The 113,795-nt window shown below is 59.7% G+C and carries 102 protein-coding genes and 1 pseudogene (2 of these 103 cut by a window edge); 45 read left to right on the forward strand and 58 right to left on the reverse strand.

Features of this window, described 5'->3' with window-relative positions; all coding sequences use genetic code 11:
* From T3A99_RS26795 to tagQ, 3 genes are all read left to right on the forward strand, one after another.
* Window positions 1-261, forward strand: the 3' portion of a protein-coding gene (locus tag T3A99_RS26795) for an FtsX-like permease family protein (RefSeq protein ID WP_047226784.1). The gene continues 936 nt to the left of window position 1, outside the view; only the last 261 of its 1,197 coding nucleotides appear in the window; its start codon lies beyond the left edge, outside the window; its stop codon occupies window positions 259-261.
* Window positions 254-1,981, forward strand: coding sequence for a formylglycine-generating enzyme family protein (locus T3A99_RS26800; protein WP_322834968.1), 1,728 nt, complete (start codon window positions 254-256; stop codon window positions 1,979-1,981). The genes T3A99_RS26795 and T3A99_RS26800 overlap by 8 nt, the downstream gene beginning before the upstream one ends.
* An 85-nt stretch (window positions 1,982-2,066) precedes the next feature.
* Window positions 2,067-2,996, forward strand: coding sequence for a type VI secretion system-associated lipoprotein TagQ (gene tagQ, locus T3A99_RS26805; protein WP_047226786.1), 930 nt, complete (start codon window positions 2,067-2,069; stop codon window positions 2,994-2,996).
* 792 nt (window positions 2,997-3,788) lie between these two features.
* Here tagQ and T3A99_RS26810 read toward each other — a convergent pair.
* The 3 genes from T3A99_RS26810 to T3A99_RS26820 all read right to left on the reverse strand — a co-directional run bounded on the left by T3A99_RS26810 (window position 3,789) and on the right by T3A99_RS26820 (window position 5,886).
* Complete coding sequence (locus T3A99_RS26810) at window positions 3,789-4,172, reverse strand: DUF6124 family protein (protein WP_047226795.1); 384 nt, start codon at window positions 4,170-4,172, stop codon at window positions 3,789-3,791.
* 426 nt (window positions 4,173-4,598) lie between these two features.
* Window positions 4,599-5,360: a slipin family protein gene (locus T3A99_RS26815; RefSeq protein ID WP_047226796.1), complete on the reverse strand. Its 762-nt coding sequence runs from the start codon at window positions 5,358-5,360 to the stop codon at window positions 4,599-4,601.
* A gap of 1 nt (window position 5,361) precedes the next feature.
* Window positions 5,362-5,886: an NfeD family protein gene (locus T3A99_RS26820; RefSeq protein WP_047226797.1), complete on the reverse strand. Its 525-nt coding sequence runs from the start codon at window positions 5,884-5,886 to the stop codon at window positions 5,362-5,364.
* A gap of 144 nt (window positions 5,887-6,030) precedes the next feature.
* Between T3A99_RS26820 and T3A99_RS26825 the strand changes: the two genes are divergently transcribed.
* The 6 genes from T3A99_RS26825 to T3A99_RS26850 all read left to right on the forward strand — a co-directional run bounded on the left by T3A99_RS26825 (window position 6,031) and on the right by T3A99_RS26850 (window position 14,964).
* Window positions 6,031-6,276 carry a DUF2789 domain-containing protein gene (locus T3A99_RS26825; RefSeq protein WP_076383248.1) on the forward strand — a complete coding sequence of 82 codons (246 nt, stop codon included), beginning with the start codon at window positions 6,031-6,033 and terminating at the stop codon, window positions 6,274-6,276.
* A gap of 213 nt (window positions 6,277-6,489) precedes the next feature.
* Window positions 6,490-7,071 carry an alpha/beta hydrolase gene (locus T3A99_RS26830; RefSeq protein WP_047226799.1) on the forward strand — a complete coding sequence of 194 codons (582 nt, stop codon included), beginning with the start codon at window positions 6,490-6,492 and terminating at the stop codon, window positions 7,069-7,071.
* A gap of 46 nt (window positions 7,072-7,117) precedes the next feature.
* The gene (locus T3A99_RS26835; protein ID WP_076383250.1) at window positions 7,118-8,041 is read left to right on the forward strand and encodes a sigma 54-interacting transcriptional regulator; all 924 of its coding nucleotides are present in this window, start codon (window positions 7,118-7,120) and stop codon (window positions 8,039-8,041) included.
* A 259-nt stretch (window positions 8,042-8,300) separates the two neighbouring features.
* On the forward strand, window positions 8,301-9,245 hold the full coding sequence (locus T3A99_RS26840) for a hypothetical protein (protein WP_047226801.1): 945 nt from the start codon (window positions 8,301-8,303) through the stop codon (window positions 9,243-9,245).
* A 28-nt stretch (window positions 9,246-9,273) separates the two neighbouring features.
* A complete protein-coding gene (locus T3A99_RS26845; RefSeq protein ID WP_322834969.1) occupies window positions 9,274-14,004 on the forward strand; it encodes an RHS repeat-associated core domain-containing protein in 4,731 nt (1,576 codons plus the stop codon).
* 177 nt (window positions 14,005-14,181) lie between these two features.
* Window positions 14,182-14,964: a MetQ/NlpA family ABC transporter substrate-binding protein gene (locus tag T3A99_RS26850; RefSeq protein ID WP_047226803.1), complete on the forward strand. Its 783-nt coding sequence runs from the start codon at window positions 14,182-14,184 to the stop codon at window positions 14,962-14,964.
* A gap of 329 nt (window positions 14,965-15,293) precedes the next feature.
* On the opposite strand, the gene T3A99_RS26855 is transcribed toward T3A99_RS26850, so the two are convergent.
* Entirely contained in the window at window positions 15,294-16,454 is a 1,161-nt protein-coding gene (locus T3A99_RS26855; protein ID WP_047226804.1) for an AAA family ATPase, read from the reverse strand.
* Window positions 16,455-16,596: 142 nt separating this feature from the next.
* On the opposite strand from T3A99_RS26855, the gene T3A99_RS26860 reads away from it, so the two are divergent.
* Genes T3A99_RS26860 through T3A99_RS26870 form a run of 3 tightly spaced genes read left to right on the forward strand, consistent with a single transcriptional unit; the run spans window position 16,597 to window position 21,805 of the window.
* Complete coding sequence (locus T3A99_RS26860) at window positions 16,597-17,700, forward strand: efflux RND transporter periplasmic adaptor subunit (RefSeq protein WP_173406414.1); 1,104 nt, start codon at window positions 16,597-16,599, stop codon at window positions 17,698-17,700.
* A complete protein-coding gene (locus tag T3A99_RS26865) occupies window positions 17,697-18,761 on the forward strand; it encodes an efflux RND transporter periplasmic adaptor subunit (protein WP_173406415.1) in 1,065 nt (354 codons plus the stop codon). The genes T3A99_RS26860 and T3A99_RS26865 overlap by 4 nt, the downstream gene beginning before the upstream one ends.
* Window positions 18,758-21,805 carry an efflux RND transporter permease subunit gene (locus T3A99_RS26870; protein WP_047226807.1) on the forward strand — a complete coding sequence of 1,016 codons (3,048 nt, stop codon included), beginning with the start codon at window positions 18,758-18,760 and terminating at the stop codon, window positions 21,803-21,805. The genes T3A99_RS26865 and T3A99_RS26870 overlap by 4 nt, the downstream gene beginning before the upstream one ends.
* A 144-nt stretch (window positions 21,806-21,949) precedes the next feature.
* On the opposite strand, the gene T3A99_RS26875 is transcribed toward T3A99_RS26870, so the two are convergent.
* The gene (locus T3A99_RS26875; RefSeq protein WP_107323103.1) at window positions 21,950-24,169 is read right to left on the reverse strand and encodes a heavy metal translocating P-type ATPase; all 2,220 of its coding nucleotides are present in this window, start codon (window positions 24,167-24,169) and stop codon (window positions 21,950-21,952) included.
* Between the two features lie 86 nt (window positions 24,170-24,255).
* On the opposite strand from T3A99_RS26875, the gene cadR reads away from it, so the two are divergent.
* A complete protein-coding gene (gene cadR / locus T3A99_RS26880; protein WP_173406417.1) occupies window positions 24,256-24,702 on the forward strand; it encodes a Cd(II)/Pb(II)-responsive transcriptional regulator in 447 nt (148 codons plus the stop codon).
* A gap of 135 nt (window positions 24,703-24,837) precedes the next feature.
* Here cadR and T3A99_RS26885 read toward each other — a convergent pair whose 3' ends face one another.
* From T3A99_RS26885 to T3A99_RS26895, 3 genes are all read right to left on the reverse strand, one after another.
* Window positions 24,838-25,809, reverse strand: a complete 972-nt coding sequence (locus tag T3A99_RS26885) for a thymidylate synthase (protein ID WP_047226810.1) — start codon at window positions 25,807-25,809, stop codon at window positions 24,838-24,840.
* A 48-nt stretch (window positions 25,810-25,857) separates the two neighbouring features.
* Entirely contained in the window at window positions 25,858-26,667 is an 810-nt protein-coding gene (gene lgt / locus T3A99_RS26890) for a prolipoprotein diacylglyceryl transferase (RefSeq protein ID WP_076383259.1), read from the reverse strand.
* 68 nt (window positions 26,668-26,735) lie between these two features.
* The gene (locus T3A99_RS26895; protein WP_076383260.1) at window positions 26,736-27,518 is read right to left on the reverse strand and encodes a sulfite exporter TauE/SafE family protein; all 783 of its coding nucleotides are present in this window, start codon (window positions 27,516-27,518) and stop codon (window positions 26,736-26,738) included.
* Between the two features lie 152 nt (window positions 27,519-27,670).
* Here T3A99_RS26895 and T3A99_RS26900 point away from each other — a divergent pair, with 152 nt between their 5' ends.
* On the forward strand, window positions 27,671-28,417 hold the full coding sequence (locus tag T3A99_RS26900) for an NRDE family protein (protein WP_322834970.1): 747 nt from the start codon (window positions 27,671-27,673) through the stop codon (window positions 28,415-28,417).
* Between the two features lie 132 nt (window positions 28,418-28,549).
* Here the strand turns inward: T3A99_RS26900 and ptsP are convergent, their stop codons facing one another.
* Together ptsP and T3A99_RS26910 are read right to left on the reverse strand one after the other, a co-directional pair.
* Entirely contained in the window at window positions 28,550-30,829 is a 2,280-nt protein-coding gene (gene ptsP / locus T3A99_RS26905; protein ID WP_047226814.1) for a phosphoenolpyruvate--protein phosphotransferase, read from the reverse strand.
* A gap of 22 nt (window positions 30,830-30,851) precedes the next feature.
* Window positions 30,852-31,331, reverse strand: coding sequence for an RNA pyrophosphohydrolase (locus T3A99_RS26910; protein ID WP_003186867.1), 480 nt, complete (start codon window positions 31,329-31,331; stop codon window positions 30,852-30,854).
* Between the two features lie 143 nt (window positions 31,332-31,474).
* Here T3A99_RS26910 and T3A99_RS26915 point away from each other — a divergent pair, with 143 nt between their 5' ends.
* On the forward strand, window positions 31,475-32,131 hold the full coding sequence (locus T3A99_RS26915; protein WP_322834971.1) for an HAD family hydrolase: 657 nt from the start codon (window positions 31,475-31,477) through the stop codon (window positions 32,129-32,131).
* Between the two features lie 103 nt (window positions 32,132-32,234).
* Here the strand turns inward: T3A99_RS26915 and T3A99_RS26920 are convergent, their stop codons facing one another.
* Both T3A99_RS26920 and ilvA read right to left on the reverse strand, forming a co-directional pair.
* Window positions 32,235-32,663, reverse strand: coding sequence for a DUF2269 family protein (locus tag T3A99_RS26920; RefSeq protein WP_322834972.1), 429 nt, complete (start codon window positions 32,661-32,663; stop codon window positions 32,235-32,237).
* 42 nt (window positions 32,664-32,705) lie between these two features.
* Window positions 32,706-34,220 (reverse strand): threonine ammonia-lyase, biosynthetic, encoded by a 1,515-nt coding sequence (ilvA, locus tag T3A99_RS26925; RefSeq protein ID WP_047226817.1) that lies wholly within the window; start codon window positions 34,218-34,220, stop codon window positions 32,706-32,708.
* 137 nt (window positions 34,221-34,357) lie between these two features.
* Between ilvA and rpiA the strand changes: the two genes are divergently transcribed.
* Window positions 34,358-35,032 (forward strand): ribose-5-phosphate isomerase RpiA, encoded by a 675-nt coding sequence (gene rpiA, locus T3A99_RS26930; protein ID WP_047226818.1) that lies wholly within the window; start codon window positions 34,358-34,360, stop codon window positions 35,030-35,032.
* Between the two features lie 144 nt (window positions 35,033-35,176).
* Here rpiA and T3A99_RS26935 read toward each other — a convergent pair whose 3' ends face one another.
* The 4 genes from T3A99_RS26935 to T3A99_RS26950 all read right to left on the reverse strand — a co-directional run bounded on the left by T3A99_RS26935 (window position 35,177) and on the right by T3A99_RS26950 (window position 39,408).
* Window positions 35,177-36,091 carry an SdiA-regulated domain-containing protein gene (locus T3A99_RS26935; RefSeq protein WP_288911601.1) on the reverse strand — a complete coding sequence of 305 codons (915 nt, stop codon included), beginning with the start codon at window positions 36,089-36,091 and terminating at the stop codon, window positions 35,177-35,179.
* A 118-nt stretch (window positions 36,092-36,209) separates the two neighbouring features.
* Window positions 36,210-37,142 (reverse strand): SdiA-regulated domain-containing protein, encoded by a 933-nt coding sequence (locus T3A99_RS26940; protein ID WP_322834973.1) that lies wholly within the window; start codon window positions 37,140-37,142, stop codon window positions 36,210-36,212.
* A 164-nt stretch (window positions 37,143-37,306) separates the two neighbouring features.
* Entirely contained in the window at window positions 37,307-37,972 is a 666-nt protein-coding gene (locus T3A99_RS26945) for a fumarylacetoacetate hydrolase family protein (protein ID WP_047226821.1), read from the reverse strand.
* A 41-nt stretch (window positions 37,973-38,013) separates the two neighbouring features.
* Window positions 38,014-39,408, reverse strand: a complete 1,395-nt coding sequence (locus T3A99_RS26950) for an FAD-binding oxidoreductase (RefSeq protein ID WP_322834974.1) — start codon at window positions 39,406-39,408, stop codon at window positions 38,014-38,016.
* 205 nt (window positions 39,409-39,613) lie between these two features.
* Between T3A99_RS26950 and serA the strand changes: the two genes are divergently transcribed.
* On the forward strand, window positions 39,614-40,843 hold the full coding sequence (gene serA / locus T3A99_RS26955; protein ID WP_047226823.1) for a phosphoglycerate dehydrogenase: 1,230 nt from the start codon (window positions 39,614-39,616) through the stop codon (window positions 40,841-40,843).
* Between the two features lie 110 nt (window positions 40,844-40,953).
* On the opposite strand, the gene T3A99_RS26960 is transcribed toward serA, so the two are convergent.
* On the reverse strand, window positions 40,954-41,379 hold the full coding sequence (locus tag T3A99_RS26960) for a DUF4399 domain-containing protein (RefSeq protein ID WP_047226960.1): 426 nt from the start codon (window positions 41,377-41,379) through the stop codon (window positions 40,954-40,956).
* A gap of 133 nt (window positions 41,380-41,512) precedes the next feature.
* On the opposite strand from T3A99_RS26960, the gene T3A99_RS26965 reads away from it, so the two are divergent.
* The gene (locus T3A99_RS26965) at window positions 41,513-42,079 is read left to right on the forward strand and encodes a transporter substrate-binding domain-containing protein (protein WP_047226824.1); all 567 of its coding nucleotides are present in this window, start codon (window positions 41,513-41,515) and stop codon (window positions 42,077-42,079) included.
* A gap of 165 nt (window positions 42,080-42,244) precedes the next feature.
* Here T3A99_RS26965 and T3A99_RS26970 read toward each other — a convergent pair whose 3' ends face one another.
* The 12 genes from T3A99_RS26970 to T3A99_RS27025 all read right to left on the reverse strand — a co-directional run bounded on the left by T3A99_RS26970 (window position 42,245) and on the right by T3A99_RS27025 (window position 54,707).
* Complete coding sequence (locus T3A99_RS26970) at window positions 42,245-42,874, reverse strand: class I SAM-dependent methyltransferase (RefSeq protein ID WP_047226825.1); 630 nt, start codon at window positions 42,872-42,874, stop codon at window positions 42,245-42,247.
* A gap of 169 nt (window positions 42,875-43,043) precedes the next feature.
* The gene (locus T3A99_RS26975; RefSeq protein WP_173406423.1) at window positions 43,044-43,688 is read right to left on the reverse strand and encodes a methionine ABC transporter permease; all 645 of its coding nucleotides are present in this window, start codon (window positions 43,686-43,688) and stop codon (window positions 43,044-43,046) included.
* Window positions 43,678-44,802 (reverse strand): methionine ABC transporter ATP-binding protein, encoded by a 1,125-nt coding sequence (locus T3A99_RS26980; protein ID WP_274090801.1) that lies wholly within the window; start codon window positions 44,800-44,802, stop codon window positions 43,678-43,680. The genes T3A99_RS26975 and T3A99_RS26980 overlap by 11 nt, the downstream gene beginning before the upstream one ends.
* A gap of 2 nt (window positions 44,803-44,804) precedes the next feature.
* Window positions 44,805-45,614 carry a MetQ/NlpA family ABC transporter substrate-binding protein gene (locus T3A99_RS26985; RefSeq protein WP_274090800.1) on the reverse strand — a complete coding sequence of 270 codons (810 nt, stop codon included), beginning with the start codon at window positions 45,612-45,614 and terminating at the stop codon, window positions 44,805-44,807.
* A 146-nt stretch (window positions 45,615-45,760) separates the two neighbouring features.
* Window positions 45,761-47,119 carry an LLM class flavin-dependent oxidoreductase gene (locus T3A99_RS26990; protein ID WP_274090799.1) on the reverse strand — a complete coding sequence of 453 codons (1,359 nt, stop codon included), beginning with the start codon at window positions 47,117-47,119 and terminating at the stop codon, window positions 45,761-45,763.
* On the reverse strand, window positions 47,119-48,312 hold the full coding sequence (locus T3A99_RS26995) for an SfnB family sulfur acquisition oxidoreductase (protein WP_274090798.1): 1,194 nt from the start codon (window positions 48,310-48,312) through the stop codon (window positions 47,119-47,121). The genes T3A99_RS26990 and T3A99_RS26995 overlap by 1 nt, the downstream gene beginning before the upstream one ends.
* 23 nt (window positions 48,313-48,335) lie before the next feature.
* Window positions 48,336-49,577 (reverse strand): SfnB family sulfur acquisition oxidoreductase, encoded by a 1,242-nt coding sequence (locus tag T3A99_RS27000; RefSeq protein ID WP_274090797.1) that lies wholly within the window; start codon window positions 49,575-49,577, stop codon window positions 48,336-48,338.
* Between the two features lie 368 nt (window positions 49,578-49,945).
* Window positions 49,946-50,713, reverse strand: coding sequence for a hypothetical protein (locus tag T3A99_RS27005; protein ID WP_047226831.1), 768 nt, complete (start codon window positions 50,711-50,713; stop codon window positions 49,946-49,948).
* A 468-nt stretch (window positions 50,714-51,181) separates the two neighbouring features.
* The gene (gene tcyN / locus T3A99_RS27010; protein ID WP_047226832.1) at window positions 51,182-51,943 is read right to left on the reverse strand and encodes an L-cystine ABC transporter ATP-binding protein TcyN; all 762 of its coding nucleotides are present in this window, start codon (window positions 51,941-51,943) and stop codon (window positions 51,182-51,184) included.
* Between the two features lie 3 nt (window positions 51,944-51,946).
* Entirely contained in the window at window positions 51,947-52,612 is a 666-nt protein-coding gene (tcyL, locus tag T3A99_RS27015) for a cystine ABC transporter permease (protein WP_047226833.1), read from the reverse strand.
* Window positions 52,612-53,406: a cystine ABC transporter substrate-binding protein gene (gene tcyJ / locus T3A99_RS27020; RefSeq protein ID WP_322834975.1), complete on the reverse strand. Its 795-nt coding sequence runs from the start codon at window positions 53,404-53,406 to the stop codon at window positions 52,612-52,614. The genes tcyL and tcyJ overlap by 1 nt, the downstream gene beginning before the upstream one ends.
* Window positions 53,407-53,708: 302 nt before the next feature.
* A complete protein-coding gene (locus tag T3A99_RS27025) occupies window positions 53,709-54,707 on the reverse strand; it encodes a D-cysteine desulfhydrase (RefSeq protein WP_188251755.1) in 999 nt (332 codons plus the stop codon).
* A gap of 490 nt (window positions 54,708-55,197) precedes the next feature.
* Here T3A99_RS27025 and betT point away from each other — a divergent pair, with 490 nt between their 5' ends.
* Window positions 55,198-57,159, forward strand: a complete 1,962-nt coding sequence (gene betT, locus T3A99_RS27030) for a choline transporter BetT (RefSeq protein WP_171061300.1) — start codon at window positions 55,198-55,200, stop codon at window positions 57,157-57,159.
* Between the two features lie 12 nt (window positions 57,160-57,171).
* Here betT and T3A99_RS27035 read toward each other — a convergent pair whose 3' ends face one another.
* The gene (locus T3A99_RS27035) at window positions 57,172-57,912 is read right to left on the reverse strand and encodes an SDR family oxidoreductase (protein WP_047226837.1); all 741 of its coding nucleotides are present in this window, start codon (window positions 57,910-57,912) and stop codon (window positions 57,172-57,174) included.
* Window positions 57,913-58,184: 272 nt separating this feature from the next.
* On the opposite strand from T3A99_RS27035, the gene mgrA reads away from it, so the two are divergent.
* Window positions 58,185-59,222, forward strand: a complete 1,038-nt coding sequence (gene mgrA, locus T3A99_RS27040) for an L-glyceraldehyde 3-phosphate reductase (protein WP_047226838.1) — start codon at window positions 58,185-58,187, stop codon at window positions 59,220-59,222.
* Window positions 59,223-59,330: 108 nt separating this feature from the next.
* Here mgrA and gshA read toward each other — a convergent pair whose 3' ends face one another.
* From gshA to T3A99_RS27055, 3 genes are all read right to left on the reverse strand, one after another.
* The gene (gshA, locus tag T3A99_RS27045) at window positions 59,331-60,914 is read right to left on the reverse strand and encodes a glutamate--cysteine ligase (protein WP_047226839.1); all 1,584 of its coding nucleotides are present in this window, start codon (window positions 60,912-60,914) and stop codon (window positions 59,331-59,333) included.
* A 272-nt stretch (window positions 60,915-61,186) separates the two neighbouring features.
* Window positions 61,187-61,570, reverse strand: coding sequence for a PaaI family thioesterase (locus T3A99_RS27050; RefSeq protein ID WP_047226840.1), 384 nt, complete (start codon window positions 61,568-61,570; stop codon window positions 61,187-61,189).
* On the reverse strand, window positions 61,570-63,894 hold the full coding sequence (locus tag T3A99_RS27055) for a Tex family protein (RefSeq protein WP_047226841.1): 2,325 nt from the start codon (window positions 63,892-63,894) through the stop codon (window positions 61,570-61,572). Before T3A99_RS27055 ends, T3A99_RS27050 begins: the two co-directional genes overlap by 1 nt.
* 355 nt (window positions 63,895-64,249) lie before the next feature.
* Here T3A99_RS27055 and ompR point away from each other — a divergent pair, with 355 nt between their 5' ends.
* Both ompR and T3A99_RS27065 read left to right on the forward strand, forming a co-directional pair.
* Complete coding sequence (gene ompR / locus T3A99_RS27060) at window positions 64,250-64,990, forward strand: two-component system response regulator OmpR (RefSeq protein ID WP_025211284.1); 741 nt, start codon at window positions 64,250-64,252, stop codon at window positions 64,988-64,990.
* A 113-nt stretch (window positions 64,991-65,103) separates the two neighbouring features.
* Window positions 65,104-66,417 carry an ATP-binding protein gene (locus tag T3A99_RS27065; RefSeq protein WP_274090795.1) on the forward strand — a complete coding sequence of 438 codons (1,314 nt, stop codon included), beginning with the start codon at window positions 65,104-65,106 and terminating at the stop codon, window positions 66,415-66,417.
* 122 nt (window positions 66,418-66,539) lie between these two features.
* Here T3A99_RS27065 and rimK read toward each other — a convergent pair whose 3' ends face one another.
* Window positions 66,540-67,445, reverse strand: a complete 906-nt coding sequence (gene rimK, locus T3A99_RS27070; protein ID WP_047226843.1) for a 30S ribosomal protein S6--L-glutamate ligase — start codon at window positions 67,443-67,445, stop codon at window positions 66,540-66,542.
* Window positions 67,442-67,906, reverse strand: coding sequence for an ATP-dependent zinc protease (locus tag T3A99_RS27075; protein WP_171061301.1), 465 nt, complete (start codon window positions 67,904-67,906; stop codon window positions 67,442-67,444). Before T3A99_RS27075 ends, rimK begins: the two co-directional genes overlap by 4 nt.
* Before the next feature lie 251 nt (window positions 67,907-68,157).
* On the opposite strand from T3A99_RS27075, the gene T3A99_RS27080 reads away from it, so the two are divergent.
* The 3 genes from T3A99_RS27080 to T3A99_RS27090 all read left to right on the forward strand — a co-directional run bounded on the left by T3A99_RS27080 (window position 68,158) and on the right by T3A99_RS27090 (window position 71,337).
* Window positions 68,158-68,562, forward strand: a complete 405-nt coding sequence (locus T3A99_RS27080; RefSeq protein ID WP_047226844.1) for an RNA-binding S4 domain-containing protein — start codon at window positions 68,158-68,160, stop codon at window positions 68,560-68,562.
* Window positions 68,563-68,711: 149 nt separating this feature from the next.
* Window positions 68,712-69,614, forward strand: a complete 903-nt coding sequence (gene hslO, locus T3A99_RS27085; RefSeq protein WP_274090794.1) for an Hsp33 family molecular chaperone HslO — start codon at window positions 68,712-68,714, stop codon at window positions 69,612-69,614.
* A gap of 178 nt (window positions 69,615-69,792) precedes the next feature.
* Window positions 69,793-71,337, forward strand: a complete 1,545-nt coding sequence (locus tag T3A99_RS27090) for a phosphoenolpyruvate carboxykinase (protein WP_047226846.1) — start codon at window positions 69,793-69,795, stop codon at window positions 71,335-71,337.
* 169 nt (window positions 71,338-71,506) lie between these two features.
* On the opposite strand, the gene T3A99_RS27095 is transcribed toward T3A99_RS27090, so the two are convergent.
* A complete protein-coding gene (locus tag T3A99_RS27095; protein WP_047226847.1) occupies window positions 71,507-71,860 on the reverse strand; it encodes a DUF1493 family protein in 354 nt (117 codons plus the stop codon).
* Window positions 71,861-72,008: 148 nt separating this feature from the next.
* Complete coding sequence (locus T3A99_RS27100) at window positions 72,009-73,073, reverse strand: S8 family peptidase (protein ID WP_188251758.1); 1,065 nt, start codon at window positions 73,071-73,073, stop codon at window positions 72,009-72,011.
* Between the two features lie 251 nt (window positions 73,074-73,324).
* On the opposite strand from T3A99_RS27100, the gene T3A99_RS27105 reads away from it, so the two are divergent.
* From T3A99_RS27105 to T3A99_RS27115, 3 genes are all read left to right on the forward strand, one after another.
* Window positions 73,325-75,253: a RecQ family ATP-dependent DNA helicase gene (locus T3A99_RS27105; protein WP_274090792.1), complete on the forward strand. Its 1,929-nt coding sequence runs from the start codon at window positions 73,325-73,327 to the stop codon at window positions 75,251-75,253.
* A gap of 107 nt (window positions 75,254-75,360) precedes the next feature.
* Entirely contained in the window at window positions 75,361-76,602 is a 1,242-nt protein-coding gene (locus T3A99_RS27110) for a 3-hydroxyacyl-CoA dehydrogenase (protein ID WP_047226850.1), read from the forward strand.
* Between the two features lie 39 nt (window positions 76,603-76,641).
* Window positions 76,642-77,061 (forward strand): acyl-CoA thioesterase, encoded by a 420-nt coding sequence (locus T3A99_RS27115; RefSeq protein WP_047226851.1) that lies wholly within the window; start codon window positions 76,642-76,644, stop codon window positions 77,059-77,061.
* Between the two features lie 86 nt (window positions 77,062-77,147).
* Here T3A99_RS27115 and T3A99_RS27120 read toward each other — a convergent pair whose 3' ends face one another.
* From T3A99_RS27120 to T3A99_RS27135, 4 genes are all read right to left on the reverse strand, one after another.
* Window positions 77,148-77,633, reverse strand: coding sequence for a glycine zipper domain-containing protein (locus T3A99_RS27120; RefSeq protein ID WP_047226852.1), 486 nt, complete (start codon window positions 77,631-77,633; stop codon window positions 77,148-77,150).
* Between the two features lie 261 nt (window positions 77,634-77,894).
* Window positions 77,895-80,243 carry an FdhF/YdeP family oxidoreductase gene (locus T3A99_RS27125; protein WP_322834976.1) on the reverse strand — a complete coding sequence of 783 codons (2,349 nt, stop codon included), beginning with the start codon at window positions 80,241-80,243 and terminating at the stop codon, window positions 77,895-77,897.
* Window positions 80,240-81,079: a formate dehydrogenase accessory sulfurtransferase FdhD gene (gene fdhD, locus T3A99_RS27130; RefSeq protein ID WP_107323085.1), complete on the reverse strand. Its 840-nt coding sequence runs from the start codon at window positions 81,077-81,079 to the stop codon at window positions 80,240-80,242. The genes T3A99_RS27125 and fdhD overlap by 4 nt, the downstream gene beginning before the upstream one ends.
* 93 nt (window positions 81,080-81,172) lie before the next feature.
* Complete coding sequence (locus tag T3A99_RS27135) at window positions 81,173-82,060, reverse strand: LysR family transcriptional regulator (protein WP_047226855.1); 888 nt, start codon at window positions 82,058-82,060, stop codon at window positions 81,173-81,175.
* A gap of 136 nt (window positions 82,061-82,196) precedes the next feature.
* On the opposite strand from T3A99_RS27135, the gene lysM reads away from it, so the two are divergent.
* Window positions 82,197-82,646, forward strand: coding sequence for a peptidoglycan-binding protein LysM (lysM, locus tag T3A99_RS27140; protein ID WP_047226856.1), 450 nt, complete (start codon window positions 82,197-82,199; stop codon window positions 82,644-82,646).
* A 113-nt stretch (window positions 82,647-82,759) separates the two neighbouring features.
* Here the strand turns inward: lysM and yrfG are convergent, their stop codons facing one another.
* Window positions 82,760-83,422, reverse strand: a complete 663-nt coding sequence (yrfG, locus tag T3A99_RS27145) for a GMP/IMP nucleotidase (protein WP_047226857.1) — start codon at window positions 83,420-83,422, stop codon at window positions 82,760-82,762.
* 88 nt (window positions 83,423-83,510) lie between these two features.
* On the opposite strand from yrfG, the gene nudE reads away from it, so the two are divergent.
* Both nudE and cysQ read left to right on the forward strand, forming a co-directional pair.
* Complete coding sequence (gene nudE / locus T3A99_RS27150) at window positions 83,511-84,077, forward strand: ADP compounds hydrolase NudE (protein WP_160894030.1); 567 nt, start codon at window positions 83,511-83,513, stop codon at window positions 84,075-84,077.
* Window positions 84,074-84,901, forward strand: a complete 828-nt coding sequence (gene cysQ, locus T3A99_RS27155; RefSeq protein WP_160894028.1) for a 3'(2'),5'-bisphosphate nucleotidase CysQ — start codon at window positions 84,074-84,076, stop codon at window positions 84,899-84,901. The genes nudE and cysQ overlap by 4 nt, the downstream gene beginning before the upstream one ends.
* A gap of 146 nt (window positions 84,902-85,047) precedes the next feature.
* Here the strand turns inward: cysQ and T3A99_RS27160 are convergent, their stop codons facing one another.
* The 4 genes from T3A99_RS27160 to rfbC all read right to left on the reverse strand — a co-directional run bounded on the left by T3A99_RS27160 (window position 85,048) and on the right by rfbC (window position 89,352).
* Window positions 85,048-85,503, reverse strand: coding sequence for a YiiD C-terminal domain-containing protein (locus T3A99_RS27160; RefSeq protein ID WP_047226860.1), 456 nt, complete (start codon window positions 85,501-85,503; stop codon window positions 85,048-85,050).
* A 45-nt stretch (window positions 85,504-85,548) separates the two neighbouring features.
* Window positions 85,549-86,937 carry a sigma-54-dependent transcriptional regulator gene (locus T3A99_RS27165; RefSeq protein WP_047226861.1) on the reverse strand — a complete coding sequence of 463 codons (1,389 nt, stop codon included), beginning with the start codon at window positions 86,935-86,937 and terminating at the stop codon, window positions 85,549-85,551.
* Window positions 86,934-88,742, reverse strand: a complete 1,809-nt coding sequence (locus T3A99_RS27170; RefSeq protein WP_047226961.1) for a sensor histidine kinase — start codon at window positions 88,740-88,742, stop codon at window positions 86,934-86,936. The genes T3A99_RS27165 and T3A99_RS27170 overlap by 4 nt, the downstream gene beginning before the upstream one ends.
* Window positions 88,743-88,803: 61 nt before the next feature.
* Entirely contained in the window at window positions 88,804-89,352 is a 549-nt protein-coding gene (rfbC, locus tag T3A99_RS27175) for a dTDP-4-dehydrorhamnose 3,5-epimerase (protein ID WP_274090789.1), read from the reverse strand.
* 152 nt (window positions 89,353-89,504) lie between these two features.
* Between rfbC and T3A99_RS27180 the strand changes: the two genes are divergently transcribed.
* The 9 genes from T3A99_RS27180 (at window position 89,505) to T3A99_RS27220 (ending at window position 99,166) form a co-directional block, all read left to right on the forward strand.
* The gene (locus T3A99_RS27180; protein WP_322834977.1) at window positions 89,505-92,417 is read left to right on the forward strand and encodes an aminotransferase; all 2,913 of its coding nucleotides are present in this window, start codon (window positions 89,505-89,507) and stop codon (window positions 92,415-92,417) included.
* A 248-nt stretch (window positions 92,418-92,665) separates the two neighbouring features.
* The gene (aguB, locus tag T3A99_RS27185) at window positions 92,666-93,544 is read left to right on the forward strand and encodes an N-carbamoylputrescine amidase (protein ID WP_322834978.1); all 879 of its coding nucleotides are present in this window, start codon (window positions 92,666-92,668) and stop codon (window positions 93,542-93,544) included.
* 3 nt (window positions 93,545-93,547) lie between these two features.
* Window positions 93,548-94,654 carry an agmatine deiminase gene (gene aguA / locus T3A99_RS27190; RefSeq protein ID WP_322834979.1) on the forward strand — a complete coding sequence of 369 codons (1,107 nt, stop codon included), beginning with the start codon at window positions 93,548-93,550 and terminating at the stop codon, window positions 94,652-94,654.
* 245 nt (window positions 94,655-94,899) lie between these two features.
* Window positions 94,900-95,103 (forward strand): hypothetical protein, encoded by a 204-nt coding sequence (locus T3A99_RS27195; RefSeq protein WP_047226869.1) that lies wholly within the window; start codon window positions 94,900-94,902, stop codon window positions 95,101-95,103.
* A 339-nt stretch (window positions 95,104-95,442) separates the two neighbouring features.
* Entirely contained in the window at window positions 95,443-96,729 is a 1,287-nt protein-coding gene (locus tag T3A99_RS27200) for an OprD family porin (protein ID WP_322834980.1), read from the forward strand.
* A gap of 233 nt (window positions 96,730-96,962) precedes the next feature.
* The gene (locus tag T3A99_RS27205; RefSeq protein ID WP_047226871.1) at window positions 96,963-97,709 is read left to right on the forward strand and encodes a 2OG-Fe dioxygenase family protein; all 747 of its coding nucleotides are present in this window, start codon (window positions 96,963-96,965) and stop codon (window positions 97,707-97,709) included.
* Between the two features lie 13 nt (window positions 97,710-97,722).
* Window positions 97,723-98,160: a GNAT family N-acetyltransferase gene (locus T3A99_RS27210; protein WP_171061302.1), complete on the forward strand. Its 438-nt coding sequence runs from the start codon at window positions 97,723-97,725 to the stop codon at window positions 98,158-98,160.
* On the forward strand, window positions 98,157-98,870 hold the full coding sequence (locus T3A99_RS27215; RefSeq protein WP_047226872.1) for an AzlC family ABC transporter permease: 714 nt from the start codon (window positions 98,157-98,159) through the stop codon (window positions 98,868-98,870). The genes T3A99_RS27210 and T3A99_RS27215 overlap by 4 nt, the downstream gene beginning before the upstream one ends.
* Entirely contained in the window at window positions 98,849-99,166 is a 318-nt protein-coding gene (locus T3A99_RS27220; RefSeq protein WP_047226873.1) for an AzlD domain-containing protein, read from the forward strand. The genes T3A99_RS27215 and T3A99_RS27220 overlap by 22 nt, the downstream gene beginning before the upstream one ends.
* Here T3A99_RS27220 and T3A99_RS27225 read toward each other — a convergent pair.
* On the reverse strand, window positions 99,083-100,009 hold the full coding sequence (locus tag T3A99_RS27225) for a LysR family transcriptional regulator (RefSeq protein WP_047226874.1): 927 nt from the start codon (window positions 100,007-100,009) through the stop codon (window positions 99,083-99,085). The two genes, T3A99_RS27220 and T3A99_RS27225, sit on opposite strands and share 84 nt — an antisense overlap.
* Window positions 100,010-100,363: 354 nt before the next feature.
* Between T3A99_RS27225 and T3A99_RS27230 the strand changes: the two genes are divergently transcribed.
* Both T3A99_RS27230 and T3A99_RS27235 read left to right on the forward strand, forming a co-directional pair.
* Window positions 100,364-100,774 (forward strand): MbcA/ParS/Xre antitoxin family protein, encoded by a 411-nt coding sequence (locus T3A99_RS27230; protein ID WP_047226875.1) that lies wholly within the window; start codon window positions 100,364-100,366, stop codon window positions 100,772-100,774.
* Window positions 100,774-101,451 carry an RES family NAD+ phosphorylase gene (locus T3A99_RS27235; protein ID WP_047226876.1) on the forward strand — a complete coding sequence of 226 codons (678 nt, stop codon included), beginning with the start codon at window positions 100,774-100,776 and terminating at the stop codon, window positions 101,449-101,451. Before T3A99_RS27230 ends, T3A99_RS27235 begins: the two co-directional genes overlap by 1 nt.
* Before the next feature lie 144 nt (window positions 101,452-101,595).
* On the opposite strand, the gene T3A99_RS27240 is transcribed toward T3A99_RS27235, so the two are convergent.
* Window positions 101,596-103,203, reverse strand: a complete 1,608-nt coding sequence (locus T3A99_RS27240) for a methyl-accepting chemotaxis protein (RefSeq protein WP_322834981.1) — start codon at window positions 103,201-103,203, stop codon at window positions 101,596-101,598.
* 233 nt (window positions 103,204-103,436) lie between these two features.
* Here T3A99_RS27240 and T3A99_RS27245 point away from each other — a divergent pair.
* A pseudogene (locus tag T3A99_RS27245) lies at window positions 103,437-103,973 on the forward strand (dihydrofolate reductase family protein).
* Between the two features lie 236 nt (window positions 103,974-104,209).
* On the opposite strand, the gene T3A99_RS27250 reads toward T3A99_RS27245, so the two are convergent.
* From T3A99_RS27250 to T3A99_RS27265, 4 genes are all read right to left on the reverse strand, one after another.
* The gene (locus T3A99_RS27250) at window positions 104,210-104,488 is read right to left on the reverse strand and encodes a DUF3077 domain-containing protein (RefSeq protein ID WP_047226879.1); all 279 of its coding nucleotides are present in this window, start codon (window positions 104,486-104,488) and stop codon (window positions 104,210-104,212) included.
* Window positions 104,489-105,111: 623 nt separating this feature from the next.
* Complete coding sequence (locus T3A99_RS27255; RefSeq protein ID WP_107323072.1) at window positions 105,112-105,462, reverse strand: transcriptional regulator; 351 nt, start codon at window positions 105,460-105,462, stop codon at window positions 105,112-105,114.
* A complete protein-coding gene (locus T3A99_RS27260) occupies window positions 105,459-105,818 on the reverse strand; it encodes a toxin-antitoxin system TumE family protein (RefSeq protein ID WP_047226882.1) in 360 nt (119 codons plus the stop codon). Before T3A99_RS27260 ends, T3A99_RS27255 begins: the two co-directional genes overlap by 4 nt.
* An 807-nt stretch (window positions 105,819-106,625) precedes the next feature.
* Window positions 106,626-106,763 (reverse strand): hypothetical protein, encoded by a 138-nt coding sequence (locus tag T3A99_RS27265; protein WP_322835001.1) that lies wholly within the window; start codon window positions 106,761-106,763, stop codon window positions 106,626-106,628.
* 146 nt (window positions 106,764-106,909) lie between these two features.
* Here T3A99_RS27265 and T3A99_RS27270 point away from each other — a divergent pair, with 146 nt between their 5' ends.
* A complete protein-coding gene (locus tag T3A99_RS27270) occupies window positions 106,910-107,809 on the forward strand; it encodes a LysR family transcriptional regulator (RefSeq protein ID WP_305387432.1) in 900 nt (299 codons plus the stop codon).
* 33 nt (window positions 107,810-107,842) lie between these two features.
* Entirely contained in the window at window positions 107,843-108,700 is an 858-nt protein-coding gene (locus T3A99_RS27275; protein ID WP_305387433.1) for a DMT family transporter, read from the forward strand.
* A gap of 42 nt (window positions 108,701-108,742) precedes the next feature.
* Here the strand turns inward: T3A99_RS27275 and T3A99_RS27280 are convergent, their stop codons facing one another.
* From T3A99_RS27280 to T3A99_RS27305, 6 genes are all read right to left on the reverse strand, one after another.
* On the reverse strand, window positions 108,743-110,197 hold the full coding sequence (locus tag T3A99_RS27280) for a glutamine synthetase family protein (RefSeq protein ID WP_305387434.1): 1,455 nt from the start codon (window positions 110,195-110,197) through the stop codon (window positions 108,743-108,745).
* Window positions 110,198-110,221: 24 nt separating this feature from the next.
* On the reverse strand, window positions 110,222-111,400 hold the full coding sequence (locus T3A99_RS27285; protein WP_322834982.1) for an aminotransferase class V-fold PLP-dependent enzyme: 1,179 nt from the start codon (window positions 111,398-111,400) through the stop codon (window positions 110,222-110,224).
* Window positions 111,401-111,431: 31 nt separating this feature from the next.
* Window positions 111,432-111,881: an ester cyclase gene (locus T3A99_RS27290; protein ID WP_322834983.1), complete on the reverse strand. Its 450-nt coding sequence runs from the start codon at window positions 111,879-111,881 to the stop codon at window positions 111,432-111,434.
* A gap of 11 nt (window positions 111,882-111,892) precedes the next feature.
* Complete coding sequence (gene speD / locus T3A99_RS27295) at window positions 111,893-112,294, reverse strand: adenosylmethionine decarboxylase (RefSeq protein ID WP_305387437.1); 402 nt, start codon at window positions 112,292-112,294, stop codon at window positions 111,893-111,895.
* Window positions 112,295-112,330: 36 nt separating this feature from the next.
* Window positions 112,331-113,092, reverse strand: a complete 762-nt coding sequence (locus T3A99_RS27300) for a 2OG-Fe dioxygenase family protein (protein WP_305387438.1) — start codon at window positions 113,090-113,092, stop codon at window positions 112,331-112,333.
* Between the two features lie 438 nt (window positions 113,093-113,530).
* A protein-coding gene (locus T3A99_RS27305) for a hypothetical protein (RefSeq protein ID WP_322834984.1) crosses the window boundary here: on the reverse strand, window positions 113,531-113,795 show its 3' portion. 32 nt of this gene lie beyond the right edge of the window; only the last 265 of its 297 coding nucleotides appear in the window; the start codon falls outside the window, past its right edge; the stop codon is at window positions 113,531-113,533.

The following is a 113,795-nucleotide window of genomic DNA, read 5'->3' on the forward strand; positions in this document are numbered from 1 at the left end:
GCGCTGTTGTTGTTCGTGGTGTTGCAGGCGCTCTACAGCGCCGCACTGGCGGCCTTGTTGAGTGCCGGGCTGTATGGCCTGGCGCAGTCGGGCCTCAATTATTTATTTGCGCAGTTGCCGGGCGAGTACGCCAGCCATCTGTTGCCGCGTCACTACACCTTGGCCCTGGTGGCCGTGCTCGGCGTCAGCGCCGTGGCGGCGGCTTGTGGTGGCTGGCGGGTGGCGCGCATCCAGGCGTGTGAAGGAATTCGCGATGTATAAGTTATTGGGCGCCGCCGTGGCGCTGAGCCTGGCCGGTTTAACCTGGGCCGACGAAAGCACCGAAAAACTGGACAACCCCAAACCGCTGCCCGGTGACGTCAGCCTGCCGCTGCCGTGCGAAGGGCAAATGGTGTTCCGTTACGTCTACATCCTCGCCCAAGGCACCCTGGATGATCGGGAGATCAGCCTTGGCTACCCGTTCAGCGAGGGCGAGGCCGGCTATAAGCAGTCGTTCATTTCCGGTTACCGTCGGGACTTCATCAACGGCCAGTTCACCCTCAAGGACCTGCCCAAGGACTGGAACAAAACCATCGCGCCGTTGATGCCCAAGGCTGACGCCAAGACCCCGCTCAAACCGATGCTGTACTTCATCGGCAAATACGAGGTCACCGCTCGCCAATACGCCCAGGTCATGGCCCAGGCGCAGTCGTTGGCCAGCGGCGAACCCGCGCCGGCCTGCGAGACCCTCAAAACCGAGCTGCCCCAAGGCATGGCCGGGCGTTTGCCCAAGGTGAAACTGTCCAAGTTCGAGGCCGAACGTTTTGCGGCGGTGTACAGCGCCTGGCTGATGAAATACCACAAGGATCTGCTGCCGGTGAGCGGTCGCGGCACCTCCGCCGAAGACGGCGGGCTGGGCTTCGTGCGTTTGCCCACCGAAGTCGAGTGGGAATTCGCCGCCCGTGGCGGGCAAGCCGTCAGCCGCCAGGACCTGGAAGGGCGCTTGTTTCCCCGACGTCTGGAAGGCAGTGAAAGCGACGGGCCACTGGCTGACTGGGCGGTGTTCAATCAGGTCGCTGGCGGCACCGGCCAGGCGGCGCGGCTGATGCCCGTCGGGATCAAACTGCCGAATCCCATCGGCTTGTTCGACGTGATCGGCAACGCCGCCGAGATGGTTCAGGAGTCCTTCCAACTGGTGCATGCCGGTCGCCGCCAGGGCGCCTACGGTGGCTTCGTGGTCAAGGGCGGTAACTACCTGGAAGGCGAAGGCACGCTGTTCACCGGAATGCGCCGCGAGTATCCGTTGTTCGCCGCCGACGGCACCGAGCAAAGCAACGAAACCACCGGGTTCCGCGTGGCGGTCGGGGCATTGTCGGCGCCGCGCTCACGTTACAAAGAGCTGTTCGCCCAATGGGAGAAAGAAGGCCGCCTCGCATCCCTGACTGATGCCATCGATGAAGCCGAAGACCCGACCAAGCGCCTGGACAGCATCATCGCCGCCAGCGTCGACCCACGCCTGCAGGCCGAGCTGGGGCTGGTCAACGAAGAGCTCAAGCGCAACGTCTCGCTCATCGCCCAGCAGCGCGAGGAAGCGGCGGGCAACCTGATCCAGTCGGCGGCCCTGGTGGTCGAGACCATCAATAACTACAACATTCGCCTGACCAATTTGCAGAACAGTCGCCAGCAGGCCTTGGACGCCAAGGACGAGGCCAGCGCCGAGCTGTTCGCCACGGCCATCAACAACGGCCGCAGCGCGCTCGAGGGCGCCGTGGCGATTTACATCGACAACCTGGCCACCGGCACGCGTTACACCGATGCCGTGATCCAGGCGCAGTTTCAACGCATCAAGGAGGAATTGGAGCGCAAGCCGGTGCTGGGCAAGAGCCTGGTGGCGCGCGCAACGTTATTCGTTCGCCATGTCGGTCAGTATCGTCAGCAAAAACGAGCCGACCCGGCGGCGATATTGAAGGAACTGCTCGCATCGAGCAGTCAGCGGTCTTGATCGTTGATTGTCAGCGAGCTTGGAAGGGACTCAGACGGCGGTGGGCCGTGCTGAGCTGGTCAACACTTAAAAAGAGAACACAATCATGCTTTTCTCCCGTAAACCTTTTGCTTCGGTTTCCAAGCGTCACCTGCTGATGGTCGCTGTCGGCTTCAGCACCGTCCTGACCGGCTGCGCTACGTCGCCGACTTCCAAGGTCGCGTCGAGCACCAAGGTCGAGTACTACCCTAACTGCTACGAGCCGGTGCAGCACTTGCGCTCCACCGAGGGGAACATGACCAAATCGGTACTCACCGGCGCGGCCGTCGGTGCGGTCGGTGGTGCCCTGTTGGGTGCGCTGACCGATTCGGAAAACCGTGGCCGCAACGCCGCCATCGGCGCCGCCGGTGGTGCCTTGGCCGGTGGCGCAACCGGTTACTACACCGAGCGTCAGAAGCAGATCGCCGATGACAACCAGCGCATCGCCTCCTACGCCGCTGACGTCAACAAAAGCGCCGCCGATATCGATCGCAGCACCGCGTACGCCAAGGCTTCGCAGCAGTGCTACCAGAGCGCGTTCACCAAGCTGGTGGCCGACCGCAAGGCCAAGACCGTCAACGAAACTGAAGGCCGCAAGCGCCTGGCAGAAATCGTCTCCGGCCTGAAAGAGTCCAACGACCTGATCGTCGCGGTCAACGGCAAAGCCGCCGAAGACCTGAACAACTACACCCAGGCCTATGAAAAAGACCTGCAACAAGTGGGTGTGCAGCGTACTGACGTGGTGACCGTAGCGACCGCCGAAACCAAGCCGGTTGTCGCTTCGACCAAGACCAAAAAAGCGGTGAAACCGGCGAAAAAGCCGGTGTTGCCAACCGTGCCGAAAGAAGCGGTCACCACCGAAAAAACTCTGCAGACCGCCAAGGCCAAGCAGGATGAAAGCAAGCAGGTCGCCAGCGCCGGCACCAGCCAGGTCAACAGCATGTGCAAAAACCCGGACCTGGGTGACTGGGCACCGGTGCCTTGCCCAAATGTTTGATTGACTGTTGCTGATCATTCCCTCGAGGGAGTGATCAGCGCACAAAAACCTGTGGGAGCGAGGCTGCTCGCGACAGCGGTGGTTCAGTTGACATCAATGTTGACTGATACACCGCCATCGCGAGCAGGCTCGCTCCCACATTTGTTTTGTGTTGGTTTGAATATCCGCGACTGCTCTCAATCCCCTGTGGGAGCAAAGCTTGCTCGCGAGGCGGCCTGACAGCCGGCCTGGCTCTCCCGGTTGTACGTCGATCAAACTGTGGGAGCGAGCCTGCTCGCGATGGCGGCCTGATAGCCGGCCAGGATTTGGTTGACTGGGTACATATCCGTTGCTGCGGTAGCGGCTGCTGGCGGTTCCGCCCTTACGGCGGGTCACTTTTGGCAAACGCCCCAAAAGTAACCAAAAGGTCTTGCCCCACCACTCGGCACCTCGCTTAGGCTCGGTGTGCCCTCACTCCGGCATTGCTCCGTGGGCCCGCCGCGAAGGGCCATCCATGGCCCAGCGCGGCTATCCCGGCATCCATGCCGGGATGCCCACTACGCAATACCTGCGTTCGGCCAGCGTGGTTAACGGGGCCCCCAGATCAAAATCAAAAGCGAGGCGGCCTGACAGCCGACCTATCTCATGCGGCTGTGCATCAATCGGACCTGTTTGAGCAGGCACTTGTGGGAGCAAAGCTTGCTCGCGAGGCGGCCTGACAGCCGGCCTGGTTCTCCCGGTCGTACTCCAATCCAATTGTGGGAGCGAGCCTGCTCGCGATGGCGTCGGCACAGTTTGCATCAAAGCAAAGCTCTACCCCTTGGTCCCAGGCGCCGCCATCTCCTTCGTTTCCAAATGATCCAACGCCCGTTCAACCAACAACTGAACCCCATCGGCCATGCGGCTGATCGCCAGGGCTACACAGCGGCGTGAGTCATCGACATCGTCAGCCAGGTCGGCGGCGATGGTGCTGATGGAGAGCAGGTCTTCTGAGGCGTTGGCGAGCAGGGTTTCGGTGTCGATGTGGGGGGCGACAATGAAGAGCTGGTTTTTGTCAGGTTCGGACGGTGAGGAAGGCTGGGGTTTGAGGTAGTAATCGAGGGCGCGGGTGGCGGCGTCTTCGAGCTTTTTTTCTTCGAGGGCTTCGACGCGGGATTTATGGCCGCTTTGCGGCGGATTCGGTGTTGCTTTGAACATAATGATTTCCCTGGAGGTGGAGCTGACACCCATCGATTGCACTTCGAAAAAGGTGGCAGCTGTACGTAGGTGTGCAAGACCGGTCCAGGAACCCGGCAGACCCGAAAGTCTCCCACGCGCAGCCGCCATAACAGTCGGCGAGCATAGAAAAATGCTCGGCGAATAGCCATAACGAATGCGTTCCTAGATCGGACTTGCACGTCCGTGTCACCGTTTTTTGCGATGACGGACAAAGGTTAGCGGCGCTCGAAATCGCTGCCTAGTTCATGAACAACGCTGCGTATTGAAGGAAATGTCCGAGGGTTTGGCGGGGGAAAAGATCAAAGGATCGCAGTCTTCGGTAGCTCCTTCAGAAGTGGGTGTAGGAGCTACCAAGGCTGCGATTTTTTGATCTCTCGCTTGGAATTCCATGCCCTGCGCAATTGATCAAGACTTGTTGGGCGACAACTCCGCCATCCCCTTGAGCAACTCGATCGGCAGCGGAAAAACGATGGTGGAGGTCTTGTCCCCGGCAATGGAGCCCAGTGTCTGCATGTAGCGCAGTTGCATGGCGCCAGGCTGGCGACCGAGCATTTCGGCGGCTTGCATGAGTTTTTCCGAGGCTTGCAACTCGCCTTCGGCGTGGATCACCTTGGCCCGTCGTTCCCGCTCTGCTTCGGCTTGCCGGGCGATGGCGCGGATCATCGATTCATTGAGATCCACGTGCTTGATTTCCACGTTGGCCACTTTGATACCCCAGGCGTCGGTCTGGGCGTCCAGCACTTGCTGGATGTCGCTGTTCAGTTGCTCGCGCTCGGCCAGCAATTGGTCCAGGTCATGTTTGCCGAGAACGGCGCGCAAGGTGGTCTGGGCCAGTTGGCTGGTCGCCATGAGGAAGTTTTCGACCTGGATAATCGCCTTCTGTGGATCGAGCACGCGAAAGTACAACACCGCGTTGACCTTCACCGAGACGTTGTCGCGGGTGATCACGTCCTGCGCCGGTACGTCGAGGACAATTGTGCGCAAGTCGACGCGGATCATCTGCTGCACCACGGGAATCAGCAGGATCAGCCCGGGCCCTTTGACCTGCCAGAACCGGCCGAGCTGAAAAACCACCCCGCGTTCGTATTCGCGCAGGATCCGGAACGTTGAAGCCGCCAGTGCTATCAACAGCAACAACAGCATCGTGAAACCGATTTGCATACCCATATCAGGCTCCTTGTGAATCAGCGGCGGCCACTTCCAGTAGCAGACCCTTGCGTGCGATGACCCGCACGGCCTGGCCAGGCCGCAGCGGCATCGCGCTTGTCACCTGCCAGCGTTCGCCTTCCAGCTGGATCCAGCCATGATGGTTATTGCCGGCCTGTAACGCTGTCACCGCCGTGACGCTGCCCAACAACGCGGCATCGCCGCTGACGGGTTGGCGCGGTCGGGTTTTCAATGCGCGGACCAGGAGGGCTATCAGCAAAAAGCCACTGATCAGACCCAGGACGATCATCAGTGGGACCGGTATATCGGCGTTGGTCAGGATGATCGCGCCAATGACGCACAGAATGATGCCGCCCAACCCGGCGACTCCGTAGTTGGGCAGGGCGGCCTCGGCGATCAGCAAGGCCACGCCCGCGGCAATCAGCCAGAAACCCAAGGGATTGGCCGTCAGTAGCGCGAGTCCGTCGGCCGCCAATGCGGGCCCGCTCATGGCCAGCAATGCGACCATCAAACAGCGAATGTTCACTGGATCCTCCGCGATGTGATTGGGAACTCTATCTAGAGTCTAGTTCACGCGTGGTTTGATCGAATTTTGATCAGTCTGGCGGTCGTCAAGAGGCTAGACTGCGGGGAGTAACCCAGCCATCCGATCTATGCTCAGGAGTCCCGCATGGAATCCCCGATCCACAGCCTGCCCGCGCTGTTCAAACAATTGGGCCTGTCTGACGACCCCGTTGATATCGACAAATTCATCACGACCCATTCACCCCTCAAGCCTGAACTGCACTTGGCTGACGCGTTTTTCTGGAGCACAAGCCAGCAGCAGTTACTGCGTGAAGAAATCCTCGAGGACGCGGACTGGGCGGAAGTGGTGGACCAGTTGAATGTGTTGCTGCGCAAGGGACGCAACGAGTGACACGGAAGCAGAACCTGTGGGAGCGGGCTTGCTCGCGAATGCGTCATATCAGCCAGCATCACCGACAACTGGCCCAGCGCTTTCGCGAGCAAGCCCGCTCCCACAGAGAAAGGTTGTTATTCTTTGCTGTTATTAATAAATAGCTTCTTATTCCTTAATCAATCTGGCTCACCTCCCTATACTCGCCTGCAACAGACACGCGGGAGAGCACCCATGCGCAACGAATCGATTCGCTACCTGATTGTGCCGGGCTGGCAAGGATCGCCGCAAAACCACTGGCAAACCCATTGGCAGAACAGCCTGCCCAACAGTGCCCGGGTCGAGCAGGCCGACTGGTTGACCCCTCGGCGTGAAGACTGGGTGGCGGCGCTGGCCGAAGCCATTGCCGCCGACAGCAGGCCGGTGATCCTCATTGCCCATAGCCTGGGTTGCATCACGGTTGCCCATTGGGCGGCCAGCGCGCCGGTGCAGTTTCTGCAGCAGGTGCGCGGGGCGTTACTGGTGGCGCCGGCGGATGTCGAACGGCCGGCCTGCGCGCCTGCGTTGCGCAATTTCGCGCCGATTCCCACCGATCTGCTGCCATTTGCGAGCCAGGTGGTCAGTTCCGACAATGACCCCGCCGTAAGCGTTGAGCGCGCGCTTGAACTGGCGCGTCATTGGGGCGCCGAGGCCGGGATTTTGGCCGGGGCGGGGCATATCAATGTCAAGTCTGGCCATCAGCGTTGGGAGCAGGGGTTCGCCTATCTCTATCGTCTGCAAACCCGCATGGAGCACCACGCCCTGCGTCGCGCCTGAATTTTTTTGCCCTCCCGTCTCCCGGCGGTTGGGGCGGGAGTCTGCCATGAGCTTGCATGAAACACTGGGTCAGCCGTTGCTGACGTTTCCCGACGCACAAAAAAGCCCCCTGAGCATTCGCGCCAAGGCGTTGGTGTTCGTCGACCCGCGTTCGCGGCAACTACGCCACGCATTGGAGCAACTGGCGCCGCGCTCGATCGCGGTACTGATTCGCGGCCAAACCGGTACGGGCAAGGAGTTGCTTGCCCGTTACCTGCATCGTGAAAGCGCTCGCGGTGGGCTGTTCGTTTCGGTCAATTGCGCTGCGATCAGCCCGACTTACGCCGACGCCGAATTGTTCGGTTATGCCGTCGGCAGCCACAACGGCTCGGCCAGTAGCCGCGCCGGCTGGTTCGGCTCGGCCAATGGCGGCACCCTTTATCTGGATGAGATCGGCGATTTACCGCTGCCGATCCAGCTAAAATTGTTGGCGGCTCTGGAGAACCACGAAGTCATCCGCGTCGGCGCCCACCAGCCCAGCCCTGTGGATGTGCGCCTGGTTGCGGCCACCAGCATCGATCTGGCGCAAGCAGTGGCAGCCGGTAAATTCCACCAACGGCTCTATGACTATCTCAGTGAAGGTCAACTCGAGTTGCCGGCTTTGCGCGAGCGGGTGGGCGATATCCTGTCCCTGGCCGAGTACTTCCTGGGCATCTACAGCCAGCGCCTCGGCCTGGCGGTGCCGCTGATCAGCGAAGCCGCGCAGCACGCGCTGGAACGGCACGACTGGCCGGGCAATACCCGCGAGTTGGAGAACGTCATTCATTTTGCGTTGCTGGTGAGCACCGGCGATCAAATATTGCCAGAACATCTCAATTTACCGCATCAACCGACACCCGCAACGGTGATTGAGCAAATGGTTCTTGAGTTGATCAGGCAAGGTGACCGGCAACAACTTGAGCGATTAAAGACATGGATCGCCGGGATCTGATGCCTGCGTCAATAATGTTACTGAATCATTTGAGCGCTGATGATTTTTATATTGTCGGCGTTGTTGTTGCGCGGATCCCGTAAATGTCGGGGCTGTTTCATTTTGCGGCCAGTTATAAGTTGTCATTCAAATAATTTGTCTGGGTTTTGATCTTGATTGGTGGCGCCGTAGTGATGGTTAATTAAATGGCGCAAGCAATGTGGCGACCAAACTGGAAGGCTGCCACTTATCAATCAAGTAACGGACTAAGGATTTGAAAATGGAACTTAAGAATAATGAACCTGGCGTGGCGACATGGTCGGACCTGAAAACCTTTAAGATTTTTTCAGTCTCGGGCGGTAATCAGTTGTACCGCAACGGTTATCAGCAATTGAAGGTTAAAGTGGTTGTCGAGGTCGAAGACTGGCTCTGGGGCAGTGTCGCTCTAAGCCAGTCCGAGCTGGACTCCATTGTTCTGGTCGATGCATTGACCGGATTGGCATTGACCAAAGACCGGCACCGCGAAGACATCAAAGACTGGAGGTACACCGAGCGGGAGGACAGCCGTTTTCGCCAGCTTCCTCCGAATGGCCCTATCCAAGGCTCGGTGCCGTCGGGTGAGTTTGTTTACACCAAAGATTTTTATGTCACGACCCGTTCCGACACACCGATAGATTTACAGCTGTGCATCACGCGGGCCGATGGCAAAAAATTTCTATCTTCCAAGGCCAGCGAGTTTGGCTCTCTGGTATTGATTCCACTGGCGCCCGCTGTTTACCGAAGTGAGCAGTACTCTGTTCGCGCCATCCCCGCCTACTATTCCAGCCAATCGCCTGATATCGCGAAAGTCGAGGGTTTTGTCCTGGAGTTGATCGTTGACCAGCAGCGAATGGAATTTGTGGCGGACTTTTATATGCGGACGCATCTTCAGATAGGAAGCCCGGACAATCGATACTCGGGTTATTACGTGGTGGGCTATGGCGATGGCCGCGCAATACGAACGTCAGCCTATTTGAGTTGGGAACGGCCGGATGCGGTAGGAAGGAATTTAAGCGAAAAGGGCGCGGTTGCATTCGTTCTCGCGTTCGGAAAAAAGGGTGGGCCGGTGTGGGTCCGAGAGAATAGAAACAGCGCTGCACTGGAAATGCGTGATGTATTTGGAAATTTCCATCAACTGCGCGTCGGGATAACTGAAGAGACGTTGGCGGTCTGGGTCGCCCGGTAAATCAGAAACCATGTTCAAGGAAGAATAGATGAGTCGCTCAGTTTCATTCAAAGAGCAGTTAACTTCGGCTGCCTTCAGGTTTGATAGTTTCATTCGCTCGGGTGTTGATCTTCGTACCGGTAGTTATAGTTGCAGCGTGGCGCTGGATGCAGCGCCCACTGACGCAGCCGGCGGGTCGAAGGTACCGCTTACCCTTTCATATGATTCTTTCAATAATCAAAACATGGGTTTAGGCACCGGCTGGTCCCTGCGCACCTGCAGCTATGAGCAACGCCGACGCAAGCTGACGCTGTCGAACGGCGTGACCTATAAGCTTCTGGTCAGCGAAGGCCAGGCCACGTTCAAGGATAAAAAGCTCGATAACCTGAACGTTACGGTGCAAGGCGATGAACTTGTCATTGAGCACATAGATGGGCGGACCGAAATACTCTCGCGCCCCTCTGCAACGGCTGAGGAGTGGCTGCTGACGCATGCGTATTGCCCCAATGGCACGCAAACGCGCTATGCCTACAGGCTCATCTCCGGACAGCGACGGCTGACGGAGGTTTATCACCAACATCACCGCCTGTTGAGTATCGACTATGCCCAGAACGGAGGAACGCCACCGACCATTACCTTGTGGCCGGATATGCCTTCAAAAAGACTCCAATACCGGTTCGCGCTCAACAATGAACTACTCCAGCGCATCATTCTGGTCACGGCCGAAAATAATCAGTTGATGTGGTCCTTTGGTTATCGGCGAATCAACGGTTTTTTGCTGATGACCAACGTCCAACAGCCAAGCGGCGCGCAGGAAACGCTCAGTTACAGGCCTGAGGGACATCGCTTGCCTACGGGGGCGCCGGTCTCTTCGTTGCCGGTTGTCGTCCAGTCGGTCATGTCCCCCGGCGGGGGGCAGCCGGCCATGATGAGCAAATATGAATACTCGCGCAGAAACTTTCTCGGGTTCGATTCGCGGGCGCTCTGGACCGCTGACAGTGATGTGCTTTATGGCTTGAGCGGGCAGTACGAGTACGCTTGCACCCAGATACAGATCGCCCTGGATGAAGGTGGTCAGCGTGAGGCGTCTCGCGTCACGCGTACCTACAACCGCTTTCATTCGATGATTTCGCAAAGAACGATCAGTGGCGGCAAGATGCAACTGCGGGAGATCGAATACCACGATGTCCCCAATAGGGCTTTCGAGGATCAGCCCCCACAGTTCCAGATGCAACGCGTGGTGCGCGACAGCTTCTTTGACAGCAGCGATGCCGCGGATGCGGGGCGCAGTAGAATCAGAAGCGAGGTCACCCGCACGTCCTATGATGAACATGGGAATCTGCTGGAAAAGACCAGTCCGAGCGGAGTGCGTGAAGTCTATGAATACTTCCCCGCACAAGGGGATGCTGACTGCCCTGCCAGTCCATTGGGCGTGCCGTCCTTGCTCAAACAGAAGTCCATTTTCGCTTCCCCTGACTTCGCTGCCGCGCCTACAACGGTGGTCCGTTACACCTACGCTGAGCTGCCTTCGTTACGTCCCGGTGGCGGCCGTTGTGTGCAGCTCGCCAGTGAAACACTGTACGAAGACGGCGTCAGCGAGCCACGGGTGGACTGTCGATTAAAGTACGTCAATGACGTCAATGACGTCTTCCATGCGAGGCTGCAAAGCAAAGTTGAAACGGTAGGCGGTGTGCGGACTGAATACCATTATGCCTACCAGCGTGAAAACGGGCATGTCCGCACCGACCAGACCTTTAGCGCCGAAGGCGTGAGGCACTTGCGACAGAGCTGGCATGACGAGTGTGACTGGCTGATCAAGACCCGTGAATCCGGGGGCAGCAGCGTCAGCATGAAATACGATTCGCTGGGGCAACTGATCCGTGAAACGGTGATGCCAGGCACCGACAGCGCAGCGTCGCGTCAATTCACCTATCAACCGTTCACACCCGAAGATCCGTTTGTCACGGTCATCGTCACGGATTCGCGGGGTGTCCAGACAGCGACCCGCAGTGACGGGGTCGGCCGCACCATCAGCGTCCAGAAGCAGGATGTCGATATGCCTGGCGCGCCCATGCGCCTGATCTATCAGGCCGAATACGACAGCCTCGGGCGCCTGAAGGCGGATGAAGAAACCGACTGGTTCGAGGGCCAGGCGAAATCACTGAAGACCCTGTACGAGTATGACCCGTGGGGACATCAGAGCCGCGTCCGTCGCCGTGGACAGGTGATCGTGCATGATGAGGTCGACCCGGTAGCGCTCACTCGCACACAGTGGATGGAAGGCGCCGGCAAGACGCGTACGTTCACGAACGTTTTTGGCAAACCGTCGCGCATCGAACGGGTGGACCTGTCAGGCGTTATTCGAGAGGTCACCGCCTACGAATACGATGGGCTGGGACGGTGCATCAGGCAAAGGGCTTCTGACGGGGCGGTGACTCGCTTCAGCTACGATCTGGCGGGGAGGGTTCTGAGTACGGTTTTGCCCGACGGTACGGTCATCAAGAAGCAGTACGCGGTACACAGCCAGGGTGACCATCCCACGCAAATCAGCGCCAATGACTACGTGGTGGGTAGCCGAACCTACGATGGGCTGATGCGTATTACGCTCAATCGCTCAGGTGGTCGCACTGAACGATTGGTCTATGAAGGCTCCAGCAGGAACGCTTCGCAGAGGATCACTGCGGCCGGCAAAGTCCTGCGGTTCACCCTTGATCCGTTGCTCGATGATTGTGTCACCGAGCGCGCAGGCAGCCAGGCGCCGGTTTCGACAAGGCATCGTTTTGATCCGCGCACCGGCCTGCTCCAGGAGTCGGCCAACGCGCTGGTGCAGCGACGCATGGAATATTCTGCGTCCGGTCGGCTCAAGCAGGAGAAATGGGTAACTGCGCTCGACCGGTTCGAAAGTTCGCAAACCCACTCGTTGATGGGAAAGCCGATTTGCCATACAGACGTCAACGGCGCGGATCGCACCTGTCTTTATGACGAGACAGGACGGTTGTCGGGCATCACCCAAGGCCGAGTCTGCGTCGCCTACTCGTACAACGCTCAAGAGCAACTCAGTTGTATCACCGTCACCGACGCTCAATCGGGCCTGTCGATGGTCACCGACCTGGTGTACGACGAGTTTGGCCGCGAGGTTCTTCGACGTTCCTCCTCCCAGGAAAAAGACGTCCTGGAGTTGGCCCAGTCGTTCGGCCCCGGCGATAAGCTCAGCCAGCGCACGCTCAAGGTCGGGAACGTCCTCCTGCGCCTGGAATCGTTCACCTATGATCTGCGTGGCCGCTTGGAGCGTTACGCCTGCAAGGGTGAGCAGGCGCCCGTGGATACGCAGGGAAAAGTTATCGTTTCCCAGGATTTCACTTACGACTATCTCGATAACATTCGTCAGGTCACCACCCGTTTCGTCGGTGGCGAGAACATTGCGAACTATCGGTATGACCTGGCTGACAAAACGCAACTCAGTGCCGTCATCCACAGTCATCCCGACTATGTGGCGGGCAATACAACCTTCAGTTATGACGCGGACGGCAATATGCTCAACGATGGGCAAGGGCGCAGGCTGCTTTATGACGAGTTGGGCCGCCTGGAAAGCGTGACGTCGGCGGACTCCAGATCGACGTTGGCCCGCTATCGGTATGACGCCGCGGATTGGCTCCATGCCTTTGAGCTGACGGGGGAGAAGGCATACCGGCGTTTCCACCATCAAGAGCAGTTGTGCAGCGAAGTGGCGGGTGACGAGAGGCGCAGCATCGTGCGCGAAGGGCGGCAGTTGCTGGCCCTGTTGCAAGGCCAGGAGACGGCGCTGTTTTGCACCGACGCTTACGGCAACGTCCTGCAGGCACTTTCCGGTGCAGACACCACCACGCAGGCTTATTCACCCTATGGGCAACGCCCGGTGTCCGACGGGTTGGGTAGCCTGTTCGGTTTCAATGGCGAGCCGCTGGACCCCGTGACGGGATGTTACCTGCTGGGTAATGGCTACCGGGCTTACGATCCGGTACTGATGCGATTCCACCGGCCCGACAGTTGGAGCCCGTTCGATGGCGGCGGCCTCAATCCTTATGCCTATTGTCTGGGAGACCCGATCAATCTCAGCGACCCGACAGGCCATATTTCTGCCTGGGGTTGGGTCAAGATAGGTCTTACTGCTGCTTTTGCTGTGGCTTCCGTCGCATTGACCCTTGCGACCCTTGGCGCATCCGCACCTTTGGTCGGGGTGTCATTTTCGGCTGCGGCGGCGTTGACGCTGGAAGTGGTGTCAGGCGCGGCATCGATTGCATCGGTGGTGTTGACGGAGGCAGCCCCGGATGCCGTCGCCACGCAGATTCTCAGTTACACCAGTATTGCGCTGGGTATCGTGTCTGGCGGGGCTTCCCTGGCGGGCAAGGTATTGGGCAAAGGCACAAGCGTCGCGTTGCAGAAAACCGTCGAGGCACTCGGTGATACCGTGACATTGAATCGTGGCAATGCCTTGCGTGCGGTACGTGTTGGGGAATATGCCAAGGCCGCGAGCCGTCTGGTTCCTGAAGGCGGGCGGCGTAACTTCATCGCTGTGCAAAACGACCTGAGGAATGTACTGACAGCCAAGGATGTGGTCGGTTACGTCAAGTATCCGGTTGACGGCGTCAGGTACACGATCGATAGAGACCGGTACATCGAAAAAGCCAAAGAGTATCTCCAGCGCGCGGACGAATTTTTCGGCAGCCAGTCGCTTTGGCAGGCACAGGACGAAATCTATGGTGACGTCAGGAAGCGAAGCGCCGATATCCGATTTGCCTGACGAGGAAATTACGCCTGCTCATTTATGACTTATGGGTATAAGTACCTCAACAAAAGATATTGTTAAGGCATAAAAAATATCGGTATCGTCCACATCACGCCAGCGATAGCACTTCGCTGGCACTTCCATTGTTTGACCGTGGTCCATGACGACGGTGATCTTCGATAAGGACACTGCATGAAAAAGGTTCTGTTATTCACCGCGTTGGCAGCGGCCCTGACCTCGGGTCTGGCCCAGGCGGCGGAGAAACTCGTCGTGGCGGCCACCCCGGTGCCCCACGCTGAAATCCTTGAGCTGATCAAGCCGGCCCTGGCCAAAGAAGGCGTGGACCTGCAAATCAAGGTGTTCACCGACTACGTTCAACCCAACGTACAGGTTGATCAGAAGCGCCTGGACGCCAACTACTTCCAGACCCTGCCGTATCTCAAGAGCTTCAACGAAGGCAAAGGCACCGATCTGGTGACCGTGATCGGCGTGCATGTGGAACCGTTCGGTGGTTACTCGAAGAAAGTCAAAAGCCTGGCCGAACTCAAGGACGGCGCGACCATCGCCATCCCCAACGAAGGCAGCAACAGTGGTCGCGCCCTGATCCTGTTGCAGAAGGCGGGCCTGATCGAGCTCAAGGACCCGAAAAACGCCCTGGCCACGCCCAAGGACATCGCCAAGAACCCGAAAAACTTTCAGTTCAAGGAGCTGGAATCGGCCATGCTGCCGCGTGTGCTGGATCAGGTCGACCTGGACATGATCAACACCAACTACGCCCTGGAAGCGGGTCTTAACCCGGCCAAGGATGCGCTGGTGATCGAAGGTTCGGATTCGCCCTACGTGAACTTCCTGGTGGCCCGCCCGGACAACAAGGACAGCCCGGCCATGCAGAAACTGGCCAAGGCCCTGACCAGCCCGGAAGTGAAGGCATTTATCGAGAAGAAATACAGCGGCGCGGTACTGCCGGCGTTCTGATCGAACAGCAAGGATTTTAAGTTTCAACGCCGACGGCTTTGCCAGCGTCGGCGTTTTTTTTGTGCCGACGCTCAGAACCCGTCTTGATCGATGTAGCTATGCAGGCGGTTTTTTCAATGCGCGGCGCAGGGCCACGAGCAGTTTGACGATGTCGCGTGGGTCGAGGTGTTGCGGGGCTTTCACGTCAGCCATTGTGATCTTCCTTGTGATGGGGGCCAGGCAGTCTGGCCATAAGCTGCGGTTCCTTGGAGAGGTCCGTCGAGAAATAGACCCGTCCTACAGCCAGTGGAAAAATAGCCTTCTTACTTGGCCCCTGCAAATACCGTCGATCAATCCGGCCAGCTCCAGGCCGGCGCATCCAGTATTCCCTGGCCGACGATCCCGGTCTGGCCCAGATCTTTCTCCAGCACGATGCAATTGCAGTCGTTGTCCTGCTGCAAGGCGGTGATCAAGCGCCGGGCATGGGAGACCACCCAGACCTGACAGTGCGCTGAAGCGCGGATGATCAACCGCGCCAGGGCCGGCAACAGGTCCGGGTGCAGGCTGGTTTCCGGTTCGTTGAGCACCATCAGAGAGGGTGGGCGCGGGGTGAGCAGTGCGGCTATCAGCAGCAGATAGCGCAGGGTCCCGTCGGAAAGTTCGGCAGCCGACAGCGGGCGCAGCAAGCCATGCTGATGAAACTCGATGCCGAAACGCCCGCCTTGCAGTTTCTCGATATGCAGCCGGGCACCGGGGAATGCGTCGCTGATGGACGAGTGCAGGGCTTGATCGTCGCCGATCTCAAGAATGGTTTGCAGGGCAGCGGCCAGGTCACGCCCGTCGTGGTGCAGCACCGGCGTGCGGGTGCCCAGTTGCGGCTGGCGCGCCGGGGCGTCGGCGTCGCTGCGAAAGTGGTCATAGAAGCGCCAGCGACGAATGAACTCGCGCATTTGCAGCACCTCCGGTGAGGTGCGCAGGCTGCCGACCTGGTCGAACAAGCTGTCAAAGGTGGGCGTGTACTGAGCCAGGACGTCCCAGGTGCGACCGTCCCGGGCACGGATCATGGGCCCGTTGCGATCCACCAGCAGGCTGGCGGGACGAAACACCGGGCCGGCCCAGATGCATTCGCGCTTGATTTCAGGGTCCAGCGAAAACGCGGACAAACTCGGTTCCGGCAGGCCGAGGGAAATCGAATAGCTGAAATCTTCCCCGGCAAAACCCAGGCGCAGACGTTTCGTGCTGAGCCGCACCGTAGCTCCGATGGGCACCTCGCCGTTGCGCATACGCCGGCTGATCACTTCCGGCCCGGCCCAGAAGGTCGAGTCCAGCCCGCCTTCGCGGGCCAGGGCGTTGACCACGCCACCCTGGGCGGTCTCCGCCAACAGGCGCAGGGCACGATACAGATTGGATTTGCCACTGCCGTTGGGGCCGGTGATCAGGTTCAGCCGGCCCAGGGGGATCACCAGTTTGTTGATCGAGCGGTAGTTGGCCACCGCCAGTGTCTTGAGCATGTGCAAATTTTTCCCGCTGCCGCAAAGGCACTAGTCTGCCTGATGGGTGTATCCATTGTGATCCTGTGGCAGGTGTTGAACCCTGTTCTAAGCTCACAGTCGTATCGTCACTGGTACGTCCGTACAACGCAAAGGAGTCTGCATGGCTGGTCCTCGAAGTAAAGTTCTGGTTGGCCTTGGCTTGTGTGTGGTGTTGGCCGGATGCGGTGATGAAAAAACCGAGGAAAAGGCCCTGCCGAGGGTTTTCGTGCAACAGGCCGTGCCCACCGAATATGCCGCCTCGGTGACCCTCACCGGTGACGTCCAGGCTCGGGTGCAGACCGATCTGTCGTTCCGCGTGGCCGGCAAGATCGTCGAGCGCAAGGTGGATGTCGGTGATCGGGTTTCGGCCCGACAGGTGCTCGCCCGGCTCGACCCCCAGGATCTGCAGACTCGTGTCGACTCCGCCCAGGCTCAGGTGGCTGCCGAACAGGCGCGGGTCAAGCAGAGTGCGGCGGCGTTCGTGCGCCAGCAAAAACTCTTGCCCAAGGGTTATACCAGCCAGAGCGAATATGACACGGCCCAGGCGCAACTGCGCAGCAGCCAGAGTGCGCTGACCGCTGCCCAGGCCCAGTTGGCCAACGCCCGCGAACAACTGAGCTATACCGCGCTGATCGCCGAGGCTCCGGGCATCATCACGGCACGGCAGGCGGAGGTCGGCCAGGTGGTGCAGGCCACGGAACCGATCTTCAGCCTGGCCCAGGACGGAGAGCGCGACGCCGTGTTCAATATCTACGAGTCACTGTTGCGCGAACCGCCCTCGGATCCCGCCATTGTCATCAGCCTGCTGGACAACCCGGCCATCAAGACCACCGGTACGGTGCGCGAGATCACCCCGGCGGTTTCCGCTGAAACCGGCACCGTGCAGGTCAAGGTGACGCTCAGTGAGTTACCCGAAGGCATGCGCCTGGGTTCGGTGGTCAGTGCCACCGCCAAGTCTGCCGGCAAGACCGCCGTGGAACTGCCCTGGTCGGCGCTGACCAAGAACCTTCACGATCCGGCGGTGTGGCTGGTGGACGATGCAGGCAAGGCGCAGTTGCACAATGTCATCGTCGGCCGGTATCTCACCGGAAAGGTCATCATCAGCGACGGGCTCAAGGGGGGTGAGACAGTGGTCACCGCGGGTGGGCAATTGCTGCATCCCGGCGTGCGCGTAGAGATCGCTGAAAATACCCATGAGAAATCCCCGACGGGAGTCCAGCCATGAAGCGTTTATGGATGGTCTCGACTGGCCTGTTGCTGGCGGCGTGCTCGAAGGAAGAGCCGCCACCTGAGCCGGTGCGCCCGGTGTTGTCCATCGAGGTTCGCGCGCTCGACCAGCAAGCCCTTGGGCGCTTCGCGGGCAGCATCCAGGCCCGTTACGAGACCAATGTGGGGTTCCGCGTGCCGGGACGGATCGCCAGCCGCAACGTCGATGTCGGCGCCGAAGTGAAGAAGGGTGATTTGCTCGCTACCCTCGACCCCACCGATCAACAGAACCAGTTGCGCGCCGCCCAGGGCGACCTGGCGCGGATCGAGGCGCAGTACATCAATGCCCAGGCTAATGCCCGTCGCCAGCAGCAGTTGTTCGACCGTGGTGTCGGCGCGCAGGCGCAACTGGACATTGCCCAGACCGATCTGAAAACCACCGCGGCTTCCCTGGAACAGGCCCGTGCATCGGTGGAGCAGGCTCGCGACCAACTCAACTACAGCCAGTTGCACACCGACCACGATGCCGTCGTCACGGCCTGGAATGCCGAGGCCGGGCAGGTGGTCACTGCCGGCCAGCAAGTGGTGACCCTGGCGCGCCCGGACATCAAGGAAGCGGTGATCGACCTGCCGGCCGGCCTGGCTGAGCGCCTGCCCGCCGATGTCGTGTTCGAGGTTGCCGGGGAACTGGACCCGAGCATCCGCACGACCGCCACCGTGCGCGAGATCGAACCCCAGGCCCAAAGCGCCACCCGCACGCGCCGCGCACGGCTGACCCTGGGCGATACACCGCCAGGCTTTCGCCTGGGCACGGCCATCAGCGTGACCCTGAGCTCAACCATCGAGCCGCGCATCGAGCTGCCGCTCAGTGCCTTGCAAGAGGTTGATGGCACAACGCGGATCTGGCTTGTCGATCCGCAGAGTCAGACCGTTTCCCCCCGAGAGGTGAGGATTCTCAGCCGCTCCACCGACTCGGTGCTGGTGGCCAATGGCATCAAGCCCGGCGACCGTGTGGTCAGCGCCGGTGTGAACAGCCTCCAGCCGGGGCAGAAAGTGAAACTCGACGAGGACGTACGATGAAAGGGCCTTTCAACTTATCCGAATGGGCCCTGCGGCATCAGTCGTTTGTTTGGTACTTAATGTTCGTCGCCCTGTTGATGGGGGTGTTTTCCTACATGAACCTGGGGCGCGAAGAAGACCCCTCGTTCACCATCAAGACCATGGTCATCCAGACTCGTTGGCCTGGCGCGACCCAGGAGGAAACCCTCAAGCAGGTCACCGACCGCATCGAGAAAAAACTCGAAGAGCTCGACTCTCTCGACTATGTCAAAAGCTATACCCGACCAGGGGAGTCGACGGTGTTCGTGTACCTGCGCGATACCACCGACGCCGAGGAAATCCCCGGGATCTGGTATCAGGTTCGCAAGAAGATCGACGACATCCGTGGTGACTTCCCCCAGGGCCTGCAGGGCCCGGGATTCAACGACGAATTCGGCGATGTGTACGGGTCGGTCTATGCCTTCACCGGCGACGGGCTTTCGATGCGTCAGTTGCGCGATTATGTGGAGCAAGTGCGCGCCGAAATCCGTGAGGTACCGGGCCTGGGCAAGGTCGAGATGGTGGGCGAGCAGGATGAAGTCCTGTACCTGAATTTTTCGACCCGCAAGCTCGCCGCGCTGGGTATTGATCAGCGCCAGGTGGTGCAGAGCCTGCAATCCCAGAACGCTGTGACTCCCGCCGGGGTGATCGACGCCGGGCCGGAGCGGATTTCCGTACGCACTTCCGGGCAGTTCCAGTCGGAAAAGGACCTGGCCAACGTCAATCTGCGGCTCAATGATCGTTTTTATCGCCTGGCCGACATCGCTGACATCAGTCGCGGTTATGTCGACCCCGCGACCCCAATGTTTCGCTTCAATGGCACGCCGGCCATTGGCCTGGCCATTGCGATGAAGAAGGGCGGCAACATCCAGGAATTCGGCAAGGCACTGCACGCGCGCATGAACGAACTGACCGCCGATCTGCCAGTGGGCGTCGACGTGCATACCGTGTCGGACCAGGCCGAAGTGGTGGAGGAAGCGGTCGGCGGTTTCACCAGCGCGTTGTTCGAGGCGGTGATTATCGTGCTGGTGGTCAGCTTTATCAGCCTTGGCTTACGGGCCGGGCTGGTGGTGGCCTGCTCGATTCCGCTGGTATTGGCGATGGTCTTTGTGTTCATGGAATACAGCGGCATCACCATGCAGCGGATTTCCCTCGGTGCGCTGATCATCGCCCTCGGTCTGCTGGTGGACGACGCGATGATCACCGTGGAAATGATGGTCACGCGCCTGGAGAAAGGTGAAACCAAGGAGCAGGCCGCGACCTTCGCCTACACCTCAACGGCGTTCCCGATGCTCACCGGGACCCTGGTGACCGTGGCCGGGTTCGTGCCCATCGGCCTGAACGCCAGCTCCGCCGGCGAGTACACCTTTACCCTGTTTGCAGTCATTGCCGTGGCGATGCTGGTGTCGTGGATCGTCGCGGTGCTGTTCGCCCCGGTGATCGGCGTGCACATCCTCAGTACCAATGTGAAACCCCACAGCAACGAGCCAGGACGGATCGGCCGGGCTTTCAATGGCGGCTTGCTGTGGGCGATGCGCAATCGCTGGTGGGCCATTGGCATCACCGTGCTGCTGTTTGCGTTGTCGGTGTTTTGCATGCGTTTTGTGCAGAACCAGTTCTTCCCGTCTTCGGACCGCCCGGAAATTCTGGTGGACTTGAACCTGCCGCAGAACGCTTCGATGGACGAGACCCGCAAGGCGGTCGATCGCCTGGAGGCGACGCTCAAGGGCGACCCGGACATCGAGCGCTGGAGCACCTACATCGGTGAGGGCGCGATTCGTTTCTACCTGCCGCTGGACCAGCAGTTGCAGAATCCGTACTACGCGCAACTGGTGATCGTCAGCAAAGGCCTGGAATCGCGCACGGCCCTCACCGAACGCCTGCAAAAGCGTCTGCGCGAGGACTTCGTCGGCATTGGCAGCTACGTGCAGGCCCTGGAAATGGGCCCGCCGGTGGGGCGGCCGATCCAGTACCGGGTCAGCGGCAAGGACATCGACCAGGTGCGCAAGCACGCCATCGAACTTGCCAGCGAACTGGACAAGAACACCCACATTGGCGAAATCATTTATGACTGGAACGAGCCGGGCAAGGTGCTGCGTATCGACATTGCCCAAGACCGGGCGCGGCAACTGGGCTTGTCTTCGGAGGACGTGGCCAGGCTGATGAACAGTATCGTCAGCGGTTCGCCGGTGACCCAGGTCAATGACGACATATACCTGATCAACGTGGTCGGTCGTGCCGAAGACGCCGAGCGCGGTTCGCCGCAGACCCTGCAGAACTTGCAGATCGTCACGCCGAGCGGCACCTCCATTCCGCTGCTGGCGTTCGCCACAGTGCGCTATGAACTGGAACAACCCCTGGTGTGGCGTCGCGACCGCAAGCCCACCATTACCATCAAGGCCGCGGTGCGCGATGAAATCCAGCCCACCGATCTGGTGAAGCAACTGCAACCGGCCATCGATCAATTCGCTGCCGGCCTGCCGGCGGGCTACAAGGTCGCCACCGGGGGGACGGTGGAAGAAAGCAGCAAAGCCCAAGGGCCGATCGCCAGCGTCGTGCCGCTGATGCTGTTTTTGATGGCGACCTTCCTGATGATCCAGCTGCACAGTGTGCAGAAGATGTTCCTGGTTGCCAGCGTCGCGCCCCTGGGGTTGATCGGCGTGGTGCTGGCGCTGGTGCCGACGGGCACGCCCATGGGCTTTGTGGCGATCCTCGGGATACTGGCACTGATCGGCATCATCATCCGCAACTCGGTGATCCTGGTGACCCAGATAGATGAGTATGAACGTGACGGGTACGAGCCCTGGGATGCGGTGGTGCAAGCCACCGAACATCGGCGTCGGCCGATTCTGCTCACCGCGGCCGCCGCGAGCCTGGGGATGATCCCGATTGCCCGGGAAGTGTTCTGGGGGCCGATGGCCTACGCGATGATCGGCGGGATCATCATCGCCACCCTGCTGACGTTGTTGTTCCTGCCGGCGCTGTATGTGGCCTGGTACAAGATTCGCGAGCCCAAGCGCGACTGAACAGGCGGTGAATCATTGGGGCTGCGGTGCAGCCCCATCGCGAGCAGGCTCGCTCCCACATTGGGTCTCGGTTGTACACCACGTGTGGCCGCTGAGATCTACTGTGGGAGCGAGCCTGCTCGCGATGCGGGTGCCTCATCACCTCTATTTACGCAACAACCGCAACCCATTGAACACCACCAGCAAACTCACCCCCATGTCGGCAAACACCGCCATCCACATGGTGGCAAACCCGGCAAAGGTGAATCCCAGAAAGATCGCCTTGATGACCAGCGCCAAAGCGATGTTCTGTTTCAGGATGCTCGAAGTCTGCCGCGACAGGCGGATGAACGCCGGGATCTTGCGCAAGTCATCGTCCATCAGGGCGACATCGGCGGTCTCAATGGCGGTGTCGGTGCCCGCCGCCGCCATGGCGAAGCCGATCTCCGAGCGCGCCAGGGCAGGGGCGTCGTTGATGCCGTCGCCCACCATGCCGACCCGGTGACCCAAGGCATACAGATCCTCGATGGCTTGCAGTTTGTCGCCTGGCAACAGATCGCCTCGGGCCTGATCCATGCCCACCTGTGCGGCAATCGCTTCGGCGGTATGGGCGTTGTCGCCGGTGAGCATCAGGGTCTTGATACCCAGCTCATGCAGTTGCTGGATGGCTTCGCGGCTGGAGTCCTTCACCGTGTCGGCGACGGCAAACAGCGCCAAGGGGCCTGAGTGGTCGAGCAACAGCACCACGGACTTGCCTTGTTTTTCCAGGGCGAAGAGCTTCTCTTCCAGCTCGGCAGAGCACAGGCCCAGGTCTTCCACCAGACGGTGATTGCCCAAATGATAGGTCTGGCCGTTGATATCGCCGCGTACCCCGCGTCCCGGCAGCGCTGCAAAGTTATCCACAGCGTGCGGCGCCTGCTGTTTATCCACAACTGCGTTGGCGATTGCGTGGGAGACCGGATGGTCGGAACGGGCGGCAAGACTGGCGGCCAAAGCGGGTGCCGTCGCTTCCACTGTCGGGTCGAGTGGAACGTAGTCGGTCTGCACCGGCTTGCCATGGGTGATCGTGCCGGTCTTGTCCAGGGCCAGATAGTCGAGCTTGTGGCCACCCTCCAGATACACGCCGCCCTTGATCAGAATGCCTTTGCGCGCCGCTGCGGCGAGGCCGCTGACAATGGTCACCGGGGTGGAAATCACCAGCGCACACGGGCAGGCCACCACCAGTAACACCAGCGCCCGGTAGATCCAGTCGAACCAGGTCGCCCCCATGAATAGCGGCGGGATCACCGCCACGGCCAACGCCAGGGCGAACACCGCCGGGGTGTAGATTTTCGAGAACTGATCGACGAAGCGCTGGGTCGGGGCGCGGGAGCCCTGGGCCTGTTCCACGGCGTGGATGATTCGCGCCAGGGTGGAGTGGTCGGCTGCGGCGGTCACGGTGTACTCCAGTTCGCCGGCCTGGTTGATGGTGCCGGCGAAAACCTTGTCGCCCACGGTTTTTTCCACCGGCAGGCTCTCGCCGGTAATGGGCGCCTGGTCGATGGTAGAGCGACCGGCGACGACGTCCCCGTCCAGACCCACCCGTTCGCCTGGACGAACCCGCACCCGTGCACCGAGGTTGATGGTCTTGACCGCTTGCACCTGCCAGGTGCCATCGGCCTGTTGCACGGTGGCCTGTTCCGGGGCCATCTGCATCAGGCCGCTGATGGCGTTGCGCGCCCGGTCCAGGGACTTGGCCTCGATCAATTCAGCCACCGTGAACAGGAACATCACCATCGCCGCTTCCGGCCATTGGCCGATCAGCACCGCACCGGTCACCGCGATGCTCATCAGTGCATTGATGTTCAGGTTGCGGTTTTTCAGAGCGATCCAGCCCTTCTTGTAGGTACCGAGACCGCCGCTGAGGATCGACACCAACGCCATTAGCGCGACCACCCACTCCGGCGCGGCGCTGGTGAAGTGGATCACCTCGGCACCCAGTGCGGTGACACCCGACAGCGCCAGCGGCCACCAGGGCTTAGCCGGGGCGGGCAATTCGCTGGTTTCTTTTTCCTGGCCCGGGGCCAACGGCTCGGCCTGCATGCCCAGGGACTGGATCGCATCAATGATCGGCGAGTCGTTGGGCAAGTCGTGAGTCACGCCCAGCACGCGATTGATCAGGTTGAATTCCAGTTGTTGCACGCCTGCAAGTTTGCCGAGCTTGTTCTGGATCAGCGTCTGTTCGGTGGGGCAGTCCATGGCCTGGATGCGAAAACTGCTCAGCCGAGCGCCGTCCGTCGGGGCCTTGCCGAGCTTGACCACCGACGGTGCCGCTTTGGCTGAGCAGCAGGAATGCCCGTGGTCATGGCCGTGGTTGGGCTTGTGGGTGTGAATGGAATCGCTCATCGGGTTACGTCCGTGAAAAGTGCCTGTTGCACAGTAAAGACCCTGTAGCCACTATAGGGTCAAGCACCTGTTTTGGAGGCAACGTCATGAAGATCGGCGAACTGGCAAAAATCACCGACTGCCAGGTCGAAACCATTCGCTACTACGAGCGCGAAGGCTTGCTGCCGGAGCCGGCCCGCAGCGATGGTAATTATCGGGTCTACACCCAGGCTCATGCCGAGCGGCTGACGTTCATCCGCAACTGCCGCACCCTGGACATGACCCTGGAAGAAATCCGCAGCCTCCTGGCCCTGCGCGACAGCCCTCAGGACCAGTGCGAAAACGTCAACGCGCTGATCGACGAACACATCCACCACGTCAAGGCGCGCATCGACGGTCTGCTGGCCTTGCAGACACAACTGATCGACCTGCGCCATCGTTGTGGCGAAGGGCCGGACCCGGATCAATGCGGGATTTTGCAGCGCCTGGAAGTGAGTGGCGCGGTGGCGCCGGAGGTGGAGCATTCACATGTGGGCAGGAGTCATGGGCATTGAGCCGATCTTGAACATATGAAGATCCAATGTGGGAGCGAGCCTGCTCGCGATAGCGCAGTGTCAGTCACATGGATTTCGCATGTGAAGACGCTATCGCGAGCAGGCTCGCTCCCACAGGGGGAGAGGTGGTGTGGCTTAGACCGCCATCGGCGCCGTCATCGGCGCGTGGTGCTGGTAGCCCTCGAGGGAGAAGTCGCTCGGCTCTACTAGCTCCAGCCACTCAGGCTGGTACACACCGGTCTTGGCGAACTCCGGCACGCGCTCGGAAATCACCAGTTTGGGCATCGGGAACGGCTCGCGCTTGAGCTGCTCGTTGAGCATGTCCAGGTGGTTTTCGTAGACGTGGGCGTCGCCGATGAAATAGGTGAACCAGCGTGGCGTGTAGCCGGTCAGGCGACCGATCAGGCTCAGCAGCGCGGCGCCTTCGGTGAGGTTGAACGGTGTGCCCAGGCCCAGGTCGTTGGAACGGATGTAGAGGGTCAGGGAGATTTCCTTGGTCTCGACATTCGGGTGGAACTGGTAGAGCAAATGGCAGGGCGGCAGGGCCATTTCATCGAGCTGGGCGCAGTTCCAGCCGTGGAACAGGATCCGTCGGCTGCCCGGGTCCTTGATGATGGTGTCGACGCACTGGCGCACCTGATCGATGGCTTTGTACAGCACCACGTAGGCCTGACCGTTTTCTTCGCCCTCGGCGATTTGTCGGTAGCCCTGGGCCAGGGTTTGCTCGATGGCGGCCGGGTTGCTCAACGGGATCTGCTTGTAGGCTGGCCACTTGCGCCATTGCACACCATAGATCTCACCCAGGTCATCTTCGCCCTGGCGAAACGGGTTGGCCAGCCATTGGGCGTTTTCGTTGGCGTTCTGATCCCAGACCTTGCAGCCCAGGGCACGGAATTCGGCGGCGTTGTTGACCCCACGGAGGAAACCGCACATCTCACCGATGGCTGACTTGAAGGCCATTTTGCGCGTGGTGATGGCCGGGAATCCGTCCTTCAGGTCATAGCGCAACATGGCGCCGGGAAAGCTGATGGTGTTCACGCCCGTGCGGTTGGCTTGCTTGGTGCCGTTCTTGATGACGTGGGCCACCAGATCGAGATATTGCTTCATGGGTTACCTGTGTCCTTGAACCCGGGGCCAGCGCCCCGGGGTTCGAATTTAAATCTTGGCCGCCGCAGCCGGCGCACGATGATAGGCCAGCCAGATCAGCGCCAGGCCACCAATGATCATTGGCAGGCACAGCAACTGGCCCATGGTCAGCCAGTTCCACGCCAGATAGCCGAGTTGGGCGTCTGGTACGCGGACGAATTCAACGATGAAACGGAAGATCCCGTAGAACAGCGCGAACATGCCCGACACGGCCATGGTCGGCCGTGGCTTGCGCGAGAACAGCCACAGGATGGCAAACAGTGCCACGCCTTCGAGCGCGAACTGGTACAGCTGCGAAGGATGACGGGGCAGCTGCGCCGGGTCGCTGAACGGCGGGAAGACCATCGCCCATGGCACGTCGGTGGCCTTGCCCCACAATTCGGCGTTGATGAAGTTGCCGATGCGCCCGGCCCCCAGGCCAATCGGCACCATTGGCGCGACGAAGTCCATCAGCTCGAAAAACGACTTGTTGTTGCGTTTACCGAACCACAGCGCTGCCAGCATCACGCCGATGAACCCGCCGTGGAACGACATGCCGCCCTTCCAGACTTCGAAGATCAGCGTCGGATTGGCCAGGTACGCGCTCAGGTCGTAGAACAAGACGTAACCCAGGCGTCCGCCAACGATCACGCCCATGGATAGCCAGAACACTAGGTCCGAGAGCTTTTCCTTGTTCCAGGTTGGATCGAAGCGGTTGAGCCGGCGCGACGCCAGCAGCCAGGCGCCGCCGATGCCGATCAGGTACATCAGGCCGTACCAGTGGATTTTCAGCGGGCCGATGGCCAGGGCCACCGGATCGATCTGCGGGTAAGGCAGCATTGATATTCCTCGTAAACGTCAAAAATATCCGGGCGACGCTGCCACCTCGGGATTAAGCCAGGATTGCGTCAGAGCAGAAAACTCAAGCCCACGCTGAACAGCAAAGCGGCGAACAGCCGTTTGAGCAAGCGCGGTGACAGGCGATGGGCCAGTCGCGCGCCGAAGCGGGCGAAGACCATGCTCGTCAGGGCAATGCCCAGTAGCGCCGGCAAATAAACAAAACCGAGACTATGAGCCGGCAGCCGCGGATCTTGCCAGCCCAGAATCATGAAACTTAATGCACTGACCAGGGCAATCGGCAAACCGCAGGCCGATGACGTCGCCACCGCCTGTTGCATCGGCACGCTGCGCCAGGTCAGGAACGGCACGGTCAGCGAGCCGCCGCCGATGCCGAAAATCGCCGAGGCCCAGCCGATCACCGTCCCCGCCACCGTCAACCCGACCTTGCCCGGAACTGTGCGGCTGGCCTTGGGCCTCAAGTCCAGGCCCAGTTGTACGGCGACAATCAGGGCGAACACGCCGATGATTTTTTGCAGGTTCGGACCGGAAATCGCTTCGGCAGTGACGGCTCCGAAACCGGCACCGATCAGGATTCCAACGGTCATCCAGGCAAAAATCGGCCAGCGCACCGCGCCTTTGCGCTGATGCTCGCGCACGGCATTGACCGAAGTGAAGATGATCGATGCCAGGGACGTGCCGACCGCCAGGTGCGTCAACACCAGTGGGTCGAAGCCCTGCAAGGTAAAACTGAATACCAGCACCGGGACGATGATGATCCCGCCACCCACGCCGAACAGTCCGGCCAGCACGCCGGCACAGGCGCCGAGCAGCAGATAGAGCACAAATTCCACCAGCGTCCCTCGCCCATCCTAGAAACAAGAGCGGCATGGTAACGGATCCATGGCCTTGGGCTCCACTCAAGGCGATGGATGCCGGGGCGATGTCTGGGTAGAGTGAAACCCACAACAGCTGTGCTCGGCTTTATTTTTAAGGGGACTATCTGATGTGCCTGATCGTATTTGCCTGGCGCCCCGGCCACGCCCGGCCGCTGATCGTGGCGGCCAACCGCGATGAGTTCTACGCGCGCCCGACCTTGCCCCTGGGGCAATGGCCTGACGCCCCTGATGTTCATGCCGGTCGCGATCTGGAAGCCGGGGGGACCTGGCTTGGCGTCGGCGCCGATGGCCGCTTCGCTGCCCTGACCAACATTCGCGACCCGGGCCAGCCGCCCGGCTTCAAGTCCCGTGGTGAACTGGTGGCGCGATTTTTGAGCGGAAATCTTTCAATTGCCGATTATTTGAGCGAAGTGGTGCCCCGTGCCGGTGAGTATGGCGGGTTCAACTTGCTGTTGGGCGATGGCACCGAACTGTGGCACCACAATGCCCGCGATGCCCGGCCACAGCGACTGGCCGAGGGTGTCTACGGTTTGTCGAACGCCGGGCTGAACACGCCATGGCCCAAGCTGCTCAAGGCCCGGGCGGCGCTGGTCGAGGTACTGGACGACCCGCAGCCCCAGGCCTTGTTGGCGCTACTGAACGACCCGCAGCCGGCCCCGGTAGCCGAACTGCCGGACACTGGCGTAGGGCTGGCGACCGAGACACTGTTGTCGAGTGTGTTCATCGCCAGCCCTGCTTACGGGACGCGAGCGAGTACCGCGCTGATTGTCCATGCCGATGGGACGCGGCATCTGGTCGAGCGCAGTTATGGGCCGCTTGGGGGGCATTTGGGGGAGGTAGAAGTCAGGGTTTAGTCTTGTGGTGCTTGTGCCGGCCCCTTCGCGAGCAAGCCCGCTCCCACAGTAGATCTTCAGTGAACACAAACGTTGTGAACAACCGAGATCCCCTGTGGGAGCGAGCCTGCTCGCGATGAGGTCGCTAAAGATTCAGAGCGTCTTGTTCGAAGCCGGATTGATCATCCGCGCCAACCCAAGGTTCTTCAGCGCCAGTTGCAAGGAGCTGTGGATCACCTGCGGATTATCGATCGTCATCACTTCGGCCAGCAGTTCCTGGGCCTTGCTGAGGTTGATCTGACGCAGCATCCATTTCACTTTCGGCAGGTTGGTGGCGTTCATCGACAGGCTGTCAAAGCCCATCGCCATCAGCAGCACCGCCGCCGCCGGGTCCCCGGCCATTTCACCGCAGATACTCACTGGCTTGCCTTCGGCATGGGCGTCGCGGACCACATTCTGCAGGGCTTGCAGCACCGCTGGGTGCAGGTAGTCGTACAGGTCGGCGACCCGCGGGTTGTTGCGGTCCACGGCCAGCAAATACTGGGTCAGGTCGTTGGAGCCAACCGACAGGAAGTCAACCTGGCGCGCCAGTTCCTTGGTCTGATACACCGCCGCCGGGATTTCGATCATCACCCCCACCGGCGGCATCGGCACGTCGGTGCCTTCGTCGCGCACTTCGCCCCACGCCCGGTGGATCAGGTGCAAGGCTTCTTCCAGCTCATGGGTGCCGGAAATCATCGGCAACAGGATGCGCAGGTTGTTCAGACCCTCGCTGGCCTTGAGCATGGCGCGGGCCTGGACCAGGAAGATTTCCGGATGGTCGAGCGTCACGCGTATCCCGCGCCAGCCAAGGAAGGGGTTGTCTTCCTTGATGGGGAAGTAGGACAGGGATTTGTCCCCGCCGATGTCCAGGCTGCGCATGGTCACCGGTTGCGGATGGAAAGCGGCCAACTGTTCGCGATAGATCGCCAGCTGTTCCTTTTCGCTGGGGAAGCGCTGGTTGATCATGAAGGGCACTTCGGTGCGGTACAGGCCCACACCCTCGGCGCCGCGCTTCTGCGCCCGGGCAACATCGGCCAGCAGCCCGGTGTTGACCCACAGCGGCATGCGGTGGCCGTCGAGCGTCACGCAAGGCAGGTCCCGCAGCGCATCCAGGCCCAGGGACAGTTGCTTTTCTTCCTCCACCACATCGGCAAACTGCTTGCGCAGCAATTCGGTGGGGTTGGTGTAGACCTCGCCGTGGTAGCCATCGACGATCATCTGGATGCCGTCGACCTTTGAATACGGCAGGTCCACCACGCCCATGACCGTCGGAATGCCCATGGCGCGGGCCAGGATCGCGACGTGGGAGTTGCCCGAACCCAATACCGAGACCAGCCCCGCGAGCTTGCCTTCAGGCACCTCGCCGAGCATGGCCGGGGTCAGTTCTTCGCTGATCAGGATGGTGTTATCGGGATAGACCAGGGTCTGCTGGCGTTCCTGTTGCAAGTAGGCCAGCAGCCGGCGGCCGAGGTCCTTGACGTCGGAGGCACGCTCGCGCAGGTAGGCGTCGTCCATCAGTTCGAAACGGTTGACGTGGTCGGTCACCACCTGGCGCAACGCACCCTGGGCCCACTGACCGGTCTTGATGACCGTGGTCACCTCGCTGCCCAGGGAGGCGTCGTCGAGCATCATCAGGTAAACGTCGAACAGCGCGCGCTCTTCGGGGCGCAGCTGCGTCGCCAGTTTCGCCGACAGGGCGCGCATGTCGGCCCGCACGCCCTCGATGGCTGTCTTGAACAGGCCCAGTTCGGCGGGGATGTCGACGATGGTCTTGTCCGGCACTACGTCGAGGTCGGCGGGCGGCAACATGACCACCGCCGTACCCACTGCCGCGCCGGGTGAGCCTGGCACGCCGACGAACTTGGCTTCCTGGATGCCCTTGCCCTGGCGGCCCAGGCCGCTGATCGACCCGGTGGCTTCGGCGTGGGCGATAACCCCGGCCAATTGCGCGCTCATGGTCACGAGGAAGGCTTCTTCACCTTCGTCGAACTGGCGACGCTCCTTCTGCTGGATGACCAACACGCCGACGACACGGCGGTGGTGGATGATCGGCGCCCCGAGGAACGAGGCGTAGCGTTCTTCGCCGGTCTCGGCAAAATAACGATAGCGCGGGTGATCCGCGGCATTTTCGAGGTTCAGCGGTTCTTCGCGCGTGCCGACCAAGCCGACCAGACCTTCATTGGGCGCCATGCTGACCTTGCCGATCGAGCGCTTGTTCAAGCCCTCGGTGGCCATCAGCACAAAACGGTTGGTCTCGGGGTCCAGCAGATAGACCGAGCAGACTTGGCTGCCCATGGCCTCTTTGACGCGCAATACAATAATCCCCAACGCCGCCTTGAGATCCTTGGCGGAGTTAACTTCCTGGACGATCTTGCGCAGCGTATTGAGCATGGCTCGGGGTCGAACTCCGTCGTCAGTCGCGCGTCAGCAGGCGCGGGGCAAGCTCTTTGAGGGCGCGTCGGTATACCTCGCGCTTGAATGTCACCACCTGGCCCAACGGATACCAATAGCTGACCCAGCGCCAGCCATCGAACTCCGGTTTACCGGTCAAATCCATCCGCACCCGCTGCTCGTTGGAGATCAGGCGCAGGAGAAACCATTTCTGCTTCTGGCCGATGCACAGCGGTTGGCTATGCGTTCTGACCAGGCGTTGCGGCAAACGATAGCGCAACCAGCCCCGGGTGCAGGCGAGTATTTCGACATCTTCTCGCTCAAGCCCCACTTCTTCGTTCAACTCGCGGTACAAGGCCTCTTCGGGCGTCTCCTGAGGGTTGATCCCACCCTGGGGAAACTGCCAGGCGTCTTGATTGATACGGCGAGCCCATAGCACCTGCCCTGCATCATTCGTAAGAATGATCCCCACATTGGGTCGGAAACCATCGGGATCGATCACGGCAACAACCTCGCAAACGCATGTCGCCGCATTGTTCCACAAAGGTTGTGAAAGCAGCAACGAGCCTTCCTACCTTATGTGCACTCTTGTGAAAAGTCCGTATTCTGGACGTCTTTCTTCAGATTCTTCAGCGAGTAACTGCAATGCGGCTGGCTTTATTCGACTTGGACAACACCTTGCTGGGCGGCGACAGTGACCACGCCTGGGGCGATTACCTGTGTGAGCGCGGTTTCCTCGACGCCGTTACGTACAAGGCGCGCAATGACGAGTTCTATCAGGATTACCTGGCCGGCAAGCTCGACAACGCCGAGTACCTGAATTTTTGCCTGGAAATCCTTGGCCGCACGGAGATGGAGGTGCTGGCACAGTGGCATCTGGACTACATGCGCGACTGCATCGAACCGATTGTGTTGCCCCAGGCGATCGAGCTGTTGAGTAAACACCGTGAGGCCGGCGACAAGCTGGTGATCATCACCGCCACCAATCGCTTCGTCACCGGACCGATCGCCGAGCGCCTGGGAGTCGAAACCCTGATCGCCACCGAGTGCGAAATGATCGACGGGCGCTACAGCGGGCGCAGTACCGACATTCCGTGTTTTCGTGAGGGCAAGGTGATGCGGCTCAATCGTTGGCTGGAGGAGACCGGGTATTCGCTGGACGGCAGTTACTTTTATAGCGACTCGATGAATGACCTGTCGCTGCTGGAAGTGGTGACCCATCCGGTGGCCGTGGATCCGGACCCGAACCTCAGGGCCGAAGCCCAGAGGCGGGGTTGGCCGGTGATTTCGTTGCGTGGCTGAAATCGTCATCGCGAGCAAGCTCGCTCCCACAGAGGTTGCGTGATCCACACAAATTCCCTGTGGGAGCGAGCTTGCTCGCGATGAAAGCGCCGCGGCCCAAGCCTTAAACCGGCTTGGCCCCCATCAACCCCGCAATGGCGATAAAGCAGACAAAACTGAACAGCGCCAAGGCAAACGTAAACTTCCCAGCGCCCGCCGCCGGCAGCTTGCGCAGTTTGTTCAACCGTACCAACAGCCAGAACCCCGCCAGCGCCGCCACGGTGTAGAGCACACTGGAAGTCAGCAACCAGGTCTGCCCCAGTGGCCAGCCGATCTGATGCACCATCCACCACCCCGTGAACGGCAGGCTCACCAGCGCCAGGACCATCACCAGCCAGACAAACACCCGCGGGCGTTGCAATGTGCGCGCGGCCGCCGTGGCATCGCCGTTGCGGCGCGTCCTCCAGACCCAGATGGCCAGCCCCAGGGCACCCGCCAAGAGCAATACTGTGGCGACGACATGAGCGATCTTCAGCGCGGTTAACGTTTCCATCGTTGGATTTCCTTGAGTCTTGCCGGGCAGTCTAGCTCTGCTTTAGCCCAGGAACAGCTGATACGCCGGGTTATCGCTTTCATCCCAGTACGGATAGCCGATTTCTTCCAGGGCTGCCGGTACCAGATGACGTTCATCGTGCGGTACCTGCAGTCCCGCAACCACACGACCATCCGCCGCACCATGGTTGCGGTAGTGGAACATCGAGATGTTCCAGCGTCCGCCCAGCTTGTTGAGGAAGTTGAACAGCGCCCCCGGACGTTCCGGGAATTCGAAGCGCAGCACGACCTCGTCGATGACGTGGGCCGCATGCCCGCCCACCATGTGGCGAATGTGCAGTTTGGCCAGTTCGTTGTCGGTCAGGTCCACCACCGGGAAGCCTTGCTCGGTCAGGCTGGCGATCAGCGCGCTGCGCGGGTCGTTTTCCGGGTGCGTCTGCACGCCCACGAAGATGTGCGCTTCGCTGCCCGTGTTGTAGCGATAGTTGAATTCGGTGATCTGGCGCTTGCCGACGGCTTCGCAGAAGGCCTTGAAGCTGCCTGGCTTCTCGGGAATGGTCACTGCGATGATCGCCTCGCGGCCTTCGCCCAGCTCGGCACGCTCGGCCACGTGACGCAGACGGTCGAAATTGACGTTGGCGCCGGAGTCGATGGCCACCAGGGTCTGCCCGCTGACGCCGCGCGATTCGACATATTTCTTGATCCCGGCCACGCCCAAGGCGCCGGCAGGTTCGGTGATCGAGCGGGTATCGTCGTAGATATCCTTGATGGCCGCACAGATCTCGTCGGTACTGACGGTGATGACTTCATCCACGTAGTGCTTGCAGATGTCGAACGTGTGCTGGCCGATCTGCGCCACGGCAACGCCGTCGGCAAAGAGCCCCACGGTCGGCAGCACCACTCGCTCGCCAGCGGCCAGGGCGGCTTGCAGGCAATTGGAATCGTCCGGCTCGACGCCGATCACCTTGATGTCAGGCCGCAGGTATTTCACATAGGCCGCGATCCCGGCAATCAGCCCGCCGCCGCCCACCGGGACGAAAATCGCATCCAGACGCCCCGGATGTTGGCGCAGGATCTCCATCGCCACCGTGCCCTGCCCGGCAATGGTGTGGGGATCGTCATAGGGGTGAATGTAGACGTAGCCCTTTTCGTCGACCAGTTTCAGCGAATAGGCCAGGGCTTCGGGGAACGAATCACCGTGCAACACCACTTTGCCGCCTCGGGAACGTACGCCTTCGACTTTGATTTCCGGAGTGGTCTTGGGCATCACGATGGTGGCTTTGACGCCCAGCACCTTGGCCGCCAGGGCCAGGCCCTGGGCGTGGTTGCCCGCCGAAGCCGTGACCACGCCGCGTGCGCGCTCTTCGTCGCTGAGCTGGGTCAGCTTGTTGTAGGCGCCGCGAATCTTGAACGAGAACACCGGCTGCAAGTCTTCGCGCTTGAGCCAGATGTTGTTGCCCAGCCGCTCGGAGAGCTGGCGGGCAGTCTGCAATGGGGTTTCCACGGCAACGTCGTAAACGCGCGAGGTGAGGATCTTTTTGACGTACTGTTCAAGCATCGGAAAGCATCACTGAGCGGGTTGGGCAGGGCCAAGGAGTCTAACCCGGCTTTTGGCTGGGCGACCACACGAATCCCAAGGTTTTGTTGGGTTATACTCGCGTCCCTCTTTACTCCCCGTCCGCTTTCGGAGCCCGCATGACCCAGGATCAACTCAAACAGGCCGTGGCCCAGGCCGCTGTCGACCTCATCCTCCCGAAACTGGATGACAAGAGCATCGTTGGGGTCGGCACCGGCTCGACGGCCAATTGCTTCATCGACGCACTGGCGCAGCACAAAGGTGCGTTCGACGGCGCGGTCGCCAGCTCCGAAGCCACCGCCGCGCGCTTGAAGGGCCACGGGATTCCGGTCTATGAGCTCAATACCGTGAGCGACCTGGAGTTCTATATCGACGGCGCCGATGAAAGCGACGCGCACCTGAACCTGATCAAGGGCGGCGGCGCAGCCCTGACCCGCGAGAAGATTGTCGCGGCCGTGGCCAAGACCTTCATCTGCATCGCCGACGCCAGCAAACTGGTGCCAGTCCTCGGCGCGTTCCCGCTGCCGGTGGAAGTCATTCCGATGGCCCGCAGCCATGTGGCCCGCCAACTGGTGAAACTGGGCGGTGACCCGGTGTACCGCGAAGGCGTGCTGACCGATAACGGCAACATCATCCTGGATGTCCATAACCTGCAGATCACCAACCCGGTGGAACTGGAAAGCCAGATCAACGCCATCGTCGGTGTGGTCACCAATGGCTTGTTCGCGGCTCGCCCGGCGGATGTGTTGTTGCTGGGGACGCCTGAAGGGGTGAAGACCCTGCGGGCTGAGTAAGCCGGCCAGATAACCTGCTCTTTTCAGTGATTCAGCCCCTGTGGGAGCGAGCCTGCTCGCGATAGCTGTCTACCCGACACATCCATGTTGGCTGACGCACCGCCATCGCGAGCAGGCTCGCTCCCACATCAGGTTTTTTGGGGATCAAGGCTGCGGTTTCTTGAAGACGTAGAACAGGTTCGGTTCGCTCACCACATACAAGTTGCCATCATCGTCCATGGCAACGCCCTCGGCCTGAGGGACGGTTTTTTGCAGCCCTTGACGGCCCTTGCTCAACGACAGCGTGCTCAACGGGCGGCCGTCGATGTCCAGCTCGATAATCAATCGCGACTCATCGGACAGCGCCAGTAAATGGCCGCTGCGCTCGTCGTATTGCAGGCTAGAAAGATCGCGTACGAACAGTCCGGCATCGCGCTTGGGGTTGTTGATTACATGGACAGCGTAGGATTTGTCCGGTTTGTGATGGGGAAAGCCCCGCACTTCATAAATCAGCATCGGATCGCGCTCCTTGGCCACGAACAACCGTTTGCCCACTGAGTCGTAGGCCAACCCTTCAAACCCTTTGTTACCGTTCAGGTGCAGGCCAAGCGTCATTTGCTCTGCGTCGGCGGCGTCGAGGAATTGGGTATCGTCGTCCAAGTGAATCTTGATCAGCCGCTGCTGACGCTCGTCGGTGATGACGTAAATGTCCTCGCTGATGAACTCCACCGCCTCCGGGTCGCCGAAGCCAATCAGGGCGATGCGCCTAAGAATCTTGCCGTCCAATGACAGCTCGATCAGTTCGGCATTCTTGTTGGTAACGGTAAAGAGGCTCTTGCGGATCGGATCGTATGTCAGCGCCGAAACGTCATTGTCCAGGCCTTCAATCACCCGCGCCTCGACCGTCACCCGATAGTGGTCCAGGGCAATGGCCTGTTCGCTGGGGGGCTGCCAGAGGGCGTTGAGGTTGAACCAGGCGCGCTCGAACAGGCGCAGGTATTGAGCTGCTGCGATCAAAGCGATCAATACGATCATTATCAGCAGCAGGATCAAGGGCTTCGGGCGGGCAAGTCGACGCATGTGGGTGGGCTCGGATGAGAACAGGTGGTTGGAAATACCACGGCTGCCTGAACTGAAGCTTAATGGCCGGATGCCACACCCTACGGCGAAGGATGAATTACCTTACAGAGTTGCGCTATCAGCGTTGTTTTTCGAAACGATAGAACAGGTTCGGCTCGCTGACCATGTACAGGTTGCCGGACTCATCGAGGGCTACGCCTTCTGCGCGGGGGATCGTATCTTTGATGCCGTTGAAACCGCCCAGCAAGGTCATGAAGCTGACCTGTTCCCCTGCATCGTCCAGCTCCAGCAACAGATGGGAGTCGGCCGACAGCAGCAGCGAGTGCCCCGTGCGAGGATCGATCGCCAGCGCCGACAGGTTGCGCAGGTCCAGCTCGTCGCTGGCATGGATCTGTTTGTCGCCCTTGAGCAGTTGGCTGCCGTCGCTTTTCCAGGTGAACAACGCTGGCGGACGCTCTTCACCCAAGGCCAATTGCTGGTTGCGTGGATCCCAGGCGACGCCTTCGAAGCCCTTGTTCTGGTTCTTGGACGGGCCGAGATCGTAGTGGGGGAAATCCGTGCTGTTCAGTTCGCGAGTATCGGCATCGACCTGGATGATCGACAGCGTGTGTTTTCGTTCATCGGTAATAGCCATCAGGCCATTCTCCATGTAGGCCACGCCTTCAGGATTGCTCCAGCCCACCAACGGCATTTTGCGCAGCACGTCACCCTGCAGGGTGAGTTCCACCAGAAACGGATGCTTACCCATGATCGCGAACAGGGTTTTGGTCTGTGGGTTATAGGTCAGGTCGGACGCTTCATCCTCTTCCATTCCTGGCAGGACCTTGGCATCAATCACCGCGTGGTAGTCCGGCAGCCAGATGCTTTCCTGGCGCTGGGCGGGGCTCTCGAGACGTTCCGATGCCCACAGCAGGCCCCGGTCATCCCAGTGCATGGCATACGCCAGCCAGTAAAAGGCCCCGGCTGCTAACAGCGACCAGGCGGACCAGAGCAGCGAGAAGCGAGCGCGGCGGACGGGGCTGGAGGAGGGCCGAGCTAGAGGAGTGGCCATCAGGGGGATGCGTTCCAGGTATTCGGGTTAGGAAAATGAATGGCTCAGACGCCGTATTCCCTGGAATTATCCGGATGGCATGTGAAAAAAATGGTAAATGGCGAGAGCCGTCCATCCATGTGGGCACGAGCCGGCTCGCGCCCACGCGGGACGGTGCCTTGCGGTTAGCGAACGCTGCTTTCGAAACGGCTCGCGCCTGGCAATTCCAGTACCAGTTCATCCCCGACGTTCAACGGTCCCACGCCCGCTGGAGTGCCAGTGAGGATCACGTCGCCGGCCTGCAATGAGAAGCAGCCAGCCATGTATTGGATCATCGGCACGATGGGGTTGAGCATCAGGCTGCTGTTGCCGTCCTGGCGCACTTCACCGTTGATGGTCAGGCGAACCGGGATGTCGGTCAGGTCGGCAAAGGTGCCGCTGGACACGAAAGGTGCCAGCACCGCCGCACCGTCGAAGGATTTGGCGACTTCCCAGGGCAAGCCCTTGGCCTTGAGCTCGGCTTGCTTGTCCCGCAGGGTCAGATCCAGGGCCGGGGCGAAGCCGGAGATGGCATCCAGCACTTCCTCGGCACTGGGCCGGGTCGACAGTGGCTTGCCGATCAGCACGGCAATTTCAGCTTCGTAGTGCACCGCACCACGGTCGGCGGGGATGCTGAAACCGCCTTCCAGCGGCACCGCGCAGCTGCCGGGCTTGATGAACAGCAGGGGTTCGGTAGGTACCGGGTTATCCAGTTCCTTGGCGTGTTCGGCGTAGTTGCGGCCAATGCACACGATTTTTCCCACCGGGAAATGAATACGGGTACCGTCGACATACTGGTGCTGATAGCTCATTACCGACTCCTGCTTCTGGGATTCATCAGGTATTTTTTGCATTAAACCGCGAAAATCTTGCCCGGGTTCATGATGCCGTTCGGGTCGAACACTGCCTTGACGGCCTTCATGTATTCAATTTCTACCGGCGAGCGACTGTAGGTCAGGTAATCGCGTTTGGTCATGCCTACGCCGTGTTCGGCGGAGATCGAGCCGTTGTATTTCTCGACGGTTTCAAAGACCCATTTGTTCACGGTCGCGCACTTGGCGAAGAATTCGTCCTTGCTCAGGTTCTCTGGCTTGAGGATGTTCAAGTGCAAGTTGCCGTCGCCGATGTGGCCAAACCAGACGATCTCGAAATCCGGGTAATGTTGGCCGACGATAGTGTCGATGTCGCGCAAGAAGCCCGGGACTTTCGAGACGGTGACCGAGATGTCGTTCTTGTACGGTGTCCAGTGGGAGATGGTTTCCGAGATGTACTCGCGCAACTTCCACAGGTTTTGCAGTTGGGTTTCGCTTTGGCTCATCACCCCATCGAGCACCCAGCCTTGTTCGACACAGTGTTCGAACGTTTCCAGGGCGTGGTTGGCGACTTCTTCGGTGGTGGCTTCGAACTCCAGCAGGGCGTAGAAGGGGCACTCGGTTTCGAATGGCGCCGGTACGTCGCCCCGATCCAGGACCTTGGCCAGGGCCTTGTCGGAGAAGAATTCGAACGCCGTCAGGTCCAGCTTGCCCTGGAAGGCATGCAGTACGGGCATGATCGAATCAAAATCGGCGGTGCCCAGGACCATGGCGGTGAGGTTCTTCGGAGCCCGGTCCAGGCGCATGGTGGCTTCGACCACGAACCCGAGGGTGCCTTCGGCGCCGATGAACAACTGCCGCAGATCGTAGCCAGTGGCGTTCTTGATCAGGTCCTTGTTCAGTTCCAGCAGGTCACCTTTACCGGTGACGACTTTCATGCCGGCTACCCAGTTGCGGGTCATGCCGTAACGAATGACCTTGATTCCGCCGGCATTCGTGCCGATGTTGCCGCCAATCTGACTGGAACCGGCCGAGGCGAAGTCCACCGGGTAGTACAGACCGTGCTCTTCAGCCTTGTTCTGCAGTTGTTCAGTGACCACACCTGGCTGGCAGACGGCTGTGCGATCGGTGAGGTTCACGTCGAGAATCTGGTTCATGTAGTCGAATGACACGACCACTTCGCCGTTGGCCGCTACGGCCGCGGCGGAAAGCCCGGTACGCCCGCCCGATGGCACCAGCGCGACCTTGTGCTCATTGGCCCAGCGCACAATGGCCTGAACCTGTTCGGTGGTCTTGGGGAAGACGATGGCGCTCGGCGCCGGGGCGAAGTGCTTGGTCCAATCCTTGCCATAAGCGCTCAGGGAGTCGGCATCGGTCAAGACTTTGCCAGGCTCAACCAGGGTCTTCAGCTCATCTATCACGGCAGGATTGGTCATCGACAGAACTCTCGAACAATTCATGGTCATCCTGAGAACGCTTCACGTCGCAGGAATGAGTGTTTAGCGGGGTGCGTATGCTAGCATACCGACCCCGCAGCGTAGTGCCCATTGGCTGTTCTGCGGCGACGGCTGTCATGCCGGTCGGACCAGCATGCGCTGTCCGATTCCCTGCCATTTTTCTCCGGGACACAGGTTTACGCAGATGAGCAAGACTTCTCTCGATAAGAGCAAGATCAAGTTCCTTCTTCTCGAAGGCGTCCACCAATCGGCTGTCGACGTCCTCAAGTCGGCGGGCTACACCAGCATCGAGTACATCACCAGTTCTCTGCCGGAAGCCCAGCTCAAGGAAAAGATCGCCGATGCTCACTTCATCGGTATTCGCTCCCGTACCCAATTGACCGAAGAGATCTTCGACCACGCCAAGAAACTGGTGGCGGTCGGCTGCTTCTGCATCGGCACCAATCAGGTGGACCTCAATGCGGCGCGCGAGCGCGGTATCGCGGTGTTCAACGCGCCATACTCCAACACCCGTTCCGTTGCTGAACTGGTGCTGGCCGAAGCGATCCTGCTGCTGCGCGGCATTCCCGAGAAGAACGCTTCCTGCCACCGTGGCGGCTGGATCAAGAGCGCGGCCAACTCCTTCGAAATCCGTGGCAAGAAGCTGGGTATCGTCGGTTACGGCTCGATCGGCACGCAGTTGTCGGTGCTGGCTGAAGGCCTTGGCATGCAGGTGTTTTTCTACGACACCGTGACCAAGTTGCCGCTGGGCAATGCCACCCAGGTCAACGACCTGCACGAGCTGTTGGGCATGTCCGACATCGTGACGCTGCACGTTCCGGAAACCGCCGCCACCCAGTGGATGATCGGCGAGAAGGAAATCCGTGCCATCAAGAAAGGCGGGATCCTGATCAACGCCGCTCGTGGCACCGTGGTCAAGCTCGACGCCCTGGCCGAAGCGATCAAGGACAAACACCTGATCGGCGCCGCCATCGACGTATTCCCGGTGGAGCCGCGCTCCAATGACGATATCTTCGAAAGCCCGCTGCGCGGCCTGGACAACGTGATCCTGACCCCGCACATCGGCGGTTCTACTGCCGAAGCCCAGGCCAACATCGGCCTGGAAGTGGCGGAAAAGCTGGTCAAGTACAGCGACAACGGTACTTCGGTATCGTCCGTGAACTTCCCGGAAGTGGCCCTGCCGGCTCACCCTGGCAAGCACCGCCTGTTGCACATCCACGAGAACATCCCGGGTGTGATGAGCGAGATCAACAAGGTCTTCGCCGAAAACGGCATCAACATTTCCGGTCAGTTCCTGCAGACCAACGAGAAAGTCGGCTACGTCGTGATCGACGTCGATGCCGAATACTCCGATCTGGCGCAAGAGAAACTGCAGCACATCAACGGCACTATTCGTAGCCGGGTGTTGTTCTAAGCAGACCTGGCGTGCAACAAAAAAACGGGAGCCTCGCAGGGGGCTCCCGTTTTTTTCTGTCGAACACATAACCTGTGGGAGGGTTTTGTGTTGTGTCGACCTGTGCCGGTTTATTTCACGTTTACCGTGATCTTCTCGGACACGATCGTCGGATCGAACGGCATATGGCCGCTGTCGCCCAGTATCAGCTGCAAGGTGTGCTTGCCCGGTGCCAGTTTGATCGTAGCCTCGGTTTGCGCCTTGCCGAAATGCATGTGGTTGGCATCGGTGGGAATCGGCGCGCCCGCGGCAGGCAGTTTGTCGACATCAATCAGCAAATGATGGTGCCCGGTATTTTTGGTTTCATCACCCGCCGGGGCCAGCGCGATGTTCTTGACGCCGAACTTGACCTTGAACTCCTGGCCAACGGTGGCACCGTCTTCCGGGGAAACGATGAATACCTCTGCACCCTTGGGAGCAGGGGTTGCGGCGGATGCCAGCATCGAAGCTCCCAGCAACAGGCCGGCCAAGGCGGCACGTGACATAAAGCTTTTCATTTTTTTCTCCAGTTTTTCCATGAAATCCGCGTGGTCATGACAACTTCATGACCATTCGTTGTCGAAGCCTGCAACAACCATAGCAAAGCGAACCTGAAACGAGCGTCGCTTGTAACAATACAAAGGAGTGACCATGCGTTTTCTGCCTGGGCTGATCTGCCTGCTACCCCTCTTGAGCCCTCTGGCCCATGCCGAACTGATCGACGACATCAACGACCGTGGCGAATTGCGCATCGCTCTGGAAGCCAACACCAGCCCTTTCAACTTCAAGGAAGACGGCAAGCTCACCGGCTTCGAAGTGGAACTGGGTCAGATGCTGGCCGGCGAGCTCGATGTTCGCGCCGACTTTGTGGTCACCGATGCCAGCGATCTGCTGGCCGGTGTGGAAAGCGGCAAATACGATGTCGCCATCAACCACATAGCAATGACCCCGGAACTGGCCGAACGTTTCGACACAAGCACCGCTTATAGCCAACCGGATGCGCAACTGTTGGCGCGCAAGGACGACTCGCAACGCCCGATGGTCATGGCACAGTCGTTCCAGCCGGAAGAAAAGAGCGGCCCGCCCCCGAGCCTGGTGATTCCGTTCCAGAAGGGCAATCCGGCGTTCAAGGCCAGCCTGGACAACGCTTTGGCGCGTATCAAGGACGACGGGCGGCTTGAGCAGTTGTCGCAGAAGTGGTTGGTCAAGCAGGAGTAACAATGGGGCGGTGGGCGACGGCGGTGTGTCAGTCGCATCAATGTTGCTGATCCGCCGTCATCGCGAGCAGGCTCGCTCCCACATTTGGATCATTGATGGTTCGCCATTTATGTTCGCAGTTGACCCGTGTGGGAGCGAGCTTGCTCGCGATGGCGCCCTCAAATCCTAAGCAGGTCTACGCCAGACACTCGCCAACCAAGGCTGCTGCTCTCGCGGCAGCCCAGCCGGTCGGTAGTAATGCTCAAGCTCTACAAAGCCCGCTTCTGTGAGCAAGGTGCGCCAGGCCGCAAGGTCGTGGTAGGCGCCGAAGCGCTGGCCGTTCCAGCCTTCCTGGTTTTCGCCCCGGGGGTTGGAACTGAACAGCACGCCGCCGGGCTTGAGGGTGGCGTGCAATTGCTTGAGCACCCGTGGCAGTTCCTGGACGGGGACATGAAACAGCACCGCGTTGGCGAAAATCCCGTCAAAGCGTTCGACCGGCAGGTCGAGTTCCAGGAAGTCCTGCTGCCACACCTCACAACCGCTGTCCTGGCGCGCCATCCGGGCAAATTCCTCTGAACCGTCGAGGCCGACCGCGACATGGCCCATGGCCGTGAATGTGCGCAGGTCGCGCCCCGGGCCGCAGCCGAAATCCAGGATGTGCAGCGGTGCCTGGCCCTGGATATGGCGCAGCAGGGCGTCGATGTTCTGGCTGACATCGTGGTCGCGGGTGCCGTCGCGAAAGCTCTCTGCCACGGCGTTGTAATGGCCCAGGGTCGTGGCGGTGATGGCGTGCAGGTCGTCGGTGGTGTGTTTCATGGGTGTGGGTTTGGGTGAGGAGTGTCAGCCGACTATACCGCAAGCCCGCTGATCTGCCTGTGGGAGCAAAGCTTGCTCGCGACTGCAGTCGTCCAGTTGGTATCCATGTTGGATGGAATACTGCTATCGCGAGCAAGCTTTGCTCCCACAGGTCAACTGCTCCCATAGGTCAGCGTTTATTCAAGACGCGCGCCAGGCGGTCACCACCCAATTGGATCACGGCGACCAATGCCACCAGCAACACGATCACCGTGAGCATGATCTGGCTGTCGAAACGTTGGTAGCCGTAGCGGTAGGCGATGTCGCCCAGGCCGCCGGCGCCGATCGCTCCGGCCATGGCCGAGGAGTTGATCATGGTCACCAAGGTGATGGTAAAACCGCCAACGATGCCCGGCAGGGCTTCGGGCAGCAGCACATGCCAGACAATGTGCCAGCGTCGGCAACCCATGGCCTGGGCCGCTTCGATCAGGCCATGGTCGACCTCGCGCAGGCTGACTTCGGCGATACGGGCAAAGAACGGTGTGGCGGCGATGGTCAGCGGTACAACCGCGGCCCACACGCCATAGGTGGTGCCGACGATCAGCCGGGTGAACGGGATCAACGCCACCATCAGAATCAGGAACGGTATCGAGCGGAATAGGTTCACGAACGCGCCCAGGGCCCGGTTCAAGGCTGGCGCTTCATAAATTCCACCCTTGCCGCTCGTGACCAGGATCACCGCCAGCGGTATGCCCGCCAGCAACGCAATCAACGATGACACGCCAACCATCAGGAACGTGTCGATAAAACCCTGCAACAACCGGTCAAACCACATAACCCAGCACCTCTACCCGTTGTGCCCAATTGCCCGCCCGTTGACGCAATTCCTCGGCGCCCCATGACGAACCGCTCACGGCCAGCAGCAATTGCCCCAGCCCGTGGCCCTGAATGCGCTCGATGCCGCCGTGTAGCAGCCGCACCCGTCCACCGAGGGCACTGAACAAGGCGGCGAGATCCGGTTCTTCTCGATCTATGCCGCTGAATTGCAGGCGCAGCACGGTAGCCGCATCCGCCGATGCCGGCTGCCCCTGCAAGCGACTTTGCAGCTCTTGCGGTATGGCGTGTTGCAACGGCGCCAGCAGCGTCCGACTGACCTCGTGTTGCGGGTTGCCGAATACTTCCCAGACTGGGCCCTGCTCGACCATGCGTCCTTGCTCGAGCACCACCACCCGGTCGCAGACTTCACGGATCACCGCCATCTCGTGGGTGATCAACACGATGGTCAGGCCCAGTCGCTGATTGATCTCGCGTAGCAAACCGAGGATCGATTGGGTGGTCTCCGGGTCAAGGGCCGATGTGGCTTCATCGCACAACAGGATCTGCGGGTCATGGACCAGTGCCCGGGCAATCCCCACCCGCTGCTTCTGACCGCCCGAAAGTTGCGCCGGATAGGCCTTGTGCTTGCCTTGCAGGCCGACCAGCTCCAGCAGCTCGCGGACTTTGCGCTGGCGCTGTTCCTTGGGCACGCCGGCGACTTTCAGCGGCAGCTCAACGTTCTGCCAGACGGTCTTGGCCGACATCAGGTTGAAGTGCTGGAAGATCATGCCGATGCGCCGGCGCAGTTCCACCAGGCGGTCCTCATCGAACTCGCCGATGTCTATCTGATCGATCAACACCCTGCCGCTGGTGGGTTGTTCGAGGCGGTTGATGGTGCGGATCAGCGACGACTTGCCGGCGCCGCTGCGGCCGATGATGCCGAACACCTCGCCGCGCTGGATCGCCAGGTCGATCCCTTGCAGCGCGGCCACCGGACCCTGGGCACCGTTGTAGGTCTTGCCCAGGCCGATGAAGCGCACAAGGGCGCGGTTCAACTCCGGATGCAGCTCGGTCTGGTCGGCGCTTTGGGGCGTGGGAGCTTCGTGTCTGAGTCGAGCATTGACGGCGTTCATGGTCAGCCTTCCCATCCGGCCTGGTAGAGCTTGCCATGGGCCTTGTCCAGGGCCGCGCGCACGACAGGTGAGTGCTGATAGATGTCGACGAATTTGATCAGCCTTGGGTCGGTTTTGCTCTTGGGTTGGATCACGAACTGGATGACGTACTCCTTGTGATCGAGGCCGTCGAACAGCAAGGCAGACGTGGCGTCGAAGGTCTTCGCCAAGCGGATGTAGGCGGGATAGCCCTGTACCAAGTCGGCGTCGTCATAGGCACGCACCAGTTGCACGGCTTCGACTTGCAGGATTTTTATTTTTTTCGGGTTGGCGACGATATCGTCTTCGGTGGCCTTGTAACCCACTCCCGGCTTGAGGCTGATCAGCCCGGCTTTGGCCAGCAGTTGCAGGCCGCGACCGCTGTTGATCGGGTCGTTGGCAATGGCGACGCTCGCGCCTTCGGGCAGCTCGTCGAAGCTTTTGTATTTTTTCGAATAGAGCCCGACGTTGTTGATGATCCCCGGCGCAAAGGGCACCAGGTCGAACCCAGCGGCGGCCTTGGCATTTTCCAGGAACGGAATGTGCTGGAAGTAATTCACGTCGATATCACCGGAGGCCAGGCTGACGTTGGGCGCGATCCAGTCGCTGAACTCCACCAACTCGACCTTCAAGCCTTGCTTGCCGGCTTCTTCTACGGCGGCTTCCAGGGGAATGGCAAATGCGGCTGTGGTGCCGATCTTCAACGGTGCGTCGGCGGCAAACAGCGTCGAGCTGAACAGGCCGAGGGCCAGGGCCAGTGCTTTGACTGGCAAGGTCAGGAGTTGCTTGGTCATGTCGGATATTCCAGTCATTAATGGGCGGTGCATATTTTTTGTGGCGAACAGAGCTCTGTGGAAGCAAGGCTTGCCCGCGATGAAGTTGATGCGGTCTCTCAAAAACCGAGGTGTCTGCATCGCGAGCAAGCTTTGCTCCCACAGGGTCAGTGTCGGTAGGTCGAACCGGTGTGTCGTTCGGGCAAATGGGCCTCTGCGTGAAACAGCTTTTCGCGCAGGGTGCCGTTGTCGTATTCGGTCTTGTACGAACCGCGTCGCTGCAACTCGGGGATCACCAGGTCGATGAAGTCCACGTAGCTTTGCGGCGTGACGATGCGGGTCAGGTTGAAGCCGTCGAGGCCGGTTTCGGCGATCCACGCCTCCAGTTCATCGGCCACCTGTTCGGGCGAGCCGACCAGGGTGATGTAGCGACCGCCCAGGGCGTGTTGGTCCAGCAATTTGCGCCGGGTCCAGTCGTTGTTCTGCAGGATCTTGGTAGCAGACTGGATGGCGTTGCTCTTCACGTACTGGATCGGTTCGTCCAGTTCGTACGCGGAAAAATCGATTCCTGTCGAGGCGGAAAAATGCGCCACCCCGGCTTCGGCGCTGGCGTAGCTCAGGTACTCGGCATGCTTGGCCCAGGCGGCCGCTTCGGTCTCGCCGACGATCACGTTAAGGCCCATGAACACTTTGATGTCCCCGGGGTTTCGTCCGGCTCGGGCGGCGCTGGCGCGAACCTTGTCCACCTGGGCCTTGGTCGCGGGTTTGTTCTGGCCGCTGATGAACACGCACTCGGCATGCCGCCCGGCAAACAGCAGGCCGCGCTCGGAACTACCGGCCTGGAACAGCACCGGCGTGCGCTGGGGCGAGGGTTCGCAGAGGTGATAGCCCTCGACCTGGTAGAACTCGCCCTGGTGCCGAACCTTGTGCACTTTCTCCGGCCGGGCATAGATCCGCTGCTCGCGGTCGTTGAGCACCGCGTCGTTTTCCCAACTGCCTTCCCACAATTTGTAGAGCACTTGCAGGTATTCATCGGCCTGGTCGTAGCGGCGGTCATGCTCGACCTGCGCGGTAAGCCCCATGGCTTTGGCGGCGCTGTCCAGATAGCCGGTGACGATGTTCCAGCCGACCCGGCCGCGACTCAGATGGTCGAGGGTGCTCATGCGTCGGGCAAACAGGTAGGGCGGTTCGTAGGTCAGGTTGGCGGTGAGCCCGAAGCCGAGGTTTTTCGTCACGGCGGCCATCGCCGAGACCAGCAGCAACGGGTCGTTGACCGGCAGTTGGATCGACTCCTTGAGCGTGACGTCCACCGACTGTTGGTACACGTCGTAGACCCCGACGATGTCGGCGATGAACAGCCCGTCGAACAATCCGCGCTCGAGCAGTTGCGCCAGGGCGGTCCAGTATTCAATCGTGTTGTACTGGGTCGAGGTGTCCTGGGGATGAGCCCACAAACCATGGTTGATGTGCCCGATGCAGTTCATGTTGAACGCGTTGAGCAGGATCTTTTTCCTGTCGGCCGCCATCAGATAGTCCCCCGCAGCGGCGGTTTTTCACCGTTGAGGTAGAAGTTGCCCACCGCGTGGTATTTCCAGCGCACCGGGTCATGCAGGGTGTGCACCCGGGCGTTGCGCCAGTGGCGGTCGAGACCATGTTCGGCCAGGGTCGCCTGGCTGCCGGCCAATTCGAACAGGGTGCTGCCGGCGGCCAGGGAAATCTCGGTGCTGATGGCGCGGGCTTCGGCTACGGCAATCGAGGCGGCGGCGACCGTGTCGGCCTGGGTGTCGGCCTGGGCCCGGTCGAGAAATTCACCGGCACGTTCCAGCAGAGCTTCGGCGGCGTGCAGGCGGATGCTCAGTTGGCCGAAACTCTTGAGGGTGTGCGGGTCTTCGGTGGCGACGTCGCTGGTGGCGTCGATCCAGGGCCGGGTTTTGCTACGGACAAAATGCAAGGCGTCCTCATAGGCGGCGCGAGCGATGCCGGTGTCGATGGCGGCGTGAAGAATCTGCGCCAGCGGCCCCACCGGCGTTGGGCGTTCGAAGGCGCTCTGGAAGGGCACGACGTCTTCGGCGGTGACATAAACGTCCTCGAACACCACCGATCCACTGCCGGTGGTGCGCTGGCCGAAACCGCTCCAGTCGTCGATCACCGTCAGGCCTCGGCTGTTGCGCGGGACGAATGCCAGTTGTTGCACGCCGTTTTCATCCACCACCGACGTGGGGATGCGCTGGGCGTAGATCGCCCCCGTGGCGTAGAACTTGCGACCGCTGATGCGGTAGCCCTCACCGTCGCGGCGCAGTTGCGTGATGCGGTCGTGGGCGGTCTTGGTGCCGAGCTCCGCCAATGCATTGCCAAAACGTTGTCCGGCCAGGACTTCGGCATACAGGCGTTGTTTTTGCGCTTGGCTGCCGTTTACCCGTAGCACTTCCAGGGCGTAGAAATGATTTTGCGGAATCTGCCCCAGCGAGCCGTCGGCCTGAGCAATCAGCGCGATGACTTTGGCCAGGGTGACGTTGGACACACCGGCGCCGCCATAGGCCTTGGGCACGCTGATGCCCCACAGGCCAGAGCGGGAGAAGGCCTCCAGTTCCGGGTACGGCAAGCGGCGCTCACGGTCGCGCAGGGCGCTGTCGCGCTTGAAGTCATCGGCCAGGTCGCTGGCCACGATCAGGGCTTGTTCATCGCTGGTGATCACCGCGACGTGTTGAGAAAACGTCATGTACTGCTCCAGAGGTCGGGTCGTCAGATCCAGGAATGCCGGGCCGGCAAGGTGCCGTTCAGGTGGTAGGCGCCTACCGCGTGATACTTCCAGCGCACCGGGTCGTGCAGGGTATGGACCCGTGCGTTGCGCCAGTGGCGGTCGAGATTGAATTCGGCGAGGGTGGCGCGGCTGCCGGCCAGTTCGAACAGTTTTTCGCTGGCTTGCAGGGCGATCTCGGTGGTGAGCACCTTGGCCTCGGCCACGGCAATCGAGGCGCGGGCAGCCGATTGCGCGGTGATGGGCGCGGCGCTGACCTGGTCCAGCACTTGTCCGGCCTTGCGCAACAACGCTTCGGCGGCGTGCAGTTCGATTTTCAGCTTGCCGATGTCGGCGATCACATAGAGGTCGTCACTGGCCCGGTCGACCTTGGCATCGATCCAGGGCCGGGCTCGTTCTCGGACGAAGGCGATGGCATCGTCGATGGCGCCACGGGCGATGCCTGCATCGATGGCGGCCTGGATCAGTTGGGAAATCGCGCCTTGCACGCCGGGCGTTTCGTTGATGCGCCAGTTCTCCAGCACCAAGTCGGCATCCGCTTGCACATTGTTCAGCAACACGGTGCCGCTGGCCGTGGTGCGCTGGCCGAACCCTGACCAGTCGTCGACGATCCGCAGGCCCGGGGTGCCGCGCCGCACGAACGCCAGCACCTGCCGACCCTCGTCATTCAGCGCCTTGACCGCGACCCAGTGGGCAAACAGCGCGCCGGTGGAATAGAACTTCTGACCATTGATGACAAACCCGTCACCGTCAGCGGTGATCCGGGCCTTGAGTTCAAGGGTATTGCGAGTGCCACGTTCCGGCCCTGCGTTGCCGATGCGCCAGCCTTCGAGGACGCTCTGCAGCAGGATTTTTTTCTGCCGTTCGGTGCCGGTGCCGAGAATCAGTTGGAGTACGCCGAATTGGTTTTGCGGGATCTGCCCGAGGGCCGGGTCAGCGGCGGAAATGATCGCGAACACCTCGGCCAGCGTGACGAAAGAAACCTGCGGGCCGCCGTATGCCCGGGGAATGGCGATGCTGCCCAGTCCGCTACGGGTGAATTGCTCGATTTCTGCCCAGGGTAGCTTGCGTTGCTGGTCACGACGCGCGGCCTGCTGACGGGCGACCTGCGCCAGTTCATGGGCGGCTTGGATGGCCTCGGCATCGTTGCGCAACACCTGTGCGGGCAACAGCTGCGGTGCGATGTCCAGGTCGCTCTGGATCTTTGCTTGCGCCAAATCCGACATTACAGCCACTCCGTGGCTGCAGGCAGTGCCCTGGCATACTGCGCTGGGGTGATTGTGTTCCGTTCCATACCCACCTCACATCTCAAGAAACGCCGCGATGAATGCGGCGAGCGAAAATCAAGAATGTCCGGTGGTCCGGTTTATATACCCTAAACGCGTGTAATTTATTTTTGAACTAACTTTTAGGAATAACAATAGAGGGCTTTGTGCCGAGCGATGTTGTGGCGAGGGGATTTATCCCCGTTGGGCTGCGCAGCAGCCCCAAAGCAGTCAACACAGCAACCTGCTGCACCGCGATTGCATAGTGGGGGCTGCTTCGCAGCCCAGCGGGGATAAATCCCCTCGCCACAACAGCTTGCTCAGAGTATTCATGTTCGGCGGCGCGTTTCGGCGGCCATGAGCGCCTCTTTCGGAGAAGTGCTCAGGTAGGGATTGGCGCAACCGATCTTTAACGTTCGTGGCGGCGCCCAGTGGGAGTTGTTGCCCACGCGGTCGAGGATGCAGTAGGTCACTTCCAGGCGCAGGTCTTCCCCCGCCTCCAGAATGATCTGCGGCGGTACCCAGATGTTGATCGGCTGCCCAACCTCGCAGGGCTTGATGCGGGGCAGGTCCATGCGCACGTCGCCCCAGCGCAAGGTAATCGCATCGTCAGCAGCCATGTTCAGATAGGGCTCTATGGTCAGTGGTACACCGCGTTTGACCTGACTCGGGTTCACGCCCTTGCGGCGAATGGCATCAGGAATCCGCACTGGCGCCAGGCCTTGGTTTTCATCACCGCTCAGGGCCGACGGTTGGCCACCGGGACAATCGAGCTTGACCTGCACCCGTTGCGTTGCTGACAGCGCCGGGCCGCGCCCCACTTGCATCACGCGGTAATGGATGCGCGAGGTCCCGTTTACAACGAAGCTCTCGGGTACTCGCAACGTAACGCTAGTTTGCACGTCGGCCTGGGACAACAGGCGGGAGCCGACGTAGCAGTTGTCCCAGAACAGCTCGATCAGATCGCCCGCGTCCATGCCGGGGTAAGGGGCAATTGCCACTTGCAGGTGCGCAGCGCTGGTGATGTTGATGCGGGTACGCAGAGCGTTGACCAGGGTAGGCGCAGCCAGTTCAGGAATATTCGACGTACATGTCATGGTGTTCTCCTTGATGCTTTAAAACGAAGTCCGTTTCGGGAAGATCAAAAGCGCTTAATCATCGCGATATATTTTTATTGCGCAGCATGGACCCTGTCTGCGGTTCATCGCGCAGAACTAAAATAGTTCGCATCGCCTGTGGGTCACTAGATAAGGGTTCAGCAGTTTCAGTGTCAATAGAGGGACTTGCTTAATAATTAATTGTATAAGGCTTCAGAAATGTCCTACGCATTGAAGTTAAGAATACGTTGCGTTGTGCGCCATTTTCCTCGGGTTCATTGGTTTGGAAGGGAGGTGCGGCAGGAAGTCGGATAAATAGCGTAGCCCAAAGAGAAGTGTTGCCGGAGATATGTATATACCGCACGTCAACGGGGTGGCTGTGTTAAGTCAACTGGAAGTTTCAGTTTGTTACGCTGGGCTGTTAGTTGTTCCACTTCCATCCTTGGAAGTGGGGACAATATCAATAATTTACTGGTCGCCGTGTCCGGCCGAGAGGAACTTGCTGAGGAACTGTCGAGTGCGTTCCTCCCGGGGGGCTGCAAACAAGGCCTTGGCTTCGCCTTGCTCGACGATCACACCTTTGTCGAAAAACACCACGCGGTTCGCTACGTCCCGGGCGAAGCCCATTTCGTGAGTCACAATGACCATGGTGCGCTTTTCTTCGGCCAGGCCACGAATCGTCGCCAGCACCTCGCCCACCAGCTCCGGGTCCAGGGCCGAGGTTGGTTCGTCGAACAGAATCACCTCGGGCTCCATCGCCAGCGCCCTGGCAATCGCCACGCGCTGTTGCTGGCCACCGGAAAGACGCCGCGGGTAGGCGTCCTCCTTGCCCGCCAGCCCGACCTTGGCCAGCAGTTTACGGCCTAAAACCTCAGCGTCGGCACGGGGGATCTTCTTCACCACCAGTGGGCCTTCGATGACGTTCTCCAGCGCGGTGCGATGGGGGAACAGATTGAAGTTCTGGAACACAAAACCCACTTGCTGGCGCAAACGACGCACCAGGTTCTGTTGCTGGTTCAGCGGGCGACTGCCATCGATTTCGATGTCGCCGACCTTGATCCGGCCACTGCTGGGTTCTTCGAGGAAGTTCAGGCAGCGCAGGAAGGTGGTCTTGCCCGAACCGCTGGGGCCGATGATCGCCACCACTTCGCCTTCTTCGATCTCCAGGTCGATGCCATTGAGCACCACTTGACCCTTGAACTGCTTTGTCAGTTTTTCCACGACAATCATGGGTCAGGACTCCTGGTCATGCCGATTGACCCGGGCTTCCAGGACGTTCTGCAGGTGCGCCAGCACGCTGGCCAGAATCCAGTAGATCAGCGCGGCGGCAAGGTACATGGTGAAGATTTCGAAAGTGCGGGCAGTGATCAACTGCGCCTGACGGAACAGCTCCGGCACCTGGATGGTCGCCGCCAGTGCGGTGTCCTTGACCAGGGAAATGAAGCTGTTGCCCAGAGGAGGCAAGGCCGTTCGCGCCGCTTGCGGCAGGATGGCCCGGCGCAGTGTCTGGGCGCGGGTCATGCCGATACTGGCCGCGGCTTCCCATTGGCCGCGCTCGATGGAGCTGATAGCGGCCCGCAGGATTTCACACGCATAGGCCGCCATGTTCAGCGAGAAGCCGATCAGCGCCGCCGGCAATGGATCCAGCTCGATGCCCAGTTGGGGCAGCCCGTAATAGATCACGAACAACTGCACCAGCAGCGGCGTGCCGCGAAAAAACGACACGTAGATGCGGGCGATCCAGCTCACCAGTTTGAAGCGCGACAGGCGCATCAACGCCAGGCCGAAGCCCAGCAGCAAGCCGAAGAACATGCCGCCCAAACTGAGGATGACCGTGTAATACGCGCCCTTGAGCAAGAAGGGCGCGGAGTCCAGCGCGAGTTGAAAAGCCTCTTCCATTATTGGGTGACGTCAGCGTTGAAGTACTTCTGCGAGATTTTCGCCAGGGTGCCGTCGGCCCGTAGTTTGTCGATGGCCTTGTTGATTGCGTCCAGCAGCTCAGGCTCGCCTTTGCGCAGGGCGATACCGGCTTCCTGGCGGGAGAACGGCTCGCCGGCTACAGCGGTGTCCTTGGCCTTGGCGGTCAGCTCCAGAGCAGCCAGCCGGTCTACCAGAATGGCGTCGATGCGGCCTACACGCAGGTCCTGGTATTTGGTTGGGTCATCGTCGTAGGTGCGGATAATAGCCTTTGGCTGGTTTTCCTTGAGCCATTGCTCATAGTTGGTGCCCAGGCCAACGCCGACTTTTTTGCCGGCCAGGTCATCGGCGGTCTTGATGGCGTCTTTGTTCTTGGTCAGAACCAGCGCCTGGATGCCGGAAACGGTGTAAGGCTGGGAGAAGTCATACTTCTTCTTGCGCTCCTCGGAGATGGTGACCTGGTTGATCACCGCGTCCAGGCGCTTGGATTCCAGCGCTGCGAGAATGCCGTCCCATTTGGTCGGTTGCAGTTTGACCTTCACGCCCAGCTCCTTGGCCAGGGCTTCGGAAAACTCCATTTCGAAACCGGCCAGCTTGCCGTCGGCGTCCACGAAACTGAACGGTGGGTAAGTGCCTTCCAGGCCGACGTTGATCACGCCCGCGTCCTTGATCTTTTGCAGCTGCTCACCGGCAACGGCCTGGCCCAGCAGGCCGGCGCTCAATGCCAGGCCCATCGAACCCACCAACAGGTTGCGACGTAATGCGGAAAAATTCATGACAAGCCCCTGTGTTTTCTTATGAAGAGGTTATTTTGGCTGAGATAAGGCGTAGCCGCGATCCGAAAAGATTGCCACATCCTGCCTTAAAGCAGCCTGGGCGTCTCGCGGCAAATGCGCCTGTGGCGAGACTATAGGGTGGTGTTTATAGATTGGAAAATAATATTAAATCATTCAAATATTCGAGTATGGAATGAAAAAAGTCCCCTGTGGGAGCGAGCCTGCTCGCGACAACCAGTCAATGTTGTTTTGGCTGACACGGCGCTATCGCGAGCAGGCTCGCTCCCACATCGAGAACTTCACTACGCCTGGAACGCCGCGTTATACGCAAACAACGCCGGTGCGCCGCCGGTATGCAGGAAGATGATCGGGCCCTCGTCGAAGCGGTCGCGACCCACCCCATCGAGCAGGCCGGCCATCGCCTTGCCGGTGTAGACCGGGTCCAGCAACAGGCCCTCCAGGCCAGCCAGCAATTTGACTGCCGCCAACGTACCGGCATTGGGTTCGCCGTAGCGGGGGGCGAAGTATTCGTCCCACAGGTTCACCTTGAAGGCCGCTGGAAGCGATACATCGAGCAACTGGGCGGTGCGTTCGGCCAAGCCCTGGACCTTGGGGCGCTGGTCTTCTTCGCTGCGAGACACCGTTATGCCAATCACGGGAAGTTGCCCCAGCGTTTCACTGAGCGCCAGCGTCAGGCCGCTGTGCGTCCCGGCGCTGCCCGAAGCCAGCACCACGGCAGCGAAATTCAGGCCGGTGTCCTTGATTTGCTCGGCCAGCTCAAGCCCGGCGCGTACATACCCCAGCGCACCCAGAGCGTTTGAACCGCCAATCGGTACCAGATAGGGCTTCTTCCCATTGCTGCGCAGGCGTGCGGCGAGGGCTTGCAACTGCTCGTCGGCGTTATCCAGGTTTTCTACCAATTCGACCTTGGCGTCGAACAGCTCCAGCAGCAGCCGGTTGCCGTTGCTCAGGTAGTTGCTGTCTTCGGTGCCGATGGGGTTTTCCAGCAGGGCCACACAGCCCAGGCCCAGCTTCGCCGCCAGCGCGGCGGTCTGGCGCACATGATTGGACTGGATCGCCCCGGCGGTGATGAGGGTGTCGGCACCTTGAGCCAGGGCATCGGCGGCCAGGTATTCGAGCTTGCGCAGCTTGTTGCCGCCCAGCGCCAGAGGCGTCAGGTCATCGCGCTTGATATAGATATCGCGACCGAGCCAGGAGGAAAGACGGTCGAGTTTTTCCAGGGGAGTTGGATGACCGAGCAGGTCGAGACGGTTAAAGCGCGCCAGCTGTTGTTTGATCATGGGGTCGTACTGGTTGCAGGAAATCCATGGACTATAGGCACGCCGATATTGATGGGCAACCGCCAATCCTTTGCCGGGGCGTAAATGGGGACGCATGAGAGATGAGCAGCGAAAACCTGTGGCAGCGAGCCTGCTCGCGATCGCGGTGTGTCAGCGAATGGATGTACCCACTGAACCACCGCGATCGCGAGCAGGCTCGCTCCCACAGGGGCTGTGTTATGTCTGTTGAACACTGAACGAATGCTCTCCAGGCAACGTCATACCCTCCCGTAGGCTAGCGTAGGAAACATGTCATCCAGCCGTGCGATTAGTCCTTAGCTACCTATTCATGTTTAACTTGAACGTTCATTCAAGTTAAACCGTCGGTTTGCTGCCCGCTCACAACAGGAGGCTTGCCTTTGCCGAGTCCGTTTTCGATTTTCACGATTCCGCTTTGCGGGGTACATCGCTCATGAGTGCCTCGTCCCTTCCACCCAGCGGCCTGGTCCGCATGAATCCGCCGGTTTTTTACTTTGCCGCGACCTTCATTCTGCTGTTCGGCCTGGTGGTCATCGCCGTGCCGGAGCAGGCGGGTGCCTGGCTGCTGGCGGCGCAGAACTGGGCGGCCAATACGGTCGGCTGGTATTACATGTTGGCGATGACCCTGTATCTGGTCTTCGTGGTGGTCACCGCCTTGTCCGGCTACGGCAAGATCAAGCTCGGTGCCGACCACGACGAGCCCGAATTCAGTTACCTGTCCTGGGCTGGCATGCTGTTCGCTGCCGGTATCAGCATCACGCTGTTTTTTTTCTGTGTCTCCGAACCGCTGACCCATCTGGTTCAGCCACCGCAAGGCGAGGCCGGTACCGCAGATGCCGCGCGCCAGGCCATGCAGATCCTGTTTCTGCACTGGGGCCTGCACGGCTGGGGCGTGTTTGCTTTCGTCGGCATGGCCCTGGCGTACTTTGCCTACCGGCACAATTTGCCGCTGGCCCTGCGTTCAGCGCTGTACCCGCTGATCGGTAAACGTATTAACGGTCCCATCGGCTACGCGGTGGACGGCTTCGGCATCATCGCGACCGTGTTCGGCCTCGGCGCGGACATGGGGTTTGGGGTGCTGCATCTCAATTCCGGGCTCGATTACCTGTTCGGCATCGCCCATACCCAGTGGATTCAGGTCGGCCTGATCGTGCTGATGATGGGCGCGGCAATCATTGTGGCGGTGGCCGGTGTCGATAAAGGCGTGCGGGTCATGTCCGACATCAACATGCTGCTGGCCTGCGCATTGCTGCTGTTCGTGCTGTTTGCCGGACCTACCCAGCATTTGCTCAACACGTTGATCCAGAACATCGGCGATTATCTCGGCGCCCTGCCGATGAAGAGTTTTGACGTGTATGCCTACGACGAGCCCAGCGACTGGCTGGGCGGCTGGACGGTGTTCTACTGGGCCTGGTGGATTGCGTGGTCGCCGTTCGTGGGGTTGTTCATTGCGCGCATTTCCCGTGGGCGCACTATCCGTGAGTTCGTGTTTGGCGTGCTGCTGATTCCCCTTGGCTTCACCCTGGCGTGGATGTCGATCTTCGGTAACAGCGCCATTGACCAAGTGCTGAACCACGGCATGAGTGCCCTGGGTATGTCGGCCCTGGAAAACCCGTCGATGAGCCTTTATTTGCTGCTGGAAACCTATCCATGGAGCAAGACCGTCATCGCGGTCACCGTGTTTATCAGTTTTGTGTTCTTCGTCACGTCAGCCGACTCCGGCACCGTGGTGCTTTCCACGTTGTCGGCCAAGGGCGGCAACCCCGATGAAGACGGGCCCAAATGGCTGCGGGTGTTCTGGGGGGCGATGACTGCCCTGGTGACCAGCGCATTGCTGTTCTCCGGCAGTATCGATGCCTTGAAGTCGGCAGTGGTGCTGACGTCCTTGCCGTTCTCGCTGATTCTGCTGCTGATGATGTGGGGCCTGCACAAGGCGTTTTACCTCGAGTCCCAGAAGCAGATTGCGCAGTTGCATTCGCTGGCGCCGGTGTCGGCTTCTCGACGGGGTACGGGCGGCTGGCGACAGCGCTTGAGTCAGGCGGTGCATTTCCCGTCCCGCGATGAGGTGTACCGTTTTCTCGACACCACGGTGCGCCCGGCCATCGAAGAGGTGAAGGCTGTGTTCGCCGAGAAAGGTCTGACAGTGGTGACCCAGCCAGACCCGGCCAACGACAGCGTCAGCCTGGAGATCGGCCACGGCGAGCAGCATCCGTTCATCTACCAGGTGCAGATGCGCGGCTACTTCACGCCGTCCTTCGCCCGCGGCGGCATGGGCTCCAAGGAACTCAACAACCGCCGTTACTACCGCGCCGAAGTGCACCTGAGCGAAGGCAGCCAGGACTACGATCTGGTGGGTTATACCAAGGAGCAGGTCATCAACGACATCCTCGACCAATACGAGCGGCACATGCAGTTCCTGCATCTGGTGCGCTGATCGGGCGAAACCTCAGACCAGGCCGCCGTTGGCTCGCAGAATTTGCCCGTTCACCCAGCCGGCGGCCGGGCTGACCAGGAAGGATATGATGCTGGCGATGTCCTCCGGCTGGCCGAGGCGTTCCAGGGGCGGCATTTTGGCGAAGTTCTGGATCTGTTCTTCGCTCTTGCCATGCAGGAACAGTTCGGTAGCAACCGGGCCGGGCGCCACGGCGTTGACCGTGATCTGGCGGCCGCGCAGTTCCTTGGCAAACACCTGTGTCAGTGACTCGACGGCGGCCTTGCTGGCGATGTACACCGAATAACCGGGCAGGTTCAGGCCAACGGTGCTGCTGGAAAAATTCACGATCCGGCCACCGTCGTTCAAACGGGTTGCGGCTTCGCGCAGGGTGTTGAAGGTGCCGCGGGTGTTGATGGCGAACGTCTGGTCGAACAACTCGTCACTGTGCTGGGCCAAGGGCATCACTTGCAGGGTACCCGCGTTATTGATCAGCACATCCACCTTGCCCAGTTGCGCTTCGGTTTCATCGAACATCCGGCGGACGTCGACGGCAGAGGACACATCTGCCTTGATCGCTATGGCTTGGTGACCGGCCTGGCGCAATTGCACCACCAGCTTCGAGGCTTCGGCGGCGCTGTTGGCGTAGTTAATGGCGACGGCATAGCCATCGAGAGCCAATTGCTTGGCGATTTCGGCACCGATGCCGCGGGAGGCGCCGGTTACGATGGCAACTTTGGCGGTTGGAGAGGGCATAAGAGGGCTCCTTTTGAAGTGGATGACGCCAGATTCACATGTTTACCCTCAGCGATAAATGCCCGACGGCTGCCTTGACTGTTCAGTAATTACAAACAATAAGCGCGCTGCATGACGCCTCGTTGATTGGCCGATGCGTGGCCAATCTGCGGCAGATCACCTGCGCCGGCATCCAGCCCCCACACCTGATATGCGAACTTTCGGCCTGACGAATGCGTCTGTGAGGTGTTAGCTTGCCCCTTGTACCAGCCACCCGAACAGAGAGCCTTTCGATGACCTACACCGCTGCCGAAAACCGCTACGAGTCCATTCCTTACCGCCGTGTCGGTCGCAGCGGGCTGGTGCTGCCGGCGCTGTCGTTGGGGTTGTGGCACAACTTCGGCGACAGCACGCCGATCGACACGCAGCGTTCGCTGCTGCGTACGGCGTTTGATCTGGGTATCAATCACTTCGACCTGGCCAACAACTACGGCCCGCCCTACGGCAGCGCCGAGATCAATTTTGGTCGGTTGCTGCGCGAAGACTTCAAGCAGTATCGCGATGAGTTGATCATCTCCAGCAAGGCCGGTTGGGACATGTGGCCGGGTCCTTACGGCCAGGGTGGTGGTTCGCGCAAGTACGTGTTGGCCAGCCTGGACCAGAGCCTGCAACGCCTGGGCCTGGACTATGTGGATATCTTCTATTCCCACCGCTTCGACCCCGACACCCCGCTGGAAGAAACTGCCAGTGCGCTGGCCACGGCTGTGCAGCAGGGCAAGGCGTTGTACATTGGCATCTCTTCGTATTCCGGGGTGAAGACTCGGGAAATGGCTGCGCTACTCAAAGAGTGGAAGGTCCCACTGCTGATCCATCAACCGGCCTACAACCTGCTTAATCGCTGGGTGGAAAAGGACCTGCTGGACGCCACCGATGAACTGGGCACGGGTGTGATTGCCTTTACGCCGTTGGCCCAGGGCCTGCTGACCGACAAGTACCTCAAAGGCATTCCGGCCGATGCGCGGGTCAATCGCCCGGGTGGTGGTTCGTTGCAGGCTTCGCACCTGTCGCAGGAGAACATCGCCCATGTACGCGCCCTCAATGAAATTGCCCAGCGTCGCGGGCAAAGCCTGGCGCAAATGGCCCTGGCCTGGACCCTGCGCGACGCACGGGTAACCTCTGCGCTGATCGGCGCCAGTCGGCCGGAGCAGATTATCGAGAACGTCGGGGCGTTGAAGAACCTGAGTTTTAGCGCTGAAGAACTGGCGCAGATCGACCGGTTTGCCCAGGAGGGCGGGATCAATCTGTGGGAGAAGCCTTCGTCGGCGGAGTAGTGACTTGAGCCAATCAGCCGATCCGCCAGAAATGGCCGGCTGTACACAAAACCCTGTGGGAGGGAGCTTGCTCCCTCCCACAGGTGTTCGCTCGTCGGCGAGGTGTGCCTAGTTACTGATTGCCAGGATGCTCGCCTGGTACGCCCCTACAAACACATCGAAATCCCCCACTTCGTTCTGCTCAAGCTCGGCTTGCTGAGCCAGGGATTGACGAGCGTTTTCTTCGAATGCGCTCTGTTCCTGGGCAGGCAACGGCTCGGCGCGGAAGAATTCGGCGTGGGCCTTGCTCTGGCGCAGGGAGAACTGGGCGAAACTTTCCTGGTGTTCTGCCATGGCCGCCAGCACTTGGGCGGAAGGCGTCAGGGACGGGTCCCGCACCTTCGCCAATTGCGCGTCCAATGCCTGGCGGTGGGCGTCGCCCCCCTGGCTCTCGTCGAGCAGCGAGGCCAATGGCGCGATCTTTTCCAGAAGCTCGATAGCCCAGGCTTGCATGTCCACCGATTGCCCTTGGCGTTGCAATTGCAAACCTGGCCGACGGCCTTCCTTGACCACGGTCAGGAAGTTGTTCGTCGCATTGCTGCATTCGTTGTTTTCCAGGAGCGGACTGTCGTTCAGACCGCAATACAGCAGGAACGCATCGAGGAAGCGCGATTCGGTGAGGTCGATGCCCATCGGCAGGAAGGGGTTGATGTCCAGGCAACGGACTTCGACGTACTGGATGCCTCGAGCCATCAACGCCTGGATCGGGCGCTCGCCGGTATAGGTCACGCGTTTTGGGCGGATGTTGGAGTAGTACTCGTTTTCGATCTGCAAAATATTGGTGTTGAGCTGCACCCACTCACCATTCTTATGCGTGCCGACTTCGACGTAGGGCGCGTACGGTGTCGCCACCGCCTTGCGCAGGCTGTCGGTATAGCTTGCCAGGTCGTTGTAGCAGGGGGTCAGGCCGGCCTGGGCGTTGCTTTGGTAACCCAGGTCGCTCATGCGCAGGCTGGTGGCGTACGGCAGGTACAAGGTGTCCGGATCCAATTGTTCCAACTGGTGCGGACGGCCGCGCAGAAAGCCGGCATCCAGAGCCGGCGAGGCACCGAACAGGTACATCAGCAACCAGCTGTAGCGACGGAAATTACGGATCAGCGCGATGTAGGCCGATGACTGGAAATCACGATCGCTCGCTTCAACGGCTTCGGCCTGACGCAGCAGCGGCCAGAGTTTTTCCGGCAGGGAAAAGTTGTAGTGGATCCCGGCGATGCATTGCATGGTCTTGCCATAGCGCAGGGCCAGACCCTGGCGGTAGACATACTTGAGCCGACCAATGTTCGAGGTGCCGTAATACGCGATCGGGATGTCTTCCTCCGCTGGCAGCGGGCACGGCATCGAAGGGCTCCACAGGTACTCGTTGCCGAGCTTGCTGTAGGCAAACCGGTGGATCTTGTCGAGGCTGCGCAAGGTATCGGCCACGTCAGCCTGGGCCGGGGTGATGAACTCCAGCAGCGACTCGGAATAGTCGGTGGTGATCTGCTCGTTGGTCAGCGCCGAGCCCAGGGCTTCGGGGTGCGGGGTCTGCGCCAGATGCCCTGTGTCCGTGACGCGCAGGCATTCACGTTCGATGCCGTGCAGGCACTGCTCGAGCAGGGAGAGGTTGGCGCGCTCGCCGAGCAGAGCCAGGCGGCGGTTTAAAAGGTCGCTCAAGTTGAATTCCTTCACGCGTCAGTCGCCCCAATATGGGGGTGGTCACGACGGTCTACAAGGGTGAAGTTAAAACTGGCGTTTTCGCCTGGTTTTTGTGTGGCCAAAGACAATTCGTCGCGGCCCCTCTGTGGGAGCGAGCCTGCTCGCGATAGCGGTATGTCGGTCAACTTTACATTGACTGGTCCACCGCTATCGCGAGCAGGCTCGCTCCCACAGGGGATATCGATGCCGCATTCGCAGCGCCGAAATTAACCCAAATCGATGACAGGGAGCTATAGGACTGCGAACGTGCCTTGTGCTTTTGCGACCAGTTTGTCGCCTTGCATCACCTCGGCCTCAACCACCAGCGTGCGCCGACCCGGGTGGATGACCCGGGCCGTGCAGAGCACCTCACCGTCGGAGACGGCGCGGATGTAGTTGATCTTGCATTCGATGGTCGCACTCTGCTGGTCAAAACCGTGGACACTGGAACAAGCCAGGCCCATGGCGATGTCCACCAGGCTGAACAGCGCGCCGCCGTGCAGCTTGCCGCCACGGTTGCGTAGCGGTGGCTCAAGGCTCAGGGCGACTTGCGCCACCCCGTCCCCCAGGCTGTGCAGACGGCAGCCGAGCAGCTTGAAAAACGCGCTTTCCACCAACCCGGCTGGCGCGTCCATCAGCGTTTCTTCAACTGCTTGGCGTTGGCGAACAGCGAGGCCATGGCGTTGTTCGCCGGGGCCGCAGTGGCGGTTTCCTTGCGCGGCGCGGTGTTCTGCGACTGGCGCGGTGTCGAGCCCGGACGAGCGCCGCGGGCACCGTCGACCTTCTCGCCCGGTGTGTCACTCATGCGCATCGACAGACCGACGCGTTTGCGCGGGATGTCGACTTCCATGACCTTCACTTTCACCACATCACCGGCCTTTACCGCTTCGCGCGGGTCCTTGATGAACTTCTCCGACAAGGCGGAGATGTGCACCAGACCATCCTGATGCACGCCGATGTCGACGAAGGCACCGAAATTGGTGACGTTGGTCACCACGCCTTCGAGGATCATGCCCGGCTGCAGGTCCTTGAGGTCTTCGACGCCGTCCTGGAACTCGGCGGTCTTGAACTCGGGGCGTGGGTCGCGGCCGGGTTTCTCCAGTTCCTGAAGAATGTCGGTCACGGTGGGCAGGCCGAAGGTTTCGTCGGTGAATTTTTTCGGGTCCAGGCGCTTGAGGAACGCGGCGTCACCGATCAACGAGCGGATGTCGCGGTCGGTCTGGGCGGCGATGCGTTGCACCAGCGGATAGGCCTCAGGGTGGACAGCCGACGAATCCAGCGGGTTGTCGCCGTTCATGACGCGCAGGAAACCGGCGGCTTGTTCGAAGGTTTTTTCACCCAGGCGCGGGACTTTCTTCAATGCGGCGCGGGTCTTGAACGCACCGTGTTCGTCGCGGTGGGTGACGATGTTCTGCGCCAGCGTGGCGTTGAGGCCGGAGATGCGCGCCAGCAGCGCTACCGAAGCGGTGTTCACGTCCACGCCCACGGCGTTCACGCAATCCTCCACGACGGCGTCCAGGCCCCGGGCCAGTTTCAACTGGGAAACGTCGTGCTGGTACTGGCCGACACCGATGGATTTCGGATCGATCTTCACCAGTTCCGCCAGCGGGTCCTGCAGGCGACGGGCGATGGACACCGCCCCGCGAATCGACACGTCCAGGTCCGGGAACTCCTTGGAGGCCAGTTCCGACGCCGAATAAACCGAAGCGCCGGCCTCGGAAACCATGACCTTGGTCATCTTCATGGCCGGGTATTTCTTGATCAGTTCGGCGGCCAGTTTGTCGGTCTCCCGGCTGGCGGTGCCGTTGCCGATGGCGATCAGGTCCACCGAATGCTTGGCGCATAGCGCGGCGAGCACGGCGAGGGTCTGGTCCCACTTGTTATGCGGTACATGGGGGTAGACCGTGGCATGGTCCAGCAGCTTGCCGGTGGAGTCCACCACGGCCACTTTGCAACCGGTACGCAGGCCCGGGTCCAGGCCCAGGGTGGCGCGCGGCCCGGCCGGTGCGGCCAGCAGCAGGTCGTGCAGGTTGTGGGCGAAGACGTTGATCGCTTCTGTCTCAGCGTTGTCGCGCAGCTCGCCCAGCAGATCGGTTTCCAGGTGGGTGTAGAGTTTGACCTTCCAGGTCCAGCGCACCACTTCGGCCAGCCATTTGTCGGCGGCGCGGTTCTGGTTCTGGATGCCGAACTGCTGGCCGATCATGCCTTCGCACGGGTGCATGGTGCCGGGCAACTCATCGCCCACCTTCAGCGCGGAGCTGAGAATGCCTTCGTTGCGGCCGCGGAAAATTGCCAGGGCGCGGTGGGACGGCATGCTCTTGAGCGGTTCGTCGTGTTCGAAGTAGTCGCGGAACTTGGCGCCTTCTTCTTCCTTGCCGGCGATCACGCGGGCGCTGAGGGTGGCTTCCTGCTTGAGGTAATTGCGCAGTTTTTCCAGCAGGTTGGCGTCTTCGGCGAAGCGTTCCATAAGGATGTACTTGGCGCCTTCCAGCGCGGCTTTCACGTCCGCCACACCTTTTTCGGCATCGACGAAACGCGCGGCTTCGGTTTCCGGGGACAGGGTCGGGTCGTTGAACAGGCCGTCGGCCAGCTCGCCGAGGCCGGCCTCCAGGGCGATCTGGCCCTTGGTGCGGCGTTTTTGCTTATAGGGCAGGTACAGGTCTTCGAGACGGGTCTTGGTATCGGCCAGCTTGATGTCACGCTCAAGTTGCGGGGTCAGCTTGCCCTGTTCCTGAATGCTGGCCAGGATGCTGACGCGCCGCTCGTCGAGTTCTCGCAAGTAGCGCAGGCGCTCTTCCAGATGACGCAATTGAGTGTCATCGAGGCTGCCGGTCACTTCTTTGCGGTAACGGGCGATAAAGGGCACCGTGGAGCCCTCATCCAGTAGCGCGACGGCCGCTTCGACCTGTTGTGGGCGTACGCCGAGTTCCTCGGCGATGCGGCTGTTGATGCTGTCCATAAAACCACCTGAAAAATTGTGAAATCAGACTCGTCACCGCAGAAACCGGGCTCGGCGAGACTGGTTGAGCGGCCTGGCGTGCGCCGCTGCCTGGGTCAAGAGGCTGCCTGTTGACCCGCGAAATTCAGAAAGTGCTGCCTGGCAAGGGAAAAAACGATGGGTCGGGATCACGATCCGACATTCCCTGGCACAAAAGGCCGCGCATTATAACCAGCGTTGCGTTCTTAGGGGGCGTCGTGGTCTGTAGGCTCGATACCCGGATGACTGGAGATAGAGGAAAAATCTGCTAACAATGCACACGGTGCGTATAACGGCAGCTAGGCCATAATGCGCGCCGAGATCAAAGGAGCTTCCTATGAGCAGCACTGCACAAACTGCTGAAGGCGAAAAAATTCTTATTGTTGACGACGATCCGGGGCTGAGCAGCCTGCTGGAGCGCTTTTTCGTCAGCAAGGGCTACCGTGCCCGCACCGTACCGAACACCGAGCAAATGGATCGGCTGCTGGCCCGTGAGGTCTTCAACCTGGTGGTCCTCGACCTGATGCTGCCAGGTGAAGACGGTTTGACAGCCTGCCGTCGCCTGCGTGGCGCGAACAACCAGATCCCGATCATCATGCTCACGGCCAAGGGCGATGAGCTGAGCCGTATCAAGGGTCTGGAACTGGGCGCTGACGATTACCTGGCCAAGCCGTTCAACCCGGACGAGCTGATGGCCCGGGTCAAGGCGGTGTTGCGTCGTCAGTCGGCCCCGGTGCCTGGCGCCCCGGGCAGCGAAGATGAAAGCGTGACCTTCGGCGACTATGAACTGTCCCTGGCCACTCGCGAGCTCAAGCGCGGCGATGAAATACACATGCTCACCACCGGTGAGTTCGCCGTGCTCAAGGCCCTGGTGATGAACGCCCGTCAGCCGCTGACCCGCGACAAGCTGATGAACCTGGCCCGTGGCCGTGAATGGGATGCGCTGGAGCGATCCATCGACGTGCAGATTTCCCGTCTGCGCCGGATGATCGAGCCTGATCCTTCCAAGCCGCGATATATCCAGACTGTCTGGGGCGTGGGTTATGTATTCGTGCCGGATGGCGCCGCCAGCAAGTGATCGGTGATTTGTAGGAGCGGGTGGCCTGGCGGGTTGAATTTCTTCCTGCAGGCGACTCGCGGTCCGTTATTGTGCGAGCATCGCTCGCTCCTGCAAGTGTGTAGCGGCTATTCATGAAAACCCCCGTTTGGTTCCCCCAGAGCTTCTTCTCCCGCACCCTCTGGCTGGTGCTGATTGTCGTGCTCTTTTCCAAGGCACTGACGCTCGTCTACTTGCTGATGAACGAAGATGTGCTGGTGGACCGGCAGTACAGCCATGGCGTTGCCTTGACCCTTCGAGCCTATTGGGCCGCCGACGAAGCCAACCGGGAGAAGATCGCCGAAGCGGCGACCCTGATCCGGGTGGTTGGCGCCGGCGTGCCGGAAGGCGAACAACACTGGCCTTACAGCGAGATCTATCAACGGCAGATGCAGGACGAACTCGGCGCCGATACCGAAGTGCGCTTGCGTATGCACTCGCCTCCGGCGCTGTGGGTCCGTGCGCCGAGCCTGGGGGATGGCTGGTTGAAGGTACCGTTGTACCCCCACCCGTTGCGCGGCCAGAAAATCTGGAACGTGCTTGGCTGGTTCCTGGCCATCGGCCTGTTGTCGACCGCTTCGGCGTGGATCTTCGTCAGCCAGCTCAATCAGCCGCTCAAGCGTCTGGTCTACGCGGCCCGACAATTGGGCCAGGGCCGTAGCGTACGATTGCCCATCAGCGACACTCCCAGTGAAATGACCGAGGTGTACCGCGCTTTCAACCAGATGGCCGAGGACGTCGAGCAGGCCGGACGCGAGCGTGAACTGATGCTTGCGGGCGTCTCCCACGACCTGCGCACACCGTTGACCCGTTTACGGCTGTCGCTGGAGTTGATGGGCGAGCACACCGACCTGACCGATGAAATGGTCCGCGATATCGAAGACATGGACGCGATTCTCGATCAGTTCCTGGCGTTCATTCGCGACGGTCGGGACGAGTCCGTGGAAGAAGTCGATCTCAGCGAGCTGGTACGGGAAGTGGCCGCGCCCTATAACCAGAACTGCGAAAAAGTGCACCTGCGCCTGGAGCCGATCCAGCCGTTCCCGCTGCGCCGGGTGTCGATGAAGCGATTGCTGAACAACCTGATCGGCAATGCCTTGAATCACGCCGGCACGGGCGTCGAAGTGGCGGCTTATGTTTCCGGTGATACCAGCGCACCTTATGTGGTGCTCAGCGTCATGGACCGCGGTGCCGGGATCGATCCGTCGGAACTGGAAGCCATTTTCAACCCCTTCACCCGGGGCGACCGTGCCCGGGGCGGAAAAGGCACGGGATTGGGCCTGGCCATTGTCAAGCGCATCGCTTCGATGCACGGCGGCAATGTCGAATTGCGCAACCGCGTCGGTGGTGGTCTGGAAGCGCGGGTGAGGTTGCCGTTGGGGCTGTTGTTGCCTAGGGATGCGGTATAGGGATACACCCGTTTGCTCAAGAACTGATGTGGGAGCGAGCCTGCTCGCGATAGCAGTGGATCAGCAGCATTGATGTTGACTGACACGCCGCCATCGCGAGCAGGCTCGCTCCCACCTATGAGTTAACCCTTACCCTTGGTCCGGGTCATGTTCGGCCCGCCATTCTTTTCCAGATGCTCGATGATGATTCCCGCCACGTTCTTGCTCGTGGTGGTTTCGATCCCTTCCAGGCCCGGCGACGAGTTGACCTCCATCACCAGCGGCCCGTGATTGGAACGCAGGATATCTACACCCGCCACGGCCAGGCCCATGACTTTAGCGGCGCGCAGGGCAGTCATGCGCTCTTGCGGCGTGATCTTGATCAGGCTCGCGCTACCGCCGCGATGCAGGTTGGAGCGAAATTCCCCGGGTTTGGCCTGGCGCTTCATCGAAGCGATCACCTTGTCGCCGACCACGAAGCAGCGAATGTCCGCGCCGCCGGCTTCCTTGATGTATTCCTGGACCATGATGTTCTGCTTCAGGCCCATGAACGCTTCGATCACCGACTCGGCGGCCGTCGCGGTTTCACACAGCACTACGCCGATACCCTGGGTGCCTTCCAGCACCTTGATGACCAGTGGCGCGCCGTTGACCATGGCAATCAGGTCGGGAATGTCGTCGGGAGAGTGGGCAAAACCGGTCACCGGCAAGCCGATCCCACGGCGCGACAACAATTGCAGCGAGCGCAACTTGTCCCGGGAGCGGGCGATGGCCACGGACTCATTGAGGGGAAATACTCCCATCATTTCGAACTGGCGCAACACGGCGCAACCATAGAACGTTACCGACGCACCGATGCGCGGGATCACCGCATCGAACCCTTCCAGCGGCTTGCCACGGTAGTGGATCTGCGGCTTGTGGCTGGCAATGTTCATGTAGGCGCGCAGGGTATCGATCACCACCATTTCATGGCCACGTTCGGTCCCGGCTTCAACCAGGCGACGAGTGGAATACAGACGCGGATTACGCGACAGCACAGCGATCTTCATGCAACACCTGTGGCAGAGGTAGTGGACACCGGGAACACCGGCTTGTCTTGAACGTATTTGATGCCCGGATTGACCACCAACTGGCCGTCGATCAAGGCTTTGGAACCCAATAACAGGCGATATCGCATGGACTTGCGGCAGGCAAGCGTGAACTCGACTCGCCAGATCCGATCCCCCAGTGCCAGCGTCGTGCTGATCACGTAGCGAACCTGGGCGTGGCCGTTGGAGCTTTTTATCGTTTTGCGCGCCACCAATGGGGCTTCGCAGCGACGATGGCGCAACTGCACCACCGTTCCCAGATGCGCGGTGAAGCGCACCCATTTTTCACCGTCGCGCTCGAACGGCTCGATGTCGGTGGCGTGCAGGCTGGAGGTGCTGGCGCCGGTGTCGATTTTTGCCCGCAGGCCCGCGACACCCAGATCCGGGAGCGCCACCCACTCGCGTAGACCGACAACGGTCAGATGGTCAAAAGTCTTCAATAAAAAAACCTGCGATCAGTACATCGGATCGTGGAGCCCGCGAATCGCGGTATTCACGCAGAATAATCACAAAATGGCGACAGTTATCTACACACCTGTTTCCGCTCGTAACCGATACCAGCCCGCATCGTGCTGCAAGTCAGTTCGGCCGACATTCTATCCGTCGGACCGAATTCGTGCGCTCGACAAAAACGGTAGTACAGTTCTGACTATTGGCTGAAAGAGGAATTGCAGTGGCACAAAAAAAGGAAGAAGACGACAAGGTCCGTCTCGATAAATGGTTGTGGGCAGCGCGATTCTATAAAACCCGCGCCCTGGCCAAGACCGCCATCGAAAGCGGCAAGGTTCATCACCGGGGCGAACGTTGCAAGCCGGGCAAGGAGCCTCGCATCGGCGACGAATATGTCATTCGCACCGGGTTCGACGAAAAAACCGTGGTTGTCCAAGCCCTGTCGATCGTGCGCCGCGGCGCGCCTGAAGCGCAGGCGCTGTATCGCGAGACCGAAGCCAGTATCGCCCGGCGCGAAACCGCAGCCGCCCAGCGCAAGGCCGGCGCCTTGGGGGTCAGCACCGATGGCAAACCCAGCAAGAAGCAGCGTCGGGACCTGTTCAAGTTTCATGGCAGCAATAGCGAATAAAAGATCGGCAATTTGAGGCCGCAGTGCCTGTGGCTCGGATGCGCAGTCAGCCCCATCCCGTCCGACAAACCCTGGCCTTGCTTGGAACCCACCCGGAATGTCCATAAAATGCCCGTCATCCTTTGTCATCACCTCAGATACCAGACCCTATGACTGATTTGCCGGATACCGACTACACCCAACGCTTCATCTTCGATGACAGCGACACTCGTGGCGAACTGGTGGCGTTGGAGCGTAGCTACGCCGAAGTTCTTGCCAAGCATCCCTATCCGGAACCGGTCGCCCAACTGCTCGGTGAACTGATGGCGGCTGCGGCGCTGCTGGTCGGCACCTTGAAATTCGATGGCTTGCTGATTCTCCAGGCCCGTTCCGAAGGCCCGGTGCCGTTGTTGATGATCGAATGCTCCAGCGAACGCGAGATCCGTGGCCTGGCCCGTTATCACGCCGAGCAGATCGCCCCCGACGCGACCCTGGCCGACATGATGCCCGATGGCGTGCTGGCCCTGACGGTCGATCCAACCCACGGCAAGCGCTACCAGGGTATTGTCGATCTCGATGGCACGTCTCTGGCTGAATGCTTCACCAACTACTTCGTCATGTCGCAACAGACCAACACTCGCTTCTGGCTCTATGCCGACGGGCGGCGTGCCCGTGGTTTGCTGCTGCAGCAGTTGCCCGCCGATCGCCTTCGCGACCAGCAAGAACGTGACGCCAGCTGGCAGCACATCACCGCTCTGGCCAGCACCCTGAGCGCCGATGAGCTACTGAGCCTGGACAACGAAACCGTGTTGCATCGTCTCTACCATCAAGAGCAGGTCCGCCTGTTCGACGTTCAGCTGTTGCGCTTCCAATGCAGCTGCTCTCGTGAACGTTCCGGCAATGCGCTGGTCAGTCTGGGTCTGGAAGATGCGCAGCAATTGGTGATCGAGCATGGTGGCGCCATCGAGATCGATTGCCAGTTTTGCAACGAGCGCTACCTGTTCGACGCTGCGGACATCGCCCAATTGTTCGCCGGTGCGGGTGTCGACACACCGTCAGATACTCGTCACTAAAACGGTTCAGCGCAGGTAAATCTCCTGGCAAACGCCGGATTTACGCCGTACTGACGGGAGGGCCCTACTTTTTTTGGGCTTTTCTGGCATAATCCGGCCCACTTTTTTCGGGTAGTAGTGCGCGACTTCCTACTACAAAACGTTTGGAGCACTCGGCCACAGGCCGACGGGGAATCTCATGACGCAAGCCAATAACGCCGTGTACACCGATCTGAGTGTCGATGATCTGGTCAAAGAAGCCCTCAGTCGCGGTGAAGGCGAGCTTGCCGATACTGGCGCGCTGGTTGTTCGCACCGGTCATCGTACCGGTCGTTCACCGGTTGACCGTTTCATCGTTGAAGAGCCGACCACCCAGGACGCCATTGCCTGGGGCCCGATCAACCGCAAGTTCCCGGCCGACAAGTTCGACGCCCTGTGGGACCGCGTAGCAGCCTATCTGGGCGAGCGTGAGCGTTTTGTCTCCCATGTTCATGTAGGTTCCGACCCTGCGCACTACCTGCCGGTCAAGATGACCACCGAGACTGCCTGGCACAACCTGTTCGGCCGCTGCCTGTTCATCAACCCCGAGCAGTACAACGCCGGTGGCAAGGATGAATGGCAGATCCTCAACGCGCCGAACTTCGTCTGCGAGCCTGAGCGCGACGGCACCAATTCCGACGGCACCGTGATCATCAACTTCGCGGCCAGGAAAGTACTGATCGCCGGCATGCGTTACGCCGGTGAAATGAAGAAAGCGCTGTTCTCCGTCCAGAACTTCCTGCTGCCAGCGGTTGACGTACTGCCTATGCACTGCGCCGCCAACATGGGCGAAGAGGGCGATGTAACCCTGTTCTTCGGTCTGTCGGGCACGGGCAAAACCACGCTGTCCGCCGATGAAAGCCGTTACCTGATCGGTGATGACGAGCACGGCTGGGGTGTTGGCGTGGTCTTCAACATTGAAGGCGGTTGCTATGCCAAGTGCATCGACCTGTCCGAGAAGAACGAGCCGGTTATCTGGAAAGCCATCCAGCACGGCGCCGTACTGGAAAACGTTGTCCTAGACCCGGTCACCAAGAAAGCCGATTACGCCGACGACAGCCTGACCCAGAACAGCCGCGCCGCCTACCCGCGTGAACTGATCGAAAAACGCGCACCGAAAAACCTCGGTGGCGAGCCAAACGCAGTGATCTTCCTGACTTGCGACCTGACCGGCGTACTGCCGCCGGTGTCGATCCTCAGTGAAGAACAAGCGGCCTACCACTTCCTGTCCGGCTACACCGCACTGGTGGGCTCGACTGAAATGGGTTCGGGCAGCGGCATCAAGTCGACGTTCTCCACCTGCTTCGGGGCTCCATTCTTCCCACGTCCTGCTGGTGAATACGCTGAGCTGCTGATCAAGCGTATCCGTGGCTTCGGCTCCAAGGTCTACCTGGTCAACACCGGCTGGACCGGCGGTGGCTACGGCGTCGGCAAGCGCTTCAACATCCCGACCACCCGTGCGGTGATCGCGGCAATTCAGAGCGGCGCGCTGATCGGTGCTGAAACCGAGCACCTGGACATCATCAACCTGGACGTGCCGTTGGCTGTTCCGGGCGTTGAGACTGGCCTGTTGAACCCACGCAACACCTGGACCGACAAGGCTGCCTACGACGAAGCCGCCAAAGCATTGGCTGGCTTGTTCATCGAGAACTTCAAGAAGTTTGAAGTGAGCGACGCGATCAAGGCCGCTGGGCCGCAGCTGTAAGGCTTGGTTCGCGAATGAAAAAACCGCCCTTTTCAGGGCGGTTTTTTTATGGACGGCTTTTGAGGGGGCGGATGCAATGCTGTGCTGCTCCCGGCTCGAAAGCAGCCATTATTCCACCTGGAATCACGGTAAACAGCCAGAGTAATGCCACTTAATGCGTGCCGTTCGGCTACACCCCTTCCACTTCCTGCGTCTCCCAGCGCTGAGCCTTGATTGCCTTGTAGAGCATCCCAATGGTCAGTGGCACCTTGCTGCCACGGCCCTTGGCCCTGCGCTTTTGAAACACATCAAATCCTTCCGGCTGAAAGTAGCGGTACGCGTCGTAGTCAATGAGGTCGAGGGCGAACCGCTCCTCCAATGCTTCCATCAGATGCCGAGCGTCCGCGCCGTCACAGCCCAAGTCGAGATTGATGGCGGTGTCCAGACGGATTGTCTTGCGCTCCGGCAGGCCGATTTCTTCATGGAGCAGTTCCATGAGCTGGCGCATGGCGTGGTCGTCAGGAAAATCTGGGGCGAGGTACATGAAAAAATGTCCGGGCTGAGGGTGGCGTCTGTATAGGTGGAAAGTTTAGGGCGAAATCTTTGCCCGTTGGAAAAAGAAGAAATATCCCACGACCGTCTCGGAACTGTCCGGGAGGCTTCGACAGCCGCGAGCGGTAGCGGCTCTTGGTTCAGTCAGCCAGCGGTCCTGGGGCGCGTCGTGAGGCCGCCTCAAGGTCCATCAACCCTCTGCCGTAGGCTTCGCTGTTGGCGTAGATGCCAGTGCGGTTGGCTGTCGCCAGCAGATGTTCGCGCACTTGCTGTGCGTTGAGCTGCGGGTAGAGGCTTTGCAGCGCAGCCAGTGCGCCACTGACCAACGCGGCGGCCGGGGATGTGCCGGCGGTTTGCACGTAACGGCCATCCTTGCCTACGGTAAGCAGGCCTGCCTGTGGACCTGCGTCGCCGCCGGGTACGGCGATGCACCAGGCGGCTGCGACGCCGCAATAGTTGGATTTTCCATTGATGGTGCTGCCATCGTTTTTCAACGCCACGACCGCGATCCAGCCTTTCTCCAGTTCCGGCAACGCTGCCGGTAACCCAGGTTCGGCCAAGGGCTCGCGCTTGAGCTCATTGCCGGTCGGGAAGACAAATACGGCGCCGTCTTCCACCAGTTTTCGGGCAGCGGCCAGGGAGTCGGGCATCACCTGGTTGTAACGTGCTTCAGTGATTTCGGTGGCGGGGATGGCGTTGGCCCACGAGTTATTGAACAGGCGCGCGCCCTTGTCGAAACCGCTTTGCCAGGACTGTGCGATTTCGCTGTCGAAAAAAAACGGTTCGTTGTCGTCGCCGAAACGGAAGGGGATCAACCTGGCCTCAAACGCGATGCCATGCATGCCCTGGTCGTCCTTGTTGGCGGCGAGGATGCCGGCCATTTGCGTGCCGTGACCGACCCGGTCAAGGGTACCGGGACGGTTTTCGACATGGTCGAATCCGGGGTCACCCAGCCTGCCCTCGAACTCCGTCAGCCTGCTGTTCAGTCCAGAGTCGATCAGCGCCACGGTCACGTTCCGGCCGGTGCCACCCCGGGCATACAGAGCTGAGGCTTTGACGATGGCCAGACCTTGCTGGGCGCGGTATTCCGGTGTTTCGAACACGGTGGTTCGCATGTCGGGTTGTGCTGGGATGGTCAAGCAACCGGCCAGCAGTGAGGCCGACGTTAGCGCCAGGGTGCGTAGCGCGGAAAATGGATGTGACATGGTTCAGTCCTTGAGCGGAGTCTTGAGCGCCAGGCTTCCAGGCCTGTAACGCATGAGTGGATGGCGCACCTTACCTTGCAAGCGAAACGGGAACGAGGCATCAAAGTGCCTGGATTTGTATCGCCTCATGGCAAAGCACAAAGGCGCTGAGGCTGTATCATCCGGTATCGTTTTCCCCCCAAACCTTTTCTCGACTCCCTGCGCCGTCCGGCTAGGCTTTTGGCATCGCAGCAGTCAAGGAGTGACCGCCTATGCACAGCACCCTGGAACAGGTTTTCGGTTATCCGCAGTTTCGCCCCGGTCAGGAAGCTGCCGTCAGCGCAGTACTTGCCGGTCGGTCGGCAGCGGCCATTTTTCCTACCGGCTCGGGCAAGTCCCTGTGCTATCAATTGCCGGCCCTGCTATTACCGCATCTGACCCTGGTGGTCTCGCCGCTGCTGGCACTGATGCAGGACCAACTGGCGTTCCTGCATCGCCATGGCATTGCGGCGGCGAGTATCGATTCAGTCCAGCGTCGTGACGAAGCCAGCGAGGTCATGGCACGGGCCCGTTCGGGCGAGTTGAAGATTCTGATGATTTCGGTGGAGCGGCTGAAGAACGAGCGCTTTCGCAATTTCCTGCAGCAGGTACCGATCTCGTTGCTGGTGGTAGATGAGGCCCACTGCATCTCCGAATGGGGGCATAACTTTCGTCCCGACTACCTCAAGCTCCCCGACTACCAGCGTCAGTTCGACATTCCCCAGGTGTTGCTGTTGACGGCCACCGCAACGCCCAAAGTCATCGCGGACATGCAGGCGAAGTTCGCCATCGCCCCCGACGATGTGGTCACCACCGGCTTCTATCGACCTAACCTCAACCTGCTGGTGGAACCGGTACGCGGCGCGGATAAGCGGCGGCGACTGGTGCAATGGCTGGGCGAGCGAGCCGGACAGCCGAGCATCGTCTATGTCACCTTGCAGCGAACCGCCGAGCAGATTGCCGAGCACCTGAGCCAGCATGGGATTGAGGCCCAGGCTTATCACGCCGGCTTACCTCATGAACAACGCGAAGCCATCCAGCGCCGGTTCATGGGCGGGCAGTGCAATTGCATCGTTGCGACCATCGCCTTCGGCATGGGTATCGACAAGAGTGATATCCGCAACGTGGCGCATTTCGACCTGCCTAAATCCATCGAGAACTACAGCCAGGAGATCGGCCGGGCGGGGCGTGACGGGTTACCGTCCGATTGTCTGGTCCTGGCCAACCGTGACAGCCTCAACGTGCTGGAAAACTTTGTTTATGGCGATACGCCGGAGCTGGCGGGTATTCGGTGCGTGCTTGATGAGTTGAAGGCTGCAGCTGCCGATGGCCAATGGGAGTTTTTGCTGGGGCCGCTGGCGGACAAGAGCAACATCCGGCAACTACCGCTCAAGACGCTGCTGGTGCAATTGGAACTGCGCCGGCTGATCGCGCCGCGTTATGCCTATTTCGCGGAGTATCGCTTCAAGTTTCTGATCGAGCCGCAGGCATTGCTCGAGCACTTCGAAGGGGAGCGTCAGGCGTTCGTCTCGGCCATCATCCAGACCTCCAGCCGTGCTCGTACCTGGGCCACGGTGGATTTCGACGGGCTGTACCAGCTGTATCACGCCGAGCGTAACCGCGTGGTCAAGGCGCTGGATTACTTTCAGGAAAAGGGCTGGATCGAGCTGGAAAGCAAACAGATGACCGAGGTGTATAACGTGCTTGAAGCAGGGTTCGACGTTCAAGCGCTGAGCGCCGAGTTGCATGACTATTTCACCCGGCACGAGCGTGGGGAGATCGCGCGGATCCACGCGATGCTCGAACTGTTCGCCACCGATCATTGCCTCGGTTATCGGTTGGCCCAGTATTTCGGCGATGAAAGTGCACCGCAGCGCTGTGGTCATTGTTCGGTGTGCCATGGACACGTTGCCCGTCTGCCGGAGCCACCACCATTACCAGTACTGGTGGACAGAGACTTCAACGCACTGTGTGGCGACTTTATCAACAGGCACGAGCAGCATACCGGCAGTGCACCCTCTGCGGAGCGGGTGACCCGGTTCCTCTGCGGCATCAGCGTGCCGTTGTTCACCAAACTGAAGGCACGGACGATTCCAGGATATGCGCAGCTGGAGGATTACCCGTACGCCGAAGTTCGCCGCTGGGTTCAAGCGGCTTTGTAATCCGCATCCATCCGATGAATGCCCGCCATCACACGAATAAATTTCAAAAATATTCTGCGGCTGACTAAGGTGAGGGCTGTCTTTGGATCGCCAACAAGAGAGCAAACATGAGCCAGACACCCTTCGATATTCAGCGCGCCGCCGTAGTCGGTGCAGGCACTATGGGGCGGGGCATCGTGATGTGCCTGGCCAACGCCGGCGTGACGGTGCAGTGGGTCGACAACAACCCGCAGATGCTGGAACAGGCGTTGGCTGCCGTGGCCGATACTTATGCCCATAACGTGCGCCAGGGCCGTATCGACCAGGGTGAAGCCGATGCCCGAATCGCCAGGGTGACGCGGGCAGATGACTACGCGGCGATCCGCAATGTGGATCTGGTCATCGAGGCGGTTTACGAGAACCTTGAGCTCAAGCAGAAGATCTTCCGCGAGCTGGACGGCTTGCTCAAGCCGCAAGCCATTCTGGCGAGCAACACCTCGGCGCTGGACATCGATGCGATTGCCGCCGTCACCCGCCGCCCCACCCAGGTGTTGGGTCTGCACTTCTTCAGCCCGGCGCACATCATGAAGTTGCTGGAAATCGTTCGTGGGGCGCAAACCTCCAAAGCGGTGCTGGACGCAGCCCTGGTATTGGGCAAGCGCATGGGCAAGGTCAGCGTGGTGTCGGGCAATTGCCACGGGTTCATCGGCAATCGGATGCTTCACCCCTATGTGCTGGAGGCGCGCAAGATGCTGCTGGAAGGGGCGTTTCCCCATCAGGTTGACGCGGCATTGCAGGGTTTCGGCTTCGCCATGGGGCCGTTTCGCATGTACGACGTCGTCGGCATCGACCTGGAGTGGCGCGCTCGGGAACTGGCGGGCAAAGGTCAGGATGCACCCGAGGTGCAAGTGGACAACCGTTTGTGCGAACTGGGTCGGTTCGGCCAGAAAAGCGGCAACGGGTACTATCACTACGAAGCCGGCAGTCGCCAGGCCGAGCATGATGTAGAGGTCGATGCGCTGGTGCAGCGAGTCAGTGAAACGTTGGGTTTTCAGCGTCGCGAGATCGGCCCCGAGGAAGTCCTCGAGCGTTGCTTGCTGGCGCTGGTCAATGAGGGCGCGAAAATCCTGCAGGAAGGTATTGCCGAGTCGGCTCACGACATCGACCTGGTGTATCTCAACGGCTACGGCTTCCCCGCGGACAAGGGCGGCCCGATGGCCTGGGCCGACCATCAGGGACTTGAAGACATCCATGCACGGCTGCTGGAACTCGAAACGAAGCAGGGGGACCACTGGAAGCCCGCGCGTCTGATCGGGGAGCTGGCGGCCCAGGGCAAGGGATTCGCACAACACCAGGCCTCAAAATCCTGAACAACGCATGAACCATTGAGCAACCGTAAAGGACACCTGATGCCCCAACGTAGCGAATACCCGCACCTGCAACCGATCACCACACGCTGGCACGACAACGACGTGTACGGTCACGTCAACAACGTGACTTATTACAGTTTTTTCGACACGGCGGTGAACACTTATCTGATCGAGGTCGGCGGCCTCGATATCCACGATGGGGAGGTGGTGGGGTTCGTGGTGAGTTCGGCTTGCGACTACTTTGCCTCGATCGCCTTTCCCGACCGGATTGAAATCGGTCTGCGGGTGGGGAAGCTGGGCAGCAGTTCAGTGCAGTATGAGCTGGCGGTGTTCAAGGCGGGGGAGGAGGAGGCCTGCGCGGCGGGGCGCTTTGTGCATGTTTTTGTGGAGCGGTCTTCGAATCGGCCAGTGGCGATTCCGGATCGGTTGCGCGCCGCTTTGGAACGGCTGGTGATTTAAACGAAAAATCGCAGTCTCCTGTCAGACGCTTGAGAAGCGCTGACGAAGACTGCGATTTTCTATCGACTACTGGTTAGAGCCAGTGATCAATCGTCGTGATAGCGATGTTTGTGCTTGTGCTTGCGATGCCCGTAGGCATGGCCACGACCTGGATGGCCGTCACGGTAGTAGCGGCGATCACCACGGCGACCGTCATAACGACGATCGTCGTCATCGTCCTTGCCCATATAGTTGCCCAGTGCACCGCCAGCGCCGCCGCCTGCTGCTGCACCGATCAGGCTGCCGGTGGTGCCGCCTACGCTACGGCCGACCACGTTACCGCCGGCTGCGCCCAGCGCACCGCCAATCGCTGCTTCGCCGCGGCTGCGTTTGTCCGCACCGACCGCACTGCCACCCGCGCCACCCAAGGCTGCGCCGATGGTGGACCCGGTGTTGCCGCCCAAGGACTGGCCGACCACAGAACCCAGAACCCCGCCCAATGCGCCGCCCACGCCTGCTTCGGTGGTGCCACCGGCAGAGGCTGCGCCACTGATCAGGCCAAGGGACAACAAGAGAATCGAGGAGAACTTCATAGAGGAGCCTCAAAGGGATGACGGCGCGATCCTGAGGCTGGCTTCGCTTGGTTACAATCGAAATCCGACGAGTAACACGACTTGTGCACAATTCGATAAGTTATTGTTTTTTGGGCGGAACTTAACAGATTTTCGCCGGTCTTTAGCTACTTCGGATAGGCCGTTTTCTATGGAAAACGGCCTTTTTTGTGGGCGATTGAAAAGTAGGATTGTGGGAGCCAAGCCTTGCTCCCACACAACCTAATCGCCTGGCACGTTGTGTCAGGCCGACTTGGCCAGAATCAGCCCATTCTCGCTCGCCGCTTCCAGACGGATCGCCACGAATTTCGAAGTCGGGGTATGGCTGCCGTCGCCGGTGCTCTCCAACGGCACCAACGGATTCACTTCAGGGTAATAGGCGGCGGCCTGTCCGGCGGGAATGTCAAATGCCAACAGGGTAAAGCCTTTGACCCGTCGCTCGCGGCCGTCATCCCAGAGCGAGACGATGTCGGCCTTCTGCCCAGGTTTGAAGCCCAGTCGAATGATGTCCGCTTCGTTGACGAACAACACGTCACGCTGGCCCTTCACGCCGCGATAGCGGTCATCGAGGCCATAGATGGTGGTGTTGTACTGATCGTGGGAGCGCATGGACTGCATGATCAGGTCAGGCAACTGCCCGGTGGCGCGGGTGCGCTCATGCACCAGGTCGGTCGGCAACCGGTTGGGCTTGAAGTTGGCGCGGCCTGAGGCGGTGTTCCAGCGACGTGCACCGGCGCTGTTACCCAGATAGAAGCCGCCGGGGTTCTGGAGCTTTTCGTTGAAGTCTTTGAACCCCGGGATGGTATCGGCGATCAGGTCGCGGATGCGATTGTAGTCCGCCACCAGCCAGTTCCAGTCCACCGGGTGGTGGCCCAGTGTGGCGGCGGCGATGCCGGCAATGATCCAAGGCTCGGAACGCATCTGGTTCGACAGCGGCTGCAATTGGCCATTGGATGCATGGACCATGCTGAAGGAGTCCTCCACGGTCACCGCTTGTGCGCCTTCGACTTGCAGGTCGATATCGGTACGGCCCAGGCACGGTAGGATCAGCGCCTCTTTTCCATGAGCCAGATGGCTGCGGTTGAGCTTGGTGCTGATCTGCACAGTCAGGTCGCAATTGCCCAACGCCTGGAACGTCCGATCACTGTCCGGGGTGGCCTGGGCGAAGTTGCCGCCCAGAGCGATGAAGACCTTCGCCCGGCCGTCAGCCATGGCGTGGATCGCTTCGACCACGTTGTGGCCATTCTCGCGCGGCACCTTGAACTGGAAGCGACGCTCCAGCGAGTCAAGGAACGCCGCCGGCGGACGCTCGTTGATGCCCATGGTCCGGTCGCCCTGCACGTTACTGTGGCCGCGAACCGGGCACAGACCGGCGCCCGGCCGGCCGATGTTGCCGCGCAGCAGCATCAGGTTGGCGATTTCCTGGATGGTCGCCACCGAATGGCGGTGTTGGGTGATGCCCATCGCCCAGCACATGATCACGTTCTTGCTGATGGCGTACATGCGCGCCGCTTGTTCGATCTCGATCAGAGTCAAGCCCGACTGCTCAACGATCTGCTCCCATGGCGTGTCATCGACCACGGCCAGGTAATCCAGTACGTCGATGCTGTGTTCGTTCAGGAACGCGTGGTCGAACACTGCAGCAGCGCCGGTGTTTTGCGCCTCACGTTCCCATTGCAGCAGGAACTTGGCCATGCCCCGCAGCACGGCCATGTCGCCACCCAGGGCCGGACGGAAATAGGCGGAGTTGGTCGGTTTGTCCCCGTTGGTAAGCATCTCGATCGGGTTTTGTGGGTGCTGGAAACGCTCCAGGCCACGCTCCTTGAGCGGGTTGATGCACACCACCTGGGCGCCGCGTTTCACTGCTTCGCGCAGCGGTTCGAGCATGCGTGGATGGTTGGTGCCCGGGTTCTGGCCCCAGACGAAAATCGCGTCGGCGTGTTCGAAATCGTCGAAAGTCACGGTGCCTTTGCCTACGCCGACACTCTGAGACAGCGCCACGCCACTGGCTTCATGGCACATGTTCGAGCAGTCGGGAAAGTTGTTGGTGCCGTAGGCGCGCACGAACAACTGATAAAGGTAGGCTGCTTCGTTGCTGGCCCGGCCCGAGGTATAGAACTCAGCCTGGTTCGGGCTGGAGAGCCCCTGCAAGTGTTTGCCGATCAGGGCAAATGCCGCTTCCCAACTGATGGGTTTGTAGCGGTCGGTTTCGGCGTCGTAGCTCAGTGGCTCGGTCAAGCGCCCCTGGTATTCCAGCCAATAGTCGCTCTGCTCCAGCAGCGACGTCACACTGTGTTTGGCGAAGAATGCGCCATCGACACGGCGCTTGGTCGCTTCCCAGTTCACGGCTTTGGCGCCGTTCTCGCAGAACTTGACCATGCCGCTTTCCGGCGAGTCGCCCCAGGCACAGCCTGGGCAGTCAAAGCCGCCGTTCTGGTTGGTCTTGAGCATCATGCGCAGGTTCTTCAGCGCATTGTCGCTGGTCAGCCAGGCCTGGGCGACGCTGATCAGCGCGCCCCAACCACCGGCCGGACCCTTGTAGGGCTTGTAGCGCGGTACGGGTTTCTGATCGGCTTGTTGATGATTGCTCACGCTTGATTCTCCATCGCAGGGCTATAGACCCGCGGCGCACTTTTCTGCGGCAGGTGGATGAGATTGAGGTTGTGCTGGCGGGCCCACTGCACGGCAAGGCCGGTGGGTGACGACAGGCTGACCAGGGTCTGAATGCCGGCGCGCAACACTTTCTGGATCAATTCGAGGCTGCAACGACTGGTGACGATCGCCACGCCTCCGTTCACCGGGATCTGTTGCCGGATCAGCGCGCCGATCAGTTTGTCGAGCGCGTTGTGCCGGCCGATATCTTCGCGTCCCAGCAGCAATTGGCCTTGGGCGTTCATGAACAGGGCCGCGTGGACCGCGCCGCAATGCTGGCCCAGGGGCTGGAACTGGCCGATGCGTTGACGCAGGCCTTCGAGCCACTGGGCCGGTGGCAGTGGCGTGCCGGGCAGTGCCTTGAGGTTCGGTAATGCCTGCTCCACCGCTTCCACCCCGCAAAGCCCGCAGCCGCTGGTGCCGGCCAGTTGTCGGCGTTGTTGCTTGAGGTTCCAGAAGGCGCGGTTGGCGATGGTTACCTGGGCGTATTGCGCAGAACCGTCGCCGCTCAGTTGCACGTCATAGATGTCCGCAGGGTGTTCAATGATGCCGCTGCCTAGGCTGAAGCCGACGATGAAGTCTTCAAGGTCAGACGGCGTGACCAGCATGACAGCCTGACTGATGCCGTTATAGGCGATCGCCAGCGCCACTTCCTCGGCCAGCGCGGTGCTGTCCGATTGGGAATGGTCCAGGTTGCAGTAGCGATAGCTCTGGCTGGCGGCTGGCGCGGGTATTTTCTCCGCAGGCGCAGAACAGACCGGAGGCTTGTCGTTCATAGGCATCACTGACAGTGGGAATAGTGATAAGACTAAATGCGGCAATCTGCCACGTCTAATCGCTATTACTGATCTATCAATAGATGACGTCGATCAAGATGTCGTTGATGATTTCTGATAGAGGGCGAAGCAAGCTTCCGCCAAAGCCGAGCGTGGAGCGCCGCGGCGCATGATCAGACCCAGCGGGACCAGAGTTTGCGCGTCTTCGATGGGCTGGATGCGCAAGTCTCGGGTCAGCATACCCAGGCCACTGTTCATCGGCATCACGGCGCAACACAGTCCGCCGTGTACGGCTTGTAACAATTGATGCACCGCGTCGGTTTGCAGCAGAGGGCGGGGTGTGAGGCCCCGACTGTGGAAGTTGTGGTCGATGGACTGACGAAAATGCATGCCGCTGGTGAGCATGCCCAGGGGCAACTCGATCAGCGCTTCCCAGCTCAGCGGCTGCTCGCCGAAATAGAAGTATCGCTGGTCAAAGAGCAAGCCCATGCGCGTATGGTTGAAGGGCAGGGCGTCGAAGCGCTCGGTGTCCAGGCGCTCCAGATAGGAAATGCCCAGGTCGATGCGGTTGTTCGCCAGTTGTTCGAGGATGCGTTCGGAGCTTAAGGATGACAATTCGAAATGCAGGTTAGGGTGCTCGCTGTGCAGCCGCTGCATCATCGACAACGGATCGAAGTCCGACAATGGCACCACTCCCAGGCGCAGGGTACCCACCAGGTTGCCACGGCAGGCCGCCGCTTCGGCCTGTAGACCGTCATAGGCCGCCATGACCGTGCGTGCCCAGGCCAACACCCGCTCCCCGGGAGCGGTGAAACCTTCAAAGCGCTGGCCTCGATTGACCAGCGGCAGGCCCAGCTCTTCCTCAAGGCTGCGCAGGCGCATTGACAGGGTCGGTTGGGTGATGTGGCAGCGCGCGGCCGCTTGGCCGAAGTGGCGGGTTTCGTCGAGCGCGATGAGAAATTTCAGCTGCTTGATGTCCATCTTCGTTCCAGGGCGCGGGAAGGTTGGGATTCTAGCGCTTTGTGCGCGGCAGGGTCATTGGTCGGCTGGGAACCGGGTTCGTTTGGCTTGGTCTAGGCTTTTGCGTCTGGACACTTAAACCTATGGAGAGAACACGATGAGCCTTTTCAGTTTTTTGAAAGATGCCGGTGAGAAAATTCTTGATGCACTGACGCCCGACAAGGCACAGGCCAACAGCGAAGCGCTGACCAATCACGTAAAGGAGGCGCTGACAGGCATTGATACTTCAAAGATCCAGGTGAAAGTCGAGGGCGAAAAAGTCATTGCCTCGGGTGAAGCCGCGACCCAGGAAGAGAAAGAAAAGATTTTGTTGGCGCTGGGCAACGTGCACGGTATCAGTGAAGTCGATGACCAAATCACCGTGACGGGTCCTGTGGCCACTGAGGCCAAGTTCGTTACCGTCGTAAAAGGTGACACCCTGAGCGCCATTTCCAAGCGTGTTTATGGTGATGCGAACAAGTACAACAAGATTTTTGAAGCCAACAAACCGATGCTGTCGCATCCGGACAAGATCTATCCGGGGCAGGTGCTGCGCATTCCCGAATAAAGCTTGAGGACCGCATTGTCTTCATCGCGAGCAGGCTCGCTCCCACACTGGATCTGTGGCGAACAAGGAACCCTTGTGGGAGCGAACCTGCTCGCGGTGCAAACTGCCGGGTATCAAAGTCCGGCAATCAAATCCCGATAATCCCCCAACGCCTCGAACTCCCCCGTATCCTTCGGCCCCTTGCGGCTGTCCGGTACGCTGACCGCCAGCAGGTGTGCCACGCCGAATTCCCGGGCGCTGCGCAGCACTGGCAAGGTGTCGTCGATAAACAGGCTGCGGGCCGGGTCGAAGTTCAGATCGGCTTGCAGGGCATCCCAGAACTGCGGGCTTTCCTTGGGAAAACCGTAGTCGTGAGAGCTGATCAAACGTTCGAAGTAAGGGGCCAGTTCGATGCGTTCCAGCTTCAGGGACAATGAGTCGCGATGGGCGTTGGTGATCATTACCACCCGTTTACCCGCCCGCTGGATCGCCGCCAGGAACGTGTCGGCGTCCGGGCGCAGGGCAATCAGGTGCGCGGTTTCCAGCTTCAGTTCGCGCACCGGCAGTTTCAGCTCGGTGCTCCAGAAGTCCAGGCAATACCACTGCAATTGGCCGGCGTTGCGCTCGAACAGCGGCTGCAACTCCAGCTCCGCCATGGCCCGGCTCACGCCATGCAGTTCGGCGTAGCGTTGGGGCAAGTGTTCCATCCAGAAATGGTTGTCGTAATGCAGGTCCAGCAGGGTGCCGTCCATGTCCAGCAGCACCGTATCGATCTCGTGCCAGGGCAGCAAGGCCATAAAACTTCTCCAGCGGTAATCGGATATCCGACACAAACAATCAGAATAGGCCGGGTATAGTAGCCCGCTATCGCCCAGGGAGCCGTTTATGCGCCAGAAACCCACCATACTCGATCGACGGATCGTCGCCACCAGCCGCCTGTTTTGCGTGGAAGAACTGAAACTGCGGTTTTCCAACGGCGTGGAGCGCACCTATGAGCGTTTGGCGGGCAAGGGCGCAGGTTACGGCGCGGTAATGATCGTGGCGATGCTCGACGCCGATCACGCCGTGTTGGTGGAAGAATACTGCGGCGGCACCGATGCCTACGAATTGTCCCTGCCCAAGGGTTTGATCGAGCCGGGTGAAGACGTGTTGGCGGCTGCTGAGCGGGAGCTTAAAGAAGAGGCCGGTTTTGGTGCGCGTCAATTGGAGCACCTGACTGAACTGTCCCTGTCCCCCGGCTACATGAGCCAGAAGATCCAGGTGGTGCTGGCGACCGATCTCTATGAAGAGCGGCTGGAAGGCGACGAGCCTGAGCCGATGCGCGTGGACAAGGTCAACCTGCGTGAGTTGTCGGCCTTGGCGCAAAACCCTCAATTCACGGAGGGCCGGGCCTTGGCGGCGCTGTACCTGGCCCGTGACCTGCTGACCCAGCGCGGAGCGTTCCTGTCATGAATTTCCCCCATCCTCTAATGGCCCCTGTGGTCGAGCTGGCGCTCAAGGCCGGTGAGGCGATCCTGCCGTTCTGGCGAGCCAATGTGCAGGTCAACCATAAGGCCGACGCATCGCCGGTGACCGCCGCGGACATGGCCGCTCACGATGTGATCGTGGCCGGGCTGACCGCGTTGGCGCCGGATATTGCAATCCTCTCCGAAGAGGACGCCAATATTGCGCAAAGCGTGCGCGCCGGTTGGCAACGCTGGTGGCTGGTGGACCCGCTGGACGGCACCAAGGAGTTCATTTCCGGCAGCGAAGAGTTCACCGTCAATATCGCACTGATCGAGCAGGGGCGGGTGGTGTTTGGCGTAGTGTCGATGCCCACCAATGGTCGCTTTTACGTCGGTGGCGCGGGGCTTGGTGCCTGGCGTGGCGACAAGGGGGGCGAGCCGTTGCCGATCGAAGTGCGTAACGTGCCGGCGCCGGGTGATGCTTTTACGGTGGTCGCCAGCCGTCGCCATACCAGCCCGGAGCAAGAGCGTCTCTTGGGCGGCTTGAGCGAGAGCCTGGGTGAGTTGCAACTGACCAGCATCGGCAGTTCGTTGAAATTCTGCCTGCTGGCCGAGGGCGCGGCGGATTGCTATCCGCGACTGGCGCCGACGTCCCAGTGGGACACCGCCGCCGCCCAAGGCGTGCTGGAGGGTGCGGGCGGCGAGGTGCTGGACCTACGCGGCGAGCCGTTCTGCTATCCGCCGCGGGAGTCGCTGTTGAATGAATCCTTCCTGGCGTTGCCGGCAAAGGCGGCGTGGCGTGGGAAACTGCTGGAACTGGCCCGCTCCTGAATCGACTGCCCCTTGCTGGACCTGGGACAGTTGTTGTGGCGAGGGAGCTTGCTCCCCCTGGGCTGCGAAGCGGCCCCAATGCGTCTGCTGCGCAGCCGAGCGGGAGCAAGCTCCCTCGCCACAGGGGTTTTTGTGATGCTCGGGGGTCAGCGGTGCAACACGTACTGCCCCACAAATTGCACCGCTGGTGCTTCGCTCCCGGCATTTATCACCTGGGTCTGCAAGGTCAGTCGTGCGCGTCCGTAGCGCCGGTAGGTGGCCAGAAAGCGTTTCCAGACCTTTTCTTCGGGAGCCTGGCAAATGACTGTGGCGTCCCTCGTGACTGGCAGTGGATAGCTGATCTGCCCTTCCTGAATGACGATATGCCCGTCCTCAATGCCCTCTTCGCGCAAGGCCAGGTGCAGCCAGCCCCAGCCGCCCAGCACTGCGCCGCAGTACAGGCTGCCGCCGAACATGGTGCTCTTGTGGTTGACGTTGGCCTCCAGCGGTAAAAACAGGCGCAGTTGCCGGGCCTGCCAGTCGAGCACCTTCAGGCCCATGTCCCGCGTCAACGGGATGTCGTGGTGCAGGATCGATTCCAGGTAGCGGCTGTCGCGGTTCATGCAGGGCCTCTTTTGAAAGGGAAGATGGCAATCACTCAAGCAGACTCAGTCGGACTCATCGGCATGGCCCTGGCTGTCGCCGAAGTTCAGCCCATGCTTGCGTAACTTGTCGTGCAAGGTCTTGCGCGGAATGCCCAGGGCTTCGGCGAGGCTGCGCACCGAGCTGTGAGGGCGGGCCAGTTCGGCGGCGATCAGGGTTTTCTCGAAGTTCTCCACCTGCTCGCTCAAGCCGCCGCTGATCACTTCGACCGGGGCACCGGGGCTACCGTCGGGCGCGCTGTTGTCCAGGGCCAGTTCCAGACCCAGGGCAAAACGCTCGGCGGCGTTCTGCAATTCTCGCACGTTGCCCGGCCAGCTATGGCGCAGCAGCAATGCCCGTTGGGCCGGTTGCAACTCGTGGGGCGGCAGGCCGTGACGGGCGCTGGCTTCGTCGGCGAAATGCTGGAACAGCATCAGGGCATCCTCACCGCGTTCACGCAGCGGGGGGATACGCAACGGCGCGACGTTCAGGCGGTAATACAGGTCGGCGCGAAAACGACCCTGATCAGCGGCCTGACGCAGGTCTTCCTTGGTGGCGGCGATGACGCGGATGTCCAGCGGGATCTGTTGATTGCCCCCCAGTCGTTCCACTACTCGCTCTTGCAGCAGCCGCAGCAGTTTGACCTGAACGTCCAGGCTCATGCTTTCGATTTCATCGAGAAACAGCGTACCGCCGTTGGCGAACTCGAACTTGCCGATGCGGCGCTTCTGCGCGCCGGTGAAAGCGCCGGGCTCATGACCGAACAGCTCGCTCTCCACCACCGACTCGGCCAGGGCTCCGGCGTTGATCGCGACGAAGGGGCCGTTGCGCCGGCCCGACAGATCGTGCAGGGCTCGGGCGACTACCTCCTTGCCGGCCCCGGTTTCTCCGAGGATCAGCACATCGGCGCGGGTCGCCGCTAACGCACCGATCTGCTCGCGCAGGCGCAGTATCGAGGGCGATTGGCCGACGAGCCGGGCGCTGAGTTCATGGCGGTCGCTCAGGGCCAGGCGCAGGCTGCGGTTGTCCAGTACCAGGCGCCGCAAGGCCAGGGCCCGGCGCACGCTGTCGAGCAGGTGATCGCTGGGGAAAGGTTTCTCAAGGAAGTCATAGGCTCCGGCGCGCATGGCCTGGACTGCCAGCGGCACGTCGCCATGGCCGGTGATCAGCAACACCGGCAGCTCCGGGTCCTGGGCATGGAGTTCGCTCAGCAACTCAAGGCCGTCGATGCCCGGCATGCGAATGTCACTGACCACCACACCCGGCCAGTCGCGAGACAGTTGCCCGGCCACGCCTTTGGCCTCGGCCAGGGACAGGACCTTCAGGCCGGCCAGGTCGAGGGTCTGGCTCAAGGCCTGACGCAAGTGGGGATCGTCGTCGATCAATACCACCTCAATCCGGTTATCGATGGTCATACACTACGGTCCTCGGACGGTTGCAGGCTCACACCGGGCGCGCCAGCGCGCAACTTCAGGGTAATCAGGGCGCCGCCTTCCTTGTGATTGGCGAACGACAGTTCACCGCCGAAGGCGCGCATCAGGGTGTCGCAAATCGCCAGCCCCAGGCCAAGGCCCTGGGTGCGGGTCTTGGTGGTGTAGAAGGGCTCGCCCGCGCGACCAAGGGCTTCCATGCAAAACCCCGGGCCGTTATCGCGGATGTACAGGTTGACGCCGGTTTCGGTGGCTTCGGCACTGAGCCAGAGTTTGCGCGGTGGGCCTTTTTCAGTCAGGGCGTCGAGAGCGTTGGCCAGCAGGTTGCCGAGCACCTGGCGCAAGCGCGTTTCCCCGGCCTCGACCCACAAAGTGGCGGCCGGCAGGTCGCGGATCAGTTCCACTTCCATGCTGCGCCGGCGCTTGGCGAGCAGTGCCAGGGCATCGTCCAGCGCCGGTTGCAGGGCGACACTTTCCGGGGCGTGACGGTCGCGGCGGGCGAAGGCGCGCAAGTGGGCAATGATCGAGGCCATGCGAGCGGTCAGCTCACTGATCAGCTTGAGGTTGCCTCGGGCGTCCTCGGTACGCTGGTGATCGAGCAATATTTCGGCGTTTTCGGCATAGCTGCGGATCGCCGCCAGCGGCTGGTTGAGTTCGTGGCTGATGCTGGCCGACATGGTGCCCAGGGCTGACAGCTTGCCGGCTTGCACCAGGTCATCCTGGGCGCGGACCAGTTCCTGCTGGGCCTGCTCGCGTTCCAGCACCTCTTGCTTGAGTCGCCGGTTCAGGCCTTCCAGGTCACTGGTGCGCTCGGCTACCCGGCCTTCCAGCTCCTGACGGGCCTTGCCTTCGAAGGCGATGCGGTCCAGGTAATGCCGCCGGCGCTGCATCATCAACCCGAGCAACAGCATCAGGACCAGCAAGGCCGCACCGCCGATGACCACCACGGTGCGCACCGGACGGTCGATCAGGGTACGCGGGGCGAGAATGCTCACGCTCCAGCGGGTCTCCTCAATGGACTGGGTCTGGATCAGCCAGGCGTTCGCATCCAGATTCAGCGGCTTGGGGTCGCGGGTCGGGTAGGGCTGTACGGCGCTGATGGACTGGCGCTCCTCGTCACTTAAGGGGCGGGTCGCGCGAAATCGCCATTCTTGTCGCGAAGTGAGGATCACCACGCCGTTGTGGTCGGTCACCAGCAGTTGTTCGGGGGTTTTGCCCCAGAGGCTTTCGGTGTGGTCCAGATCCACCTTGACCACCAGTACGCCGATCACTTTTTCCCGGTCGCGCACGGCAGCGGCGAAGAAGTAACCGCGCTTGGCCGAGGTGGTGCCCAAGCCGAAGAAGCGTCCCAGCCGCCCGGCCATTGCTTCAATGTAATACGGCCGGAAGGCAAAATTGCGTCCGACGAAACTGTCGTGTTTATCCCAGTTCGATGCCGCGAGGGTCTTGCCGGTGGGGTCCATCAGGTACATGACTTCTGCGCCGGTCTGGGCGCTGATGTTTTTCAGCAGTCGATTGGCATTGCCCTGGATGATGCCGTCGTCCGGTGCCAGTAAAGTGGCGCGCAGGGCCGGCAGCTCACCGAGAATCTGTGGCAGCACTTCATAGCGGTGCAGGGTGCCCAACAGGTTGGCGACGTAGAGATCGAGGGTCTGGCGGTTCTGCCCAGCCAGTTCACTGCGGTAGTAACGCTCGGCCAGATGTTCCAGCGGCCACAGCAACGGCGCCAGGCACAGCGCAAGCAAGGCCAGGCTGCGCCAGCGGGGTCTGCGGGGAAGAGTGGAATTCATGAGCATCAGGCGCCTGTGGGGACAGGCGCATTATGCCTACGACAGACGTTAGCGTCTGCGATCAGGCGAAGACGTCGGCATGCTGGAGTGTTGACGCTGCCTGGTCCTTGTCCGACAGCCGCGGGATGATGTCGCCCAGTTGCCAGTCGATGCCCAGTTGCGGATCGTTCCACAACAGACTGCGTTCAGACGTCGGATCGTAGTAGTCAGTGGTCTTGTAGAGAAATTCAGCGAATTCACTTAACACCACGAAACCATGGGCGAATCCCTGCGGCACCCATAGTTGACGGTGGTTAGCGGCCGAGAGTCGGACCGCTACCCATTTGCCGAACTGCGGCGAACTGCGACGGATGTCCACCGCGACATCAAGCACTTCACCCGCGGTGACTCGCACAAGTTTGCCTTGGGTGTTTTGCAGCTGGTAGTGCAGACCACGCAAGACGCCTTTCTGCGAACGGGAGTGGTTGTCTTGGACGAACTGTGTATCTACGCCGGTCGCCTCCTTGAATGCCTTGGCGTTGAAACTTTCATAAAAAAAGCCACGTTCGTCACCAAATACCTTGGGTTCAACGATTAAAACACCGGGCAGGTCGGTGGCGATTACATTCATATGTGTTTCTCCGGCAGGCGTGAGTATGACAATGGAGGCTATTCTTGCCCAAAGCGGCGACCGACGCGAGCCCAAGGCAAAAAGAGGGGTTGCTTATCCCCCGACTCAATGGCGAGATAGACATCCGATAAAACCACCTCTGGGGTCGTTGTATGCCACTCGCTACGTTGGTTCACCGTGCCAGTTTGCCAAGCCCACAGATCAGTGCCGAACAGGCGCTGGTGCTGCTGCGCTCGAATTACGGACTCAGCGGTGACCTGCGACCCTTGGGCAGCCAGCAGGACCTCAACTATCGCGTCGACAGCGAGCGCGGACGGTTTGTGCTGAAGATTTGCCATGGTGACTACGCTGTCCAGGAACTCCAGGCCCAGCATGCCGCCCTCAAGCACCTGGCCGAGCACGGCGCGGTAAAAGTGCCGCGGGTGATCGCCGCCAATAATGGCCAGGATCTGTTGACCCTGGAGCTCGCAGGGCAAGCGGTTCATGTGCGACTGCTGGAGTACATCGACGGCCAGTCGCTCACCCAGCTTAACCATTGGGGACCTGAACTGGTCACGGGGCTGGGGCGCTTGTGCGCACAAATCGACCTGGCGCTGGCCACGTTCGATCACCCTGGCCTGGAGCGCACCCTGCAATGGGACGCCCGCCACGCCAATGCACTGGTCGGCCATCTGCTGCCCGTCATCGACGATGATCAAGAACGCAACCTGATCGCCGAGGCGGCGCAACAGGCCGAACGCCGCTTGCAGCCGCTCAAGGCCAGCCTGCCGGTGCAGGCGATCCACATGGACATCACCGATGACAACGTGGTCTGGCAGCGCGATGCCCAGCGCCAATGGCAATTGCAGGGCGTCATCGACTTCGGCGACCTGATCCGCACCTGGCGCGTTACCGATCTGTCGGTGACCTGTGCAGCCTTGTTGCACCATGCCGACGGCGATCCGTTTTTCATCCTGCCGGCGATCAAGGCTTACAACGCGCTCAACCCGCTGCAATATGAGGAGCTGCTGGCGCTTTGGCCGCTGATCGTTGCCCGCGCTGCCGTGCTGGTGCTCAGCGGTGAACAGCAGGTATCCATTGACCCGGAAAATCAATACAGCCGCGACAACCTGGACCATGAGTGGGAGATTTTCCGGATTGCTCAGTCGGTCCCGTTCGAACTGATGGAAGCGGCGATCCTCACGTCCGTGGGCCACCATCTGCCACCCGTTGCCAGTGAAGGCTTTGTGCCGCTGTTGCCGACCTTGGTGGGCCGCGAGTTCGCCCTGATCGACCTGGGTGTCCTGAGCCCGCATTTCGAAGCCGGTAACTGGGAGCAGGAGGGGATCGACCAGCGTCTGCTGAGCGAAGCCGCCGCGGTCCATGGATTGGCCGCCAGCCGCTACGGGCAGTACCGATTGTCTCGGACTCGGCCGGACAGCGCCGTTGAACCGGATACTTATCCATTACACGTAGAATTGCAGGTGCCGCGGGGCACGCCGCTGGAATCGCCGTTCGCCGGGGTGGTGCACAAGGCTGCCGACGGCATGTTGCAACTGGACAGCGTGCAACTGAGCATTCGGCTGTGGGGCGTGACATCGCCGCTGCATTCCGGGGCTGCGCTGGTCAAGGGCCAGGTCTTGGGCGAAGTCGATGGACCGTTGCGGGTGCAGTTGTGTCGCGGCGCTCAGCTCAATCCGCCGTTGTTCTGCACGCCATCCAGGGCGCCGGCCTGGCAGGCGCTCTGCCCCTCACCAGCGGTGCTGCTGGGACTGGCCTGCGATGCCGAGCCAGAGATCGACCCCCAGCAGTTGCTGGCCCGTCGCGATGCGAGCTTTGCCCGTTCGCAGAAGCACTATTACGTTGATCCGCCGCGCATTGAGCGCGGCTGGCGCAATCACCTGATCGACATGCAGGGCCGCTCCTACCTGGACATGCTCAACAACGTCGCGGTACTGGGGCACGGGCATCCGCGCATGGCGGCGGTGGCCGCCCGGCAGTGGTCGCTGCTCAACACCAACTCCCGCTTTCACTATGCCGCGATTGCCGAGTTTTCCGAGCGCTTGCTGGCGCTGGCGCCGCCCGGCATGGATCGGGTATTTCTGGTCAACAGTGGCACCGAGGCCAACGACCTGGCGATCCGCCTGGCCTGGGCCTACAGCGGCGGCCGGGACATGCTCAGTGTGCTGGAGGCCTATCACGGCTGGTCGGTAGCGGCCGATGCGGTCTCGACGTCCATTGCCGACAACCCTCAGGCCCTGAGCAGTCGCCCGGATTGGGTGCATCCGGTGACCGCGCCAAACACTTATCGCGGTGAATTCCGCGGCCCCAACAGCGCGCCGGACTACCTGCGCAGCGTCGAGCACAACCTGGCAAAAATCGCCGAACACAAGCGCCAGCTCGCTGGCTTCATCTGCGAACCGGTGTACGGCAATGCTGGCGGGATTGCATTGCCGCCAGGGTATCTGAAGCAGGTCTACGCGCTGGTGCGCGAGCGCGGCGGCGTCTGCATCGCTGACGAAGTGCAAGTCGGCTACGGGCGCATGGGCGAATTTTTCTGGGGCTTCGAAGAACAGGATGTAGTACCGGACATCATCACCATGGCCAAGGGCATGGGTAACGGCCAGCCGCTGGGAGCGGTCATCACCCGTCGGGAAATCGCCGAGGCGCTGGAAGCAGAAGGGTATTTCTTCTCGTCAGCCGGCGGCAGCCCGGTCAGTTGCCAGATCGGCATGGCCGTGCTGGACGTCATGGAAGAAGAACAACTGTGGGAAAACGCCAGGGCAGTGGGTGGGCATTTCAAGGCCCGCCTGCAAGCTTTGATCGACCGATATCCGTTGGTCGGTGCGGTGCATGGCTCCGGTTTTTACCTGGGCGTGGAACTGATCCGCAACCGCGACACCCTTGAGCCGGCCACCGAAGAAACCACGGCGCTGTGCAATCGCCTGCGGGAGCTGGGTATTTTCATGCAACCGACCGGCGACTACCTGAACATCCTCAAGATCAAACCGCCGATGGTCACCACCCGCCAGAGCGTGGATTTCTTTGTCGATATGTTGGTGAAGGTGTTGGACGAGGGGCTTTGACTAACTGAGGCAAACGCTTTCCCTGTGGGAGCGGGCTTGCTCGCGATAGTGGTGAACCCGTCTGCAGCGATGTCAGATGGGGGATCGCATTGCGAGCAGGCTCGCTCCCACAAGGTTTTGCGCGGTCGATAGTTCGATTTTTGTCGGTGTTTTTTGCGACTGGCGTGTGTTATTAAATATGTATCGCTTCTAAAGTCGATTTTTATCGGTTATAAAGTCGACACCACACATGCTCTGGAGCTCCCTTCATGAGTCGTATCGTCACCGTTGCCGCCACCCAGATGGCCTGTTCCTGGGACCTGGAGGCCAATATCGAGATCGCTGAACAGCAGGTTCGCGAGGCCGCTGCCAAAGGGGCGCAGATCATTCTGCTTCAGGAGTTGTTCGAGACGCCGTACTTTTGCCAGAAGCCCAACCCGGACTACCTGCAATTGGCGACTCCGGTCGAAGATAACGTCGCCATCAGGCATTTTCAGAAAGTCGCCAGGGAGCTTCAGGTCGTCTTGCCCATCAGCTTTTTTGAACGGGCCGCTCGTGCGCGTTTCAACAGTATTGCGATCATTGATGCCGACGGCCGTAACCTGGGGGTATACCGCAAGAGTCACATCCCGGACGGGCCTGGCTACCATGAGAAGTACTATTTCAACCCTGGCGATACCGGTTTCAAGGTCTGGAATACCCGCTACGCCAGGATCGGCGTGGGCATCTGCTGGGACCAGTGGTTTCCCGAGTGCGCCCGCAGCATGGCGCTGCAAGGTGCGGAAATCCTGTTTTACCCGACCGCCATTGGCAGCGAGCCGCACGACAAGAGCATTTCGTCCCGCGATCACTGGCAGCGCGTGCAACAAGGCCATGCCGGCGCGAACGTAATGCCGCTGGTGGCCAGCAACCGCATCGGCAACGAAGAGCAAGATGGCTACGACATCACGTTCTACGGCTCCTCGTTCATCGCCAATCAGTTCGGTGAAAAGGTCCAGGAATTGAACGAAACCGAAGAAGGCGTGCTGGTGCACAGCTTTGACCTGGACGAGCTGGAACACATTCGCAGTGCCTGGGGCACTTTTCGTGATCGTCGTGCGGACCTGTACGGCTCGATCAAAACCCTCGATGGCTCACTGGAGTCCTGATTTATGACAACGTTGCACAGCACTCCCCGCGCGGATGGTTTCCACATGCCTGCCGAGTGGGCACCCCAGACCCAGGTCTGGATGGTCTGGCCCGAGCGCCCTGACAACTGGCGCCTGGGCGGCAAGCCCGCGCAGGCCGCTCATGTGGCGGTCGCCAAAGCCATCGCCCGCTTCGAACCGGTGACCGTGGCGGTGTCCGCGAACCAATACGAAAATGCCCGGGCGCATCTCGATGTGCCGAATATCCGCGTGGTAGAAATGTCCAGCGACGATGCCTGGGTCCGGGACACCGGCCCGACGTTTGTCATCAATGACAGTGGCGAAGTGCGCGGCGTCGACTGGGATTTCAACGCCTGGGGTGGGTTTGACGGTGGCCTGTACACGCCGTGGAACCGGGATTCGCAAGTGGCCAGCAAGATTCTCGAGATCGAACGTAGCCCGCGTTACCGCACCGAAGGCTTCGTGCTTGAGGGCGGCTCAATCCACGTCGATGGCGAGGGCACCCTGATCACCACCGAGGAATGCCTGCTCAACCGCAATCGCAACCCGCACTTGAGCCGCGAAGACATCGAGGCGGTGCTCAGCGCGCAGTTGGCGGTGGACAAGATCATCTGGCTGCCGGACGGCCTGTTCAACGACGAAACCGACGGGCATGTGGATAACTTCTGCTGCTACGTGCGCCCTGGCGAAGTATTGCTGGCCTGGACCGATGACCCGCAGGACCCGAACTACGCCCGCTGCCACGCCGCGATGGACGTCCTGCAAAACAGCACTGACGCCAAGGGACGCCCGTTCACAGTGCACAAAATGCCAATTCCGGGGCCGTTGTATGCCACTGAAGAGGAATGCGCCGGCGTGGACGCGGTGCAGGGTTCCCAGGAGCGCAATCCGACCGTGCGGTTGGCCGGTTCCTACGTGAATTTCCTGATCGTCAACGGCGGCATCATCGCACCGAGTTTCGACGATCCACTGGATGGCCCGGCGAAGGCGCTTCTGCAAGGGCTTTTTCCAGAGCACGAAGTGGTCATGGTGCCGGGGCGCGAACTGTTACTGGGGGGCGGAAACATCCACTGCCTTACCCAACAACAGCCTGCGCCGCGCACAAAATGAGTGGTGATGTAACAGCCAGGTAATAGCGCTGGCGGCAGCTCTGCGCCGGGCTTTTTGGATCCATTTTGCTTTGGCCCGCGGCCTGATTGGGGATGCGGGCTTTTTTATGTCTGCAGATCGGCAGTGCAGGCACATTGGCATAGCTCTTGTATCTGTATCCCGGCAGTTCTGGGGAGCGGAGCTGAGTTGTTTTGTCATAAACCTTGGATAAATTGGCCGCTCATCAACCAGGAGAGGGCGCTGGAATGAATATGATAAGCGAGCGCACATACCATCCCTTGGCCGTTGTCAATGGTGAGTCGCTTAAAGCTTTGGCACAGTGGTTGAAGTCCAACGGAACGCGTCAGACCAGAGAACCCGACCCGCGTCGGATGATCATGGAACGCTACCCGGATGGCCTGTTCAGCGAGGCTGAGCTGGAAGCACTGTGGGACGTGATGCAAGGATAGAATTCGACGGATTGAGAAAAGGCGCTGGCCAGGATGGCAGCGCTTTTTTTGTGGCTGATGGTTCTGTGTTGAACACTGAGCCCATTTGAAGGTTGTTTTTAGAAGTTTTTCGCCTGATTACAGACGATTCACGAAATTGACACATCATTGAAGGCGGGACTAGGATTCGTCCACGCCTGTGGCTAACAGCCATGACTCTTAAATAATAAAAAGGCCCGCCACGATCATTCGTGGGCGGGCCTTTTCATTATTTTCAGGAGCAAGAGTCCGAAAAAGAGCGCAAAAGCGCCGTTTCGGCTGCCGTCGCAGTGCGTATCAACCCGTATAAGGAAAATAATCATGTTGAACAAGCGCATTGCTCTGATCGCACTGGGGATTTTAAACACGACATATGCCATGGCCAGCGACCAGGCTGAGTCCAAGGGGTTCGTTGAGGACAGCAGCCTGAACGTGCTGTTACGCAACGCCTATATCAATCGCGACTACAAAAACGGTAATGAAGACAAAGCCGAATGGGGGCAGGCCGCCATCGGAACGTTCTCGTCCGGCTTTACCCAAGGCACTGTCGGTGTAGGGGTGGACGCCTTCGGACTGTACGCGCTGCGTCTGGATGGCGGCAAAGGTCGCAGCGGTGCGGGCGGCATCGACTTCTTCAAGCAAGGCGACAGCGGCAACGCGGCCGATGACCTGTCCAAGTTTGGTGCGGCGGTCAAATTCCGTGTTTCCAATACTGTGTTGGCCTACGGTGACCAGATGCCGGCGTTGCCGGTGCTGAGCTACGACAACTCGCGCCTGCTGCCGGAAAGCTACACCGGCACGCTGATCACCTCCAAAGAGATCAAGGGCCTGGAGCTGAACGCTGGACGTTTCACCGCCGAGTCGCGCAAAAGCGCCGAGGGTCGTGACAGCGGTGGCCTGAAGTCGATCAACGTATTGGGCGGCAGCTATCAGTTCACCGAGCAGTTCAAGGCTTCGCTCTACGCCTCGGATGTCGAGGACGTGTTGAAGAAGCAGTACGTGAACGCCAACTACGTATTCCCGCTGGCCGAGGATCAATCCCTGACCCTGGACTTCAACGGCTATCGCACCAAGCTGGACAACAGCTATGTTCGCGAAAACAACGTTACCGGCGACGACAACAAGATCTGGAGCCTGGCCGCCACCTTCGCCACCGGCCCGCACAGTTTCACCCTCGCTCACCAGCGCAGCACTGGTGACAGCAACCTGGGCTACGCCTATGGCGGTTATCAGCGCGGGCAGAATCGTGTAGGGGACGGCGGCAATACGATCTACCTGGCCAACTCCTACTGGTCCGACTTCAATGCTGAAGACGAGCGCAGCTGGCAACTGGGTTATGGCCTGGATTTCACCACGTTCGGGGTTCCCGGTCTGACGTATAACGTGGCTTATGTGCGTGGCGATAACATCACCACCTCCACCAGCGAAGGTGGCACCGAGCGCGAGATCTTCAACCAGTTCAAGTACGTAGTCCAGAACGGTCCCGCCAAAGACCTGAGCGTGCGGTTGCGCAGTTCCTTCCTGCGTGTTTCGCAGAAATCCAGCGAGTACAACGTCAGCGGCAATGAGCTGCGGGTGTTCGTGGATTATCCGATCAGCGTCTTCTGATGCCTGATCACGTTACAAGCGTCTGATGAAAAACCCCGAGCGCAAACTCGGGGTTTTTTCTTTGGACGGCAAAAAAAACGTTGGAACAGTCTGTTTTCCCGAGAAAAAGTCGTACTAATGAAACATTGTCCACCGTTTCAAGCATGGCTTGAAATGCCTCAAATACTTTCTCATGGACGTAAATCCTGTACCTACTAGATTAGGCTGCTCAATGCAGTGGAGACCTATGAAAAATGATCGTTCTGAACAGGGAAGTAGGCGAAGCGCTGAGGCGTGACAAATACGTCAACGTCCGCGGTGGAGACTTCAATCTCTACGGTCATTTCGGCGACTTTGTCCGGCTGACCAAGAGCTGGGAAAACATGGAGCCCGACAGCTACTACGGCCAGGCCGAGTCAGGCATGCGTTTTCGCCGCTATAGCGACTTCGAATACAACCCCAGGACCCGCGACCTTACGCAGCTCGAGCATCGGGCCTACATTCAGTCCAAGGCCAACAACAGCTATGTCGGTGGACTGGAGCGGCACTTCCAGGACTTTTCCAACGAAGTGATCAACTCACCGGTGATGCGCAGTCTGATCGACACGGACTTTGAGGTGTACAAGAACGTCCTTCCCCAGGAGCTGCACGAGGAAATCTGGCAGTGCCAGATCCACCAGATCCGTATCGAGATCAAGCCGGGCAAGCAACTGGAAATCACCCCTGAAGGGATCCATTGCGACGGGTATCCGTTCAGCGGCGTGCACTTCTGGGGCCGTCATAATGTGGCCGGCGCAGAGAGTCGTCTGTACACCGCCCAGGAAGAACAACTGGCGGCGATTACCTACGAGGACATTCTCGACACCACGTTTTTCCTCGACCGCGACATGCGCCATTACGTCACCCCGGCCCGGAACGTCCACAGCCATGAAATGGCTTTCAGGCAGATCCTGGCGATTTCCTTCTCGCGGCCCGGGACCGCTTTCGACATTGTTCGCTGAACAGCTCGAACCCATGGACGATCTGGAGCAACAGGTTCTGTTGCGCCGGGCAATGGTCAGGGACGCCGAACGACTGGAGCAGTTTTTTCGCGGTTTCGACGAAGTGTCGTTCTGCGAGTGGCAGGATGCCCGATTCTTGCGCGGGGTGTTGTTGCAGGACACCACCACCGCGTACCTGGCCGTCGATGTCAGCGGTGAAGTGGTGGGGGCGGTGATTGGCGGCATGCTCGGCACCCGTGGCACCATCAATCACTTGGCCGTTAGCCCGGGGCATCGAACCCGAGGCCTGGGCCAGCGTCTGGTGGAGGCTGCATCGGCCGACATGAAACGGGTCGGCGTACTGCGCATGTTCCTGTTCGTCGACGATGCTAATCTGGCCGGCAAACGGTTTTGGGCAGCCCAAGGCTTTTGTGAGCCTCGGGGTGAAATCACTTTCGAGAGGGATCTATGAGCAAGACTTCCAGCCAGCCGCTGGTGGTCGAACCACAAGCCTCGCGTACCTTTGCTGAAGCCAGTCCGGTGGTAGCGGGTTATTTTACGGTTTCGTTTGTGTTCGGTCTGATGGCGGTCAACGCCGGGTTGCCCTTGTGGCTGCCGGTGGCGATGTGCCTGTTCGTTTACGCGGGCGCTTCGCAATTTGCGGCGCTGGCGTTGATTTCCAGTGGAGCATCGCTGACCACTATCGTGCTCACCACCTTCCTGATCAACGCGCGACACATGCTGATGTCGGTCTACATGGCCAAGGCATTGCGTGCGCTGGGGCTCAGTCGTTTCGAGCGCTGGTGCTACGCGGCGGGGCTCACGGACGAGTCATTCGCTTTCCACAGCGTCAAGCTCGGCACCGGTGCGCCGGTCAGCGTGCGTTACCTGATCGGCTTCAACCTCTTTTGCCACACCTCCTGGGTGCTGGGTGGCCTGTTGGGAGCGGTGTGTGCGCAATACGCGGCGCACCTGATCAAATACCAGCTCGACTACGCCTTGACCGCGATGATGCTCTACGTGCTGGTTTCGCTGTGCAATACCCGTAACAAACTGATCGCTGCCCTGGCGGCGGTCGTCTGCATGGGCGGGCTGAGCCTGCTGGGCAGCTCGCCGTTCAATGTCTTCATTGCCACGTTCGTTGGCTGCGGGGTGGGCGTATGCCTGACCAAACGTTCCTGATCCTGGTCGTGGCCCTGATGATGGCGGTGACCTTTCTGCCACGGGCCCTGCCGTTGCAGGTCAATACTGAAAACTGGCCACCGTTCGTCGCCCGCGCCCTGGAATACCTGCCGGTGGCGATCGTCGCTGCCATCAGCCTCACCCCGTTGTTGATCAAGGATCAGCAGATACAACTCGACCGCCCGGAATTCTATGCCGCGATTCCGACGCTGTTATGTGCGTATTTCAGCCGCAACCTGTTTCTCAGTGTGGCGGTGGGCACGGCGGCGTACATCGCGCTCGGTTCGTTCCTTTAGCGTCAGGTCCACAACATCGTGCAGCGCCTGGCCGGACAACTCTGGATTATTCACCGCCAGGCGGACCTCGAGGAAATCCTCGAAGTCCGGGAAAATCGTCAAGTCGTTACGCAGCGCCGCTTCCCGGGACACCAGCCCCAGGCCATCGAGTTGGGTAATCAACGACAATGTCAGCGTTTCACTGCAGGAATACACCATCCGCTGACTCGAGCCGTACTCGCCCAGGCCGGCATCCAGGAAGCGAAGGAAACTGTGGGAATACGGACATTCCTCGGCCGGACGCACCTGAAACTTATCGCCGAGCAAACCGAGGGAGTCGTCCTCTTCGCCACAATGGGCGCCGACCACCTGCACCTGGACGTCCGGCATTGTGATGCTGGAAAAGCCGCTCTGCTGCGGACCGATCAGGATCGCCAGGTCAAAATCTTCGTTCTTGAGCTTGCTCAGGTTCTCCATCGACTCGGCGTAGCTGAACTCCAACTGATACTGGGGAAACACGGCGATCAGCCGATCGATCATCCGCCGGTTGAACTCCGCCGGCAGCGTGGTATTGAGCGCCACTCTCAGCGTGCGCTGCCGAGGCGTCTTCAGCGCCGCGACCTTCTCTTCCAACTGCCGCGTGGCAACCAGCACCTGATCCATGAACGGCGTCAGTTCCGAGCCTTGGCTCGTCAACGTCAGGCCCTTGTTCGACCGCCGGAACAACCGGAAGCCGAACTGCTCCTCAACTTTGTTCAACTGTGCCGCCAATGCCTGCACCGTGAGGCACGAATGTTCCGCCGCCGCCGACAAGGAGCCGGTCTGCACGATGCGCATGAGGTTGCGTAAGGTTCTGCTATCCATGAGGTAATGCCCTCTGCTTAAGTGGGCTCGCTATTGTTGTGCACCTGGCCCGGTCAGGCAGTGCATGCCGGCTATCATCATGTACCTTGCCACGGTTGTCGCGGTTTTGTGGCGAAAAGCTCCGGCAGACGATGGTTGGAGCTTATGCGGGATTTGGGTTTTTTGCCTGATCAACGGTAATCGGGGCGGTCAGCGAGTCCGTAAGTGGCTGGAGCAGAGAAAATTCCTGCACACAGCTTGCTGAATGGTTCAGGTAGAGGGTGGTAAAAATCCGTTTGCGAATAAAAAATAATAATTTATCCGTATTTGTACTACTCTCTAGGTGTCACCCCCTACCAATGGAGCCCAAATTTTATGGCAACCTCCTCCATCACCCTCAACGCGCAGCAACAATTGGACTCCCCGGACGCGGGTCGGGTCGCGTTGAAGTTTTTCTTCAATCTCATGGCGTTGTGGGGCTGCAGTGTCGAGCAGCAGCGCACATTGCTGGGCAAGGTAGGCAACACGACTTTCTATAAGTACAAGCAATTACCGGAAAACGTCAGGCTGCCTCACGACACACTGGAGCGCATTTCCTACCTCATGGGTATTCACAAGGCGCTGAGCATCATCTTCAGCAACAGCCGGGACCGCGCTTACCAGTGGGTCAACAGCCCTAATACCGCTGCGCCCTTCAACGGCCAGTCGGCACTGGCCTACATGCTTGCCGGGCGGGTGGTGGACATTGCCGACGTGCGGCGTTACCTCGACGGAGTGCGCGGTTGATGACGCCACCACTAGCGGACCCGCAATGGAAGCGTGCCTACCGGATCGTCAACAGCAGCTTCCCACCGATTGCGCTGTTCGAAGACGTGCTCGATCCCGAGGACTTGCCCACCGCGTATGCCCTGGAAGCACTGACCAACGATAGGCTCATGGAAGAAGCCGGGGTGCTGTCCCGGGTACGCCCCGAGGACCGCATTTCCGGGCCCGGCTCCTCGCCGGTGATGGCCGCGTTTACCCATATCGGCAAAAGCAGCCGCTTCAGTGACGGCACCTTCGGCGTCTACTACGCCGCCAGCAGCCAGGAAGCGGCCATTGCCGAGACCTGCTACCACCAGGCGCGATTCCTCGGAGCGACCAACGAGCCGGATCTGGAATTGACCATGCGCACTTACGTCAACAAGGTCATCAAGCCGCTGCACGACATCCGCCAGGACTACCCGCACCTGCACGACCCGGACCCCACCGCCTACGGTCCGTCCCAGGTGTTCGCCCGGCAACTGCGCGAAACCTTGTCCTGGGGCTTGCTGTACAACAGCGTCCGCCTGCCCGGCCACGAATGCGTGGCGGCGTTTCGCCCACCGGCGGTTTCGATTCCGGTGCAGGGCAAGCATATCCGTTACGTCTGGAGCGCCCAGAAGCGGGAGATTTCGTTTGTGTTTGAGGTGAGCGAGGTGTGAGTCAGGTCTTTAGGGTGTTTTGGCTGGGCAATAATTATTGCCCAGCCAAAATTTTCAATAATTCGCGAGTATTGAAAGCACGGGCTGCTACACAGCCGAGCGAGAGCAAGCGGCCTCGCCACAAAAGTGGGTCCGGCCGATTGATCAAATCTTGAACTGCTGCACCGAAGACTGCATCGACCCCGCCGCATCGTTCAATTGATCCGCTGTTTGCGTCAGGTTGTGAATCGAGCGGGTGTTCTCGCGGGACTGCGCGGCAATCGACTCCACCCTCTGAGCCATTTCATCGCTGGCCTTCGATTGTTCGGCAATGGTCTGGGAAATTTCCTCCACCACTTCTGCCGCATGCCGGGCGCCGGTGCGGATTTCGCTGATGGACACCCCGGCCTGCTGGGCCAGTGAGACGCCTTCGTCCACGCGGCTGACGCAAGCCTGCATGTTCGCCACCGCATCCCGGGCGCTGGTCTGGATGCGCTCGATCATTGCGGTGATTTCCTGAGTGGACTGGGTGGTGCGCGCCGCCAGGTTACGCACCTCATCGGCCACCACCGCAAAGCCGCGCCCCGCCTCACCGGCGCGGGCGGCTTCGATGGCGGCGTTGAGGGCCAGCAGGTTGGTTTGCTCAGCGATGCTCTTGATCACCTGAATGATGGAATGAATGTCTTCGGACGACGCATCCAGCGCGGTGATCTTGCTGGACGACTGATTGACCACCTCGGCGATCCGGCTCATGCCCTCTACCACCCCAAGAATCACTTGCCCGCCGCTGCTGGCCAGTTGTTCGGACTGCGCTGAAATCGTCCGGGCGCTGTCGGCGTGCTGATGGATCTGGCTGATGTTCGCCATCATCTGCTCCATGCTCGCCGCCATGCTGGTGGCGCTCTGAGCCTGCTGATCGGCGCTGGACACAATCTGCCGCGCCGTATCGCCCAATACGCGCGACGTGCCATGCAACTCGTCACTCTGGCTGCGGATCGTGGCGATCATTTGCCGCAGATTGACCTGCATCTGCTCGATCACACCCTGCAACTGACCCAGCTCATCCTTGCTTTGAGCCCCCATCGAGCGCTGCAAATCCCCTTGGGAAATAGCCTGGGTATTGAGGATGATCTTGTTTAGCGGCGTGAGCACCGCCTTGAGCAGGCTCCAGGACAACAGCGCCAACGCCACACAGGTGGCCAGCAATGTGAAAACCAACCAGCGCTCCGACGTTTGAATGCTGTGGTCCTGATGCTCGCGGGTGGCATGGGCCTGGCTCTCGATCAACTCACTCACCACCTCGTTACGCTCCTCCAGCGCCGAAAACGCCCCGTCGAACTCCGTCCGCAGCGCCCGGCCATCCTGGGCACCCTCCAACGCCTTAGCGATCACCTGCTGAGCCGATGCAATATAGGTTTCCACTTGCGGCTTCAGCTCGGTAATAGCCTGAGCGATCGCTTGCGGCAACTGGGCCTCGGCATTCTCGGCGATGACCTTGCGCATCCGTTGCGCATGCTCATCGAACGCCTCCCTCACCTCCTTGGCTCCCGCGGCATCCCCCGGCGCCACCAGCAAAGCGGCCAACACATCGCCACGAATGGCGTCGTGCATCATGTCCGCCTCCATGTGCTTGCGCATGGCCGAAATACTGGTCTCGCTACGCGCCAGGGCGCTGGTCATGCTGATATAGCCCCACAACCCGATACCGCCGAGCACGAGGGCAAAGAAAAGGCTGATCAACCCCGAGCCTATGATCTTGGTCCTGATCTTCATCGCCTACTACTCCAGAGGGGGCGGGATTTCAGGGCAAGTGTAGTTGAGGGCCGGCGGAGCGCTCGGAGGTTCGCTTTGATTGCTTCGGGCGCTCACGCCCGCTTGCCGATAACGCCAACGACCTGCGGGCCCGAAGACAAGCGATGGGAGCGATTGCACAATGGATGATCAATGCCAGCAGGTGTTTCTCGACGCCGGGCATCGAAATACCCCGTATGAATAAGGAGATCCTGATGGCCACTGCACATGTTTTCATCGCCACCAGCCTGGATGGCTTCATCGCCAGGCCCGACGGTGACATCGACTGGCTTTTACAGCGCGATGATCAAACCGAGGACCATGGCTACTCAGACTTCATCGCTGACAAGGACGTGATCGTGATGGGGCGCGGAACCTATGAGAAGGTCCGGACCTTCGACACCTGGTTCTACGAGCGCCCCGTGGTGGTGCTGTCTGAAAGCCTGTTGGATGCGCCAGTGCCCGAAGCGCTGAAGGGCAAGCTCCGGTTCTCTAGCCTCGCGCCCAAGGACGTGATGGAGGAACTGACGTGACAAGGCGTACGTCGGGTCTATGTCGATGGCGGACAGGTGGTGCAGTCATTCCTGCGCGATGGATTAATCACCGACATGGTGATTACCACTGTACCTGTGCTGATCGGCTCCGGAAGGCCATTGTTCGGGGCTCTTGGGCAGGACGTAGATCTGAAACTGGTATCCAGCCGCTGGTTTGCTTCGGGGTTGGTGCAGTCTACCTATCGCTTGGCGACATGATGCGCTTGCGTGGGTATTAGGCCCGCAGCGCCAGAGCGTTCTCGTAGGAAAACGGGGGACAGACCATGGTTGATTTAGTGTCCGCCTACTCATTGCAGCCGGTAATCGTGCTCTGTCCGTAGCCCCCGTGGCGAGGGAGCTTGCTCCCGTTGGGCTGCGAAGCTGCCCTTCTTTAATCCGCTCCTGCAAATACAATTCAATGCTGCCCCCTTGGAGCAGCATTGCCCCCGCGGCTCTTAAGCAGAATGACTCCCCGGCGCCTCCAGCACCTTCACCACGTCATCGATGACGGCTTTGCTCATATCCTGCAAATAACACGACGCCCAGGCGTACCGATCCGTGCTGCGAATCATCGCCGCGTCCTCGGCCAAGAGCTTGGCAACGTGGAGCAGGTCGGAGGCGTGGGATAAGGCTTCGCCGATGGGAATGCCGCTGTTGACGCGGAAGAGGGGACGGTCGGAGTGGTAGGAGAAGGGGGTTAGGCCTGGGGTTTTGAGGTCTTGCGGGTTTGGCATTGTCTGGCTCCTTGACTGTGAGAGCCGCAACCTTCCTTTCCTACGGGATTGGGTGGCGGCCATGCACGGGGTAGGAAAACCGGGAATCAAGGCACCCGGCACACCCGAAGGTGTCCCGCGCACAGCCGCCATAACGCATATCGCAGACACAAAAAAAGCGCCTGCAATAGTAAGCGAGGCGCAGCTGATACGCCTTGATTTACTTCGGGTTTCCTACGCCCGGTCGCTGAATTGGCAGCGATAGTTGGAGGGTAGCGGTCGATTGGATAGGGGACAATCGTGGCGCCATGCTGGCGGGGCTAGAAATTATGTGTCTGGGATTAACGCATCTGGGGCGGACGGAGCGAGCTTGCGTCTGTATAGCAGAATGTCGGTGGTGATGGCCTCATCGCGAGCAGGCTCGCTCCCACAGTATTCAGTGTGTGGATTGAAAGTGGACGTGCAGAAACAACAAAGCCCTCGCATTTCTGCGAGGGCTTCGTTTTTGTATGGTGCGGCACCAGGAGTAAAACACAATGCGCAGAACCCTTTAAAATAAAGGATCAAGCGTGTTCAGAATAAAAAGAAGGTACTCGAATAGGTCCTGGGTCCCTCCGTCGTGCGGGGGGCGTCTGCCTGGAAACTCAGGCCGCGATGATATGAAATTCCGTGGCCTTGGCAATCGGCCTGACGTGATTATTCTCGCGCTTCATTTCAACAAGCCCGTAACCAGACATGGTTTTTAGCGTCCGCGACAGGTTGCTTACCTTTCGCCCAGTAGCCTCGGCCAACGAGGTCAGAGATTCCGGCTGAGTTTCTTTGATGAGCTTGAGCAGCGCCCGGTTTTCGTCACTCAGCACCTCGGCCAGCGACTTCATGGACGGGAACCAAATTTTGGGCTCGGTTGCCTTGGGCTTGTACTCGCCACAGGCAATCGCCAATACACGGGCACGCATCTGCGCTTGCGACATGATGCCAATCTTTAATGTTTTCATTTCTTCACCTGCTCCAACACACGGTCAACGTCTGCGAAAAAATCCCGTAGCAACTGCTGAGCGTCTTTGAATTCATAGGGCACGCCCTTATCCGTGCTCGACCGATGCTTATGGTCGTAGGGTAGGACCTGGCCCGCATATTTGAACTTGGCGGGCTTCACCAAGTGGGCATTGTCATAACCAAGCACCCTGGTTCCACCTCGATCATGCAGGGTGAGCGAGTATTTAATCCCATGCGGGATATGCTCAGAAGGCTCAACCTGGTAGGCCTCGATCTTGGCCCAGTAGCCACCCTCCTGAGCCAAAATTTCTTGGTGCAGGCTCAGTAATGTGTCGAGCCCATAGTCCCTTTGCATGTCACAAACCTTATCATCTGTTGATAAAACGTCAAGGTAGGAAGCAGGTTCACTCAGTCCTCTCGTCGCAACCCTCTAGGTTGCCCACGCAGCCTGCCTTGCGCAATCCCTGCATTGGCAGCGCAGGTGCCCCAGGAAGGTAAAACGGGGACAGATCACGCTTAATTTGGCGTCTGCATATTCATTTCAGCTAGGAATCGTGGCCTGTCCCCGTACTTGTCCGGGATTGGGTGGCGGCCATGCACGGGTAGGAAAACCGGGAATCAAGGCTCCCGCACACTCGAAGGCGTCCCGCGCAAAGCCGCCATAACGCATATCGCAGACACAAAAAACGCCAGCATTAGTAAGCGAGGCGCAGCTGATACGCCTTGATGTACTTCGGGTTTCTTACGCCCGGTCGCTGAATTGGCAGCGACAGTTGGAAGGTAGCGGTCGATTGGATAGGGGACAATCGTGGCGCCATGCTGGCGGGGTTAGAAATTGTGTGTCCGGGATTAACGCATCTGGGGCGGACGGAGCGAGCTTGCGTCTGTATGGCAGAGTGTCGGTGGCGGTGATGGCCTCATCGCGAGCAGGCTCGCTCCCACAGAAAAGTGGGCGTGCAGAAACAACAAAGCCCTCGCATTTCTGCGAGGGCTTTGTTTTGTATGGTGCGGCACCAGGAGTCGAAGCAAGCCATAACTTGCTGATAATTAGTGTTTTATAAACGCTATGGGCTCAGGCTTATCTCAAAATCTACCCTTATGATGGCATTGACTCCCGCGCTCCGTTGTCCGAGTGCAGCACAAGCGGTTCGCGTAAACACTGCTAGCCGATCACGCTGCGTTGCAGTAGCGCAGCGGTTTTCTCGCAGCTTTCCTCCTCGTAAACCTCCCAGCCCAGGGGCTCAGCGAGGGAAGCAGTCTTGAGTAATGCGGCTTTGCGTTCAGCTGAAAAGTACGGCACGACCAGACTCTTTTCGCCCCCCCGAGGCGACAACTATCCTGACGCCGGAGTATGATTGCTACACCAATTGTCAATGTGTATTGTACGGTACATGGTGTCGAGCACTAGCTAACTGCAAACTCAACGATCCAAGGACTGGAGCGACAATGGACTTTAACTACAATAGGGTTCTTGCTTACCTCAAAGTTGCCGAATTCAAATCGTTTTCCCGTGCGGCAGCGCAGCTCAATATTAGTACCAGTATGGTCAGTGTTCACATCAAAGAGCTTGAGCTTTCCCTGGGCACAACCTTAATCAGCAGAACCACTCGGTCGTTGGCCATAACAGAAGCCGGACAGCGTTTCTACGATGACTTTATCGACATCAAACAGAGAATCGACTGCTCAATTGAAACCTTGAAAGGCGAATCAGAGCACGTCTGCGGCGTACTGCGGGTTGTATCACCCAGGGAGTATGGCTCACGTTTTATTGTGCCGATCATCGCCGAATTCTCGAAGTTATATCCTCAGTTAAAAATCGTCCATGATGTCGGCCTGCCGCTTTCCAGTCTTGCCAGTGGAAAACACGACCTAGCTATTTGCCTTGGTAATCTCCAGGATTCGTCATTCAAGTACCGAAAGATATCGGAATTCCAGAGCTATCTGATCGCGAGTCCGGAGTTCACCGAACAACATTCCCTGGAGGACATTAGCTGCCTTAATACCCTGCCGTGGATTACCAACGAAAAATTCTATAAAGAAGGAAAGTGGATTCTAAGAAAAAGTCGGACAGAACAGTTTGTCATAAAACCCACCATTCGCTATGGCTCGAACTCGCTAACGTTAATTCACCGAATGGCACTTTTTTCTCTTGGGATAACCGCCCTGCCAGCCTGGATGATAAAAGACGATATCCAGGCCAACAAACTGATCCGGTTATTTCCAAACTATGAGCTTGCCGTGCTACCCGTTAATGTTCTTTACTCTAGCTGCATAAAATTGCCGTTAAAGGCTCGCCGTTTTATTGATTATCTGGTCGCCAAACTGGGCACCGTTCATCATGGATAACAAGAGCAATGACTGAGTAAAAAAGGATCGCAAATGCATCAAGTAAAACTGTCGTTAATTGGAGCATTATGGATGGTAGCGAGCCTGCTCTCATTCATTGGCATGGCCGTCGCCTCCAGAGAGCTTTCCGTGTTCATGTCGATCTTCGAGATCCTGTTCTTCAGGTCCTTTGTCGGACTGATCATTATTTCTCCGGTTATTTACAAACAGCGCGCTCAACTCAGGCAGGCGCTGGACTTGGGTCTGCAGGTCGGCAGGAATGTGGTTCATTTCGCCGGACAATATGCCTGGACCGTTGGCGTGGCGTCGCTTCCGTTGGTTAAGGTCTTTGCCCTGGAGTTCACCACCCCGATATGGGTTTCCCTGCTGGCATTCTTATTCTTGAAAGAAAGGCTCTCCGCCGCCAGGATGCTCGCCGCCATCGGCGGTTTTATCGGCGTGCTGGTCGTTCTGAGGCCTGGCTTTGACACTATTGAACCCGCAGCGCTTATCGTTCTGCTAGCCGCTGTCGGTTATGCAACGTCCATCATCATGGTAAAAAAACTGACGTTGACCAGCAGCCCCGCCATCATCGTGAGCTGGATGGTGCTTCTACAGTTGCCCTTGGGCTTTGTGCTATCTCTTGCACAATGGCGAACACCTACGCTCGAATGCACCCCATGGATTTTGTTGTTAGGTGTAACGGGTTTAAGCGCGCACTTCGCCATGGCCAAAGCACTGAGCGTCATGGACGCGTCCATTGCCATACCGATTGATTTTTTCAGGGTGCCGCTCATTGCCGTGGTGGGATTTTTTCTCTATGGCGAGAGCCTTGAAATCTGGGTATTAGTCGGAGCCTTGATTATTTTCGCCTCAAATTATCTGGCCTTCCGGATCGAGCAAAAGAACTAAGTATCCCGACAAGAGTACTCGCCCATGTCGGGGACAAGGCTGTTAGGGCGTGTGATCCAAGTAGGTGTCGAAATCCCAACGGGTGACGGTGGCTAGGAACTCATCCCACTCATTCATTTTGATCTTGCGGAACAAATTACTCATGTCGCCGGGAAGGGCTGATAACACCACGGGGTCGTTATCTAGTGCTTCCAACGCTTGCCCGAGGTTTCGGGGGACGAAGGCCGTAGCAGCGGGATGATCCGAATAGCTGTCAGCGTCCGTTGCCGGGCCCGGTTCATGTTGGTTGGACAGGCCATCGTCGATTGCCTTCAACAATGCACCAGCCATGAGGTACGGATTGACAATGGCATCGGCGGTTCGGTACTCCACCCGGTCCGGCGCGGAAACTCGAATCGCGCAGGTACGGTTCTGGTAACCCCAATTGGCCCGTACCGGCGCCCAGAAACCGGTTTCCCACAGACGCTTGTAGGAATTGACCGTGGGCGCGGCAATGGCGGTTAAAGCCTTAAGGTGTTTCTGGATGCCGCCAATCGCGTACTTCCCAATATCGGTGAGGCCCGAATCGCTTGCGCTCGGCAGAAACAGGTTATTGCCGCCTTCATAATGGCAATAGACCTCTTCCATTCCATATTTCCGGGCAAACACACCCTCGCGAAACACCTTCCGCCCACCGTCCCATAACGACAAATTAAAGTGGCACCCGGAACCCGATACCCCGGAAAACGGCTTGGGTAGAAAGCAGGCCACCAGATCGAACTCTTGCGCGACCTGATGACAGATTTGCCGGTAGGTCATCAGTCGGTCGCAACTGTCGAGCACATCGTCGAAGGCAAAATTAAGCTCCAGTTGACCCGGCGCATCTTCATGATCACCTTGAATCATATCCAGGCCCATGGCCTCGGCATACTCCAGGACTTTCATATACACCGGGCGCAAGGTTTCAAACTGACCGATGTGATAACAGCGCGGATCGGTCACGCCCACGTACTGGTGCTCGCCCTCCAGTTTGCGCAGCCACATCATTTCAGGTTCCATCCCGGCCCGCAGTTGCAGGCCATGACTGGCTTGAAAGGCTTGATGAATAGCCCGCAGGTTACCCCGGCAGTCAGCGTCGAGTCGCTGGCCCGGAAAGTCCCGGTCCCTTGGGTTGCGAAACAGGGTGCAGAACACCCGTGCGACGCGTTTATCCCACGGCAACTGAACCAGCGTCTCAGGTTCAGGGTAGGCCAGCAGTTCCGAGGCGTTGGGTGGATAGCCCAGGTAATTGCCGAATCGATCCAGCGCCACATTCACCGTGGCTCCGTACACCATGGAGAAGCCTTTCTCACAGATCTCGACAAAGTGCTTGGCCGGAATCCCCTTGCCCTGAAGGCGTCCGGTGATGGAGGAAAACTGCATATAAACGTATTGGATACCGTTTTTCTCAATGTATTCCCTGGCCCTGAGCAGGTTGTCTTTTCGCTCCGGCGAGTCCCTGAATACTTCATGCTCCATAGATCCATCCTCCCTTAACTGAATTCAGTGCCGGCTTAGCAAATAATTTAGTTTTTCAGCTGTTTGCTGCAGGTCATCCAGAGACGTGTAGAGCGGATTGAAGGCGATACGCAGCAGATCCGGATAGCGATATTCCGTCACGATATTTTCCGCCATCAAGCTATGGTGCAGCGCCTCGGCGTCCTTGACCTTAAAACCGATATGACCGCTGACGTTGCTGCGCTGAACATCGTGCAAGAGGTTGACTCTCCCTTTGCGCACATGGAGTTCGAGCGCTGCCATGAAGGTATCAAACAGCTCCCGGCTGTCGTGCTCGACAAGCTGTATTCCAGCCTCCAGCAGCAGATCCACGCCCTCCTCCAACGCGACCAGGGAAAAGGTGGTGGGCGTTCCGACCTGCAAGCGCTTGATCCCACTGGCCGGCACGTAATCGTCACTAAAGACAAAGGGGGCGGCATGCCCCAACCACCCTTGAATCGGGTTGCTTAGTCTATTCTGGAGGTCTGTTTTGACGTAAACGAAGGCTGGGGCACCCGGGCCGCCATTCAAGTATTTGTACCCGCAGCCCACCGCCATATCGACACCGCTGCTGTTGAAGTCCAGCGCCATGATGCCCACGCTGTGGGACACGTCCCAGAGCGTCAACGTCCCCAAAGATCTGGCTTTTTCATTGAACAAAGCCATGTCATAGGCTTGCCCCGAGCGATAGTCGACATGGGAAAGCATCAACACAGCAATGGACCGATCAAGGGTATCGACTATTGATGACCGCGGCACGATACGAACTTCGACATCGTGATGGATCAGGCCGACGCTCTTGGCGACGTAGAGATCGGTAGAAAAATTGCTATTGTCCGTCAGTATGACTTTGCGTTGAGGATTGACTGCCAGCGCCGCGTTCAAGAGTTTGAATAGATTGATTGAGGTGCTGTCGCACACCAGAGTCGTGCCCTGGTCAGCGCCTAATAACACCGAAATCTTGTCCCCAATGTTCTCCGGGGCGCTCAGCCACCCGTTTTTCTTCCAGGCGCCTGCCAGGTGCTGACCCCATTGATCGTTGCTGGTGTGCACCAGGCGATCCGCGATTGAGGCGACAGCGGGGCCCAACGAGTTGCCGGCCAAATAAGTGAGGCCCTTGGGCATGACGAACTTCTCACGTCGGTAGGCCTTTTCGGTTGCGCGATACATGTCTTCGTTACCCATGATTACTCCCATGCCCAGGGTTCTATATGGCCTAGATCGTTTTTTTTCGTTCGGCATCAGCCGCCAGGATCGGTTTGATAAAGGTGTCGAAATCCTCTTCATGCCACCAATGGCGCACCAGACCGTTCTCGAAGCCAAAGATGTCTATCCCAGTCAAGCTCACCGGGACGCCTGTGCCCTGAATGCCAAGAATCACCCCCGTATGGGTCCCCTCTGCGACATAACGAGCGGCAAGGAGATTCCCCTGGATGATCACGTCTTCAATGTTGAAGACCACGTCCGGGAACGCCTGATGCCAGTCGGCAGCCATCAACTTATGACCCTCGACATTGCCAGGGAACTGGGGAATGGGGCGATGATCTTCAAAGTCAGGGTGAAAAATCGAATCAACAAAGTTAACATTGCCCTTGTTCCAGACTTCCCCAATCCAGATATTTACATAGGTGTTACGCATTTTTTCTCGAGCGAAATCAATCGACATGATGCAACTCCTTAGAGGATATTTTTACCGCGACGAATCTCATCAACGAGCACTTTCGAAGGTGAGAATGATTGTTTTAATACTTCAACCGCCTTGTGCGGATCGGCATCGCCACACATAAAAATATCCACCGCGGCATAGTTAAATTCCGGCCAGCTATGGATAGAAATATGGGACTCTGCAAGTACACACACACCGGACACTCCGCCATTGGGCGTAAAGTAATGGAAGTACTGATGCAGCAAGGTCGCTCTGGCAGCCTTGACCCCGGCAACCAATGCTTGACTGACACTCTCGACATTATCGATATTTTGCGCACCATATAAATCAACCAATAGATGTTTACCGGCATAGACACCCAGTTGATCCGACAGTAGATACAAGTTCGCGGCAACACATTCATTGTTTTGCATAATTCCCCCTGAAACAGTAATGAATAGCAGCCAACATTATTCCTTGACCGGATTCAGGGAAAAGCCACAAATGTCCCTGAGCCCAATGCTCGCTTGGTCCTGACAGTGGATGGGCGTGACATCGTGCAAGCCTTTCGCGTCGTCAAACAGCGCGGTTTCAAGGGGGCTCTTCAAGGTGTGCCGTAACCGGACAGTGGCCGTCTGGTCGAAAAACAGGCTCTCGCCGCCCTCTACGTTGTGCCGGTTCACCAGAGTAATGGAGGTGAACTCGTGGCCGTCACGGTGTGGCCCTTCCGGCACGGGATGGCCCGGTGCATCAGGCTGTGCGGTAATCCGGTACAGGTGGATACCAATATCCCATACCCGGGAAACACCCCTGCGCTCGGCAGGCAAGAGCAAGTACATATCGACGATCAGTTGATGCAGAAACGGATTACTGATCGTCGAAAGTTCAAGAGGCTGGTAGATCCGATCGACCCCGCCCGAATAGCCATTGACTGTGGTGGCTTGATAAAAACCTCGCAGCGGTTTCAATGTCAGCGAAATCCACTCGCCTTCGTCTCGAAGCAGCACTTCATTAAAGCGACGCCGACGGTAGGTATCGCCCTCTTTCATATATTCGTCGAGGGGCAAATTATCGAAATCGGTCTGAAACCTCAGAAAGTCTTGGTACAGCGAATCCTGCTTATCCAGGGTATGTTGTTTTAGTGCAACTTGTGAGTGCAAGAACGAGATCGACGGATCAAATATGCCAAGACGAGCGGGCACGACAGCCTTATCAAATACTTTGAGATCCATTTCTGAGTCCTTTGTTGGTCTTATAATTTTATTTGCATAAGCCAGCACTAGAGGCCTTAACCCAAAAACCGGTTATTCACCTCGCTTTTAATACCAAAAAGAATATGCGTTAGTACACGAGCAATCCTGGCTAACTTACAATTGTTTGGTCAACACCCTTACTCAAAAAAAGCCCACCGACAAAATCATGGGCAGTAAAAACATCACAAAAACAGTGCCTTATGATTTTTCAATAGGATTAAACTGAGTGTTTAATATTTTTGCTCCATGCAAGTACTTATTTGTCAGCTAGCGACCCCCGCATGCTGAGTGTTCTCGCTCCAATAGGCCTTCTAAACAGATTCCCCGATGTTTTGTGATTGCTACGGCGCCCCCGGGCGCCCCATTCCAAATCCTTCAAGATCCAGGTTATTCAAGCGTGTGCCCACCCCCGCGCTTCTATTGCCAGCATTGCACTCGGCCGCGTTTGAAATCCCAAGATTTTCCTAGGCGCAGAGTGATCAGATTTGTGGTCAGCAGGTAGTAATAGCGCGTCGATTCAGTGCGTCGGTTTAGGTGGTGATTTAGAAACCAGTCGAGATGCTTTTGCTGCCAGGTCCATGGATTGTCACGGTGCCAGCGATTAGACATCGCCGCTTGAATGGCCTTTGCTTGGCGTAGGTGACGCTCGCGTGTGGCATGCGACCCGGTCAGTACGCTTGCC

The sequence above is a fragment of the Pseudomonas sp. N-137 genome, assembly GCF_034555295.1.
GTDB lineage: Bacteria > Pseudomonadota > Gammaproteobacteria > Pseudomonadales > Pseudomonadaceae > Aquipseudomonas > Aquipseudomonas rhizophila.

Bases quoted from the DNA above. Each gene is read 5' to 3' on its own strand.
- T3A99_RS26800 (WP_322834968.1), top strand. From the start codon at position 254: ATGTATAAGTTATTGGGCGCCGCCGTGGCGCTGAGCCTGGCCGGTTTA.
- tagQ (WP_047226786.1), top strand. From the start codon at position 2,067: ATGCTTTTCTCCCGTAAACCTTTTGCTTCGGTTTCCAAGCGTCACCTG.
- T3A99_RS26810 (WP_047226795.1), bottom strand. From the start codon at position 4,172: ATGTTCAAAGCAACACCGAATCCGCCGCAAAGCGGCCATAAATCCCGC.
- T3A99_RS26815 (WP_047226796.1), bottom strand. From the start codon at position 5,360: ATGGGTATGCAAATCGGTTTCACGATGCTGTTGTTGCTGTTGATAGCA.
- T3A99_RS26825 (WP_076383248.1), top strand. From the start codon at position 6,031: ATGGAATCCCCGATCCACAGCCTGCCCGCGCTGTTCAAACAATTGGGC.
- T3A99_RS26830 (WP_047226799.1), top strand. From the start codon at position 6,490: ATGCGCAACGAATCGATTCGCTACCTGATTGTGCCGGGCTGGCAAGGA.
- T3A99_RS26835 (WP_076383250.1), top strand. From the start codon at position 7,118: ATGAGCTTGCATGAAACACTGGGTCAGCCGTTGCTGACGTTTCCCGAC.
- T3A99_RS26840 (WP_047226801.1), top strand. From the start codon at position 8,301: ATGGAACTTAAGAATAATGAACCTGGCGTGGCGACATGGTCGGACCTG.
- T3A99_RS26845 (WP_322834969.1), top strand. From the start codon at position 9,274: ATGAGTCGCTCAGTTTCATTCAAAGAGCAGTTAACTTCGGCTGCCTTC.
- T3A99_RS26850 (WP_047226803.1), top strand. From the start codon at position 14,182: ATGAAAAAGGTTCTGTTATTCACCGCGTTGGCAGCGGCCCTGACCTCG.
- T3A99_RS26855 (WP_047226804.1), bottom strand. From the start codon at position 16,454: ATGCTCAAGACACTGGCGGTGGCCAACTACCGCTCGATCAACAAACTG.
- T3A99_RS26860 (WP_173406414.1), top strand. From the start codon at position 16,597: ATGGCTGGTCCTCGAAGTAAAGTTCTGGTTGGCCTTGGCTTGTGTGTG.
- T3A99_RS26865 (WP_173406415.1), top strand. From the start codon at position 17,697: ATGAAGCGTTTATGGATGGTCTCGACTGGCCTGTTGCTGGCGGCGTGC.
- T3A99_RS26870 (WP_047226807.1), top strand. From the start codon at position 18,758: ATGAAAGGGCCTTTCAACTTATCCGAATGGGCCCTGCGGCATCAGTCG.
- T3A99_RS26875 (WP_107323103.1), bottom strand. From the start codon at position 24,169: ATGAGCGATTCCATTCACACCCACAAGCCCAACCACGGCCATGACCAC.
- cadR (WP_173406417.1), top strand. From the start codon at position 24,256: ATGAAGATCGGCGAACTGGCAAAAATCACCGACTGCCAGGTCGAAACC.
- T3A99_RS26885 (WP_047226810.1), bottom strand. From the start codon at position 25,809: ATGAAGCAATATCTCGATCTGGTGGCCCACGTCATCAAGAACGGCACC.
- lgt (WP_076383259.1), bottom strand. From the start codon at position 26,667: ATGCTGCCTTACCCGCAGATCGATCCGGTGGCCCTGGCCATCGGCCCG.
- T3A99_RS26900 (WP_322834970.1), top strand. From the start codon at position 27,671: ATGTGCCTGATCGTATTTGCCTGGCGCCCCGGCCACGCCCGGCCGCTG.
- ptsP (WP_047226814.1), bottom strand. From the start codon at position 30,829: ATGCTCAATACGCTGCGCAAGATCGTCCAGGAAGTTAACTCCGCCAAG.
- T3A99_RS26915 (WP_322834971.1), top strand. From the start codon at position 31,475: ATGCGGCTGGCTTTATTCGACTTGGACAACACCTTGCTGGGCGGCGAC.
- T3A99_RS26920 (WP_322834972.1), bottom strand. From the start codon at position 32,663: ATGGAAACGTTAACCGCGCTGAAGATCGCTCATGTCGTCGCCACAGTA.
- ilvA (WP_047226817.1), bottom strand. From the start codon at position 34,220: ATGCTTGAACAGTACGTCAAAAAGATCCTCACCTCGCGCGTTTACGAC.
- rpiA (WP_047226818.1), top strand. From the start codon at position 34,358: ATGACCCAGGATCAACTCAAACAGGCCGTGGCCCAGGCCGCTGTCGAC.
- T3A99_RS26935 (WP_288911601.1), bottom strand. From the start codon at position 36,091: ATGCGTCGACTTGCCCGCCCGAAGCCCTTGATCCTGCTGCTGATAATG.
- T3A99_RS26940 (WP_322834973.1), bottom strand. From the start codon at position 37,142: ATGGCCACTCCTCTAGCTCGGCCCTCCTCCAGCCCCGTCCGCCGCGCT.
- T3A99_RS26945 (WP_047226821.1), bottom strand. From the start codon at position 37,972: ATGAGCTATCAGCACCAGTATGTCGACGGTACCCGTATTCATTTCCCG.
- T3A99_RS26950 (WP_322834974.1), bottom strand. From the start codon at position 39,408: ATGACCAATCCTGCCGTGATAGATGAGCTGAAGACCCTGGTTGAGCCT.
- serA (WP_047226823.1), top strand. From the start codon at position 39,614: ATGAGCAAGACTTCTCTCGATAAGAGCAAGATCAAGTTCCTTCTTCTC.
- T3A99_RS26960 (WP_047226960.1), bottom strand. From the start codon at position 41,379: ATGAAAAGCTTTATGTCACGTGCCGCCTTGGCCGGCCTGTTGCTGGGA.
- T3A99_RS26965 (WP_047226824.1), top strand. From the start codon at position 41,513: ATGCGTTTTCTGCCTGGGCTGATCTGCCTGCTACCCCTCTTGAGCCCT.
- T3A99_RS26970 (WP_047226825.1), bottom strand. From the start codon at position 42,874: ATGAAACACACCACCGACGACCTGCACGCCATCACCGCCACGACCCTG.
- T3A99_RS26975 (WP_173406423.1), bottom strand. From the start codon at position 43,688: ATGTGGTTTGACCGGTTGTTGCAGGGTTTTATCGACACGTTCCTGATG.
- T3A99_RS26980 (WP_274090801.1), bottom strand. From the start codon at position 44,802: ATGAACGCCGTCAATGCTCGACTCAGACACGAAGCTCCCACGCCCCAA.
- T3A99_RS26985 (WP_274090800.1), bottom strand. From the start codon at position 45,614: ATGACCAAGCAACTCCTGACCTTGCCAGTCAAAGCACTGGCCCTGGCC.
- T3A99_RS26990 (WP_274090799.1), bottom strand. From the start codon at position 47,119: ATGGCGGCCGACAGGAAAAAGATCCTGCTCAACGCGTTCAACATGAAC.
- T3A99_RS26995 (WP_274090798.1), bottom strand. From the start codon at position 48,312: ATGACGTTTTCTCAACACGTCGCGGTGATCACCAGCGATGAACAAGCC.
- T3A99_RS27000 (WP_274090797.1), bottom strand. From the start codon at position 49,577: ATGTCGGATTTGGCGCAAGCAAAGATCCAGAGCGACCTGGACATCGCA.
- T3A99_RS27005 (WP_047226831.1), bottom strand. From the start codon at position 50,713: ATGACATGTACGTCGAATATTCCTGAACTGGCTGCGCCTACCCTGGTC.
- tcyN (WP_047226832.1), bottom strand. From the start codon at position 51,943: ATGATTGTCGTGGAAAAACTGACAAAGCAGTTCAAGGGTCAAGTGGTG.
- tcyL (WP_047226833.1), bottom strand. From the start codon at position 52,612: ATGGAAGAGGCTTTTCAACTCGCGCTGGACTCCGCGCCCTTCTTGCTC.
- tcyJ (WP_322834975.1), bottom strand. From the start codon at position 53,406: ATGAATTTTTCCGCATTACGTCGCAACCTGTTGGTGGGTTCGATGGGC.
- T3A99_RS27025 (WP_188251755.1), bottom strand. From the start codon at position 54,707: ATGATCAAACAACAGCTGGCGCGCTTTAACCGTCTCGACCTGCTCGGT.
- betT (WP_171061300.1), top strand. From the start codon at position 55,198: ATGAATCCGCCGGTTTTTTACTTTGCCGCGACCTTCATTCTGCTGTTC.
- T3A99_RS27035 (WP_047226837.1), bottom strand. From the start codon at position 57,912: ATGCCCTCTCCAACCGCCAAAGTTGCCATCGTAACCGGCGCCTCCCGC.
- mgrA (WP_047226838.1), top strand. From the start codon at position 58,185: ATGACCTACACCGCTGCCGAAAACCGCTACGAGTCCATTCCTTACCGC.
- T3A99_RS27050 (WP_047226840.1), bottom strand. From the start codon at position 61,570: ATGGACGCGCCAGCCGGGTTGGTGGAAAGCGCGTTTTTCAAGCTGCTC.
- T3A99_RS27055 (WP_047226841.1), bottom strand. From the start codon at position 63,894: ATGGACAGCATCAACAGCCGCATCGCCGAGGAACTCGGCGTACGCCCA.
- ompR (WP_025211284.1), top strand. From the start codon at position 64,250: ATGAGCAGCACTGCACAAACTGCTGAAGGCGAAAAAATTCTTATTGTT.
- T3A99_RS27065 (WP_274090795.1), top strand. From the start codon at position 65,104: ATGAAAACCCCCGTTTGGTTCCCCCAGAGCTTCTTCTCCCGCACCCTC.
- rimK (WP_047226843.1), bottom strand. From the start codon at position 67,445: ATGAAGATCGCTGTGCTGTCGCGTAATCCGCGTCTGTATTCCACTCGT.
- hslO (WP_274090794.1), top strand. From the start codon at position 68,712: ATGACTGATTTGCCGGATACCGACTACACCCAACGCTTCATCTTCGAT.
- T3A99_RS27090 (WP_047226846.1), top strand. From the start codon at position 69,793: ATGACGCAAGCCAATAACGCCGTGTACACCGATCTGAGTGTCGATGAT.
- T3A99_RS27095 (WP_047226847.1), bottom strand. From the start codon at position 71,860: ATGTACCTCGCCCCAGATTTTCCTGACGACCACGCCATGCGCCAGCTC.
- T3A99_RS27100 (WP_188251758.1), bottom strand. From the start codon at position 73,073: ATGTCACATCCATTTTCCGCGCTACGCACCCTGGCGCTAACGTCGGCC.
- T3A99_RS27105 (WP_274090792.1), top strand. From the start codon at position 73,325: ATGCACAGCACCCTGGAACAGGTTTTCGGTTATCCGCAGTTTCGCCCC.
- T3A99_RS27110 (WP_047226850.1), top strand. From the start codon at position 75,361: ATGAGCCAGACACCCTTCGATATTCAGCGCGCCGCCGTAGTCGGTGCA.
- T3A99_RS27115 (WP_047226851.1), top strand. From the start codon at position 76,642: ATGCCCCAACGTAGCGAATACCCGCACCTGCAACCGATCACCACACGC.
- T3A99_RS27120 (WP_047226852.1), bottom strand. From the start codon at position 77,633: ATGAAGTTCTCCTCGATTCTCTTGTTGTCCCTTGGCCTGATCAGTGGC.
- fdhD (WP_107323085.1), bottom strand. From the start codon at position 81,079: ATGAACGACAAGCCTCCGGTCTGTTCTGCGCCTGCGGAGAAAATACCC.
- T3A99_RS27135 (WP_047226855.1), bottom strand. From the start codon at position 82,060: ATGGACATCAAGCAGCTGAAATTTCTCATCGCGCTCGACGAAACCCGC.
- lysM (WP_047226856.1), top strand. From the start codon at position 82,197: ATGAGCCTTTTCAGTTTTTTGAAAGATGCCGGTGAGAAAATTCTTGAT.
- yrfG (WP_047226857.1), bottom strand. From the start codon at position 83,422: ATGGCCTTGCTGCCCTGGCACGAGATCGATACGGTGCTGCTGGACATG.
- nudE (WP_160894030.1), top strand. From the start codon at position 83,511: ATGCGCCAGAAACCCACCATACTCGATCGACGGATCGTCGCCACCAGC.
- cysQ (WP_160894028.1), top strand. From the start codon at position 84,074: ATGAATTTCCCCCATCCTCTAATGGCCCCTGTGGTCGAGCTGGCGCTC.
- T3A99_RS27160 (WP_047226860.1), bottom strand. From the start codon at position 85,503: ATGAACCGCGACAGCCGCTACCTGGAATCGATCCTGCACCACGACATC.
- T3A99_RS27165 (WP_047226861.1), bottom strand. From the start codon at position 86,937: ATGACCATCGATAACCGGATTGAGGTGGTATTGATCGACGACGATCCC.
- T3A99_RS27170 (WP_047226961.1), bottom strand. From the start codon at position 88,742: ATGAATTCCACTCTTCCCCGCAGACCCCGCTGGCGCAGCCTGGCCTTG.
- rfbC (WP_274090789.1), bottom strand. From the start codon at position 89,352: ATGAATGTAATCGCCACCGACCTGCCCGGTGTTTTAATCGTTGAACCC.
- T3A99_RS27180 (WP_322834977.1), top strand. From the start codon at position 89,505: ATGCCACTCGCTACGTTGGTTCACCGTGCCAGTTTGCCAAGCCCACAG.
- aguB (WP_322834978.1), top strand. From the start codon at position 92,666: ATGAGTCGTATCGTCACCGTTGCCGCCACCCAGATGGCCTGTTCCTGG.
- aguA (WP_322834979.1), top strand. From the start codon at position 93,548: ATGACAACGTTGCACAGCACTCCCCGCGCGGATGGTTTCCACATGCCT.
- T3A99_RS27195 (WP_047226869.1), top strand. From the start codon at position 94,900: ATGAATATGATAAGCGAGCGCACATACCATCCCTTGGCCGTTGTCAAT.
- T3A99_RS27200 (WP_322834980.1), top strand. From the start codon at position 95,443: ATGTTGAACAAGCGCATTGCTCTGATCGCACTGGGGATTTTAAACACG.
- T3A99_RS27205 (WP_047226871.1), top strand. From the start codon at position 96,963: ATGATCGTTCTGAACAGGGAAGTAGGCGAAGCGCTGAGGCGTGACAAA.
- T3A99_RS27210 (WP_171061302.1), top strand. From the start codon at position 97,723: ATGGACGATCTGGAGCAACAGGTTCTGTTGCGCCGGGCAATGGTCAGG.
- T3A99_RS27215 (WP_047226872.1), top strand. From the start codon at position 98,157: ATGAGCAAGACTTCCAGCCAGCCGCTGGTGGTCGAACCACAAGCCTCG.
- T3A99_RS27220 (WP_047226873.1), top strand. From the start codon at position 98,849: ATGCCTGACCAAACGTTCCTGATCCTGGTCGTGGCCCTGATGATGGCG.
- T3A99_RS27225 (WP_047226874.1), bottom strand. From the start codon at position 100,009: ATGGATAGCAGAACCTTACGCAACCTCATGCGCATCGTGCAGACCGGC.
- T3A99_RS27230 (WP_047226875.1), top strand. From the start codon at position 100,364: ATGGCAACCTCCTCCATCACCCTCAACGCGCAGCAACAATTGGACTCC.
- T3A99_RS27235 (WP_047226876.1), top strand. From the start codon at position 100,774: ATGACGCCACCACTAGCGGACCCGCAATGGAAGCGTGCCTACCGGATC.
- T3A99_RS27240 (WP_322834981.1), bottom strand. From the start codon at position 103,203: ATGAAGATCAGGACCAAGATCATAGGCTCGGGGTTGATCAGCCTTTTC.
- T3A99_RS27250 (WP_047226879.1), bottom strand. From the start codon at position 104,488: ATGCCAAACCCGCAAGACCTCAAAACCCCAGGCCTAACCCCCTTCTCC.
- T3A99_RS27255 (WP_107323072.1), bottom strand. From the start codon at position 105,462: ATGAAAACATTAAAGATTGGCATCATGTCGCAAGCGCAGATGCGTGCC.
- T3A99_RS27260 (WP_047226882.1), bottom strand. From the start codon at position 105,818: ATGCAAAGGGACTATGGGCTCGACACATTACTGAGCCTGCACCAAGAA.
- T3A99_RS27270 (WP_305387432.1), top strand. From the start codon at position 106,910: ATGGACTTTAACTACAATAGGGTTCTTGCTTACCTCAAAGTTGCCGAA.
- T3A99_RS27275 (WP_305387433.1), top strand. From the start codon at position 107,843: ATGCATCAAGTAAAACTGTCGTTAATTGGAGCATTATGGATGGTAGCG.
- T3A99_RS27280 (WP_305387434.1), bottom strand. From the start codon at position 110,197: ATGGAGCATGAAGTATTCAGGGACTCGCCGGAGCGAAAAGACAACCTG.
- T3A99_RS27285 (WP_322834982.1), bottom strand. From the start codon at position 111,400: ATGGGTAACGAAGACATGTATCGCGCAACCGAAAAGGCCTACCGACGT.
- T3A99_RS27290 (WP_322834983.1), bottom strand. From the start codon at position 111,881: ATGTCGATTGATTTCGCTCGAGAAAAAATGCGTAACACCTATGTAAAT.
- speD (WP_305387437.1), bottom strand. From the start codon at position 112,294: ATGCAAAACAATGAATGTGTTGCCGCGAACTTGTATCTACTGTCGGAT.
- T3A99_RS27300 (WP_305387438.1), bottom strand. From the start codon at position 113,092: ATGGATCTCAAAGTATTTGATAAGGCTGTCGTGCCCGCTCGTCTTGGC.